We start from the raw sequence: 115,343 nt of genomic DNA, 5'->3' as shown, positions 1-115,343 counted from the left end.
TCACGCATACGTACAACCGCGGCCGCTACAGGGCGGAAGCGGCGGCCAGGGCTTCAGCCGAAGGCGTCAGCCTGGGCGCTTTCCCTAAACCGTGAATCTGGTCGGTGAAGGTCGAGACCACTTTTTGCCAACGCTGGCCTTCGGAAGCCGAAACCCACGTGTACTCGAAACGGGCAGGTTCGATTCCCACGATGGGGAGGAACCGTTTGAGCACTTCAAGACGACGACGGGCATAGAAGTTGCCCTCGGCGTAGTGACAGTCACGCGGGTGACATCCCGAAACAAGCACGCCGTCAGCGCCGGATAACAGCGTTTTGACGATGAATAGGGGATTGATGCGACCGGAGCACGGCAAGCGGATAATACGCAAGTCCGTAGGTTGGCTCATACGGCCGACACCGGCCGTATCGGCGCCACCATAGGAGCACCAGTTGCACAGGAAACCGACAATGCGCAGTTCTTTTCCTTCTAAGACCGACATAAGGCGTTCACCTCAGCAAGAATCTGGTTGTCTGTGAAATGCTCAAGCTGGATAGCTCCCTGTGGGCAAGTAACCGCACAGATACCGCAGCCTTGGCAGACGGTCTCAATGACTTCAGCCTTGGGCATACCGCGGAAGTCAACGAGCTTGACAGCACCAAACGGGCAGGTTTCTACGCACTTGCCGCAGCCGACACAGCGCTTGATTTCCACATGCGAAACCTGCGGGTCACTTTCCAACTTATCTTTGGAGAACAGCCCCAGCACTTTGGCTGCCGCAGCACTGCCTTGGGCAACAGACGACGGAATGTCTTTGGGCCCCTGACAAGCACCGGCGAGATAGACCCCGGCCGTGTTGGTTTCAACAGGCTTGAGTTTGGGGTGGCCTTCCATAAAGAAGCCATATTTATCGTAGGAGATGCGCAGCTTTTCGGCTAACTGAGGGGAACCTTTGGCCGCTTCGGCACCAACCGCAAGAACGACAAGGTCGGCTTCGATTTCAGCCGTCGTCCCCATGAGCGTATCCGCTCCGCGGACGATGTATTTTTCGCCTTTGGGGTAGACCATGGCAACACGACCACGAATGTAGCGGGCACCGTATTCTTCCATCGCCCGACGGGTAAACTCGTCGTACATTTTCCCCGGAGACCGAATGTCCATGTAGAAGACATAAGACTGAGAATCGGGGATGTGGTCTTTCGTCAGAATGGCCTGCTTGGCCGTGTACATGCAGCAAAAACCGGAGCAGTACGGCCGATCAACAGATTTGTCACGTGAGCCCACACATTGAATAAAGACGATATTTTTGGGTTCCTTGCCGTCGGAGGGACGCTTAATATGGCCACCCGTCGGACCGGAGGCCGACAAGAGGCGTTCGTACTGCAAGGACGTAATAACGTCAGGGTACTTTCCTGCGCCGTATTCCCCATAAACCGAATAATCGAACAGATCAAAGCCCGTGGCAACGACGACAGCGCCAACGTTCTCTGTAACGACTTCATCTTCCATCTCATATTTGATGGCTTTGGACGGGCAAACCTTGGCACACACACCGCACTTACCCTTAATCAATTTCGTACAGAACTCGGCATCAATAACGGCTTTCTTTGGGATAGCTTGGGGAAAGGGGATGTTGATAGCCGTCGTCACACCGACTTTTTCGTTGAAGTGGTCTGTGGATTTTTTGCTCGGACATTTTTCCATACACAGTCCGCAACCCGTACACAGCTCCCAATCGACATAGGTCGTTTTTTTCCGGATGTTTGCCTGAAAGTTTCCGACATATCCACTGATGGATTCAATTTCGGAGTAGGCATACAGCGTGATGTTCGGGTGCTGAGCCACATCGACCATGCGGGGGCCAAGAATACAGCTCGAACAGTCGACCGTTGGAAAGGTCTTGTCGAGTTTGGCCATTTTACCACCGATAGACGACGTCTTTTCCACAAGGATGACTTCAAGTCCGCCATCGGCACAGTCCAGCGCAGCCTGGATACCGGCGACACCGCCGCCGATGATCATGACGCGCTTATTGATATCAAACTGTTTGGGGATAAGAGGTCGGTCACGGCGTAATTTTTCAACAGCCATGCCAACGAGTTCGGCGGCCTTGTTCGTGTTGGCTTCCTTATCCTTGCCAATCCAGGAGACATGCTCGCGGATGTTGGCCATTTCGAACATATAGCGGTTGATACCGGCACGTTCGACAGCACGACGGAATGTTGCTTCGTGCATACGAGGAGTACAGGATGCGACAACCACACCGTCGAGTTCGTATTCTTTGACCGCGTCGATAATGCCTTGCTGTCCCGGTTCGGAACAAGCGTAGAGCGTATCGGTAGCGATGACGACATCCGGCAAGGCGCGAGCGGATTCGGCAACTTTGGCCGGATCAACCGCACCAGCGATATTGCTGCCGCAATGGCAGACGAAAACACCTATTTTCATGCAGTTTCCTCCCGGACCTTGGTGTTTTGCGCGCGCTCTTTTGCAGTTTCAAGGGCGTGATGCGGGTCGACGCACAGTTTGTCCAGACCAAGCGCTTCTTCCGGGAGGTCGAAAGCGAGTCCGAGAAGCTGGGTGTAGTAGAAGACCGGAATGCGATGCCGAGTGCCCAAAGCGGCATTGGCCTGATCTTGACGCAAATCTAAGTTCATCTGACACAGCGGGCAGGCTGTGACCAGGGCGTCCACCCCAAGGCCAGCGGCAGTATCAATGAGTTTCCCCGTCAATTTGGCGACGACGTCTTTTCTCGCCACACCAAGTGATGCTCCACAACATTCCACTTTCAAGGGGAATGGAATGACGGTAGCACCAGCCGCTTCCATCAATTTATCCATTGCGATGGGATGTTCCGGATCGTCGAACTCCATCACTTCTGGGGGCCTGTTCATAATACATCCATAATAACAGGCGACTTTGAGACCGGTCAGGGGCTTTTTGACATGCTCGGCAACAACGTCAGCACCAATATCTTCATACAGTGCCTGCAGAACCGACATGACTTCAGGTAATTCTGGCAACTGACCGTCAAGCAGAATTTCGACCTTTTTCTTGAACTCAGCATCTTTGACGTTTTTGCCAGCAGTCTTGAGGTTGGTCAGACAGCTTGGGCACGGCGTGGTAACGGTCGAGAGGCCAGCTTTAGCAGCAATCTTAAGGTTTCTCGCCGACAATGCCGTGGAAAAGCTATGGTCTACAGTATGGGCTGGAGTCGAGCCGCAGCAGCTCCAATCCGGGATATCCGTGAGCGTCATCCCCAGGGCCTTGCAAACGGCCCGAGTCGAGATGTCGTACTCCATGGAGGTACCCAGACCCGAGCAACCGGGGTAATAGGCATACGTGCGTGGGGAACTCATTTGGAGCTTTCCTCCATGAATCGGTCAAAAATCTTTTTGACTTCGTCTTTCCCTTTAATGTCATGAGGCTTGAACCCAATTTTTCCTTTGGGGAAGATCTTGGGTCCAAGGTCCATATCGGTCCAGAAGCGTCCTGTGCGCGTGACATACGTTGCCAGTGCGCCGAGTTCGAACACCCGACCGTGGGCCTTAACCGAGTCGAGGAAGGCGTCCCAGAAAACCTTGACGTTGCGTTCTCCAGCCAAACCGTGCCGTCTGGCTTGGTGACGCAAAACATCCATGATTTTTGCGACATCAATGTTATTGGGGCAGCGCGTCGTGCATGATTCGCACGTGGCGCAGAGCCAGATCGATTTGCACTTTAACAAGCGGTCTTTTTGACCAGCTTGGAGGAGTCGCATGATCTGACTGACCGGAATGTCGTAGGCAAACGTGTAGGGACAGCCGGCAGTGCAGTTACCGCACTGGTAACACAATGCTACGTTCTGCCCACTTTCACGTTCCACCTCGGCGACGAATGCATCGTCGCGAGTTTTGTCAAGAAAGACAACATCCATGGGGAATCACCGTTCATGTTACGGGTTCTACGGTCGCAAAACTTCTGCGCCGTCAAAAAAGGGGAGGATTTGTCGACTATGGGAGGAGAATACCGAATTGTTTCCCTAGAGTAAAGCGGGGTCGGCGCATGCACCGCTTCGGCGAGTGAAACTAATCTCAATGCCATTCAATCGCAACAAAAAAGACAAAAAAGACAATAATGAAAGTTATTGGGTAGGGAATACTCATTAGATTGTTGAAAAATTCACAATCAACAGGTTGCTCAGTACTTATTTTAGAAGAAATCTATATCTTTATAGGCATAAATAAAGGAGGAACAGATTGAATGTGCAAGTTGTACAACTCGAAAAAAGTTTACGACGCTGTTCATATTGAAACAATATCATAGACTAATATAAAAACGTACTTTATCCACGTTGACACTATTGAGTTCTTGCTATCTTTCGCGTTGTGAAATGCCAATCTGTAGTATCTTTCCGAAATAATTATAGTATCCTCTTGGATACAACGCATTGAGGTATGGATTTTGAGAGACGTCATTAGTATACAGAGCGTGATAAGATCAACTCCTTTTCTCGCAACGTTGAAAAAATGTGGCTATCGAGATTGCTGATCATGAGTCCGATTTTTATTGACAATATTGAATTGATTATAAGACTGGCTCTTTCTCTACGCTGAGGTCGTCAAACAGTTCTCCGGGGGTGGATAAATGAAGCGTTGTATTGCTTAGCTGCGGCGTGCTGTCGAATGGAGATCGTGATGCCCAATGTTTGTGGTTTTGTTTGTTTCCTGACATAATTATTAAGATTGTTGCTGCGGTCAGGAAGATGTACATGGAAATGGAGAATCTGATTCAAATTCATGCTAAAACTGTTCAATATGAACAGGCATTGGCCGGCTTTCATTGAGATTGGCATGGTAATGTATACGTCTTGTTCTTTGTCATGGATATCGTGATACCGTTTGGATTTATTAAATAAGGGAAAGCTTGGGGCGGAAGATAGTGGATTTTTTTTGCGTGTTGAGAGAGCGAGGTTACGCGCAATTTTTTACAAGCGACCGGTTCCATTTCGGGCTATGATCCGATCATGACATCTCGAAAGGCTTCGTCCGATACTTTTATTACCTATTATCGAGACCGTGATCTTCCTGGATTGGAAATCGCCATGTTCAATGCATTTACGCATTGTTATCCGCGGCATGTTCATGAACGGTACGCCATCGGGCTCATGCTCAGAGGAGGAAGTCATTGTCTTACCTCGTCTTTTGACGAATATTTGGTTGGTCCAGGAGACATTGCATTGCTGCATCCCGGTCGAGTGCACACCGGAACGCCGGTCGAGCAGTCGGTGCCGAGCTATATTATGTTTTATATGGAAACTGCACATATGCAGGCTGCTGCGCAAGAGTTTATGCAAAATTCCACTGCGGACGTCGTTTTTCCTCGTATGGTGGTCTCTCGACCGGATGTCAAACAGACGTTGATGCGTCTTTATAGGGCGGTGCGTTTTAAGGAAGATCGTCTCGTTAAGCAAAGCGTCGAAGCGCAGGCTATGGAAGCGCTTTTTGACTGTGCCGCGCTTTCACCAAAACATTCACAATTTGACAATGAACCCCGCGCTATCAAACTGGTGCGCGAATATCTCCATGATCATATCGGTGAACATGTCACCTTAGAGGATCTTTCGGAAATGGTTGGATTGAGTAGGCACCATTTGTTGCGGGTTTTTTCAAAAAATACTGGCGTTTCTCCTCATCAATACCATGTACAATTGCGTATCGAACATGCTCGAAGGTTGTTTCAACGCGGCCTTTCTATTGCCGACGTTGCGTATGAAACTGGCTTTGTCGACCAGAGCCATTTCACCAAGGCTTTTAAAAAAGTTATTGGCGTAACACCGGGACAGTATCTTTCCTACTGAAGAAAGAGCAATTTTTTACCACACTATTCTCCAATACCGACATCTTCTTTCTGAGTATCAAGCAGAAAAACAGAGAGGAGGATGTCATGTCAGAACCGTTAGCGCGCAGAGTTTTTATTCACCCATTATTGGAACATGTGGGGAAACACCGCAATGTGCTCCCTGGCGTGGCCGTACTCGTGGCCGTTGCGTTATGGGGTGCTTCCTTTGCCGCCATGAAGGTGGCAATCACGGCGTTGAATCCTATGACGGTCATGTGGGCTCGTATGGCCATCGCTTTGCTTTGTCTTCTCCCGTTCCTTCCAAAACTCGCTCCTTGGCGTATCCCCAGGAAGGATATAAAGTGGGTTGCATTGCTGGTTGTTCTTCAACCATGTCTCTATTTTCTCCTCGAATCCCATGCGCTGCAATATACAACCTCAGCCCAGGCTGGTGTCGTTTCCGCAATTTTGCCACTGCTCGCTGCCTTTGGTGCATGGCTCGCGTTTTCGGAGCGATTGACCAGAATAATGATCTTAGGTCTTTTTGTATCTCTGATGGGAGTTGCCTGGCTGACGTTCGCGACTCAGGAAGAAAGGACGGCAACATTTCCTTTATTAGGCAATACCCTTGAATTTGCTGCGATGGTATGCGCCGCTGGATATATGCTTGTCATAAAAAAATTGAGTTTCACCATGAGTTCCTGGGCATTGACATCTTTACAAATCATTGCCGGTTTCATCTTTTTTTCTCCTGGAGCATTTGATGTTCAGAGCTTGAATACACTACGCGACCCACTCTTCCTTGCCGTAGTTTTGTTTCTTGGGTCTTGTGTTACTCTTGGTGCATTTGGTTGTTATAATTGGGCCATAAGTCACATGCCGGCAGCACGCGCTGCATCTGCAATAAATCTTATTCCCGTCGTTGCGGCAGGAGTAGGATGTTTTTTTCTCCATGAAGATTTATCTCTTGCCGTGTGTATTGGCGGAGTGTGTGTCGTGATCGGCGTGTTCTTGAGCCAATATAGTCTGTTGAAATTCGAATCATGAAGAAAATGTATGTTGCCTACAGAGGTTCCATTGTGGCAGTATGTTTGTAAGTTGCGAGTAGAATATGATTTGAAGAGGTACAATTTTTTTTATTGTTTTATTTTATGTGATACGTGGTGATTGCGTCGTATGAAGTCATTTCTTTACAATGGAGAATCTATGTATTGGGCAACAGAGAAGGAGTGTTGTTGATACGCTATTCCTTTGAGCTTGTCCTTTGATAAGCCACATATCGTCTTGACCTAAGTACTGGAGGAATATACATAAAAAGCGTCTTCACATTATGCAGCCTGTATGCATGGAGGATAGTGACTGTTCACTTCGTACAGTCATCATTTTGACAAAGAGACGCAGACGTTCATGACTCATCCCCATGAATTTTATCGTTTTTTGCTGGACACCTCACTTCATTGGGAACTCTTTGAAGACACCTCTGGGACCATTGTATATTGTTCTTCGGCCTGTGTAGAATACACAGGATATACGCCGGAACGATTTTTGAAAGATTCCCAATTTCTTGAATGTTTGATCCATAAAGATCACCAGGAAGCCTACGGCCGATATAAAGAAGCCGTTCTTTCAGGGACGTCATCGGAAGAACTCATTGTTCAGATGAAACGTGTCGACGGTTCCGTTATTTCGCTAGAATTCACTGGGCGCCGTGTTCAGCAAGGAGACCAAGCGATCACAGGTGTTCGTACGACGGTTCGTCGTGTGCAATGTGAAGAATTGTCTTCCGGTTCGTCATGTATTGATATGGAGCATGATCCATTAACAGGACTTTTTAATCGGAAAGGCATTCTCGAGCGTCTGGGAACACTCCTTACGCATGCAGAGCAAAATAAAAATTTCAGTTATGCTGTCATATACCTGGATATTGATCGCCTAAAGAAAGTCAACGATGCGCTTGGTCCGTCCTATGGAGATGAGCTCATCCGGCAAGTCGGTCAGCGTTTGTCTTGCTCGTCTTGCGATGCAACGTGGCTTGGTCGACTCAATGGCGATGAGTTTCTTGTTTTATTACAAGATATCAATGCGGCAGGAGTTATGCGTCGCGTCAAAGAACTCAAAGCGCACTTGGCCCAGCCGTTTATTTTATCTGATCATGAAGTCTCCATTACGGCCAGCATTGGCATTGTACTGAGTCCGGCTTTGTATCAGCGTCCGGAAGATTTGTTACGAAATGCCAATATTGCCATGCGGCGAGCGAAACTGACTCGCCACCGTTTCAAGGTGTTCAATTCAAGGCTACTTGAAGAGTCCGTGAAAACAATGGAGATTGAGGTAGGTCTGAATCAAGGATTGGCTCGTGGTGAGTTCTTTTTGCAATATCAACCTATTATCTCACTTGAAAAAGAAATTCTGACTGGGCTTGAAGCCCTCATTCGTTGGCGCCATCCCAAATGGGGAGTGATATCGCCGACGGAATTTTTGCCTGTGGCCGAAGCAACGGATTTTATTGTTCCTCTCGGTAACTGGGTTCTCAAGCAAGCATGTAGCGATCTCGTTAAGCTCAAAGCAACCCGTTCGGATATGCAGGAGCTGTCAATCAGCGTTAATCTGTCTGCTCGGCAGCTTGCTCAATATGATCTTGTTGACCAGGTTGAAAAAGCACTGGCGGAATCCGGTCTTGAACCGCAGTATCTTAAACTTGAAATTACCGAAACCGTTGCGATGGAAAATCCTCATCTCACGGCTCAGCGGCTTCATATGTTGAAAGCCAAAGGAGTTCGAATTAGCATTGACGATTTCGGTACAGGATATTCTTCTTTAAGCTATCTCCAGCTCCTTCCGTTGGACAGTCTCAAAGTCGATCGATCATTTGTCAGTCGCATGCATGATAATCCAGACAAACGAAAGATTGTGCGATCGGTCATCAATCTTGCGCATAATCTCCATCTTGATGTTGTTGCAGAAGGAGTGGAGGTGGCCGAACAATGGTCCATGCTCAAAGTGTTAGATTGCGAGGATGGCCAGGGCTTTTATATGTCGAAACCTTTGGGACTCGATAAAGTTGCGGACCTTGATGTGGTCGGAATCATCAAACGTTGAACATGGTGAATAACGCGGGAGAAGAGAGTGCAACCCAATGTCAGCATGCCCCTTGCCATTGCGTTTCTCGGCGATAGCCTGACCCAAGGATGGGGACAGTTGCCGCATGAAGCCTTTCCCGCCCGATTGCAAGCCATGCTTAATCAGGCCGGAGAGACTGTTCGGGTTTCAAACTTCGGCATTTCCGGAGATACAACGGCGGACGCGTTGTCCAGATTGCCTCTTGTTCTTGCGAGCAAGCCGGATATTGTTGTCGTTGCGCTCGGAATAAACGACGCATATCAGGGGATAGCGGTTGAAGTTGCTACCGCTAATCTTGTCGAAATTTGTACACACGTTGTTGATACGCATGCGAATCTTATTCTTGTTGGAGCCTTTGCCCCGTTAAACCATGGAAATATGCAGCGCGAGGCGTATCGAACGATGTATTCGCAATTGGCGGAGCAATTCAATGCGGTACTTATGCCGGATATTCTTGAAAGTGTCGCCGGGAATCCTGACCTGACACATCCCGATGGCGTTCATCCCAATGCTTTGGGGTACGAACGCATTGCTCTTCGCTTTTTTCCCCTTGTCAGCGATGTCGCTTCGAAACGTCGCAAACCTACCTGAGGTTGTGAGTTCTATGGTTGCGTTGCCCTCGTCATGTTCGTGCGATTCTGCATTGCATGTGAGAGCCGTTGTCTGGTCCATTCTTCTTATGGCCGATCGTGTTAGGCATTATCGGTATAAGGCCCATGATGAGCCGGGGTGGTGGGTATTGGCCCTCGGTGATTCATTTGAGGGGAAGTCGTTTTCAGAACGTGATCATCTCCGAGAACAACTCAGAAAAAACCTTGAACGTAACGGTATTGCCAGGAATGAGCTTGTTTGGGTCTGGGATGAAACAGAGCGGGCTCAACTCGTTTTACTCACGTATGCTGATTATGGTGAAGCCTGTAAGGCTTTAGAATTACTTTCTTTCGATGGCGTTTCACTGTGTGTTGCTTTAGAACAAATCGAAGAATGATTGTTGAACCGTTTCGTGTCCTTTGTTGTTTTTCCTTTCCTGATTGACGTACTGCCTTTCCTGTATTTTGTCGTTTCTCATTTGACAATTCCATTTCGTGGGCTATTTTCCATATGTTGAATTAAAGTGATGCCGACACAAAAAAGGAAGGCCTTCATGCGTAGAGTCGCTTGGACGTTAGCAAGCATTTTGGCGTTAACAATAACCTTCGTCATATCGGCTGCGTGTAGTCAAAACGGATCGGAGAAATCCATGGAGCAAACGAAAGCAGGTCACCTTGAAACTGCCACCCTTGCAGGGGGATGTTTCTGGTGTGTGGAAGCCGCATTGGAAAAAGTGCCGGGAGTTGTCGACGTTGTTTCAGGGTATGCTGGTGGAACGGCAAAAAATCCTACTTATCAGCAGGTGTCTTCAGGGCAAACCGATTATGTTGAAGCGGTTCAAGTTCGGTTCGACCCATCAAAAACGTCTTACGAGAAAATCTTGGATGCGTTCTGGCATCAAATCGACCCCACGGATGGAGGCGGTCAGTTTGCCGACAGGGGATCGCAATATAAAACCGCAGTTTTTTATCATACTGACGACCAAAAGCGGGTTGCCGAGAAGAGTAAAGCCGAATTGGCCGCTTCGGGACGGTTTCATAAAACGTTGGTAACCCCAATTAAACCGTTCACAACATTCTATCCTGCTGAGACCTATCATCAAGATTACTATAAGAAAGATCCTGAACGATATTCCTCCTATCGGGAGTTGTCTGGCCGTGGTCCATATCTGCGGCAAGTGTGGGGGACAGAGACGAAAAAGGATACCCACTATACCAAGCCCAGCGATGCGGAGCTGAAAAAAACACTGACACCACTTCAGTATTCGGTGACGCAGAAAGAAGGAACGGAACCGGCTTTTCAAAACGAGTATTTCGACAATAAGAAGCCGGGGATTTATGTTGATATCGTTTCGGGCGAACCACTGTTCAGCTCAACGGACAAGTTTAAGTCGGGGACAGGGTGGCCGAGCTTCACCAAGCCGCTTGTTGAGGAAAATATTGTTGAAAAAAGTGACAACAGCCTGTTCATGACTCGCATTGAGGTGCGAAGCAAACACGCGGATTCCCATCTCGGTCACGTCTTTCCGGATGGCCCGCAACCGACAGGACTCCGTTATTGTATCAATTCAGCTTCTTTGCGGTTCATTCCTAAGGAAGACATGAGCAAAGAAGGGTATGGAGAATACCTGTCTGTGTTCGAATAATCTTATGTGTTATCTTTGGCGAGATATGAAAAGGACACGTATATGTATTTCCCATAAGTCAAAGAACAAGTAATCTCCCCCATACTTGATGCAGAAAGCCGCCTGTTTCGTACGAAGCAGGCGGCTTTCTGCATCTTATGATGTGTGGAATTTGGCGTTCCAATATTTGGCCTCAGGATGGATATGAAGCAGACCAAGCTCTTGGCCAATTTCATAGATGAGAACAATCGTAAAAATCGCAATAAGAAGCCAACCGAGTTTTTTTAGCATCCCTGTTTGATATTTCACGAGAAGAAATCCGGGGAGAATACCGAAAATGACATCAATGCCAACGCCACCGACGAGGCCAATGGCATCTAAAAAGACATTGGGAAATGCAATGGCAACAATGAGCGGTGGAATAAAGGTAATGGCCCGAGCCAGCCAAATATTTGATGAACGAAGATAGGTCGTGGACAGGTCTCGTACGAAGCTGGTTAATGCCGTACCGTTCGCCATATATGCAGCGCACATGGCCAATAGAGCGAACACCAATGAACACGTCATGAAGCCGGGCGTTTTGATGATGGCTTCAAGCGGAACTGTTGCAGGAAGGTTGTGTTCAAACGCGTTTAAGATTGTATTTTGGTCTGGACCGTCAAGGGGTAAGGCTGCAATGACGACGACAACCCAGATAAGATTCATGATAAGTCCAATAAAAGTACCTAGAAAAAACGATGTGCGAATTGCTTTCTGGTCATAATTCATCGTACGACAGATAGACGGAATGATATTATGAAAATGGAATGCCGTGACAACAATGGGTAACGAGGCGGGAAGGTAGTGCCAATCTGTATATGTAAGTCGAGTGGTGTCCATGTTTTTGGCAGCCATGATAACGAGGCCACCGAACGTGAGCCACATGAGAATCATAATGACGGCATTGCCTTTTTGCATGAGTGCCATGCCGAAGAGTGTGAGAAAGGTGGCAATGACAAAAAATGAAACCATAAGAGCATCTTGTGGGACTTCTTCGGCGAACAAACTTTGAAGGACATCGGCTGCGCCGCTGATATATGCGACAAGGAGTCCGTAGAGAATGATCATATTGGCGACGACGGTCACCCATTTGCCGGCAGAACCCAATTCATGTTGAAAGAATGTGGGAAGATCGGCGGTCTCACTTTGGGTCAGACTTTTTTGGCTGGCAAGAATACACGCCGTTGTCAGCATACAGGCCCACATCACCACAATTCCGACAAACGAGGGTACCGCGCCGGAGAGACCGGTTTTGATGGGGAGAGCCAGAATGCCCGCACCAAGCATATTGCCGGTTACGACGAAGGACATGGACAATATCACGCTGAGGGAAGTCTTGTTCATGTACAGCCCCTTTCTCAGCAGTTGACCAGACTGACGGCAAGACCACCCAGCGAGGTTTCTTTGTATTTTTTATTCATGTCGCGTCCACTTTCGGCCATGGCTTGAATGACGGCATCCAACGGCACTTTGTGATAGGCTGGTTTCTCAATTTTAGCGATGAGATAGGCGTTGTAGGCTTTAATGGCCCCCATGGCGTTGCGTTCTATGCAAGGAACTTGGACATATCCCATCACCGGATCGCAGGTCATGCCAAGGTGATGTTCCAATGCTGTGGCGGCGGCATGATCACACAGTCGGGGATGAAGATTCGAGGCACTGACGAGCATGGCTGCGGCCATGGCGCTGGCGACACCGATTTCTCCCTGACATCCGACTTCGGCGCCCGCAATGCTCGCATTGTGTTTGCACAAAAAACCGATGGCAGTGGCCGCCAAGAGACCACGTCGAATAGAGTCGTCGGATACGTTTAAATTGTTTTGTAAAGCATACAACACACCGGGGACGACTCCTGCAGCACCACAGGTCGGTGCCGTGACAATACAGTGCCCTCGTGCGTTTTCTTCTGAAGCGGCCAGAGCATACGCATTGAGCCCAACCATAAAGTCGTCTTGACCGCAAGAGTTCTGAGTTTTGGAGGCGTAAAGCGTCGCGGCCAAGCTATGTACCTGAAGAGGGCCAGGCAAGAGGCCGTCACTAGAGAGGCCTGTTTTTACCGCATTGATCATGACATCGCGAATCATATCGAGTTTGGCTTCAATGTCCTTGACACTTGAGCCGGAAATTGCCGCTTCGTTTTCAAGCATGGCTTGATGGAGAGAAATATCTTTAGCTGCGAGTAATGCTTGGAACTCGGCCATGGTGCTATATGCGTGAATTGGAGTACCACGCTGAGGAGGTTGCCAACCTTTCCACTGAATGAATCCCCCTCCGACAGAATAGTATTCGCGTTCGAAAACAACCTGCTGATCTTCATCCAGAAGGTCGATGACAAGTGTATTGCTGAAGGGAAAATTGGTTTCGATATCACTGAAGATGACATCGGAAACGGCAAAGGTCAGTGTTTTGCCTGGCAAGGTGATGTCGAATTTCTTGGTCGGATGAGCGGCGAGTTCATCGAGAAACAGCGCGCTACAACTTTCGGGTGGCGTTCCGAGAAGACCGGCTGTAACAGCTCGATCTGTTCCATGTCCTTTCCCTGTGGCACTCAAACTTCCGAACAGACGAACGCGGAGCGAGTACGCTTTGCTGGCAGCTTCCGGCGGAACAATATGAAGAAAATCCAGACCGGCACGCATAGGGCCAATGGTATGGGAGCTCGAAGGACCGGGACCGACTTTCAGCATATCGAAGATGGAAAGAGTAATGGCCGTCATACGCTATTCCTTGCTGGTGATTCGTTTTCAAAGAGAAAATTTGTCTGCCGAAACCTCCCGTCGGAAAGCGTTCTCCTTGTTAGAAATTATCGTAAAAATGAAAAAATACCTGGACCGAAAAGGATATACAACATGGCGCCAAGGCAGAGAAAAGGACCAAATGGAATTGGAGTCCGGGATTTGTTTTTTTTGCCAATAAGGAAAAACGGGCTGACGAGAAGGGCGCTGAGGCTGGCGTACAGCACGCTGAATGGCAATCCAACAAGTTGAACGAGAGCGCCGATGGATACCATCAATTTCACGTCACCGAGACCAAGTCCGTCAAAGCCGCGGGACAGGCGATACAGAAGATTGAGCAGGTAAAATAATCCAGCTCCGGCAACGGCTGCTGCTCCTGACAAGACGGGGCTGGCGTCGAGGATGAACACACTTCCGAGATAGGCAATGACGGCGGCGGGATAGGTGATGATATCGGGAAGAATAAAGCTATCGAGATCAATGAATGAAGCGACAAGATACATGCCCCCGATAACCATAAAGAGGAGATATGCCAAACTCGGACCGAACGTGATTGCTAAAGCATACGACCAGAGTCCGGAAAGGGCCTCAAGAATAGGGTAACGCCACCGTATGGATGCCTTGCAATAACGGCACCGTCCAGCAAGGAAGAGAAAAGAGATAATGGGAATATTCTCGTACCAGGCAAGGGGATGATCGCATTGTGGACAATGTGATCCAGGAAAGACAATGGATTGTTCGGTAAGGTAGCGATGAACACAGACATTGTAAAAACTGCCAAGGACAAGCCCTAGCACAATGGCGAGAAACGGGAATACCTGAGCATACGCATTGAAATCAAAAGACATGGAGACTCACTCGGACTGAATTCTGTTGGAGAACGACACACTTTCTTTTGAAAAGTGTATGCCGGAACATGAAGATTTCTCAAGAAAAAAGGTGCGATTGTGCAGGATATTATCCGACGTGGCTCAGTCTATCGGTGCAGAATGGGGTGTTGTGTACGATTTCGATGGGAGTAATGCGACCGTGTTCTTGGCGCCATGCTTCCGGAGCGCGTGGGGTAATTTCAGGCGTGAATTCTCGGCGTTGGATTGCTGTAATCATGTCCGCACGGCTGGAGATGGGGAGAGGAAAATGCGTGATAACACGTCCGAGTTCTTCGAGGGTGTGGGCATCACTCCCGCCCGTTGCGGCGATGCCGTTTTGGGTGAGCCATGATCGCGCCTGGAGGTTGGCATGCGGTGTATTGCGGCCATTGACGGATTCACCGGCATGCGGCAAACCTTCGCGTCCAATGGCGTCGGCACAACTACGACCGGGGCGAAATGGATGTGCCACGATGGCAGCTCCGCCGGTGGCATTGACATGGTCGAAGATGGTTCGAGCAGGTAACCCTGGAGTGAGATTCTCATACGGACCGAAAAGCAGTATATCGCCTTCGGGGGTTTCGTACTCCATGCCGATAATGATGCACAGCCCGTCAGCTTGTATCCCTTCAACAACATGGTGTCCTATCGCCATAGTGTCATGGTCGGTCAGACACACCCCGTCAAGCCCGAACGCTCTGGCATGAGACAGGATGTCATCAAGCTTGAGGGTGCTACACGAGGAAATGGTGGTGTGAACATGAAGATCGAATCGCATCATTGTTTTTTATAAGATTTTAGTAGAATATGGCAAATAGCGTTACTCTATGTGTTTGTTTTGTTTGAATTGAATTTCATGATGATTGGCCGCAACGTACGGCTTTTGGAGTGACATGGCACGGAAATGCATTCTCATTGTCCTTGATGGACTTGGTGACCGATCGTATCCCGAGTTTGCCGGAAAGACACCACTTGAGGCAGCTCACACGCCAACGCTAGACGAGTTCGCTCGACGTGGCGCGAATGGACTGTTTCATGCTGGTCACGTCGGAACACCATTTTCAAGTGAAAACGCGCATTTTCCATTGTTTGGCTATGATCAATGTGATTTTCCCGGCCGTGGAGCTTTGGAAGCGTTGGGCGCGGGAGTGGATTTGGCGGCCGATGATGTGGCGTTGTTGGCGCATTTTGTCTGTTTGCATGAGCGTCCGGAAGGTGTTCTCTTGGAGCAGGACGATCCCAAAGCAGAAGACATCTTTTATGCGCGGTTGGCATCCCAACTTGAACCTTTTCATCATGACGGCATGACGGCATCCTTTCATCGTACAAAGGGTCGATTCGGCATTATCCAGTTGAGCGGGAAACCCAGCGTGCACATAACGGATACCAACCCTATGGTGGATGGACGTTTTGTGAGCGATATTCAACCATGGGCCGGCTTGGACCCTGAGGAGGCGCGGATTGCCCACCAGACCGCTGAATGTGTCCGGGAGTATCTGACGTACATTCACCACGCATTGCGTGATGTGCCGGAGAATATCATGCGGACCGAGTCCGGCTTGCCACCTGTTAACGGTATGGTGACCCAACGAGCGGGCCGGTTGAAAACGGTCATGCCGTTTTCCCATCGATTTGGTTTGCGGGGAGGACTCATTGCCTCCGGGAGCATGTACCGTGGCATGGGGAAGTATCTCGGCATGCAGGTCTTGGATCAGATTCAGGACCATGATCCAGAAGTCGAGCTTGCTGGACGTCTGCAATTGGCTGCCTCGCTCTTAGACGACTTTGACTTTCTTCATGTCCATACCAAAGCACCGGATCAAGCCGCGCATCGCAAAGATCCTCTATGCAAAAAAAACGTCATTGAGGCTTTGGATAAAGCCATTGGGCGATCGGCTGGCGCACTTGTCGACAATCCGGACGTGCTTGTTATCGTCACAGCAGATCACTCGACGCCGAGTCGAGGCCCACTTATTCATAGTGGAGAACCAACACCGGTGGTGATGTTGGGAGAAGGGGTGCGTTGCGACAGAGTCAAACGATTCAGCGAGATTGATTCCGCTGCTGGGGTATTGGGACTTGTCCGCGGAACCGAATTGTTCCATCTTGTTCTCAATCATCTTGAATGTGCCACGTTGACCGGAATACGAGATACGCCGGAAGCGGTGTTGTTTTGGCCTGGACGGTATCAGCCGTTTCGATTCAGCACACGTGGCGATTCATGATAACGCGATATACAATGGGTATTTATCTTCACACATAACAGGAGTGGAATCATTCATGCGGTCTCAATCCGGGGCCAGCGGAGACACCGTATATCGACTCGGTGTCATTCATGGCCGATTCCAGGTGTTTCATAACGATCACTTACGCTATGTGTTAGCGGGAAAGCAGCTTTGCGATCATCTTGTGGTGGGCATTACGAATCCTGATCCCGGGTTGACGGGACATGATACAGCCGACCCCAAACGAAGCCGGGCCGAATCCAACCCGTTAACATATTATGAGCGGCAATGGCTTGTACGTGTTTCTCTGCTTGAAGCTGGAGTCAATGGCAATGCGTTCACGGTGACACCATTTCCCGTCAACTCCCCTGAACTCTATTTGTATTACGTTCCGTTGGATGCCGTCTTTTTTCTGACAATCTATGATGATTGGGGGCGGAGAAAGCGAGAACTCTTTACATCTCTTGGGCTTGATATTCATGTTTTGTGGGAATGTTCTCCTCAAGACAAAGGACTCAGTGGGACAGATGTCCGTCGGGCTATGGCCGAAGGAAACGATTGGGAGTCTCAAGTCCCGGCCGCAGCAGTGTCCTTATTACGTCAGTGGAAGATACCTGAACGTTTAGCAGGATTATCCATCGTATGACAGCGTCCGTATTATACTTTGCATACGGGTCAAATCTTGATGAAACCGACCTTCGAGCATGGTGTGGCCGAAATGGGGTGGAGTACCCTCTGGGGAAATCACATGGTCGGGCATGGCTGCCGGACATGGAGTGCATTTTTGATCTGTATTCAAAAGCGCGTCAGGGCGGTGTCCTCGATATACACCGGAGAGTTGGGCAATGTGTGCCGGGCGCACTTTTCGAAGTCGATGTGTCCGGGTTGGCTGTCTTGGACCGGAAGGAGAATGCACCTGTTTCGTATCAACGTCTTCCCGTCAATGTGCTGTTACCAGACGGGAGATGTGTTGCCGCGGTAACGTATCAAGGCGTCACCCCGCAAACCGAGTATATTGAGCCACATGGTGAATATGTGGAAATCGTTCGGCGTGGCCTTGTGGCATACGATCACAGTACGGTTCAATTGCTGGCGAGTGTCCGCGGAACTTGTCCTGATATCCATGTGGACAGACTTTTTGTGTATGGCACGCTGATGCATGCGGAAGTGCGTTTTCCTCTGCTGAAACACGTTGGTGCGCATATGTGCTCCAACGCGACAACAGGCGGACAGCTCTTTGATCTTGGAACGTATCCAGGGCTGAGACTCGGAAGCAATGCGGTGGTGCATGGTGAAGTGTACCACTTGCCCGACATGGAAGCGGCGATGCCACTTTTTGACAATGTCGAAGCGTTTTATGGATATGGTATGTCGGAAAACGAATATGAACGCCGTATTATTTCTGTTGAGTTGGAGGATGGAACGGGTATGCAGGCTTGGTGTTATGTCTATGTGATGGATGTATTACCGTCACAGCGCATGATTATTTCTGGAAACTGGAGACACCGGATGGAGAATGAAATACATCGTTAACGGGAATATTCAGTCAACCTCGCGTTTCAATACAGTACAGTAGCAACTCATTATATCCTCTCCTGAAGTTTCTTTCCTTTACCTCTTATCGTTTTCAAGCCGAATATTCATAAGTCCTACAGGAAGATTGGCGCAATTTGATGGGCCGCTGAATCGGATACTGTTGCGCCCACGACGCAGATTGACGCGGACCTGAATCTGATTGTTGGCCAGATGTATCACGGGTTGAGCCGGTATGGCATTGGCGGCGACCAGGATAGGGAGATTACTGCAAGATTCGGGGGCAACGATAAGGGTTGCGTCAATCATGATTGTTCCAGGAGAGTCGGCAAGAACATTGAGTTCTGGTGCAGCAGTATCCAGACGCCAAACGCGTTGGTTGCGTATACGCATATCGGCATACTCCCCGCGTATGTCGAGGAGTAATGTTTTTATGCCGTGAGGTTGAAATAGGACCCATCCGTCACTTTCCCACAAAATTGAATCGGCTTCTGGCTTGTGGCATTCTTCAGAAAGAATCACGCGAGCAGCATCAAAATGTTCAAGTATGGTGTCATCTGAAAGATCGGGAGGGATGCCATATCGATTGGCAAAACCGATGATAGGCGTCTCGCTTCCGAAGAGGTATCGCGGCCAATAAAATCCCGAAGCGGTTTTATGGTTGACGATGGTATGCTCCGGGAGTTTGGAATCAAGTTCCCGGAGTGCGGTATAGCGTGCATCGGTTGTTTGGGTTTCGTTTTTATCGAATCGGGCAATATGAACGCTGGCCATGATCAGAAATCCGAAAAGAGCACAAAGAGGCAAGAGTGCGAGCCGGTTAAGGTGATGCCGACGGGCAATCTCGCTAAAGGCGTCTGCTCCGGCAAAAAGCACAATCGAAGATATTGGCCAGGAGACACTGAGAAATTTGGACGCGCCATAGTCAAACTGTGTCACGACGAGAAATACAAGTGCGGCGAATTGGCACAGCATCCCAAGAATGAGCAACGCATATCGTTTTTGTCGAAAAAGACGGGCAATCCCAAGACCATACATGACGAGACCGCATAGCGTGAGAGACGTTGCCGCAATGTTCCAAACAATAATCAGTTTCGGAATGGCTGATGCCGTGGGAGTATTGAGAAACCACAGATCAAGGGGAGCAAAGAAGCCGAACCATGATGCAAGGACATAGGTCGGATGGAGGAGACCGGCATAAAAATCTTTTCCCGGTCGAATGGCGTCCGATGCCAGAACATTGTCGACTTGTCCCCCAAAGAAGTGGCCAAGGGCAGGAAGCCATGGCGCAAGACATAAGAAGGCAACAAGTCCGCAAGCAATACAGTGGGCTACGCGCGGTCGGGGAGATTGGGTGAAGAAACAGAGACCGATTGCGCTGAGCGCGAGTGGAGTCAGTTCTGGATAGACGATTGTCGTTGTGGCGAGAAAAAGGCCCAAAACAGCGGAAAGCCGATAGTCGTTGGCTTGTTCCGTTTCATGGCGGAATTGGCATGCCAGGGCGATGAGTGTTGGAAAAAGCGCTGTATAGAGTAAGTTGTCAACATTGTTTGCAATAATGAGGTTGATAGGCCAGAATCCTGCTGTGACGACGCTGATAAATGCAAGCAAGCGAATGCCACGGAGAGAAAGAACCCGTTGTGCCAACCCAGCTGAAGACGCACCAAGGATAAACAAGCAAAAGACAAAAAATATTCCGAATACTGATAGGGAGTCTCCAGCCATCCCGGTGATGGGGGTCAGTACCGCCAGAAGAGCACTCCCGGCAAAGCGGGTATGTTCCATGGATGAGGTGAAAGGCAGGAGGGCGGTTGGTGCCGAGCCTGTGAGACCGAAGTCGAATAACTCTCGCCCCTCAAGCACATAGAACCATTTGTCCCAAAACCAACTTCCCGTAAAATTCGTAATTCCGTGGAAAAAAAATGGCAGAAATGTACAACCGGCAAGGAGAGCACAGGCCAGCACCGGGACGTACCGGGTCATGATTTCGTTTTTGGAGAGTGCCCGGATTTCAACGAAAGCAGCGAGCAAACACAATAGAAGGCAAATCGGCGCTAATACTGAGACCGCCAGGCCGGCCAGTAAACCCCAAAATAGAATAAGCAGGACGCACGCCGTGACCAATGCCGGTCCGAAGAGGACGTTGTGATCCTCCGGTCGGCCAAGCAAGCGGAAAACGCCCGCACCAGCGACACTGGCGAGGCAGACAAGGAAAAGAAACGATATCATGGTCGGCGGCAAATGCGGTTGATGAATTGATGCATGAAAGTCCGATTATGCTGGATTGTGTTTGCAGTTGTCCTTATAGAAGAAAGAGGTGTTATCTAGCGGATTCTTGCTCTGTCTACAAGGAACAAGAAACCTGGAAGAATCATGTCCATGGAGTAAAGGAGGCGTCCGGTATGAAGAGTATTATACGATTGGTTTTGGGAGGAATCTTTGTGCTGGGACTGTGTGCCTTTCACACGAAAATGGCGTGGTCCGGTCAGCCCGTTGACAACACGATCTATGCTGGATTGCTCTCACGACATGTGGAAGATGGACTGGTTGATTATGCGGGGTTGAAGACCGAAGAATCTCTGCTTGATCAATATTTGGATATTCTTGCCGCGGTTCCGGTCGACCAATTAACGCCGAAAGAGCAGCTTGCCTTTTACATCAATGCCTATAACGCGTGGACGTGGAAACTCATTTTGCAACATTACCCCGGTATTACTTCGATTAAGGATGCCGGCTCATTATTTCGCAGTCCGTGGAAAAAAGAGTTTGTTCATATTGATGGGAAAACGGTCTCGCTCGATTATATAGAACACGATGTGCTTCGCCCGATGTTCAAGGATCCTCGCGTTCATGCCGCCGTAAACTGTGCATCGATGAGTTGTCCCCCTCTTCGAGCAGAACCGTACGAGGCGTCGCATATTGATGCGCAGCTTGATGACGATGCACACGACTGGATCAATGACCCGCAGTATAATCGTCTGGATGGGAAGACCCTTCGGGTCAGCAAGATTTTTGATTGGTTCGAGGAGGATTTCGGAGGCGAAGATGGGGTGGTAATGTTTGTACGCCGTTTTGCTGATTCGAGTTTGGGCCAATCTCTCGATGCGCTCAATGGTGATGTTCGGCTCCGATATCTTGATTACGACTGGTCTTTAAATGCTGTGCCGACGCACCCATAACATTGCATCCTATGAAGAATTCTTCTGGAATCATCATGCAGGATGTACAGCGGTATGCCACTACAGAGACAGAGGAATCCAGCGACCAGGAGCGTACATACCTCTTCAAACTCTCATGGGGTGGAGCGTGTATATGTAATTTGGGATTGGCCTTTCTAGGGCCGGTGGGACGGACACCATCATTGTTTGCCGTCTTGTGTGTTGTTGGCGTCGTGTCGGCCATCGGCATGGCTCGATATGCTCCGGAAACAACAACCACAACATGGCGTTGGTGTTGGCTCTGGGCGCCGGCCATTGTATTACGGATTTTTTTTGTAGGTGTTTTCCCAGCCTGTTCGGACCTTTCCCGATATATTGTTGAAGGCGCTGTGCAGTGGGCGGGCATAAATCCGTATATCGTGCCTCCCATGGACTCGGTTGCAGCCGCGAGCATGTCCGATACTCTTGGAGTGCTTCTCAAAACCGTGAACCATGCGAATATGACGGCGATTTATCCGCCTGGCGCGTTGCTGTTGTTTCGCGGGGTGGCTGGCATACAGCCGTCGCCGCTTGTTTTTAAAGCCGTTATGGCCATTTTTGAATTGGCGACGTGTCTTGTTGTTTCCCGCTTACTGATTCTTCGTCAAAAACGAATGAGTGCGATTGCCCTGTGTCTTTTCCATCCGCTCTTGCTTGTCTATGGAGCAGGGGAGGGACATTTAGATGCGGTTTTGATGTTCTTTTGGATGCTTTCGCTTTTGGCCTTTGAAACAAAGCGATCAGGATGGGGATATTTCACGCTTGGAATGGCCGCTATGATTAAATATCCGGCCATGGTTGCGTTGCCGTTTTATCTTACGGCAAAGAATATCCGCTATACTTGGTTGTGCGCACTTCCTGTGCTGTTGTTCGTTCCATTTGCGTCTGCTGGGGGGCAGATATTTTCCTCACTTGGTGCCTTTGCGCTTCATATGGCGTTCAATGATTCCCTTATGGTCATATTGCGTGCACTCTTCGGAAGCTCTGCGAGCTTGGCCGGAATTGTGACATTGTTTCTCATGCTTCTCTGGATATGGGTGTTCGTTCAGGATCGGATTGTTTCGGTCTTTGCCGCAATGGGAGCATTTCTCCTTGTTTCCCCGAGCCTGCACCCGTGGTATCTTATGTCCATGGTCGTGATGCTGCCGCTTGTGCCTTCTGTGGCGTGGGGATATTTGAGCGCAGCCGTCACCCTCACATTTCCGACTGTGGGGATTGAATACCGTACGGGCCTCTTTCATGAACATCAGTGGATCAAATTCTTTGAATATATTCCGTTCTATGCGCTCTTCGTCTTCTCGCGCATGACAGGCTCTGTTCGCCGCCTTTTTCCGGAATATCGATTCGCACCTGTCCGAAGCTTGAGTGTGCTCATCCCCACACGGAACGAGGCAAAAACCCTTCACGAATGCTTGCATGCTGTCCGGAAGAGCTTGATCCAATGCAACCTCTCTCATGTGGCCGAGATTGTTGTGATTGATGCCGGTTCAACGGATAAAACCACGCAGATTGCGACAGAGGAAGGCTGCCGAGTACTCTCGTCTCCGGCTGGTCGCGGAAAACAAATTGCGGCCGGTGTCGCCGCAACAACCGGTGATGTCATTCTTATTGTTCATAGTGACTGTCGGATAGCTCCTGAGATCACTGGGAGCATTTTCGAGGCCATGCAAAACGACTCAATTTCTCCCGGGGGAGCGTGCGCGATGCAATTTCTTCCCCGACGTCGTCGCATGCGTGTGGTGGAGTTTCTGAATGACATGCGGGTCAGACTGACAGGAATTGCGTTTGGAGATCAGGCACAATTCGTACGGCGTGAAGCCCTCTCCCGAGTTGGTGGTTTTCCCGCGTTACTCCTCATGGAAGATGTGGAGCTCGCTTTGCGTATACAAGACCTTGGACCATGCCGATATCCGGCCGGTACGGTAAGGGTATTAGCACGAACATGGGATCATGCTCGATTCTCTTTTCGTTTTGTATTTATCATTCGTCTCTTTCTTGAATATCTCGTGTGTCGCCGTTTGAAATGTGTTTCACCTGATGCAGGAGAGTTTTGCACACGGTATTACGGTCCGGACGCCGCGTGTTCCTCGTGATATCTATAGTATGAGTCTATTGATTGTCTCTTTATGTATTGAGATTCGATATTGGACGGCATGTTCGCTTTTTGTGTACGAGTGAAACGTTTTTGTGTCACTTGGAGAAGGAGCGTGTGCCGATGACGTTGTGGAATGTTCTTGGCTCGGTGTGGGCATATCGATTTATACGATGGACCGTCGCCGTTTTTTTCCTGGTCGCCGGAGTACTCAAACTGGCGGATATCAATGCTTTTACTGGCGTTATAAACGCATTTGCCATTGCTCCTTCATCTGTTGTCGATATTTTAGCTTGGGCGTTGCCAGTCCTGGAAATTATAGGGGCTCTTGGCCTGGTTTTTGGCATGCGTACGGGCAATGTGATACTTTTTCTCCTCTTGTGCTTGTTTCTCGGCGTTCTTGTTTACGCAATTTCCATCGGATTGGATGTGGACTGCGGCTGCTATGGGCCGGAGGATCCTGAAGGTGAAGTATTCCATAGCTTGTGGACATCGCTTTATCGAGACTTCGGTCTTTTAGCCGGAGTGCTTTATTGCATTGGCTGGCCGTATTTTGGAGAATCGTCGGCGCGGGGCCGTCAGCATTCCGACTGCATTGCATAATGGTGAGAAAAGGAGACAATCGTGATGGGAACTGGAAAGATTCGTGTTGCTGTATTTGCCCTCGTCGTGTGCTGTTTTTTGGCAGCAACGGCACAGGCCGACAAGTTTACAGATGAAGTTGCTAAAGAACAGGGCGCGGTCAAGCTCGTACGGGAAGTGCAACGCGGCGATTATGATGTGATCACGGCTGAAGAGCTCAAAGCGAAAGTTGATGCCAAAGATAACATGATTATCATCGATACCATGCCGTACGAAGCGAGCTATGTAAAAATGCACGTTCCCGGCGCCAAACAATTCTTGTTTCCTATTCCGGACATGGAAGAATGGGATATCAAGGAAACCGACGGTAAGACGCAAGATGATTACATTGCGCTCTTGGGACCGGATAAAGACAAAGCCATTATTGTCTATTGTGGTTTCGTCAAATGCACGCGCAGCCATAATGGCGCAGCATGGGCCAAGAAATTAGGGTATAAAAACGTGTACCGTTTTCCCGGTGGTATTTTTGCCTGGAAAGGCGCGGACTATCCGGTTGAGACCGGCGCAGCCAAATAAGTGTGCACGCATTGAAAGAAGTATGAATAAACCCCGCTACGGCGGGGTTTTTGGGTTGGGAAACATTGTACATACTCTGCGGTATTTCCTTTAAATTGAACAAAAAATATGGCACACATCCAGTATGCGACTCGTGTGCACTCTTGATGCGGTTTCTCCCTCCGCTGTTGCTGAATTCGGCGGCAAAGCGTGCTCCTTGGCCTCCATGGCACGGCAAGGGTATCGTGTTCCACCGACAATCTGTCTTTCCCGTGATGCCTATCGTTTTTTCATTGAAAGCGCGGGGTTGGACGAGCTTCTCACAAAGTTCTTCGAACAATATGACTGGACTTCATTTCGCTGGGAAGAGGTGTGGGATATCGCGTTGCGTATTCGTCATGCTTTTAGCGCGGCGGCTATGCCCGACGAATTGATAGCCGCATTAATTCCACGTATTCAAGAAACATTCGGGACAACAGCCACGGCAATACGTTCTTCAGCTCCCGAAGAAGACCATGCCGACGCATCCTTTGCTGGTTTGCACGATTCCTTCCTCGATATCCAGGGTATCGACAATATCCTTTCACATATCAACCTCGTGTTTGCCTCGCTTTGGACGGATAGAGCATTGCTGTATCGTCGTGAACTCGGACTTGATCCACGAACAAGTGCCATGGCAGTGATCGTTCAGGCCATGGTGTACGGTCCGGTCTGTGGGGTCGTCTTTACTCGCGACCCGCAACGTGAACACGATGGCCTTATAGAGGCTGCTTGTGCCCGTGGGCAGGATCTCGTTGATGGTCGGGTGGAACCGGCACGCTATGTCATGGATCGGAATTCGGGACATATTCGCTCTGCCTCTGGCCATGACGACGTACATGCGATTCTTGGCTCTACGGGCATTGAGCAGTTATTTGCCGATGCGATGAACCTGGAACACGTTTTTGGCCGACCACAGGATGTGGAATGGGTATTCCACGATGAGGGCATTGTGTTTCTTCAGGCACGTCCCGTCACAACTACCTATGAGCCTATACTGGACGAGGACGTACCGGTCTGGGAACATGCTGATAAACGTCCTTGGTATCGAAGTCTATCGAAAAGCTTGGACCAACTCAACGCGTTGCACCAAGAGGTGGAGACCGAGCTAATCCCCGCCATGCAATCTGAAGCGGAAACGATGAAAGGAGCGGATTTTTCACGATATGAAGACATGGAACTTGCCCGCGAAATCGAGCGACGCGTTCACCTGTATGAGCACTGGAGACATGTCTATTATGACCGGTTCATTCCCATGGCGCACGGGATGCGATTGTTTGCCATGGTATACAACCAAGCGTTGCGACCAGACGATCCGTATGCATTCATGGAACTGTTGCAAACGTCCCATCTGGAGAGTTTGAAACGGAATCGATTGCTGAGTGCACTGGCCGACATGGCCAGGTCGTCACCGGATGTGTTAGATGCCATACACGACGGTCAGCGTCCTGATGACGCCGTGTTCGGACAACTTTTCGATACGTTTATCGCCGGTTTTGGTGATTTGGTGTGCAACCTGGCATGGTGCGAACAGGGCGAAGTCGGCGTCCTTCGCCTTGTGGCTCGTATGGCGGCAAAACCGGCTCAAGCGTCTATTGCCAGAGAGCACGATACAACGGTCCATGAGGCTCGTTATCTCAACGCCTTTCCTGAAAAACGGCGCCAATTTGCCCAAGATGTTTTGAATATAGGTCGTGCGAGTTATCGTCTCCGTGATGACGATAATATATATTTAGGACGTATTGAAGCCGGTTTGCTTGTTGCCGTAGAGGAAGGCAAAAAGCGTCTTAAAGAGCACGGGAAGAAGTTGGAACGTGCAACATCGGAAACGGTTGCCGCACTGTTGTCAGGGCAATCATTACCAGAATCGATCGAATCAAATTTTGTTTCTCCAAAGTCGGAAGTCAGGCCGCATGATCGTACAGAGCGTATCCTCCATGGACATCCTGCCGGTCCTGGGATTGCCCGTGGTCGGGCCCGTGTCATTGCTTCGCCAGCGGATTTGTATACTGTCGAGCATGGGGATGTGCTTGTCGTTGATGCTTTGGACCCCAATATGACCTTTGTTGTTCCATTGGCTTCGGCGATCATTGAACGACGAGGCGGCATGCTCATTCATGGTGCCATTATTGCCCGGGAATATGGTATTGCCTGTGTGACAGGTATTGGTAATGCTACAACGCGTATTGTGACGGGAGACATGCTTGTTGTTGACGGATACACGGGACAGGTTCGTTTTGAAAGACAGCCTCTTGAACCCGCGCAAGACGGCCCGACTGGGCCTGTGAAATTAACATGAGGAGGCGAAAATGGAAATTGCGATTGGTGCCGAGGTCGTTTGCACGGATGGAATCGTTGGTACGGTGAAGGATATTCTTCTTTCACCAGTTGCAGGAAAATTGACCCATGTGGTGGTACGCGAAGATGAGAGTCCCAATCATGAACGCCTGGTACCGGCGCGTTATCTGAAGAAAGCCGATCATGAACGCCTGGACATTGCGTTGACCAGAGAGAAATTTCAGACATTGAAGGACTTCCTGCAATCCGAATTTATTTCGCCGGAGGTATTTGTTCGTCTGGCGAAACAGGAGCATGTCGACTTACCCATTGTCCCCGCGGGCTGGACGATCGATTACGAAGCCATTCCCCCTGGTGATGTGATTGTACGGAAAGGGGAAGATGTCTATGCGTCGGATGGTCATGTTGGTCGGGTGGATGAATTCGTCCTTGAAGGACGCAGTGGACGAGTGACTCATCTTGTTCTCAAAGAAGGACATTTCTTTGGATCTCGTATTGTCAGTGTTCCGGCACGACATATCGCTTCATATGAAGATGGCAAGATCATGCTGTCTATCGACAAGCAAACTGTCGAAGGGTTGGAAGAATTTATTGAAGCCGATTTGCAGTAGGGAAATACCACGCGTGTGACCCGCGATACAGCTGGTCACACGCGATGATGTTAATCGGTCTCGGTTTGGGACAGCGTTGCGAGTGTATCTATAGTCCAGACAACGGTTTCCTGTAAAATTATGGACAACGCCGCGTTGAATGCCGGAACCAGCACGTCGGCAGAATCCGTGGCAGAGCCAGGTGGCATTGTCTGTGTGGCGGTGAATGTTTTCAGGGCAAGAATACGCCCTTGTTTTCGATCAAGGATTCGACCGACAAGACGGATGGTCACGTGCGGAGTTCCGTCATAGACTTCGGCCTGAAAGTCCCACAATTCCGGCGAGAGTTCATAATCCTGGGTATATCCCACGGCCACGTCTTCGACAGACATGATAGCATTTGTATTCTGAAAAGATCGTAAGAGCAGAGCCTGCACCATTGCCGGTGCTCGATCCATCCAGCGAGCTTTGCCTAGATACCGATAGTTGAATGCTGTGGTTTTGACAGCGATACGGTTATTATTCAAGGCAAGGACGGCGGAAGGTTCATCAATGAGTAAACGGGTATTCAGCGTGGGGAGGTTACTCGGGAACTCCGATTGAGCCATCAGACCGTAAACATCAGGAGCTGGTCCAGGTTTGAGGAACGTGCAGCCGCCGCCAACGCACAAACAGCACAAGAGAAAAAGACGCAGAATCGGTATTACTGCGTTCGGTATCGGGAGTGTCGAAAGGAATTTCATTGCGCTTTATACTCCGGAAAGCGGTTACCGAAAAGAAAGCGATCAGGATCGTTGTCCAGACTTTGCGTAATGCGTTGCAAATTATCCAAAAGGCTTCTGGCATCGACAAGTAAACGGTTGAGATTGGGCAACCCTTCACCGGAAAATGCCGTAATATCCGGACTCACATCCTTGACCAGTCCGTCAACACGATCAATGAGTTTCGCGAGATGTTCGGCAATCATTTTGATATCGTTTTTGACGAGTGCGTTGGCATTGGTCATGGTTTGTTTGGTCTGATCAACTGCGACTTCCACATTGTTCATAATAGGATCAATACGTTTGGATGCTTTGGCCAATTCCTCGGTAACTGTATGGATATTATTGATAATATCGCTCAGTTGTGTGTCCTTTTGCGCCAGTGTCTGGGTAATGGATTCAATATTATTTAAAATAGAGGCAACGGACTTGCGATTGTCTGCGTCAACAAGCATATTGATGCGATCAAGTAGCTTGGACGCTTTGGTCATGATTTGCGGTAAGCTCTCAAAGACCTTCTGCAGGTCCGAGCGAGCCGACTGGATAGTTGGTATCTCGTCTTCATGCTTCGGAAATAAGAGGGGGCTTTCTTTGGTGCCTCCGGAAATTTGAATAGCTGAAACACCGGTAATGCCTTGAAGTTCTAATTTAGCCACGGAATCTTCACGAACCGGGGTATCGCCGGCAATGGAAATATAAACTTTGACTTTTGTTGGGTCGGTTGGGTCTATTTTTATATCCTTGACTTGGCCTACTTTGATTCCGTTGAAAAAGACATCGCCCGCTTTGGTGAGTCCGGATACCGGACCGGTAAAATCGATTTCATAGAGCTTGACGTTGGAGTCCATGCGAAGTTTTGCCGTCCACAGAATGAACACGACGGCTCCCAGCGCGACAAGGACCGTAAAGGCCCCGATGAGGACATAGTTGGCTTTGGTTTCCATGCCGATGCCTTTTACTTAAGCGAACTCATGGCAGCGCGAGATCGCGGTCCGTGAAAATACTCGTGAATCCAGGGGTGGTCCTGTTTGAGCATGAAGGCCATGTCTCCGATGGCGTAGATACGTTTTTCAGCCAGAACCGCGATGCGGTCACAGATTGCGTTGAGGGAGTCCAGATCGTGAGTGACCATAAATACAGTCAACCCAAGTGTTTTTTGCATGTCTTTAATGAGTTGGTCAAATGCGGCTGCACCAATAGGATCAAGGCCCGCTGTCGGTTCATCAAGAAAGACAATTTGGGGATCCAAGGCAATGGCCCGCGCTAACCCTGCGCGTTTGCGCATACCTCCCGACAGTTCGGAAGGAAATTTATCCCCGGCGTCTGCCGGCAACCCCACCATACTCACTTTCAGCGCGGCCAATTCATCCATGAGCGATTGTGGAAGGTGAAAATACTCGCGCATGGGGACCTGAATGTTTTGAGTCACGGTTAAGGAAGAATAGAGCGCGCCGTCCTGGAAAAGGACCCCCCATTGGCGTTCTATTGCAATACGTTCGATCGTGCTGATTTGCGAAAGTTCCTTGCCAAGAACGGTAATTGTTCCGGCCGCAGCATGGTTGAGCCCGATGACGGTGCGTAAAAGAACGGATTTACCGGTTCCTGATCCACCAATGACTCCGAGGATTTCACCGCGTTGTACATCGAGATCAAGACTCTCATGGACAACATGTGAACCAAAACGATTGGTCAGACCGCGTATGGAGATGATCGGGGAGGTGTCGGAGTTTGCTGGATTCATGGTGCTTCGCTATATGCCGATAGAGCTGAAAAAGACGGCAAAAAGCGCGTCCATGACAATGACAATGAAAATAGCCTGTACTACACTGGATGTGGTGAGCCGCCCAACGGATTCGGCGCTTCCCGTGACGCTGAAGCCACAATGACAACCGATAAGACCGATTGCGATGGCGAAAAATGGTGCTTTAATCAATCCGGTAACAACATCCCAAAATTTCACGGCATCATGAAGGCGTGTCAAATACGCACCGGGCCCGATATCGAGTACGGTCCAACACATGAGCCCACCACCGAAAAGTCCCATTAAATCAGCAAGAAAACCGAGAAGCGGCATCATAATCAATAACGCCGTTATACGTGGAATAACGAGAATTTCCATGGGATCAAGGCCCATAGCGCGCATGGCATCCACTTCTTCGTTGACGACCATGGAACCGATTTGAGCCGTGAAAGCGCTCCCCGAGCGACCAGCCACAATGATGGCTGTCAGTAAAATGCCGAGTTCGCGCAAGACCGCGACTTCGATAAGGTTGACGACAAAAACCTGTGCTCCGAAGTGAGCGAGTTGCTGTGCCCCCATGTAGGCAAGAACGACCCCGATGAGAAAGGAGATCAGGGCCGCAATGGGAACGGCGTTGAATCCGACCTGTTCCATTTGGTTGACCAATGCGGTCAAACGAAAACGCGTTGGTCGAATGAGCGCTTTGGCAAAGACCGTTAAAAAGAGTCCGAGGAATCCCAGTAAATCACGAGCTTGGGCGAATATGCCGGACATGTATTCGCCAATTGTCAAAAAAAAGTCCAAAGGAAATGGAAGGCGGGACTTGGGGGGAGGGCTTTCCTCGGCGTGCGCGCTCACCTGATCGAGCAGAAGTTGGTAATCGGGATGAACGTTTTCGAAATCAGCTTGATTCCCCTTTTGGCGAAGAGAATTGACCGTGCGATACAGCATCCAGGCTCCTGCTGTATCCATTCGTTCGACGTGTTCAAGAAGAAATCGCGCCGGTGTGGTTGTGCTTTGCGCAAAGGCACGTAATTCAGAATCTAAGGCTGCGATATGGTTGACAGTCCATTCGCCCGAACAGATAATCATTCGTTGGTTGCGTGTATCTTCAACCTCGAATCGGGCGTTTTCAGAGGACGGTGGTGTCACGGAGCCTGTCTATGGTTGGGGTGTATTGTCATGCAATGTTATTGGGGTTCAAGCATAAACCGTGCTATCCGTCAATGTGATGTAAAATCACACGCGGTTCTCCTGTATCGGATGAAAATTCAATTTTCTGAAGTAAGAACGTATTTTTAACGTGCTCTGGCGATGATAGCAAATTCGCTTGATTGAGCATCGAAGGGAGCGCCAGCCACGTCGGAAAGAAGGGTGTCGATGCCAAATCCGGACCGGTTACATTCTTGTTCCAGTTTTTCCGGAGTGAAATGTTCGAGCCAATTGTACACAGTACGTGTCTTTCCCGCTTCGACAATGGTATACTTATCAAGAACGACTTTTTCTTTCTCGTATTTGAACGTATTGAGAAAACCGTAATACGGATTGGGCGACCAAAATCCATCCAGAAGCCCCTTTTGTAGTGTTGATGTCTCGCTTTTTTGATCAAAGGCAACTGTGGAGTAAACATCGAGGATCAATGCTCCGTCAGGCCGGAGAAGACGACGAAACGTATCCAAAAGGTAATGCCGTTTTTGTGGGCTGAGTGCACAGAAATCACACATGATCATAAGAATAAGGTCAAAGCGCTCATCGGTTTCAAAGTCAAGATAATTACCGCGATGATACGAGATATCGAGGTTTTGTTGTCTGGCCGTCTCGCGAGCATAGGCAATGGATCGGCGGGAAAAATCGATTCCTGTGACGTGTGCACCGGCTCGGGCTAAAGGGGTTGCATACAACCCCGGTCCACAGCCAAAGTCGGCTATTTTTGTATGGGAATCGATTGCAAAATGGTCAACCATCCACTTCACAGAACGTTCTATGAAAGATCCACGACGTGATGACATATCGACGTCATTACTGAGATGATATTGCAACATCTGCTTTGAAGTATGATCGTTGTCCCACAGCTCGAGAACAGTATCGTAGGCAAAAGGATCGGGTTTGCTGGAGATGGACTCCAGGAGTTTAAAAAAAGAATTATCCATGGGGATGCCTCCTTCTCGTATGTTGTATAAGTTGTCTTTTGCGGAAGTTCGTCTGTCTGGTAAATAGTGGGGTGTGTATTAATATACCATTGGTGATTTCTTTGTTTTTCTCTGCACCTCTCGTCATTTTTTAGAGAGTATTTTCAGTCATTGCCCGGAAACGCTTTGCACGTTATAGGCCAGAGTGGGAGTGATACATGTCGTATAGCCAGTTGGATGCCCTTATTGTTTCAGAAAACATCCACAATGCGCAACTTGATAAGCGTTTCCTGACCAAGCTTGGCTTCAGGCATATCCAAACTGTCGAATCCGGTACCGATGCATTGCGACTGATGCGTGATAACTCGTATGGTATGGTACTGATTGATTCGAAGCTATCGGATATGGATGGACTGTCGTTTTTACCCAAGGCAGGTGCCATCAATCCGACAACCATTGTTCCTCTTGTCATGGCGACTGTGGAGAATCGACGGGAGAAAGTGCTTGATGCCATTTCTATGGGCTGTTCAGGGTATATTTTAAGACCGTATACGATCCGCACGTTTGAGGATCATATCCGGTTTGCCTACGACTCGACACGGATCGACAAAAATCAAGCTAAAGCCTTGCGTCGGGCCGGAAACCATTTGTTGACGGACGAAGCGGATAAAGCCGTTGAGGAATTGCAAAACCTTTTGACGACGAAGAAAGACGCACGCTATTATTTCAACAGAGGAATCGAAGCCCTCGGCAAAAAGAAGTTCGGTCAAGCTATTATCGCCTTCAATAAAGCTATCTTGCAGAATAATGTCTTTGCCGATGCTTATAAAGGACTTGCCGAAGCCTATCAAGCCAAAGGGAACGAAGAAAAAAGTTTGGAGATGATGCAAAAGGCAGCAAGTATTTTTGCGGAACAAGGGCGGTTTCAGGAAGCGAAAGCGATATTCGTCGATATTATCAAGCATGATCCCAATGCGGTGAATCCCTATAATGATCTTGGTGTTCGTTTGCGGCGAAAGGGGGATTTCGAAGGCGCATTGAATGCCTATAGGCAGGGACTCGCGATTAGCCCCAACGACGACCATATTCATTACAATGTGGCCAAAGCGTTTTTGTTCTCTGGCCGTCTGGAACTGGGGATGGGTTGGCTTGAACGTGCTTTGAAGTTGAATCCAGATTTTGAAGAAGCTCGAAAACTCTATTTTAAAGCCAAACGAGCGCATTGGCGTCCGAGGAAAGGAGAGCCATCTGTTCGATATAATATTGATCGGAAACAGCCTGAACTTACTATTGATTCTGATGACTAATCCATGAAGCGATTTCCTTGTATTCCGGGTTCGACACGAATTGGGCGCCACCTTTTAGAGGGTGTCTTCACGCTGATGCTTTGTTTCGTCTGGATAGACCTTTCTTATGCTTTTTCTTTACGCCTTCTTCATCTCAATGATTCGCATTCCCGACTTGATACCGAACCCTATCGTTTTCAGCGTGGTCAAAATACGCTTGTATTTTCCCTTGGAGGGGCAGCGCGTATTGCTGCTGCAGTGCACCGCTTGGCAGAAGGTCATGATCATGTGCTGTTTCTTCATGCCGGTGATAGTCTGCGTGGAACCGCGTATTACACTGTCTTCGGTGGGACGGCCGACATGGCTGTTCTCAATCTGTTGGGTATTGATGCCATGGTGCTCGGTAATCACGAATTCGATGATGGGGCAGACCACCTGGCAACATTGTTGAATGATATTTCCTTCCCCGTTCTTGCTGCGAATATCACAATTCGTCCCGGTTCAGCACTGGACGGCCGGGTTCGCCCGTGGACACTGTTTTCCATGGATGGCGTACATATTGGGGTGTTTGGCCTGATTCTTCCCGCGACGGCAACGATTTCTAGTCCAGGGCCTGATGTTGCGTTTACCGATCCCTTTGCCGCTGCCCGTAGAGCCGTATCGGAACTGCGACGGGAGGGAGCTGACATCGTCATTGCATTGACGCATCAAGGTTATGATCGGGATTGCGCCATGGCGCGTGCTCTTCGCGGAATAGATATTGTCGTCGGAGGACACTCCCATAGCTTGCTTGGTCCGCCGCGTTTGAAAAAGGCTGGTTTTCATCCTGAAGGACCGTATCCAACCGTGATAACCGGGCCACAAGGGAAGCGGGTTTTTGTCGTTCAAGCGTTTCATAATTTCAAAGTATTGGGTGCACTGGACATAGAGTATGATGAGCATACCGGCACGGTAACGGCTGCCGGACACAGTGATATTCTTGTTGATCCACAATACGACGTCACACTGCGAAATCAAACCCAGCGTCGAGAATTGTCTCCCCAAAATCGTTATGGGTTAACGCCGATGAAACCTGATATCGTTATGGCCGGTCTTGTACAGGGTTTTTCCGCTCAACTTGGCGAGGACACAGTTGTTGCTCATCTCGATTCGTCGTTGTCGCATCGGCGTGAACCCAATGCATATGGTCAAGGCAGCGAGGTGGCTCCGCTCGTGGCACAAGCTCTCTTTGAAGCAGCGGAACATCAAGGTGTGCGTGTCGATGCCGCGTTGATAAATGGAGGAGGCATTCGGGATAGTCTGCATCAAGGTGATGTAACGGAGCGTGATATTGATAGTGTGCTTCCGTTTGGCAATACCGTCGTCGTACTTCATTTGACCGGTAAACAACTGAAGGCCGCGATTGCTCACGGCGTTCATCATGGCGGGGGGGCGTTTCCCGCGGTCTATGGCTTGCGGATTGAAGGGTGTCCCACACCGAAAGGGAGCTGGATCATGACCGGGCTTTTTCTTGATGGAGGGGCGTCTTCTGGGCAAGCGATTGATGATAAAAAACAATATACCCTCGTCACCATCACGTATCTGGCACAAGGTGGGGACGGGTACCCTTTGAAAGGTGTACAGGCTTTGCCGCTTGTTCCGACTGTTTTGGAACGTCAGGCGATGAAATGGTTTCTTCAGAAAACACCCCGAGTTTATCCACAGCAGGCACCAGTCGTGACGGTCTCGTGCCCATAAAGCATGGTGTCAACTCGCCACCTGTTTCGATTGAGGCGTTGAACCGATCTTGTCTTGTTCCTCTGGGATATCATGGCTTTCACCTGTTCGAAAAAATCGGGTGGCCAGAGGGATTGTCGAACCCTGAAGCAGGGCAGACGTCAAAACAATGAAGAAAACGATATTGAAAATGCGTTGCGCTTGAGGGATTTCAGCCAGCAAAGGAAATGTCGCCAGAATGATCGGAACGGCTCCTCGCAATCCCACCCAAGACAGGAATCCCATTTCTCGAATATTGCGTGTGAAAGGCCAACAAGTGAGAAAAACACTGAGCGGCCTGGCGACAAAGATCAGAATTGCCGAGAGCGCTAAGCCTGGCCAGATTACTGTGACAAGCTCTTTGGGGAACACGAGCAGTCCAAGAATAAGAAACATAATGATTTGCATGAGCCAGGCTAAACTTTCATGAAACCGTAAGACGCTTTTTTTGTATTTGAATGGACGGCCGCCGAGTGTGATCCCTGCAATATAGACAGCAAGAAAACCGCTCCCATTAATCGATGCGGTGACGCCGAACGTAAACAGCGCCATAGAAAGCGCCAGGACAGGATACAGTCCCGGAGAATTGAGTTGTAACCGTTCGAACACGTAGGCCATACCACGACCAGCAGCCATGCCAAAGATAAGGCCATAGCTCATTTGTTCGGCAAAGAATATCAAGAATTCAGACGCAGTGGCATCGGGAGATTGAAGGCTTGCCAAGAGTCCCATAGTTAAAAAAACTGCCATGGGATCATTACTACCAGACTCGAATTCAAGCAGTGAACCAAGACGAGGTTTGAGTGTTGTTGTGCCGGAACCGAGGACGGAAAACACGGCGGCGGCGTCTGTTGATGACACAATGGCGCCAAGCAACATGCCAAGTTTGACGGAAGCACCAAGGATATAGCACGTCGCTGCACCGACAACCCCCGCAGTGATGGCCACACCCAGGGTGGCAAGGACGGCTCCCTGCCAGAGCACGGGCCGAACACGAGACCATGAGTTTTCGAGTCCACCGGAAAAAATGATGACGACGAGTGCACTGACGCCGAGAAATTGCGCGATCCACGGATCGTCGAAATAGATGCCTCCCAACCCTTCAGAACCGGCCAGCATACCGATTCCCAGAAATGCAAGGAGCAGTGGCGCACCGACGACACCGGCAAGGCGTCCCGCCAAAATACTGATAAGAAACAGGAGAGAAATGGCCAGAAGAATATATTCAGGTCGAAAACCACGTAGTGCAGCCTCGGCCAACTCGATTTCCATAAGCGACCTTATATTGGTTCGGATGTTTTCAGAAAGACCTTGCAAGACTAGCTCAGACAGACGAGTCGGGCAAGATGCGCTCGATTATTTTCAGCCATGAATGCGTAGGAAAGAAAATACGCGGTATGCTTTACGAAAGTGTCTGTTTTCGCGTACCACCCGAAAGAAGTCTGGACCGGTGTTTTGATACATCATTGACAGTGAGTGTAACTAGAGGAGCAGCTCATGTCGAAGAGCCTTTTTATCATGTCCACGGAGGAGCGTGCCGGACGGAGCGTCATTGAGCTCGGCATTTTGCAAATGCTCAAGACCCGTGTGAAGAAAATCGCGTTTTTCAAGCCTGTGGCCCATAGCCAAGACAACGAGGTCGATCACACCGTAGAATTGGCCATAAAATATTTTGACCTCGACATGGCGCTCGAAGATGCGTGGGTTTTTACGCAAGAAGAAGCGCGATCCATGTTGAGCCAAGGTTTGCAGAGCCAGTTTATCGAAGCCGTCTTGACGCGATACAAAGATTTAGAAGAACGCTATGATTTCATTGTATGCGAAGGTGCAGACGTTCAGCCTTCTGATGCAAGTTTCGTCTTTGAGCTTAATGTCATGATCGCTGCCGCATTGGGAGCCCCGGTGGTATTCGTCGCTAGCGGTCGAAATAAAACCGCGGCACAAACGGTCGACTCCGTTGGAGTAGCCCTCGATGCCATGTTTGAAGAAAAACTTCATATGCTTGCAATCATGGTGAACAGGGTGAACGAAGACGACGTGGTTGACGTGCGTCCTTATGTTGCTGCCAAGGCCAGAGCGTATAAGGGTTCCACATCTATTTTTGTTTTACCTGAAGATGATGGACTTGATCGACCGTCCATGAACGATGTGAAAGCTTGGGTCCATGCAGAGGTACTTGAAGGGGCTTCTCTTTTAGGCAATCGAGTACGCGCGTATATCGTCGCTGCGATGCGTGTGGCCAACTTTTTGAATTATCTTGAGAAAGATTGTCTTGTCGTGGTGCCGGCAGACCGTTCCGATATTATTCTTGGTTGTTATGCCGCTCGATTTTCCCCCAAATTTCCCAATATCGCCGGGGTGTTGTTAACAGGCGATATGCCCGTTGCAGAAAATATTGCTGAAATCATTAGTGCTTGGGAAGATGCGTCTTTTCCTATTCTCAAAGCATCTGGAGACACCTTTACCACTGCGCGACGCTTGCTCGATATGCGTGGAAAAATTCACTTTGATGATCAGCAAAAAATTGCCAGGGCATTGGGGGTATTCGATGGAGCCGTCAATGTTCCTGTTTTTCTGAGAAGCATTGATGCAGCTAAAAGTGAAAGCATTACACCGGAAATGTTCCAATACGGGTTGTTTTTGCGTGCGAGAAAACAACGTCGTCATATTGTGTTGCCTGAAGGCGACAGCGAACGCATTTTGAAAGCAGCCGACATGCTTGTTCGACGCGACATTGTCGACTTAACGCTTCTTGGCAATCCCGACGAGATTGCTAAGACGATGTCGCGCCTCAATATCAAGCTCGAAATCCCGATCATTGATCCCGGCTCTTCTGAACATTTTGAAGAGTTCGTCGATAAATTTGTGGAGATACGGAAGGGCAAAAATGTGACGCAACAAATTGCCCATGACCTTATCCTTGATCCAACGTACTTTGGAACCATGATGGTACAGAGTGGATTGTGCGATGGCATGGTTTCCGGTTCGACGACCACGACGCAGCACACCATTCGGCCAGCGTTTCAAATTATCAAGAACCGACCTGACGTGTTGCTTGTTTCGAGTGTGTTTTTTATGTGCCTGAAAGATAAGGTGCTTGTGTACGGTGACTGTGCGGTCAACCCTGATCCCAATCCGGAAGAGCTTGCCCAAATTGCACTGAGTTCCGCTGAAACTGCGTATAAATTTGGCATTGAACCTCGCGTTGCTTTGTTATCGTATTCAACGGGCTCTTCAGGGAAGGGGGCGCATGTCGATAAAGTTGTGGAGGCAGTAAAAATTGCTCAAGCTCGTGCGCCGGAACTGCTTCTTGAAGGACCGATACAGTACGATGCCGCAATTGATCCTGCTGTCGCGGCAACAAAATTACCCGGCAGCAAAGTGGCGGGACGGGCAACAGTATTTATTTTTCCGGATCTTGATACAGGAAATAACACGTATAAAGCCGTTCAACGCTCAGCCGGAGCCATTGCCATGGGACCGGTGTTGCAGGGGTTGAATAAACCGGTCAATGACCTCAGTCGTGGCTGTACGGTTGAGGATATTGTCTATACTGTCGCTATCACAGCCATTCAAGCTCAGGATTAAACTGAATGGAGAAAAAAGACGCCGTCCTTGCAGACGGCGTCTTTTTTTGTGGCTTGTAACATTAGCGACACGAGAGCATGGCACATGGAGCGGGGGTATCGGACTAAATGAACCGATATCGCCAAATGAAAGGAGATGGCAATGCAATCGGATAAGTTGTTTCAATTTGAATCTATTCAGGAGCTCGATGCTTTCATCGACTATCTCGACGCCATTCGTGATGGGTTTGCAAAAGGGAAACTGACCTTGCGGCATGGTGAAGATGAAATCGTCTTCGAGCCGCGTGGTCTGGTGACGTTTGCACTTGAGGGAAAAACCAAGGGTGTAGACCGTAAACTCAAAATCAAACTGCGTTGGAAGGAAAAGCCGGGAGTGGAAGACGCCGGAAAGGAACCACTTTTTATTGAGTCCTGAACGGAGTATCCATGAATATTATTGTCGACAATTTCAAGTTCATGTTGATGGAGGTCGGTCGGCAGCTCGAAAGTCTGCGCCGTGTCATGAAGAGTCCGGACGAGAAAGCAATTCTTCGTATGGACACGCGTGACGATTATATCGACAACCTCAAGAGTGTTCTCCAAAACAATTGCTATGCTAAGATTCACGGTGACGCGTCTCTTGGCTCAATGAAAGTGAGTTTCCTTCGAGGTATCAACACGATCACGACGAATCTTGAGCGTATTGGAGACCACTGCGTCAATATATCAAGACAGTTACTCCATTATGAAGACACGACATTCTTGCAGCATTACGATTACGAAATATGTCTTGATGTTGTTGCTTCCGCACTGGAGCGCGTTGATTCGGCCGTATTCAAACGTGATATGAACAAGGCCTTTGAAATATGCCGGACAGAAATGGAGCTCGATAGTATTTATAAAGTCAACTTTGACAGAATACGTCGAGAGCTACGTTCCGGTGACCATACCGGTGATTTTCTGACAACGCTTTTTATTTTTCGGTACTTCGAGCGTATCGGAGACACCTTGCTCAATATCGGAGAAGCCGTGATCTTTACGATCACAGGAGACCGATTCAAGATTCATCAAATTGATGGTCTCCGTGATGTATTGGCGCAGACCGGAAAAGACGTTCCCTTGACCGATGTAGAATTTAAGTCCATTTGGGGAAGCCGATCCGGGTGTCGTATCGGCAAAGTTGAAGATGCTTCCGACGGCAATGGTGCGGTGACGGATGTCATTTTCAAGGACGGGGAGCGTGAGAAACTTGTCGAGGAGCGCGACACAATCGCCCGTTGGCAAGAGATTGCTCCGGGGTTGGCTCCACGAGTGATTGCCCTCCGGGAACATGACGAATCAACGTCGATGTTGGTCGAATTTTTAAAAGGCGAGACCTTCCAAGACATTGTGCTTGGAGCAACCGCAGAGCATTTAGCCAAAGCCATGGCCACGCTGAAAGTGACGGTTGAACACTTGTGGGACATTACGCGCAAGGATAAACCCGTCGATGCTCATGTTCTTGGTCAATTACAAGCTCGATTGGGTGGAGTGTTTCGTACACATCCTCATTACAACTATCCCCAATATTGCATCGGAGGCTATGTTGAACCTTCGCTTGCGTCGATTGTAGAAGCTGCAAAAGAAAAGAGTCATGGCCTTGTAGCTCCATTCTCAGTGTTTATTCATGGGGATTTCAACAGTAACAACATCATTTATAACGACACGGAAGATCGTATTCATTATATCGACCTGCATCGATCTGCAGATAACGATTATGTACAAGATGTTTCCGTGTTTATGGTCTCCAACTTCCGCCTGCCGCTGTTCCGGCAGAATCAACGTTCTCGCTTGCGAGCTGCTGCTCTGGAAATGTATAATTTTGGCCATCAGTATGCCCAAAAACATGGAGATACAACCTACGAAGCCAGGATGTGCCTGGGGCTTGCTCGGTCGCTCATGACGTCGACGCGTTTTGAGCTTAATTCCAAATTTGCCAAGCATATGTTTATGCGCGGAGTGTTCTATCTCAAGACATTTTTGGCGCATCAGGGCGATTTCGACGCATTTAACTTGCCGCTTGAAGGAATTCTTGACTGATTGTGCGCTTGTACGATGGATTCACGGCGGTCTGAAAAGGAGTGTTTATGAAAAAAGTTGGTGTTGTCGGCATCCCTGGCGGATGGTCGACGGAACGATTGCTCGATGCTGTAGAAGCCAAGACCGGCTTTCGCTGTCTCATCGATATGGCCGATGTCCGTTTGGACTTGGATACGAATAAGGCGTTTTGCAAAGATGTCGAATTGACTGCTCTTGATGCCATTATCGTCAAAAAGATCGCCCCGACATATTCCCCCGATGCCTTGGACAGAATGGAGATCTTGCGGTTTTTATATGATCTTGGCCTTCCGGTTTTCTCCAATCCGCACAGCATGTTTCGGTTAATTGATCGCTTGAGCTGCACCGCTGCGTTGCGTTCCGCCGGAATTCCCATGCCTGCTACGGTCATCACGGAGAGTATTCAAGAAGCGGCGGCCACGGTAGAACGCTTTGGAAAAGCCATCTTTAAACCCTTGTATAGCTCCAAGGCGCGCGGAATGATGGTTATCGAGCCTGGGTCGGAGATGGTCGAGGCTATTGAGGACTTCAAAAATAATGGCAACCGGGTGATGTACATCCAGCAAATGGTCTCCCATGCGGGCAAGCTTATCGATTTAGGGGTCTCGTATATGGGGGGGGAATATCTCGGCACGTATGCGCGGCAGGGAAGTGGCGATAGCTGGGATACGACGACACGCACTGGTGGAAAATACGTCAGCTATAAGCCGTCCGATGAGATCCTTGCGCTGGCCGACAAAGCCCAGAGTCTCTTCGATATGGCATTTACTTGCGTTGACGTTGTTGAAACGTCTCAAGGCGCGCAAGTTTTTGAAGTCTCGGCTTTTGGTGGCTTTCGTGGACTCCTTGAATCCGATAATATTGACGTGGCGTCCATGTATGTCGACCACGTGCTGGAGAAAATTGCATGAATCGTCCTCATTCGTATCATGAAGTTGCCGCTCCGTATCTTGATCTTCACCAGACGCCGCATCATCTCCTATTGCAGTTTGATGATCTTCGTATTGATCTCAAGACCAATTCGCTCAAGCTCGTCGACGATTTAAGAGAGTACTACCATGAGTTTCTGGCCGAAGGAGAAGAAGCCTCCGTTGTGGTGACGGCGATTGAAATGCCGAATCTGGATTTGAATCTTCCGTTTGTGACAAAAGAGCGAGACCCTGGAAAAACATCACTCAAAGAACAATATGTTGATTTTCCCGATGGCCGTATCGTGCGGAAGATCAAAACCGGAATGATCTTTATGTTCGGCGATGGTGATCACTATGCCTTTGGTTCCTGCATTGAGAACCAGGCGCAGATTATCAATTTTCTCAATAACCGCTTTATCGAAATTGTGATTAAACGCGGCTCGTTGTTGTTCCATGCTGCAGGAGTTGCTGTCGATGGGCTTGGTTTGTCGTTGGCCGGGTTCTCCGGTGCGGGCAAATCGACTCTGGCGTTGCATATTATGCGTCGCGGTACGGATTTCATCAGTAACGACCGGTTGATGGTGCGTCGCAGGGAGAGTGGATTGGAGATGATCGGTGTCCCCAAAATGCCACGCGTTAACCCTGGCACGGTTGTCAATAACCCGAGTTTGAGTTCCGTGATGAGTAAAGAGGAATTCGACCGGTTTTCTCGGATGCCCACCAGTGAGTTGTGGGATCTTGAACACAAATATGATGCCATGGTCGATACCTGCTTTGGTCCGAATAAATTTAAATTGCGGGCTCAAATGGCAGGACTTATTCTTTTGCACTGGAAGCGAACAGATGATCCTGTTGTTGCCACTCGAGTCAATTTGAAAGAACGTCGAGACTTGATGCCGGCTTTCATGAAAGATGTTGGTTTATTCTTTGAGATGGATGATCCGGCAGAAACACTTGATTTTTCGGAGCAAGCGTACTTGGCGTTACTGGATGATTGTCCTGTGCTTGAACTAACTGGCGGTATCGATTTCGACGCTGCAACAGAAATTTGCCTTGCTTTCTTACAAGAGCAACTCGAAAAAGCAAGATAGTCCATTCTGAACAAGGGAGGCTTTGCCTTCCTTGTTCCGCTGATAGTGTTCCTCCTGTAATTCTCTTTCGCCCCATTTATTGTAGTATTATAGTGTATTGAAAAAATGGCGTGTTGCATTGTCGAACAACACTTCTCAAGTCGCTGGAATTCGTGGCCGTTCATTGTAACGGTATCATTGTTGTGAGTGTCATCGTAGTTATTTGTGTCTATATTTATATATAAATTTGATTTTATTTTTATATTTGTTTGTCATTGTCGTTTTTATCTAAAAAATATTTTTATTGTCGTGCAGCACTTTCCAGAACAATGGGTTACGACAAGAGATAGAGTTGTGATGTCATGGAAATGACACCGATTTGGAAGGAAAAGTACACAGTCTGTACAGTAGAAAATATAAAATTTTAAAACGAAATCTGGATTGTCCATATCTTTGCGAATCGTTTTCAAAAATGGATATCCGCCGCGTTGTTGTCTGACAATATCACCTCCTTTGCGATTCCATGCTTCCCCCCCAAGAGGATGAAGGGCCTTTATATTATGAAGATTTCATTGAAAGCGAAGATGATAGCGTTTTGTCTGATGATCGGCATTGTTCCCATTGTTATTATGGGACTTTACAGTGTGAGGCAGGCATCGATGAGCTTGTCTCACCAAGCATTTGGCCAACTTGAGTCATTACGTGATGCTAAAAAAGCTGCGATGGAGCAGCTTTTTGAAAAATGGTCGCAGGAAGTACGAATTTTTGCCAGCGTTAAAGAAGTGTTCAATGCGGTCGGCCTGTTACGCGACTATACTTACGGTACGGTCGAGGCCGGAGAACGCATGGACATCAATGACCCTGACTATGTGAGTCTTTTTCCTTATGTCGAGGGAGCCTTTGAGCCGTTTGTCTCGGTCCTGGGGTATGAAGACGCCTTGTTGGTCGATGACTACGGACGCGTTTTGTATTCCGTCAATAAGGGCCTGGATATGGGTGAAGATTTGGACAAAGGAAAGCTCAAGGATACAAACTTGGCGGAGGCTTGGCGGGAAGGATTGAAGGGCCAAGTCACCTTTGTCGATTACCAAGCATATCCCCCTTTAGATGGACGACCGGCTGCGTTTGTTGCTGCTCCGGTTTATAATCATACGAATGACGTTGAAGGCGTCGCGATTTTACGTATCCCACGAGGGGATATTTCCACGATTATGAAATTGCGTTCTGGGATGGGAGAAACTGGAGAGAGTTTTCTTGTTGGTCCGGACGGGAAGATGCGTTCAGATTCGTTCCGCGCTCCGGATACGCATTCCGTTCAGGCTTCATTTGCCCATCCTGAAACCGGGAAAATAGCGACGGATCCATTTCAGAAGGCGATTGCTGGTAAATCTGGCACTGAATTGGCGACGGATTTTCGCAATGTCGAGGTATTGACCGCATTCGCACCCCTTCCCGTTGGCAATGAGAATTGGGCTCTTTTGGTCGAGATGGATCGCGACGAAGCGTTTGCAGCGGTGAGTCGACTGACTCAGGTCGCGCTTATCCTTGGTCTTGTAACGGCTGTTCTTGTCGTACTTGCATCCATGTGGTTTCTCAAACGGGAATTGACACAGCCGTTTTCCTCTTTGCAAGTATTTCTGGAAGAAATCACCCGAGGAAATTTTGCTGCCGAATTGCATGGTCGATTCAAGGCGGAATTGGGGCAACTCCGGCGTGGGTTGTTGCAAATGGTCGGAGAGTTAAAAAACAAGCTTGGGTTTTCCGAAGGGATTTTACGTGCGATGACAACCCCGTGCCTTGTTGCTGATCCTGAAAATCGATTGTCTTTTGTCAATCAACCGTTGCTTGATCTCCTGGAACTTGATGGAGAGTATGACCACTATTTGGGAATGGATGTGGCAGAATTTTTTTACGGAGAAAAGGGTGGTCAAGGCATTACGCGTAACTGTTTCAAAGAGCGACGTACATTTCGTGATATCGAAATTCAAGGTCAAGGGCGACGAGGGACGGAATATTTCATTCGACTTGATGCGGCTCCATTGTATGATCTTGATTCCAACCCTATAGGTGCTTTTGCGCTCTTTACCGATCTGACAGCAATTAAACGGCAAGAAGCAGAGATACGTTGCCAGAATGACAAAATGAAAACGGTGGCGGAGGAAGCTGATCAGATTTCTCGCCATGTATTCAGCAGTGCCGAGGAACTTTCCCGTAAAGTGGACATGGTACAGTCAGGCGCAAGACTGCAGACTGAACGAATTATTGAGACTTCGATGTCCATGGATGAGATGAGCAATTCTTTGATCAGTATTGCGCAAAGTGCCAGTACAACTGCGGAGAATGCAGGAGCGGCCATGGAAAAGGCCCATGAGGGGTCGCGAGTGGTGGAACAGTCCATTCAAGCTTTGGAGAAAGTTTTTACGTTATCATCGGACCTGAAAACGAATATCCACATGCTCGGTGATAACGCGCGTGCTATTGGTGATATTATCAATGTTATTAATGAAATCGCCGATCAGACGAATTTGTTGGCACTGAATGCAGCCATCGAAGCGGCACGAGCGGGAGAAGCCGGCCGTGGCTTTGCTGTCGTTGCCGATGAGGTTCGGAAACTTGCCGAAAAAACTGTTGGTGCCACACAACAAGTTTCGGACAGTATCGGGAATATACAAAAAATGGCGTATCTGAATGTCGCAAATACGGAGACCGCCTTTCAGGCTATTCAAGACGCGAATGAGCTTGTGGTCAAATCCGGTGAGACATTGAAACTCATCGTATCGTTTTCGCAAGAAGCCGCAGAAGAGGTACAGCAGATTGCTGCTTCAACGGAAGAACAGACCGCAACCCATGAATTGATCAGCGCGGCAGTGGCTGAAGTTAAACAGGTTGCAGAAGATACAGTCGAAGGCATGGAGACGTCTTCTTTGGCCATTGGCGATCTCACCCAACAGGCCGAAGAACTGAAAAATCTTATTATGGGTATGCATCATGACGAATGCCAGGCTCCTGATTTTCTGAGAGAATACCGATCTCCGATGCAGGCATTATCAACCTGATGAACAATACAGTATGGTGAGATGTTCCGCCCGGCTCCTTGAAAAGGGGAGTCGGGCGTCCTTTTTTCTTCATGGGCTTGTCGACGCGTCATCTTTGGGATAGGCCGGGTTCAGTGTGATATGGAGGGAGACGTGTCTTTTGAAATTCAGGTTATCGATAGCCGTAATGAATCTCGTAGCATTATTGTTGAAGCCGGTGAAAATCTGGCCCGTGCGCTGTTCCGTCATGGTGCCTTCCTCGGAAGACCATTGTGCTCGGGTTTAGGAAAATGCGGACAATGTCGCGTTCGATATCGTCACAATATTCCTGAATCAACGGTCGAGGAAACAACACGCCTTTCTTTTCAGGCACGTGAAGATGGGTATCGATTTGCCTGCCTTCATACCGTGCGCCCTGGCGATTGTCTTATCATCGAGAGTCCATGGGGAGGCGTTCTTTCGGATCGTCTTCAGAAAGATATGGAGCCACTGACACCACCGGTTCGATTGGCCGTCGATTTAGGAACAACCGGCATTGCGTGGCGTTTTATTGATGCCTCGGGTCCAGGACCGATGCAAACAGCTCCCAATCCGCAACTGGGAGCTGGTGCCGATGTGATGTCGCGCATCGCCTATGCTTTGGACTCCTCAGGGGCAAAATCACTCCAGAACGTTCTCATGGAATTTTTTCGCGATGTCATCGCTTCTGCTGGGCAGCCGGTAGAATCCATGGCCATTGCCGGGAATACGGCCATGACCAGTATTTTTTTGGGAAAACGCGTCGATGAACTCGCTCGGGCTCCGTACCGTGTGGCATACCATGGTGGAACATGGATCAATGCGGCGGATGGCTTGCCCAACATGTATGTGGCACCGCTGTTAGCGCCGTTTATTGGTGGAGACCTTGCGGCAGGACTCGCGTCGTTGGTTTTGGGGGACGCCCCTCCTGCTGCACCATTCCTCTTGGCCGACCTGGGAACAAATGGAGAATTTGTTCTTGTTCGCGAGAACGGGAATGTCATTGGCACGAGTGTTCCCATGGGGCCGGCACTGGAAGGCATAGGACTATCCCAAGGAAGCATGGCGCTTCCTGGAGCCGTCAGTGTTTTTCATCTTGGTCCGAAAGGACTTATTCCCGAATATGTTGACACTTCTGTTCGTCCCAGGCATGGAGACGAACCCAAAATGACCGGGGCTGCGTATCTCTCTCTTGTTGCGATTCTCGTCCGTTTAGGTGTGCTCGGGCACGACGGCCGATTTCGAGAGGCTGACGACAGCCGCGTCATGCTCCCATTAGCACGCGCTCTTGCAACTCATATGACGCGAGATCATGGCGAACCGTGTTTTGTGTGGGATGCGTACCGGTTGATGGCGTCGGATGTCGAAGAAATTCTGAAAGTGAAGGCTGCCTTCAACCTCGCGTTATGTGGATTAACCCAGGCGGCTGGTATGGAACCGCATATGCTCTCAGCGTGTTGTATTGCTGGAGCAATGGGAAAGCACATTCGTATCGATGATCTTGTGACCTTAGGTTTTTTACCTCAGCAATTGCGTGATAAAACACGGGCCATAGGCAATGCGTCTCTTGACGGAACCGGATTAGCCCTTATGCGTGAATCTGTACGGGAGTGGCTCGGCAACCTGCACGTCGATGTCGTTTCCTTAACCGACAACCCTTCCTTCCAAAACCTTTTTGTGGAATCCATGGTGTTTGATTATGTCCGGGCAACGCTTTCCCAAGTCTCCTAGGCCTTCTCGTCCTTCTCGTCCTTCTCGTCCCGCGTCCGCTCCCAAACCAGGAGCAAGCGTGCTGCACAGCAGACTCTTTGCGGGGGTTCATACCGATCGAGCGACTGCTCTCGACCACTATATAACGGTTATCGATGCTGTTCTTGGGCTCAAGCGGAAACATGCAGCGGCGTTACCCGACAATATCAAGTCGTTGTCCGATGCTCTAACGAGTCGTCGCGGTGAGGGGCTTCGGTCGAACTACATGGCTGATCCTCGGATATTATCAGCATACGTTTCCTATTTTTTGCCATGGAATCTGTTCCGACTCGTTTCGATTTTACCAGGCCTGGACCTCCAGCTTCCAGAAAAATCGGTTATCGTCGATCTTGGTTCCGGTCCGTTGACATTTGTGCAAGCGTTGTATCTCGCCCGACCAGATTTACGGCGACAAAAGCTTGTGTTTCACTGCTACGATACAGCCGGTGCAGCTCTGAAAATGGGAAAGGATCTTTTTTTTGAGCTTGTGAAACGCACGGAGGGGCCAGAGGCCAAATCGGCTTGGCATATTGAGATCGAACAAGCTCCACTGCAAGCGGGGTTAACAAAACGGGCCGATCTCGTTGTTGCTGTCAATGTCGTTAACGAGTTTGTCGGATTTTCCCGGCAGGGCGGGAATGAAAGTGAACTCTATGCCGTTGCTGAAAAATTTCTGTTTGGTCCGGCCCAACCTGGTCGCATACTTTTTGTCGAACCGGGTACGCGTATGGCTTCGGGCAACCTCGCTCGCTTGCGTGACGCCTTCATTGAATTAGGGGCCCCAATAAAAGGACCATGCACTCATACCGGCTCTTGCCCTTATGGTAATCGCATGTCGAAAGGGTGGTGCCATTTTATCATGCCGGCTAAACAGGCTCCGTCATGGTTACGTGATTTGTCCAAACGAGCGGGACTGCACAAGGAACGGGCTGGACTATCATATCTCGATATTGGAAATCGGGAAACGGTTGAGCATGATACAGAAAATTCCGGGCTCCGTTTGGGACGCGTTCTCTCCGATGCGTTCCCATTGCGCCTTGGTGGGACGGGGGCCATGGGGCGTTATGTTTGCGCCGAGGGGGGGCTTGTCGTCGCCATGGGTGACATTGTCCAATCCTGGAAACAAGGCGATGTGATTCGCCTGGATGGGCTTGAGACCCTGGGGAAAGATGAAAAAAGCGGTCTTCCTTTGGTAGGAGCCCAGATTCAACAACCTCGATCCACGCGAGACAATGATTCAGCAAAACGTCCATACCCCAAACGTCATTGATTGAGGACTCATTGATTATGAGACAGCATTGGACCGCCAGCTTGTCACTCATGCTGCGGTGTGCTTCAATGAAAAAGAGACCATATTTGTGTTGGAGCACGAACCCGTTATCACGTTTGGCCGCAATGGCGGTCGTGAGAGTCTACGGATTTCCGATGAGGAAGCTCGACGACTGAACTTGAACGGCTGCGTTTGGGGCTTGAACAGGTCGTTGATATACAAAAGGTGAAACGTGATTGTGTCCGCATCTTCTTCGAATACTTCCTTGAAACGTAAACGCCTTCCCCCCTGGCTGCGGGTGCGCCTGCCCGGAAGTTCTGATTTTGCCGAGACAAAAGGGCTTGTCGCAAAAAAAGGGCTTCATACTGTGTGTGAAAACGCCAGATGCCCCAATATATTTGAATGCTATGAAAAAAAATCCGCAACATTTCTCATCATGGGCGAAATCTGTACCCGGTTCTGTACATTTTGTAATATTGCAGGAGCGCGTCCAGTCACTCCGCAACCGCTTGATCCCGGTGAGCCGAATCGGGTTGCTGAAGCCGCTGTTGAGCTTGGGGCGAAGCATGTCGTTATTACATCGGTGACTCGTGATGACCTTGTTGATGGAGGAGCTGCGCATTTTGCCGCAACCATCCGAGCTGTGCACAAGGCGTTGCCTGGAGCCAGTGTGGAAGTGCTTATTCCGGATTTCAAGGCGGATAGCGATGCTTTGGAGTGTGTCATTGCAGCAGAGCCTGATATCATTAATCATAATGTGGAAACTGTTGTTGAATTGCAGCCCCTTATCCGTCCTCAGGCGAATTTTGAACGGAGTTTAGGCGTTCTTTCTCTGGTTAAAAAGCTCTCGCCGGGGCTCTTGACGAAAAGCGGTCTTATGGTCGGCCTTGGTGAAGACGATGAGCAAGTCAGACAAACACTGGTTCAACTGGCCGGTATCGACTGTGACATCGTGACGATTGGCCAGTATCTTTCTCCAAGTCGTAAACATCGTGAACCGGATCGCTATGTTTTTCCTGAAACGTTTGATGCGTATGCGGAGTTTGGACACGCGGCTGGTATTCCGTATGTGTTCAGTGGACCCAGAGTGCGCAGTAGTTATAATGCTGCGACGATTATGAATCGGCTTAAGGCGAATTTGGAGAGCTGATTCGGGACGAAGCATGATACGGGATATTTTTCTCTGGGGAGGCACGACCATGCTGCTTGTGGCATGTGTTGGAGGAGGGTGGAAGCACCACTTGCCATGGAGAATATATGCGGCGGTGACGATAGGAGGATGCTGTTGTCTCGTCGCCGCCGCAGTGATGATGCGTCATCCCATTCTTGGCGTATCAGCCTGCCTGTTTGGGATGATTATGCTCTGGAAAAATGCGTAGTCAAACTGAACGGAGAAAAATCGTTTAGAAGCCGATATCTTCGTTGACAAGCAACACAATAATACGTTTCGGTGGGGACGACTTGACCGAGATCGTCCAGACATTGCAAATGCGCTCAGGGCTGGAGCAGTCTTCACAGTGTAGAGTTTTCGTGCATGGTGTTTTACGGTCCAGGCGCATGGCGTTGACTGGAGCGGCAATTTCCGTAACGCGGTCAAGTCCGGCGTGAGTGTCCGAAACGAGTTTGTTTCTTCCCGCCACAATGACGACCTGCTTGGGACCAAAGGCGATGGCCGCAACACGATTGCCTGTTCCATCGAGATTGATCAGTGCACCGTCTTCACTCACAGCGTTCGTACTCGTCACAAAGAGGTCCGAGAGCAGGGCTTGGCGCCGACGCTCAATGAATTCGTCGCGTGGGACTGAAGGGTCGTATGTGTCGAGGATTTCGGTACCTTCAACCTTTTTTATAGCATCGAACATGCCGGTTGAAACAAGTGTCGTCGAGCCGCCAAACGCAATGCTCTTCGGTTTGGATGTAGGGATAATGGTATTAAGGAGAAAGTCCTGTGCGTCTTGCACGGTGTCAAAAACATGAGCATCAAATTGATTCTTCTGCAAGGCCTTTGCGGTTTGTTCTAATCGGCCTCGATAATACGTGTTCAAGGGATCATTCATGGTGTCTTCCTTATTGACTCGGTTAAAAAACCATTTTAGACCGTTTCTTTCTGTTTTTTCAAGATACCGGGCCGTTGAAATTCTACGGGCGGGAACGGGCGAGATACAAATACTACACAATGGTGTGAAACGGGTCGCGTCGCTCGGTTTAGGAGAGGTCGCAAAGCGATCTGATCCTTGACGCCCTTTTGATTTATGGCTATGAAGTCAAGTTCATTTCAATTACTTGGAGATATGTATGAGCAAGAGAACATACCAACCGCACAAGACCAGAAGAAAACGCACTCACGGATTTCTCGTCCGTTGCAAAACCAAAAACGGTCGGGCCATTATTCGCCGTCGCCGTGCCAAGGGGCGCAAACGATTGGGCGCCTAGGGTTTCCCAAGTCCTGCCGACTGCGGAAGCGGGCCGAATTCACGGCCTGTTACGATCATGGTCGTCGTTATCACACTCGGCAATTTTTGGTGTTCGTTCGTCGCCGCGATGAAGCGGCGACGGGCGCACGTCTTGGTATTGCCGTTAGTAAAAAAATCGGTTCAGCCGTTGTGCGCAACCGAGTAAAACGGCTTGTCCGCGAAGTGTTTCGACAAAACCGGTCCCTTATTACTTCGGATCTTGATGTGGTTGTTGTCGCCAAGCGCAAAATTGACGTACCGTCGCTTGATGTCTTCGTCGCTCGCGATGAACTCATTCCGATTTTTCGACGCCTTGGCAGAGACTTTCGACCACAAAGCGAAAACGTGTAGGCCGACTTTGGAACCCTGCCTCCGTGCATCTGCAACCAGACGCCCTGGTCTTGTTCCACCGTCCCGTCCAGGAGTCGCTTTCCGACCGGGAATTCGCCATATCACTATGCGTCCCCTCATTCTTTTTTTTATCCGGGTGTATCAGTACACTATCTCGCCGTATTTTCCGCCGAGTTGTCGATTTCAACCAACCTGTTCACATTATGCGTACGAAGCGGTTGTACGCCACGGAGCCTTGGCCGGATCGGTTTTAGCCGCATATCGCCTGCTGCGATGTCATCCGTTTTGCAAAGGCGGCTATGATCCGGTCCCCCGGTCGTTACCACGCCCTTTTCACTTGAGGACCTTGTTGCCAAAAACCTTGGGAAAAAACTCCTAGGAATCTTCGGGAATGCATCACAATGGATAATAAACGTGTTATAATGGCAGTCGCCTTGTCATTTATTGTCTTGTTAAGCTGGAACTATTTCTTTCCTCCAGCCAAACCTCCGGTCGAAACGGCCAAACCTACAGCTACCGCATCTGCAGATGCGCAGACTCCGACAACGTCGTCGGCCCAGACTGCGGATTCAACTCCTGCAGCACCTTTGGAAGACGCATCGTTTACGGCTTCAAAAGGACGCAGTGTCACTGTTGATACCCCGCTCTATCGGGCTATCTTTGATTCCAATGGCGCTGTGTTGCAGCGGTTTGATCTGAAAAAATACAAAAAGACGATCGAACCAGATTCTCCGCCGGTCGATCTCGTGACGGAAGCGTCTTTAAACAAGGCACCCATGGGATTGCTTGTTGACGGTAAACCATCGTGGACAAATGGAAGTTGGACGTTTGCCGGCGATGATGTGACATTGGCTGCTGGTGAAAATGCTGAATTGACATTTAAAGCGACTATCGACGGTATTACCGTAACACGAACATTGTCGTTCGATGCCGATTCGTATCTTATTTCAGAAAGTGATTTGTTGTCGTCCGATACATCGGCAACGGTTCGCCTTGCTCATACTTTGGCGTCCTCCACGCTGACCCGTGAGGGCGATCGGTATAACACAACTCGTATTGCGTATTACAACGCAAGTGGGTTGAACGAGGAACAAGACAAAGATGATCTGGAAAAGGGCATTTTGTTGTCCGACGGGCTGGAATGGGGGGCTATCGAGAGCAATTATTTTGCCCTGACGCTTTTACCCATTGAACAAAACGCGGTGCTGAAGGGAAAAATTACGGACGATATTTTCCGTATTGCAACAGAAGTTTCATCTATCAGCCTGAACAGCGGAGTCGGCCGAGAAATTGCGACCGCATACTATCTTGGTCCCAAAGTCACATCGTATTTGGCTACAGCCCCCAACAACCTGGCAGCCATTGTCAATTATGGCTGGTTTGACTTCATCGCCAAGCCTCTTATCAAACTCCTTCATTTCTTTTATGGATATGTCCACAACTATGGTGTGGCCATTATTATTTTGACGATTCTCATTAAGGCCATATTCTGGCCTCTGTCGCAAAAGAGCTACAAGTCCATGGAGAAAATGAAAAAGCTCCAGCCTTTGATGGCCGATTTGCGCGAAAAGTACAAAGATGACCGCCAGAAGATGAACGAAGAGTTGATGCAGCTCTACAAAACGTACAAGGTCAATCCGGCAGGCGGATGTTTTCCGATGCTTATTCAAATTCCTGTCTTTATCGGGTTGTACCAAGGCTTGCTCAACGCTATTGAATTGCGTCATGCTCCATTTATTGCGCATTTGCCGTTTACGGACATGATCTGGCTGGCGGACCTCTCGGCCAAGGACCCGTATTATATTACGCCGCTTATTATGGGCGCGACCATGTTCTTGCAGCAAAAGATGACGCCGTCCCCCGGAGATCCGACACAGGCCAAGATCATGCTGCTGATGCCTATCGTGTTCACGTTCCTCTTTCTTAACTTTCCTTCGGGCCTCGTTGTGTACTGGATGGTTAACAATGTTCTGTCCATCGCGCAGCAATGGTTGATGATCCGGAAGGCATAGAATCGTGAGCTCTTCGATAGCGCAAGCCAGCGGCGATCACGCTTGGGATTGGCGCGACAAGGAGAACATATGACGGATTGGAAAAGTTTCAGTGGGAAAACTGTCGATGATGCCATTGAAGAGGCGTGCCGTTTTTTTCGAGAAGACAGAGACAAGTTGGAGATAGAGATTTTTTCAGGTGGCTCTACTGGAATCTTTGGTTTGGTCGGCAAAAAAAAGGCTGAAATCAGAGCAAAAGTACGAGGCGAAGCCCACCTTGATCTTGAACCTTCGTCACGAGATGCCGGAGCGAATACCGACAAATCGCCCCGCACAAATGAACAAGCCTCTAGCGGAAAGAAATCCGCGAAACAGTCTGGAGATCGTGACCGGAAAGGTCGCCAAGGAGAGAATAAGCGCCAGGAGCGGCCGCGTCGTCCTGAAAAACAGGCAAAAGCAGAATCGGCAGAGCGTGAAGAGCGGCAACATGCGAAACCTGCGAAGCCTGACTCTCTCGAAACAAAAAATCAACCACCCCAGGCTGCACAGCAACCACAAGAAGTTCCGCAGAAGCATGAGCAGGTTACTGAAGTGCCACCTGCTGTCGAAAAAGCGGATCAGGAGGACGTGAAGATCGCGCCTCAAGAACGTCAGCCGCTCGTCCTCACCAATGAATTGAAAGAACTCATTCAAGGTGTCATGACGACGATTTTAGAGGCCATGCTTGAGCAAACTCCACCAATGGAGTTTGAAGCGCATGGTGATCGGATCAATGTCACTATCGATGATGATGAAAATTCTGGTCTGATTATTGGTCGCGAAGGACAAACCTTGTCGTCTCTGCAGTATCTCGTCAATCGCATTGTAGCGAGAAAATGGGAAGAACCCGTACGCATTCAAGTCAATACGGGTGAATATCGAGAGAAACAAGATGATAACCTGCGTAAGATGGCGATATACCTAGCGGATAAAGCCAAAACACAGGGACGTCCGCAAAGTACAAAACCGTTGAGTTCCTATCATCGCCGTGTTGTTCACCTTGCATTACAAGAAGATGCATCCATTCAAACGCGGAGCAAGGGCGATGGTCCTTTGAAACGCGTGATTATCCTGCCTCGTCGAGGAAATCGACAAGAACAACAGACAGGAAAATAGAGTACTCATATTCAACACACGAAAAGAGCCGACGCAAAAAATATTGCGCCGGCTCTTTTCGTGTGTTGATCGTTTATTTGCAGAAGCAAAGGCTACAAGATTCATCTGCTATATCTCTTCGCAATACGGTGTGTACATTTTGGTGGATGCAAACGAAGCAGCGCCGCACGTCTGGAAGACGTGCGGCGCTGGAGTTTATGTAAAGTTGTTCAGGCGTCGCGTTGAAAGTGACGACGTTTATTCTCTCACTTTTTTGTTGCGATACTGCACATAGAAATCACGCAGTGCAACATATGGCTCTATGGCTCCTTGCTTCATCGTATTGTAATCGGCCAGCAATTCCGGAAGCATGTTAAACCGATCAGCACCCTTAATAATATAGGAAAGATACCATGGCTCAAGAATGTAGGTGGTAGGACTTGTGCCGAGGTCGACAATCATGCCGAAGCCATCACGGGCTGACGATGGACCAAGAAATGGAATGACCATATAGAACCCGTATCCCATACCCCAACGTCCAAGTGTTTGTCCAAAATCTTCATCTTGGGGGTAGAGATTGGGGTCCGTCTTGGCAACATCGACGAGTCCACCAAAACCGAAAGTGGAGTTGATGAGAAAACGACCGAATTCTCGTTGTGCCTTGGTGAAATCGAGTTGGAGTAAACAGTTAAGAAATCGCATGGGAAACAAAATGTTATTATACACATTTTTGATTCCCGTACGCAGAAACGAGGGCACAACGTAGGCATACCCATCGGCAATTGGTTGGATGGCTGTATAGACTGTATCATTGAACGAAAACCAGAAACGGTTCCATCGTTCAAAGGGATCTTTAATACTTCCATCGATATCCAGTACTTCTGCGTTAGAGGTATCGTCAAAGGTGGTGTCACTCTGTCCAATGAGTTTGGGAACACCGGACGTTGTAGATTTCTCGCTGGTTGTTGTTGTCATCATGTCGGCACTGGCCGGATCGACAGACTGGTGGTTTTTTTTTGCACAACCGGCAAGGCTGAGTGCCAAAAGCAGCAGGCTCAGCACTATGAAACGGGTGTCGCAGGCGAACGTTCTCGTCTTCATATAAGGTCTCGGATTTTTGGGGTTACGCCATGGAATTGATTTTTTCGATGAGTTTATCGGGTGTTGTATTTTGCAGCAACGAGTTGAACTGCTTTCGGTAATTGCGAACCAAACTGACACCTTCGATAACAACATCATAGATTCGCCATACACCATCATTGAGTATCATGCGGTAAACAATGGGAATATCTGCGCCTGAATTCCGGACAATTTTTGTCGCGACTTCCGCTTTATCCGGACCAAGGGAGACCTCGTGTTCAAAAATAACGGTTTCACCAGAAAAGCCATCAAGCTTATCGACATAGGTTTTGTCGAGCAAGGTTACAAATGCAGTGACAAAACGTGCTTGTTGGTCTGGGGTAAAATTTTTCCACGCTATACCAAGTGCACGCCGAGATAATTCCGTTTTATCGAAAATGTCGGCCATGACGTGCTTAATCTGGTCTCGTTGCGATTGGCCCGTTTCCTTTTGCTTTTTCAACAAACTAATGACGGTGTCGACAGATGTTTTCAACGTCGTTGTCGCTGAATTAGCAGCTTGGGCAGGAGTATATACCAACATGAGCAACACAGCCAAAGACAAAAAAAATGAAAGATGCTTTTTCATACTGTAATCCCTGTCAGTCTTATTTTACGCCACCAAAAATGTATTTACCAATAAGGTCTGTTAAATCCACGCTGGATTCCGTATCCGTGAGCAGTGCCCCCGGTGCGAGGGGGACATCAGAACCACCCGGAGATATTTTGATATACTTGTCTCCGATGAGTCCGCTTGTTTTGATGGATGCGATAGCATCCTCGTCAAGCGGGACATCCTTTTGAATCTGCATGGAAACAAGAGCAGTTTTATCTTCAGGACGGAGGTGAATGCTGTCGACATGGCCTATGGTCACGCCGGCCATTTGAACTTCGGCACCTGCGACAAGTCCCGTTACATCGTTGAATCGAGCATTGATCGTATAGGTGTTTCCTCCGAACAATTCGACTTTTCCTAAGTGAATTGTCAGGTATGCCACACACGCCAAGCCCGCGAGGACGAAGATGCCGACGGCTGTTTCTATTCGATATTTAGTCATATTTTCGTCAGGTATAGAGTGTTGAGAAGTTATAGCAAGCATTATGCCTGTTATAGTAAAAATGACGTTAGGACATAGTCGGAAACAAGAATGAAGATACAGGATAATACCACGGCCGATGTTGTCGCCAAGCTGACACCCTTGGCCCCGAAACCACCAGCTCGTGTGTGCGTGAAATATCCTTCGAAACAACAGATAGTCACGACAAGCAGTCCAAAAACAATCGCTTTCGTGAAGCCCCCCATAATATCGGTCAATTCAACGCTTGAATTGATCCGATAAAAATAGATCCCTTTGTTGATTCCAAGCAGTGCTACTCCGCTGACGTACCCTCCGAGGATGCCAATGACATCAAATATGGCGGTAAGAAGCGGGAAGCAGATGAGCGCCGCAACGATGCGCGGGCCTATGAGAAAGCGAATAGGATCGATATCCATTGTATCGAGAGCATCGATTTGTTCGGATATACGCATAATACCGATTTCTGCAGCCATCGCTGAACCGGCGCGACCTGTCACCATGATGGCTGTCAACACCGGGCCGAGTTCGCGTATAATAGAGAGCGCGACAGCAGCTCCTAAAAGTCCTTCCGAGCCGAATTTAACGAGAGTGTAATAGCCTTGCAGGCCGAGGACCATACCGGTGAATAATCCAATCAGTGCAATGACAAAGATGGATTTAACACCAATGAAGTACATTTGTTGGATGATTTTTGAAAATTGGAATGGCAAAGTAAAGATTGAACGGATGCCAAACCCGAGAAAACAGGCGAATGCGCCAAATTCGCCAATGAGCGCAAGCGTTCGCCGTCCGACCACAGCCGGGTGAAGAAAGAATTGTGAAGGTTGTGATTCCATACTTGGGATTTCAGTGATGTAACCGTAATGCGAGCATGCTGTTTTGAAGAAGGTTGTAGGTGACCACATGCCTTTGTCTGACCAAGAGAAATACATAAAAAACACGCGGAATCAAGTCCGATCACTCTGTTTGACCACTTCGACACCAATTTTCATTCGGTTGACGGTATGGATCTGAGGTTGGTGTTGCTTGATTGTGTCTGGAAGGATAAAGTTGAGCAGACTTTTGATTCCTCGACAATTTTGAAGGAGATGCTATGCGAGCATTTGCCGTATTCTTGATGTGCGCAGTGGCGGCTGGTCTCGGGTATTTTGGATATGCTGCAAATATACGGTATATGGAGATGCAAGCGCACGTCGAGACATCTCGGGCTCAAATCAATCAATTGTCTCATAAAATCGAAATGCTCGAAAAGGATCTTCATCAGGCTGAACTTGATCATGAACGCGTTGTTTCAGAACTTGAAACAAAACTTGGCGATGTCGTGAAGGAGCGAGAAGCCCTGAAGACGGAGCGAGATTTTCTTTTGAATCGATTAGGTGAACAGATGGCGGCTGTTCTCCAAAAACTTGATGCAAAAGATGCGATACAAACTGTTGCGCCGGATTCCACGCGTTCCAAACATTCGGCGCCACCGATCAAAGGGCTTGAGCGAGCGATAACTCCCGAAGAAGAAGCGCGTATGCTTAATGAATTAGATGCTACAACTCCATAGAATAAAAATGTTATCTCTTCAGAAACAATGGTTCACTGAATTGAAATCGCAACTCTAAAATAGATATTGGAGTGTTTTTGCTGTGATTCATAGCGTCAAGAGAAAGCGGATCTACCGTGTGATGGCGCGGTTTTGTTGCATTTTTGTCTGCCTTGTAATCGCAGTTGTTCTTATTACAGGGTGTAGTCCCACCGAATCCGACGCACTACCTGGGTATATTGAAGGAGAGTTTGTCCGTGTCGCATCGAAATTATCCGGACAATTGAATGTCTTATCCGTTACAAAAGGCGCGCGGATTGACTCCGGGGTACCATTGTTTACGCTGGAACGGGAATTTGAGCGACAAGCTGTCAACCAGGCAAAAGCATCAGTACAAGAAGCAGTCCATACACTTCACGATATGGAAAAAGGAAGTCGTCCAGAAGAGTTGGATCAAATTCGGGCAGAAATTAAAGAAATTGAAGCGCGATTGAAGTTGTTGAAGTTGGAATATTCTCGCCGAACGCGGCTCTATCGTGACAAAAGTATTGCCCAAGAAACGCTTGATATCACCACCTCGGAGTATCAACAGACACAAGCCAACCTGCAACGACTTCGGGCGACTTTGGATACGGCGAAGTTAGCGTCTCGGATTGATCGCATTAAAGCTGCACAAAGTGATGTGGATGTTAAAAAAGCGGCATTGGCTCAAGCTCAGTGGAATTTTGATGAAAAACACCAGGCTGCCCCACAAGCAGGACTTGTTTTCGATACTCTTTATAGAGAAGGAGAGTGGGTTGGTGCTGGGCAACCCGTGATTTCGCTTCTGCCACCGGAAAATGTCAAAGCACGGTTTTTTATTCCGGAAAATCAGGTCGCGACACTCGAATCAGGGCAGACTGTTTTTGTGCACTGTGATGGCTGCGGTGAAGAATATAAGGGTACGATTTCATATATTTCGGCAGAGGCGGAATATTCGCCGCCTGTTATTTTCAGTCAGGTGTTTCGTACAAAGCTTGTCTTTATGGTAGAGGCTGTATTTCCTCCAGAGGTCGCCGCGAAACTGCATCCTGGACAACCTATCGATGTGTATCTCCATGAGCACAATCCAAATGCCTCTTGATACGGATCGACCTGTCATTGATGTGACCGGCGTGACCAAGGTTTTTGGAGAAAAAACAGTGGTCAATGGGATCGATATGCAGGTACATCAAGGGGAAATCTACGGATTTCTTGGGCCGAATGGATCAGGAAAAACAACATTTTTACGTATGTTGTGCGGGTTGCTGATCCCTGATGCTGGTCAAGGAACCTGTCTTGGGTTCGATATTCTCACTGAATCGCGCCGGATTAAGCCCCGTGTTGGGTATATGGCACAAAAATTCAGCCTATACACCGACTTATCTGTTCATGAAAATCTGCTTTTTATGGCTCGGATATATGGAGTGAAGAGGCGAAGAGCAACCGTGCGCGATATGATTACGCGTATGGAGCTCGACCCCTTTACGCATCAGCTCGCCGGGGCGTTGTCCGGTGGCTGGAAGCAACGTCTGGCATTGGCAGCTTGTATGCTGCACAATCCCGATCTTCTTTTATTGGACGAACCGACTGCGGGAGTTGATCCCAAAGCACGCCGTGACTTTTGGAATCAAGTGCATAAACTGACAAGTCAGGGCATGACGGCGCTCATTACAACACATTATATGGATGAGGCAGAACGCTGCCATCGTTTGGCGTATATCGCATACGGCAATCTGCTCGCATCCGGTACGGTACAGGATGTCATTGACCAAGAAGGGTTGACCTCGTTTGAAATCGTTGGACCTGAGTTGTATAAGCTTGGAGAACGGTTGAAATCATGTCCGGGCATTGAGCAAGTCGTTCCGTTTGGAAACACACTTCACTTGAGTGGGAAAGACAGAGACGCCATGCAATCGGCCCTACAAACCGAAGTCGATTCGCAATATCAATGGCGTCAAATTGAACCAAGTCTGGAAGAGGTCTTTATCAGTCTTATGAATCGGGCTCGTTCCGGAACGTCGTGAGGTGGAATGTGAGCGACATATTTTCCTTTCGACGGCTTATTGCCATGGTGTCCAAAGAGTTCGTTCAAATGCGGCGTGATCGTCTGACTTTTGCCATGATGATCGCCATTCCTTTTATGCAGCTGATTTTGTTTGGATTTGCCATTAATTCCGATCCGAAATATTTGCCCACTGCCGTTCTTGATGCCGACCCGAGTGTTTTTTCCCGCACGCTCATCGCGGCGATGCAAAATAGTCTCTACTTCAAGATTACACGCATCATCAGCTCTGAAGAACAGGCACATGAAGCGTTGGCTTTGGGGGACGTTCAGTTCGTTCTGACGATTCCTGTTGATTTCTCCCGGCAACTTGTTCGTGGTGAGCGTCCCGTATTATTGCTTGAGGCTGATGCCACCGACCCAGCTGCCACGAGTAATGCAGTCACAGCACTTCGTACATTGGTGCAATCAACGTTTGACCGCGACCTGAAAGGGCCGTTGGCGAGTCTGCAATCCCGGCCTGGCCCCGTAGACCTCCGAATTCACGCTAAGTACAATCCCGAAGCCAATACACAATACAATATTGTTCCTGGGCTTATGGGTGTCGTGTTGACCATGACTTTGGTCATTATTACAGCTTTGGCCATTACCAGAGAACGTGAACGCGGAACGATGGAAAATCTTTTGACCACCCCTGTGCGACCTCTTGAGGTGATGGTTGGTAAAATCATTCCATATATCGTTGTTGGGTACATTCAGATGGGGCTGATTATTTGTGCTGCAGTTCTCATTTTCAACGTTCCGATATACGGAAGTTTGCTTTTGCTGCTTGTTGTCTCATCACTTTTTATTGCTGCGAATTTGGCCGTAGGAATTACATTTTCTACGGTGGCCCAGAATCAATTACAGGCCATGCAAATGTCGTTTTTTTTCTTCCTCCCATCCATCCTTCTTTCCGGATTCATGTTTCCGTTTCGCGGTATGCCGCAATGGGCGCAATATCTTGGGTCGGTATTACCCTTGACACACTACTTACGCATCGTTCGGGGGATTGTTCTCAAGGGCAATACATTGACGGAGATCGTTCCGCATCTATGGCCTATCGCGACGTTTGTCGTGGTCATTATGTTCATTGCTTTAAAGCGATACCGTCAGACATTGGATTGATTTTCATTTGGAAGAGGACTATTCGGCACGAGGGTTATGAGAGACATGCAGACAGCAGGAAAATGGCTTTGTGTTTTGGGGCTCTGTCTGATCGTTGCCGGTCTATTTATGATGTATCGGGATCGGTTGGGACCATTGGCCAAAATACTTGAAAAAATTCCCCTTGGCCGACTTCCCGGCGATGTATCGATCAAACGTGATGGGTTCTCTATCTATTTCCCCTGGGTCAGTTGTCTTGTCGTCAGCGCGGTGCTGAGTTTCCTTTTCTATCTTTTCCGCCGCTAATGTCTTTCCGGGCAAATTGCTCCTTTTCCCTTTTCAGCTCTGGACGCAAGCGATGAGCAGGCGTAGGGAGAATGCGTTATCCGGCGGGCATCGGATAATCTATCTCCCGTATGGACGTCGGCAAACCCCTGGATGGCAATTGGACACCGAGAGGCGAGTTGGAACGACGTCAAACGACGCCATATCCAGACCCGCACCCTGGTGATGAAACAGAAAACAATCAGAATGAAAGGGTATTCAAGGTACGTTCCAATGGATGATCCTGTTTTGCGAATGCACATGTGGCTTGAAGTGGAGGGAGTGACATTTTTCGGGCTGGGAAGAACACTGATTCTGGAACGGCTCGCACAATGTGGCTCCCTGCAAAAAGCGGCCCGCAGTCTCGGCATCACTCATGAAGCCGCACTGGAAAAAATTCATCAAACCGAACAAATGTTTGGTTTCAAGTTAATTGAACGCGTTGGTGGTGACAAACCAGGAACAAGCCGACGGTTGCGATTGACGATTTTTGGTGAATTGTTGTCCTCGGCGTATCGTCAATGGTCGGAGAGCGTGGAACGCTTTGCGCTGCAACAAGCCATGGAAATTTTCCCCTTTCCATGCCGCTCGTATGACGCTTCAAAAGAGGACATTGTGACTGGGCATTTTTCTCCGACGCAAAATTCTTCAACACCTTCGCGCCCTCGCTTAAGCCAGGCACATCGTTGAAACGGTGTTGATAAGACAGCATTGTCACATGCGTGGACGCCGATCACGCAGACTCGACTGTCACTCCCCCTTATTTATGAAAATGAGTCCCAATGTTTTTCCCAAACAACTTTACCACCAACTTTTTTCTGTTTGCGTAAGAGCACATACAACGCTCCAGCTCCCCCATGCTTGGGCAATGCCGTGCAAAACGCGAGCACAATTCTTCTGAGAGGATCCCGTGTTAACCACGATTTGACTTCTTCTTTAAGAATAGAAATTCCACCTGGTGAATTGACGCCTCGACCTGGAATGAGCAAGAGGCAGCGTCGACCCAACATGTAATGCTCTCTCAGAAAGTGCAATATGGCCGCTTTTGCTTGGTCGGCGTTGAGTCCATGCAAGTCTAGGTGTGCTTCCGGAGAAAAACGTCCGGCTCGAAGTTGACGCACAATTTTCGAATCAATTCCCTTGATGTATCCTTGAACAAACTCGTCGGTGAAAGCGAGTTCGAACTCCACCTTTCCATTGATAAGGTCGGCCAAGCTTTCTCGTACCTGGGCGTCTTCATCGGCTTTCGCTAATGATGGCGGTACAGGTGGCGCGGCATCAAGACCCGCGACCTGACGTCCTTTTTTGTTTGTATCCATGGGATCAACGCCGGTCATTGCTCGGAAAAAAAGATGGTCTTCATCGTGTGGGACGGCCGCCTTTTCTGGTTCAGGAGGAGCTTGGACAACCGGCTTTTTGGCCTTTTTTTTGACTTTGATCCCTTTGAGTTCGTGGAAGGGGTTATTGGTGAATGCATTCTTGTTCTTTTTCGACATGACAACCTCCGCAAAGACCATAGCCTGAACCCCATCAGAGAGTAAATACGCCGGTATCAGTGTCTATCGCAAAGGGTCGTCATGAAAGAAAGTTTGTTGAGCATTTCGTGACGTTGTGGAGGGAATTTTTAATTTTCATGTGTCTTTACTTTTTGTCCCGGAGCATTTGCGATCTCCGACTTTGCCTAACAGATACCGGCATAGTCGGAGAATTTTTCTCGAGAACTTTTTCCAGTAAACATCTGGAACTTGAAGAATGGCTGGTATACAAAGAAAATGATGACCGGGTTCGTTGTAATAACGATCCGGGATGCTTGACGGAATCGAACGGTGGCTTATTATGTAAACTTGCCGCGTTTCCAGTCGCGCAAAATTCGAAATCGCAATGAGGAAGAAGCGTGGAATACAAAGATTATTACAAGTTGCTTGGTGTTACCAAATCGTCCACGACTGAGGAGATTTCCAAGGCGTTCAAGAAGTTGGCACGGAAATACCATCCGGACTTGAACCCGAATGACCCTCAGGCGGAATCGAAATTTAAGGACATCAATGAAGCCTACGAAGTGCTCAAAGATCCTGAGAAGAGAAAGCTGTACGATTCTCTTGGCCCCAATTGGAAAGATGGCCAGAATTTTCAGCCGCCTCCGGGGTTTGACAAATCGCACTTCCATTTTGGTGGAGCTGGCGGACAAGGATTTGATGCCGGCGCGTTCAGTGATTTTTTCGAAACGATTTTCGGTGGTGGGTTTGGCGGAGCTGGTGGACCTCGTGGAGCCAAGTTCCGTTCATCGAATGAATTCGGTGGTTATGGCGATGCCGGATTTGGTGGATTTGGCGGAGCCGGTGGATTTTCGCAACGTCCTCGTCGTGGAACCGATGCCAATGCCGGTCTGGAGTTGACATTGGAAGAAGCGTATCGCGGAGGCTCCAAAGCGATTACGCTGCAGGAGCAGGTTACCGGGCCGGATGGGCGTCCCCAAATGTCAACAAAGACGTTGAATGTCAACATTCCTCCTGGCATCAAAGACGGTGCCAAGATTCGATTGTCCGGTCAGGGGAATCCTGGCATGAGCGGTGGAACTTCTGGGGATTTGTATCTCAAAATACGTATACTGCCCCATCATTTGTTTAAATTGGAAGAGGGCAATGTCATTTTGGATTTGCCTCTTGCTCCATGGGAAGCTGCACTTGGCGCAAAAGTTGAGATCCCGACACTGGATGGACGGATTGAGATGAATATTCCGGCGGGGCTGGGATCGGGAAAAAAACTCCGAATCCGCGGTAAAGGTCTTGGACCGAAATCCAATCCTGCAGATCAATACGTGCGCATCATGATTCAGACTCCTAAGGATTTGACGGATGAGGAACGCGAGTTGTGGACAAAGCTGTCTGAGTTGTCGCATTTCGAACCGCGAAATTTCTAAGACCCAAGCCCGCAAGGATACGTCATGGATGTCAAGCTCATCGTGAATTCGGGGTTACCAACAAAATCGGAACTTATTGCATGGTCTCAGTTTTTGGACCAGACCGGTATTCATCCGTCCGTTTTGGGGCATTTGATCGAGTTGGGATGGATTTCACCGGTACGTGCGGGGGAAGAACAATATCTCTTCCGTGCAAAAGATGTGTATCGCTTACGTAAGCTGGATCGCATTTCGCGCGACCTCGATATTTCCGTCGAGGGGGCCAGCATCATTGTCGATTTGATCGAGCGCATTGAGCATCTGGAAAACAAGGTGCGTGATCTGCAACGCCTTTTGTAGTCAATTCGGATAGTCTCAATTCATATGCTCTGAATATAGGAGAACCTATGGATCTCAATAAATTTACACAAAAATCACAGGAAGCTATTACCGAAGCGCAGTCTGTCGCTGTCAAGCACGGGCACCAGCAAGTCGATATCGAGCACCTGTTGTCTGCGCTTATCGCACAGAAAGATGGGCTTGTGCCGCGCTTGATCGAGCGCGCTGGCATTGATTTGGCAGCCTATACGAAAGCCTTGGAAGCGGAGCTCTCGCGATTACCGAGTGTTTCTGGTCCAGGGGCCTCTCCCGGCCAGATTTTTGTCACACAGCGCTTGAATGAAGTGCTCGTCAAGGCACAAGACCTCGCGAAGAATATGAAAGACGAGTACGTCAGCGTGGAACATTTATTTTTGTCCATGTTTGATGATCTCGGCAAGTCGAGCGTGTCCAATATCAACAAACAGTTTGGTTTGACGAAAGAAAAGATTCTGTCCGTTTTAACGGAAGTTCGTGGGAAGCAACGTGTGACGTCGGCCAATCCTGAAGAAACCTACGAAGCCTTGAAAAAGTACGGGCGCGACTTGGTGGAAGAAGCGGAGAAGGGGAAACTCGATCCTGTTATCGGCCGTGATGAAGAAATTCGCCGTTGCATTCGGATTTTATCGCGTCGAACGAAGAACAATCCTGTGCTTATCGGGGAAGCCGGTGTTGGGAAGACTGCCATTGTTGAAGGGCTGGCCCAACGTATTGTCAAAAAAGATGTTCCCGAAGGCCTGAAGGATAAATCGGTATTTGCGCTCGATATGGGAGCGCTTATTGCCGGGGCAAAATATCGTGGTGAATTTGAAGAGCGACTGAAAGCTGTCCTCAAAGAAATTCAGCAATCTGAAGGCCGTATCATTCTGTTTATCGACGAACTGCATACCATTGTCGGAGCAGGAAAGACTGACGGTGCGATGGATGCAAGCAATTTGCTCAAGCCAATGTTGGCTCGCGGTGAATTGCACTGCATCGGCGCAACCACGATTGATGAGTATCGAAAGTATATTGAGAAAGATCCTGCTCTTGAGCGACGCTTTCAACCCGTTCTCGTGGAAGAGCCGAGCGTGGAAGATGCAATTTCTATTTTGCGCGGCCTTAGCGAACGGTTTGAGGTGCACCATGGGGTGCGTATTGCTGACAGCGCGTTGGTTGAGGCAGCGGTCTTATCGCATCGCTATATTTCCGACAGACAATTGCCGGATAAAGCGATCGACCTCATTGACGAAGCCGCGGCCATGATCCGAACAGAAATTGACTCTCAACCCACGGAACTCGACCAGGCAAATCGTAAGATCATGCAACTTGAAATAGAGCGTGAAGCCCTGCGAAGAGAGACTGATGCCGCATCAAAAGAACGTCTTGCTCGACTTGAAGAAGAGCTGGCGAATTTGCGAGACCGACAAGCCGTGCTGTTTGCCCAGTGGGAGAAAGAAAAGGGTGCCATTGAGGGCGTACGCAGCCTGAAGGCGCGAATTGAACAAACACGCCTTGAGATCGAACAGGCTGAGCGCGATTATGATCTGAACCGGGCGGCTGAGTTACGGTATTCAAAGTTGGCCGAACTGGAAAAGGAACTGGCGCGGAGTGAAGAAATTATCACCGAAGAAGCCGGTGGTTCTCGTCTGCTACGTGAGGAAGTCGGACCGGATGATATCGCGCAAATTATTGCACGCTGGACCGGTATTCCTGTTGCGCGCTTACTTGAAGGCGAACGGGAAAAATTATTGCGTTTGCCCGAGGAATTACATGAACGTGTTGTCGGTCAGGATGAAGGCGTTGACGCGGTCGCGGATGCCGTATTGCGCGCCCGAGCAGGGCTTAAAGATCCTCGTCGGCCCATTGGATCGTTTATTTTCCTTGGTCCGACCGGTGTCGGAAAAACGGAATTGTGCAAGACGCTGGCACAGTCATTGTTTGATACCGAAGACAATATCGTTCGACTTGATATGTCCGAATATATGGAAAAGCATACGGTTGCCCGTTTGATTGGGGCGCCTCCAGGATATATTGGATATGATGAAGGAGGACAGTTAACAGAGGCGGTTCGGCGTAAACCGTATAGTGTGGTGTTATTCGATGAAATCGAAAAAGCACATCACGATGTCTTCAACGTCCTTCTGCAGATTCTTGATGATGGTCGTCTGACCGATAGCCACGGGAAGACTGTGGATTTCAAAAACACCATCGTCATTATGACGTCCAACCTCGGGTCGCAATATATGCTTGATGGCATTGAACAAACCGGGAGTTTCCGGGAAGGTGTCACTGACAAAGTCATGGACACCTTGCGCATGCACTTTCGACCTGAGTTTTTGAACCGTGTCGATGAAATCGTCCTGTTCAAACCATTGCTCAAAGAGCAGATTGGGCAGATTATCGAACTGATGTTGACAGGGCTGCGTGAACGTCTGGCCGAAAGAAAGATTCTTTTGGAATTGACCGATAACGCCAAGACGTTCATTACCAATGCCGCGTACGATCCGGTGTATGGTGCACGGCCTTTACGGCGCTACCTGCAAAGCCATGTGGAAACGACCTTGGCCAAGCAACTTATTGCCGGTGACGTTCGTGACGGCGATGAAATTACAGTCGATGCGAGTGAAGATGGATTGACCGTCACCGCTGTGACGCCGTAGATTGTACAATCACGTCGAGATCTGAATGCCGCGGACTCTCCACAAGGGGAGTCCGTTTTTTTTGGGGGGGGATGAGGTGCGTTACGTTTGAGGAATTTGCCAAAAAAAAGGGAGCCAACGGGCTCCCTTGGTATACTATTGGAAGTCGGGGTCTAAATGAAGCCGCCATTACGAAGATACGTATCCAGTGTAGCTTCGGATTCCGCTGTGAGCGGGACAAGCGGGAGACGCACTTCGGCCGAAGGAATCGTTTCCATTTTGGCGAGAGCGGTTTTGGCCGGTACGGGGTTGGTCTCCAGGAACATCGCCCGGCAAAGCGGGGCCAGTTCGTAATGGATGTTTTGCGCCGTTGTCATGTCGCCCTTCACGTATGCACTGATCATTGTGGCCACTTTATCAGGAGCAACATTCGAGATGACAGAAATGACACCTTTTCCACCAATGGCAAGGGTGGGAAGAATGGTGAAGTCGTCACCGGACAACACGGTGAAGTCGCGTCCACAATATTCAAGCACGTCCGAAATTTGTGCCAAATTTGCCGTAGCTTCTTTTACACCAATAATATTGGGGCAGCGTTTGCTGATTTCAGCCAGTGTTTTGGGCAATAGATTCACCGACGTCCGCCCCGGAACATTGTACACCACAATCGGCATCGATACTTCACCAGCAATCGCAGCGAAATGTTCAATGAGACCGCGTTGAGTCGGTTTGTTGTAGTACGGTGTAATGAGCAGCGCGCCATCGGCGTTCAACTCTTTGGCTTCCTTGGCCAGTTCAATAGCTTCCCGCGTATTGTTAGAGCCTGCTCCGGCCAGGACAGGGACGCGTTTGGCAACCTGGTCAACACAGATTTTTATGACCCGTTTATGTTCAGCATGTGAGAGCGTCGCGGATTCTCCGGTCGTGCCACAGGGTACAAGACCATTGATTCCTTTTTCGATCTGCCATTCGATAAATTGTCGAAAGGCCTCTTCATCGACTTCTCCGTTGCGAAACGGAGTCACCAAGGCGGTAAAAGCGCCAACGAACTCCATGAGTTCCTCCTTTGGGTCAGCATAAACGGGTTAATACACATGCGTCCAAGAGGGAAGAATGCCTAAAAGTGAATAAAAAGAAAAGGCTCTATTTAAAACAATTTTGATATTTTGGGGTCTCCGGGGATAGAATCTTCCAAACGGATGGCCTGGGCATTAAAATTTTTTCTCGGCTTCCAGGTTTCTTTGTTTGACGGAACCTGTAAAATTTCGATGCTGTCCATAACTTTGCCTTTGGAAAATCCTCTGGCCCAGAGAACGTGACTGCCGGACATCGGGCGAGCATTGAAGCCAAAACCCTGACCGCTGCCAAGCAACACATCGACATCTCGATTTCCGGCATCGAGATATTCCCGTTCGATTTGCGCGCCCCATGGAGAGAGGCCGACGATAAGGTCGACATTTTGGGCGCGCAATTCTCTAGCGGCTTTTGCAACGGACTGGATTGCATCGGAGGATGCCTTCGTTGTCCGCGGCGACAGCATGGGAAAAAACACAATACCGGTTGTAAAATCTTTGGTTGTTACAATCTTAGTTTGCGCGTTCTCTGAGGCAACAACAAATCCCTGCGGGAGCGTAGCATTTGCGTTCTGCAAGGCTTGGGCTTCATTGGGCGCAACAAACCCCGCCGAATACGACATCAGTGAAAAAGCCTTGGCTAGCCCGGCAAGGGACTTGGCAGATGTCGTCGGGGATGCATTTTCCTTGATAAATTCATATGCACCGGCAAGTGAAAGAATCTTACCGTGCAACGCTGGGTCCTGAGTCAAAAGAGAAAGCGCTGTGGCCCTCCGGGCCACCCCTCCAAGGGTTTTGCCCCCTCAAGACGGGCAGGGGGCAATCTCTCCGTAATTGTTTCCAGAAAAGATAATGGAAACAAGTGGCTCAGCGCAGTGTGCAACAGCCGGCAACAGCACAAGCGTCAAGAGCGCCAGTGCGTAGCTCAAGCGTTTCATGAACAAAAAATCCTTTATTTATTGATGAACTCTTTGAGCTCTTTGCCTGGCCGAAAGAACGGCAGGCGTTTTGGGGAAACGTCAACAACCGTTCCCGACTTAGGATTGCGGCCTTGATAGCCTTTGTATTCTTTGATTTTGAAGCTTCCAAATCCACGAATTTCCACGCGATCCCCATCAACGAGGGCATCTTTTATGGAATCGAAAAACGCGTTGACGATTTCGGCAGCTTCATCCACATGAATCTCTTCTTTCTCGGCTAACGTCTTAATCAGTTCACTCTTATTCATAGCGTCCTCCCCGGCTAATGGGTCGTGATGAAGTCGATGGCTTTACGGCGACTCAGAAGTCTAACCCGTTTCATTCTTCTCCTTCTTGCCGAAAGAAAACGGTTTTCGTCAAGTGGCGTTTACACGTTAAGGTTCGGAATTTTTTTAATAATAGGCTTTCCTTGAATGCTTGCCAAGGATTCCTTCCGCAAACGTTGGATCTTGATGGCCAGCTTAAGAATATCCTGCGCCGCTTGGCATGTGGGCGCATATTTGAATAATGGAATCTGACGGCGGATAGCCTCTGGAACATTCTGGTCCATTTGGACTCCGCCCAAGAATTTGATGTCCACATCAAGATATCGCAAGCAGGCTGCATGTAAGCGATCAAACGTCAGCTTTGCTTCGGCTGAGGATTCCGCCATATTGACCACAACATGGAAATCCGTGATGTCGTACTGATTTTTGAGTACTTTGATAACGGCGTAACTGTCGGTCAATGATGTCGGTTCGGGGGTCACTATGATGACACGCATTTGCGTCATTGCCGTCAATGAAAGGACAGTTCGGCCGATGCCTGCTCCCAAATCGAAAAAGAGATAATCATAGTCACGAAGGACATGATTGAGTTTCTCGAAAACGGCTTCACGCATATCGTCGTCCATATCGAGCAGTTCCGGGACGCCGCTTGCAGCCGGCAGAAAATCGAATCCGTTCTCCTCAATAGAAATGACAACATCTTCAGGTAAGACATCGGGGAGAAGCAGATCCTGTATGTTTTGCTCCGGAGAGATGCCAAGCAGCACATCAATGTTGGCCAATCCGACATCAAAGTCCATAATAAGCAGTCGGCTTTTCGCTTTGTAGAGCGCATACCCGAGATTGAGGGTCATGTTCGTTTTGCCGACGCCTCCCTTTCCGCTTAAAATGGAGAGGCTGAGGGTGGAATTGGGATTGAGCATGGAGCTTTATCCTTTTGAGGTTCCAGTAAACAGGAACTGTTTTTCATTTGAACGTACAACAGATCTTTTCGCCGTCCGATTTAAATCTGGAATCGGCGCTTTGCGTATTTGATTCTTGCCCGATGTTTTGGCTTGGTACAACGCCTTATCTGCTAATTCCAGAAGCATGGCGGCAGAAATAGGTTGATTGCCTTTGGTGGTTGCCAATCCTATCGATACAGTCATTTGAATAGGATCTACTTGCGCTGAGCAGTTAAAAGAGGTGGTGCGTAATGTTTCGAGCATGCGTTCCATGATTGTTTCGGCTTGGAGCATACCGACACCTGGAAGAATGAGAACAAACTCTTCTCCTCCGATGCGAGCAAAAATATCGTAACTCCGTTTGGATTGGCTAAAAACATCGGCGACCCCCATGAGAACTTTGTCCCCGACAGCGTGGCCGTACGTGTCATTGATGCGCTTGAAGTCGTCAAGGTCAATCAATGCCAAGGTGAGCGAGTTTTCCAGTCGCTGGGCACGTTCGAGTTCCATGGCGAAGAATGTATCAAAGGCGCGACGATTATGCACGCCAGTCAACGGGTCATGTTCCGTTTGGTAGGCAAGTTCTTCAAGGGTTTTTTGAATAGATGTCAGCGATGGCAGTGGGTTCTCAGACAAGGGAAGGGCAAGCCATTGATGGAGATGCATACTCGTCGTTATGCGCTTCCATTCTTCCATGGTCAATCCTGCACATGGGCGCACGAGAAGAATCCCCGTATCTTCATTATCATCAGAGGATTCATGCGTACACACATCGCGTAGAATTGTCCGCAATTGGGACAATTCATCGGCAAGCCGCAAAATGTCCTTGTCCTGATCCATGTCAACCCTGTGCTGTGGCATGAACATGCAGCAGGTAGCCGCGAATGAATTCATCGATTTCACCGTCTAAGACAGCTTCGACATCACCAACTTCCGTCAATGTGCGATGATCTTTGACGAGACGATAAGGCTGCATGGTATAAGTACGAATCTGGCTGCCAAAACCGATCGCTTCTTTGGTCGCGTATTCGGCTTTTCGTTCGTCTTCGATTTTCTGCAATTCAAGATTATATAACCTGGCTTTAAGAACTTTGAGGGCCGTTTCCTTGTTACGACGCTGCGACTTGTCATTTTGACATTGAACAACGATATTAGTCGGCAAGTGAGTGATACGAATTGCCGAACTCGTTTTATTGACATGCTGTCCGCCTGGGCCGCTGGCTCTGAACACGTCAATACGCAGGTCGTCTTCTTTAATATCAATATCAATATTACGGCCGGCATCGGGATAGACGTCCACGGAAGCAAACGAGGTGTGTCGTCTGCCCGACGAATCAAACGGTGAAATACGGATAAGGCGATGGATACCTTTTTCCGATTTCAGTAATCCGTAGGCATGTTGTCCCGATATTTGGAGCGTCACGCTTTTCACACCTGCTTCGTCTCCAGGCAAAAGATCAAGGACTTTCAGCGAGAATTCATGCCGTTCAGTCCATCGTTTATAGAGACGCAGGAGCATTTCAGCCCAGTCTTGGGCTTCGGTTCCACCAGCTCCAGGATGAATTTCCAAAATAGCATCGGACTCGTCTTCCGGCGCGGCTAAAAGCGTTGCGAGTTCGGCTTGATGGAGTTTGACGGAAACTTGCTCCAATTGATCAAAGGCTGCGGCGAGTACTTCTTGGCTGCCGTCTTCTTGTGCCATGATCAACCATTCATCGAGATCTTCACGTGATTGAAGCAGAGACTCCCACTGCTCGATTGTTTGCGCGAGAGCGCTTTTCTCTCGGAGAAGTGGGGTCATTTTTTCCTGGTCAGACCATACACTGGGATCAAGCAATTGTTTTTCAATTGCCTCCAGTCGGCCTTTTTGCTCATTCAGGTCAAAGACGCCTCCAGAGACTGTCGAATTGTTCCAAAACGTCTTTGCTTTGAGCCTTGAGGTCTGGGTATTGTAACATAAATGGTTCCAAAAAAAATGTTGTACCGAGATGACCTAGGAAAATACTTTTCGCTGTGGGCGCATAAGTCCTGTCAACAGGAGGAGCAATGCAAGAACCGGAGTACCGAAATAGAAGACAGTATAAAAGCGATGGTACACGGTTTGTTCCGTCAACGGTGGGACTTGCTCGTAATACATACTTGTACGTTCGAAAAGTGGTGTTGAAGAACGAAGTCGTCCGTTGGCATCGATGACGGTTGAGATTCCTGTATTGGTCGCTCGTAAAATATACCGGCCTTGCTCCACGGCGCGCAGTATGGCTAAATCAAGGTGTTGGCGCGGTGCTGAAGTGTATCCGAACCACGCGTCATTCGAGATGTTGACAAGGACATTGGCACCGTTTTCAACGCGCTGCTGTGCAAGCTCCGGGAAGATTGCTTCGTAGCAAATGAGCATGCCCATGGCAAGGTGGCCGGCACGTAATGGTGTTGAGCTGGTCCCTGGTGCAAAGTCCCCGATACCATGTGCAAGTTTGGAAATAAACGTGAGGTACTCTTTGAGAGGAACGTATTCTCCAAATGGGACAAGGTGCTGTTTATCGTATGAAGCTGTTGAAGCGCTATTGGGGACAATAAGATAGGCACGATTGAAGAGGTTCGCATCTCCGTTCGGTGCCCGTTCATAGGCCGGGGCTCCCGTTAACAGCGGGGTATTCGACTGCTTAACAAACTGCATGACTTGATGCGTAAGTGGAGATCTATCTTGAAAAAATAGCGGTAAGGCTGTTTCCGGCCAGATGAGCACATCGGTATGGTGAGCCTCGACCAGCTTCTCGCTCAGTGAGATGTAGGTCTTGACTGTTTTTTCCTGATAATCGGGATCCCACTTCAGGCTTTGATCGATATTTCCTTGAATAATCCCAACCGATGAAAGTGGCTTGGCATTGGGCGGATTTTTCAGAGACATGAATCCGAATGTGATGAGCGCAGCAAACCCAGCGATTGAGAGCATGCCATAGCGTATGCGAAATGGTCTGCCTAAGAGCAAGGCTATTAATGTCGAAAGTATGCCGGCTAAACCAAATGCACCGACAATGGAAACTGCTTGGATGGCAACAGGCCAGGCCGCCAGACCGGAAGCCATGGACATCCACGGAAATCCGGTTAACAAAATGCCGCGCGCCCATTCGATAGTAGCCCATAAGCAACCAGCATACACGGCCTGGGCAAACGGTCCATGGCGATCGGCAGTTAAGCGTAAAAACCATGCGAAGAACGCACTGTACAACCCCATGACAAATCCGAGCACAACCGGGCAGGGTAAAGCGAGAATCCAGGGAACGTTACCGTAATAATGGACAGGGACAACAGTCCAATACAACACCCCGATAGCACCGAGCCAACCTGCGTATAATCCCGCATAAAAGGCTTTTTTGGGAGTGGCTGCGCGCGTTCCTATCCAGATAAGCCCGGCAGGAAAGAGCAATACCATTCCAGGGATATGCAATACCGGGTTCGCAAACCCCAAAAAGGCGCCAAGAGCGCTTATGATGATGGCAAATGTCACAAGCTGAATGTGGGGATAAGGGGGTGGATATACATGATTTTCAGAAGTGCCTCACTCTTGCCGATTCGGGTTGGGTATTGCAACAGACAGAGATGAAAAGCCTCGTCAATTCACAACGAATTGTCAACCAGAACCCGGTTTGGGGAGCTCAATGGCCGAAAGGGGTTGTTCTTCCTGTTCGATAAGAATCCAACGAACTTGTCGCTTGTCAGCTTCTTTGATGCGAAACGTATAGTGTTCAACCGTGAACATTTCTCCCTGTTGTGGAACGCGTCCCGCAAGTTCGCTTAAATATCCACCAACTGTTTCCACTTGGTCGGAAACAAGCGCAATGCCGGTATTTTCCTCCAACTCGTCCAACATCAGTCGTCCAGAAATAAGATATTTCCCGTTACCGAGCGATTTGAATTCCGTCGGCTTATCCGGGTCATGTTCGTCCTCAATTTCACCGACAATTTCTTCAAGAACATCTTCCAGCGTCACGAGGCCGGCAGTTCCCCCGTATTCATCCAAAATAATGACAATATGCTTCTTTTTACTCCGGAATTCAAAAAGAAGATCTTTTAGGTTCAGGGACGCCGGGACAAAAAGTGGAGCTCGCATAATGGGCTCGATGTCTTTTGTCGTGCAGTCTGGATCAAGAAGGCAGGGGAGGATATCTTTTGCATAGACAATGCCGACAATGTGATCTTTGTTCTCTCGGTAAATGGGAATGCGAGAGTGTCCACTTTCAACAATCTGTTGACCAACGGCGGCAATGCCTTCTTCAAGTTCTACACACACGATGTCAGTGCGTGGAGCCATGATGTCATGCGCGGTCTTTTCTTCGAGTTCAAGGACATTGAGAAGCATGGATGCTTCATCGGTAATGATTTCACCTTCTTCCTTTGCCGCGACAATAAGGTCCTCGATGGCGAGATCATTTTTGTTGTGAAAGAAACTTCTGATTGCCGACCAGAATTTTCCCTCTGAGCCTTCTTCCAAAGTTATTCCTCCAGATAAAGAGTTATGGGGAGACGCCGGGAAACCCGCTGTTTGTTTTTCTCGTTGGTGTTGTAAGCTAAGAGAACATCTCAGGGGTGGTGTCGCTACAGGCGTCCCAGTTTCTTGAGATGAATCTCAAGGCAGGAGAGTGCCGCCGGTGTGACTCCGGAAATGCGTCCGGCCTGTCCTAGCGTGAACGGTGCCACACGAGTCAATTTTTCCACGACTTCCCGTGACAGCCCGCTTATCTCGGAATAGTCGATGTCAGATGGAAGTTCTGTATCTTCCAACCGCTCGAAACGGTCGACGAGTTCTTGTTGACGCCGGAGATATCCTTCGTACTTAATCCGGGTTTCGGCTTCCGTCAGAACTTCCCGACTCATTGATGCAATATCCGGGCAAAATGGAACGAGTTTTTCAATCTGCATTTCCGGCTGTCGCAAAATGGTACTCAATGTCACTGGTTTGGCCGGGATGGCGGCTTGTATGGACTCGAGTTGGTCCCGAGTCGCTCCGTCCGGTTTGATGACGGTATTGTCGAAATGTTCCAACAATTTGGTGAGTGCATGTTCTTTAGCGCAATATCGAACATATTGGTCATCACTGACCAGACCGAGTTCCCGGCCTATTGCTGTCAGTCGGGTGTCGGCATTGTTTTCACGCAACAATAAACGGTATTCGGCTCGCGAGGTGAACATACGATAGGGCTCATTGGTTCCTTTGGTCACAAGGTCGTCAATGAGGACACCCATATAGGCTTGATTTCGACGTAAGATAAATGGAGGTCTGCCGGTTTGGGCACAAAAAACATTGAACGCGGCCCAGAGACCTTGTGCTGCAGCTTCTTCATAGCCTGACGTGCCGTTTATCTGACCTGCCAGATAGAGGCCGGGAACCTTTTTGCTCTCCAGCGTTGCCCGCAATTGCGTAGGCATGGCAAAGTCGTATTCGATAGCATAGCCCGGTCGAACGATTTGTGCGTTTTCCAGGCCTTCTACTGTGGCGATCATGCGTTTCTGAATATCCAGCGGCAGGCTGGTCGGAATGCCATTAGGATAGACTTCGGGACTGTTGAGTCCTTCCGGCTCGACAAAGATTTGATGACGTTCTTTTTCCGGAAATCGAGCGACTTTATCTTCAATAGAGGGACAATATCGCGCACCAGTGCCTTGAATGACTCCCGTAAAAAGCGGTGAGCGTTCAAATCCTTCACGGATGGCGGCATGCGTCTTCTCATTCGTATAGGTCATGTAACACGGCAACTGAGGCAAGTGCGGACCTGGACCGTGAAAACTGAACCCCGGAGGCGGATTGTCTCCTGGTTGTACGATCATCCGATCATAATCAATGCTTGCCGACAATAGGCGGGGAGTTGTGCCTGTCTTTAATCGACCGAGTTCAATACCGAGCTCGGTGAGACTGGCCGAAAGACCATTTGATGGAGGGTCTCCCAGTCGGCCCCCACGGATATTGTCGAGCCCGATGTGAATGAGTCCCATCAAAAACGTTCCGGTCGTCAAGAGAACGGCACGGGCCGGAAACGTCTGTCCAAATAGGGTACGAACACCGCATGCTTGACCGTTCTCAACCAGAATCTCTTCGGCCGTGTCCTGTACGACCCACAACATAGGTTGGCTGAAGATGGATTTCTTGACAACGCTAAGGTAGGCATCACGATCGATTTGAGCGCGTGTCGCGCGTACCGCAGGGCCTTTGCGGGTATTGAGCGTACGAAATTGGATACCGGCGGCATCGGCCCATAATCCCATAACGCCGCCTAGAGCGTCGATTTCACGGACCATGTGTCCCTTGGCCAGTCCGCCAATGGCAGGGTTGCAGGACAAGTGGCCGATACGATCGACATTGATGGTCAACAACAATGTCGCAAGTCCAAGGCGCGAGGCCGCCATGGCGGCCTCGCATCCGGCATGGCCGGCACCTACGACAATAAGATCAAATGTATTGGGAAACTGGGGTTTATGCCCAGGAGGAGGCAAGTCGTCGGACACGTTTAGTCTTCCTTGAAAAGCACTCCGGCCATGACTTTGGCGTCGCCTATCGTATAGCGGATGCTTGAGCGTTCGTTGGGTTGGTGAGCATTTTGGATCAGGGTAGACCAGACCACGGCGTCATAGCCTTTACGTCGTAAAACAGCAGCAACGGTGCCGCCACCGATGCCGACTGGCTCCGGATCGCAGGCGTACACGTTCTTTATGGAATCAATCATCCGGGTGACGATCTCGCTTGTGACAGGCGTGGGAGGGGCCGCAACCTCGCGTTGGGTGACTTCGCTTGTGATCGTCACACCGAACGCCTTTTCAATTTCGTGTCCCATTTCTTTGATTTTACTGAGAACATTGTCCAGATCATACTCCGGTAGAATGCGGCAATCAATGTAAAATACATCTCGACCGGGAATCGTGTTGACGTTTTCCACGTTGGCTTCTTTTTTCGTTGCTTCGAACGTGGAATTTGCCGGTTTGAAAAGAACATTTTTTTTGTCAAAAATTTCATGCAACTTCAGCAGCTTCATGATGTATGCAGCCGATGCAACCAAGCTGTTGACACCATCTTGGGGTCTGGAAGCATGGCACTGCTTGCCCTTCACCACAAACTTGACCCACAACATGCTCTTTTCTGCAACTTCCACATGTTCACTCGTGGAATCACCAAAGTCGGGGATAAGAAAAAGGTCGTTTTTGGAGAAAAGGTGTTCGTTTTCACGAAGCATATATCCCAACCCGTAATGGCTGCCCGTTTCTTCGTCTGCGACGAAAAGCAATCCATAGTTTATAGGCGGGGTGATATTTTTATCGTTGAGCGCTTTGGCAACGAGAATGGATGAGACCAATCCCTGGTGATTATCTTCGACACCGCGTCCGATAATGGTATCGCCGTCATCCGCAACCTGTAGTTCATAGGGATCGGTGTCCCATAACGTTAAATCGCCGGGAGGAACGACATCGAGATGGGTGATGACCCAAAAGGTTCTCGACGTATCCTTTCCCGGAATAACTCCGGCCACATTGGGGCGAAACCCGCATTCCACACTGGTATCCGGGCATTTATATGTAACAGGTTCAATGCCCATATCACGCAGGTAATTCCGCATGAATTCGGCTTTGTTTTCTTCTCCCTGGCCTCCGGCGTCAGCATGGAGCGCTGGGATCGACACTAAGGAACGTTGGAGATCGATGACAGTATCACGTGATGCATCGATATGATCGAAAAGCGCGTCGAGCATAATGGTATGAGTGGTGTTTGAACCACGGGGTTTGAGGTAAAGAGGGAATACAACGGACCTTGGAGAAGACTAGCCTTTCAATCTCTTCATGGCAACCGTGATTTCCCTGTCTCACCTTTGTTCTTTTCTGTGCGAAACCTTTTATGTGAAATAAAAAAAGGGATTCGGAAGAGCCCCCGAATCCCTGAAAAGAACGGTGTCGTAATGACCTAGCGACCGCGGGCAGCGCGCTTGGACGCCTTGAGGGGGTTGACTTTAACCTTACCGGTTTTGTCGATTTCCGCTTTGACGTGCGTCGCGAAGTTGCAGACTTTCTGTGCCCATTTGCGTTCAGGGATGGGGTAACTGGTGCAGAATTTGATTCCTTCGTGTTCACGAGTGCGTTCGCAGCCTTCACATTTATCGATAATGGGAAAGCATTCGACGCCATTGACGGTGTGGGTTTGCACGGACATATTATTTCCTCCGGATTACGCTGTGCTGGATGGATTGTTTCTTTTTTTGATGAATCCCGAAACCGATACTTCTGTAGTATTGCTCCAGGTGATGTCAAGAGAAAAAGTGTTGTTTTGAAATTGTCGTCACATTGATGCCTGGAGTTCTTCCACCTCGCGAAGGAGCAACGGATAATCCATTGTCGTAAAGCTTCCGTCGAAATATAAAACCTTTCCATTGATCATCGTAAAGCGGACATTGCCTGCGTCTGCAGCATATACGGCGTGTGATGTCGGGTTGGTCATGGGGACGAGGTTCGGCTGGCTCAAATCAAGCGCGATGATGTCGGCAGCGTTCCCTTTTTCGAGACATCCACTCGTAGACTGACCAAGACAGGCGGCCCCTGCGCGTGTCGCCATATCGAGAACCTGTGTGGCGCGTGTCACGGTCGGGTCTGCACCAACACCTTTGTGGAGCAAGGCACAGACGTTCATTTCCGAAAAGAGATCAAGTTTATTGTTGCTCGCAGCGCCGTCTGTGCCGAGGCCAACGGGTATTCCCGATTCGAGCATGGCCGGAATCGGTGCAACTCCAGAAGCGAGCTTGAGGTTGCTTTTGGGGTTATGTGACACACAGACTCCGCGTTCTGCCAGCAATTCGATTTCTTCGCTGGTGACATCGACGCAGTGGACAAGAACGGTATGAGGCGTCAGCAAGCCCAAATCGTTGAGGTACGCAATGGGGCGCTTTCCATGTGTTTCGAGGCACATCGCCGTTTCCTGGGCGGTTTCGGCTGCATGGATATAAATATTGGTATGATATTGTGCTGCCATGTCGCGGCATGATTCCAGAAGCTCGGGACTTGTCGTGTAGATAGCGTGCGGCATGACCGCACCGGTGACGCGATCATTATTTGCGTATTGTGAAAGGAGCGCTTCAGCTTTCGCAAGTCCCTCTTCTATGGCGGTGTAGGACGGGTTGGGAGCAAGAAACAATCCCTCCCCGAGAACGGCCCGTATTCCTACTGTATCGGCAGCTCGTGCCACTCTCTCTTCAAAAAGATACATGTCACAGAATTGCGTTATTCCGCCTGCGATCATTTCGGCAAACGCCAACATTGCTCCAACTTCAGCGGCATGGGCGGTGAGCTTGGCTTCTTTGGGCCAAATATGCTCGGAAAGCCATTGCATAAGCGGTAAGTCATCAGCCAAACCGCGAAATAAAGTCATGGCCGCATGGGTATGGGTGTTGACGAGACCAGGAAGCAGAAGTGCTTGTCCAAGGTCAATGTGGTTCTCTGTATGATATTCCTGCATAATACGTGAGGATGGACCGATATCGAGGATCGTTCCGTCGGCAATGGCTATACTGGCCTCATACATCGGGGATGCGCCAGCCGAAGGCAACAGACACGAAGCCGTAACGAGCGTAGTGCAGAGTGTTGACAAAAGAATCTCCAGAAATAGAGGAGCCCGGGCGTGTAAAGAAACGGGCTGTTAGTATTGTTGTGCAAAAATGCACGGTGTAAAGCGCTCACTATGCATTGTTGCTCTGCATGAAGATGGTAAAGAGCTTTATTTTCAATGTATTATACTGCTTTTTGTCGTCTTTGTCTGTCTTGACGAAAGTGCTGAAAAAATTTATCAATTTTTTTCTTTTTGACAAGCGCATCGTGAAGGAGTCACATTATGGATCTGCGCGCGTACATTCGCGACATTCCCGATTATCCCAAAGAAGGGATCGTATTTTTTGACATCACCCCGTTGCTTGGTGATGGTCCGGCGTTTCGCCATGCTATTGATAAAATGGCTGAACAATTCGAGGCCCAAAGTCCGACAAAGATTGTGTGTGCGGAAGCACGTGGTTTCATCTTCGGGTCGGCATTGGCGTACACCATGGGGATTGGTATTGTTCCGGTACGCAAGCCGGGAAAATTACCGTATAAAACGCGTTCCGTTACCTATGATCTCGAGTATGGCACGGACACATTGTGTATTCATGAAGATGCTCTAAAAAAAGATGATCGAGTACTTGTTATTGATGATCTTTTGGCGACAGGCGGAACCTTGCAAGGGGTTTTGCAACTGATTGACCCGTTTCAATCGGATATTGTCGGTGTTGGTGTTCTTGTTGAGCTTGGATTTCTTAAGGGACAAGGACGTCTTAACGGCTATGCGTGTTCCAGCGTGTTGACCATCGATTAAAGTTTCATTGGCAATTCCTGTATTCCTGCACCAGGAGATCGACTCCTGACGCGATATCTTTCCATCCATTGCCCAGGCATCAATGTGGTATCGATCGTTGTATCGTTCCATGATGTCTGAGGCCCGACCCCCCCGGAGACAGACCATGGCGCAAATCGGCATTATTGGCGGTAGCGGCCTTGATAATCCTGATATTCTCGAAAATGCGCATGACGTGGAAGTGGATACCCCGTTCGGGGTTCCCAATTCCACCTTACGTAAGGGCACCATTTCCGGAAAAAATGTTGTTCTTTTAGCTCGGCACGGCCGATGCCACACCTGTCCGCCGACACAGGTGAATTATAGGGCAAACATTGCCGCGTTGAAAGAGGTAGGGTGCACGGCGATTCTTGCGACAACGGCCGTGGGATCATTGCGAGAAGAGATTGACCGGGGCCACCTTGTTATTTTAGATCAATTTATCGACTTCACCAAACATCGCATCAGCACATTCCACGATCGTTTTCCGCCGCATAATCCTGTGCATACCCCAATGGCTGAGCCGTTTGACGAGGGATTGCGTCAACGCCTTATTGGCTCGTGCAAAAAACTCGATATCACTCATCACGAGCGAGGAACCGTTGTCACCATCGAGGGGCCTCGATTTTCGACGCGAGCCGAGTCAAATATGTTTCGGTTGTTTGGAGCGGATGTGATCAATATGAGCATTGCCACTGAAGCGGCACTGGCCAATGAGGCCGGCTTGCCATATGCGGCTGTGGCCATGTCGACGGATTACGACTGTTGGAAGCTCGACGAAGCTCCCGTAACATGGGACGATATTCTTCGTATTTTCAAGGAAAATGCAGAAAAGGTAACGTCTGTTCTTATCGATACCATTGCATCAATCTAGTTTATTCTCATTTGGCAACGCGGACGAAAAGGCGATATCGTCTTTTTGTCCGCGCTGTTCTTTTCTTGTATCTTATCTCTTTTCGTTGAGAAAATCTCCATACTCTTCGCTGTAAATAGACAGCATAACCATCGCTAGGCTGAGAATAAGCGGGCCATAGAGCAAACCCAATGCGCCAAAAAGTTGAAGTCCGCCGATGATGGCTAAAAAGACGTAAAAGACTGACATCTGGGACTGACCTTTCATAAAATAGGGGCGAAAGAATGAATCGATGCTTGATATGACAAGCATACCCCAGATGATGAGAAATATACCGGATTTCCAGTCTCCGGTAAGTAAGAGATACAGCGCACATGGACCCCATACAATAGCGGTGCCGACGACGGGAATAAAAGAAGCAAACCCCATAATGCTTCCCCAAAAGAGTGCCGGAACGCCGACGAGAGCCAAGCCGATGCCCCCTGCAATTCCCTGCAACAACGCAATGATGAAACTTCCCAAAACGACAGAACGGGCGACGTTGTTCAGTTTGGCGATAATCCGGTCTTCTTGACTCGCATGCAATGGAGTGAGGTGGCGAAGCCGTGCAAGCATCTTTTCGCCATCTTTAAATAAAAAGAATAAGGTAAACACGAGAATGGCCGACTTCATGACGATATTAGCCATATTTCCAAGAACAACGGTGCCGGAATCAAGAAGTGTTTGACCATATTTACGTGTTAATTCAAGAAGTTCTGACTGAATATTGAATTGGCTAAAATCAATGAATGGAAGACGTTCTTTAAGAAAGTCCAGAGGAACTTTGATAAACTCTTCATGTTGAAGCTGATTAAGATCAAAGGTCGAGAGCCATGCCTGGAAGGATACGATGGATTTCGCCGCCTGGCTAACAAGCGCACTGAAAAAGAAAAATAACGGTATGATAAAACAAAGCACGATAATGGAAACGGTGGCGAGGGCGGCCAGTGATTCATGCCCGTTAAATCGTTGACGTAATGTGGTGAAGAGTGGGTAACACAATGATGCCAGCACAACTCCAATGATAATGATATTGAGAAAAGGCTTGAGAACAAGCAAAGCCATATACAACGAAGCCAAAAGCATGGCGACGAGAAAAAAAGAATAAAGCCGTTCGTTGCGTGTATTCATGGGGTTGTACTTTTTCGATGCCGGGGCTACCGGCTGAGGTTGAAAACGAAGAACGCACCGTGTCGTTCGACATCATGGATTATATATCTTCTTACCTTTTGACATACGAAACGTAAATGCCTGTGAGAAAAATCATCGCCTTTGCTTCCAACGATAATGAAAAAAATATTGACGGCAACGCGTCCGAGCGAAAACGCTTTCGTTTTTCGCTGTTTCGGCCTCGTCGCGTCGATATTGTTCCTCTTGTTTTTGCCAATCCGGAAACCCAAGGCCTTGACGCTCAAACGGTGAAAGAGTGGTCCTTGGTTCTCACAGCCAGACATCTCGAACACGAAATCGAGGATGCTGCTGACGGCTATGGCATCTTTGTCCCTTCATGGCTAGTGAAGGCTGCTGTGCGCGAAATTCGTCTGTATCGACATGAAAATGCCGCGAAAGCACGAGAAGATACACTTCTCGCCATGCCGAAGACGGTCTCCAATACTCAGAGTGTGCTCGGGCTTTGGGCCGCGGTGACAGCTTTTTTTATTATTACCGGGGCACCAAGCCATGTCTTGGGGTATGACATTGATTGGAAATCCATAGGATCCGGCGATACGGCCGCGTTCCTTCTCGGTGCATGGTATCGTGCTGTAACCCCTTTATTTCTGCATGCCGACGTTGCTCACCTCTTTTCCAATGTGGCTACTGGTGCGGTTTTTTTGACAATACTTTGTCGTCATGTCGGAATTGGGACGGGATTTTTTCTCAGTTTGGCCACAGGGGTGGCCGGCAATGTCATGAAAGCGATTCTTCAAGGCCCTGGACAGCATTTCATTGGCGCATCAACAGCCGTTTTCGGTATGGTAGGATTACTCGGCGGACTTTTTGCCATGGCGACACCGGTTCGGTTCTCACGCAAAAGCCTGATTCCACTTGGTGCTGCATTGACATTGCTGGCGTTTCTCGGCTCTGGAGGAGAAGAGTCGGCTGGAATTGATCTGGCAGGGCATGCGTTGGGATTTGCCGCAGGCATCATACTGGGATTGGCAGAAGGAATGCGTCAGCGTCGATTCGGTCGAACGAGCTTTTCAATGGATATGATTCTCGGGATATTGGCTTTGGGAATCACGACGGCGGCATGGACCGCCGCCGTGTTGGGCTGAATTATTCCTGCTTGTTGTCATCTTTTCGGGGCTTGTGGGACTGCAAACTGCACTCCCGTTTAATAGGACTTCAACCGTTTGCTCCAATTTTGGGAAAGAGCAAATTGAAGGCGAGGAATACAACCCCGAGAACGATGAGAAATGATAAAACCTCCGTCATACACACTCCTTTGCCGGCATTTATGTTGCCGCTAACAAGAAACATATGTCCGTCTGTGGTGTAAGGCAATGGGGGGGCAGACGACATCGATAAGCTGTTTCCATGGATTTCGCGATATACGATGAGAATGCTTTGAAATTTGATTTCATATACGATAAAGACCTGAGTCGACGCAATGAGCGTATGGGCATGGAGTAGAGTGGGATTTTATATTTGCATGCAAGAGGTGAAAAACTATGGCAAGCCTGAAACGGCTGTTGTTCGGCAGCGAAACGGTTGAATATAAAACTGGAAAGCATTGGGCTGTTTTTTTCAAGGCGATTATCTTCGTTATTATTGCGTATTATGCCATCGATAGCCAATCGTTTCTCTTGGCCCATCTCAGCTTTACACCTCCTGAAGAATTCAAAGATATTTTGCCGAAAGTCATTCTGTGGGCGGTTCGTGTCTTATGCTATGGTGTAGGGGTGGTCTGCATCATATGGGCATTTTCTTTGCTCCTGACTTTTTTTACCATCAGAATTGCTCTGACAGGGAAGCGTCTTATCCACAACGACATATTGTGGGGATCCATGTCCGTCGACCTAACGAAAATAGAAAGTGTGCGTTCCGAACCAGGCCTTTTGGGTGGCATTCTCGGGTATGGGAAAGTAATTCTCAATTCGTCAGGCGGCCAGCGTATTACCATGAAAAATATCATTCGACCTCATCTTTTAGAGAAAGCAATCTTCGCTGTGAAATAAAGACAATAGTAACTGACCTGCGTGGTCAGTGTCACAAAATTGATCATTTCATCGGCCCCAAAATTATGATATATGGTATTATAAGGGTAGAAACTCCATAAACTGCACAGAGCGATAGCCTCTGCGCAGACATGAGTATGCAGTGTTGTGTGCATTGCGTCGGACTCGATTTGGAGATGGTGTGCAGAGAGCATTATGGAGTTCAATGGAAAGGCGGGTTTCTGGACACTGTATGCATCCCAACAGTCTGGCTTGATGAGGCGATGACATGGCAAAACCGGTTCGGAAGAGGATTTTTGAGGCTGAATCGACTGATGTAGCTCGACAGGTTGTCTTGCCATTTCAAAAATCCCTTGAAATTAGCATCAAAAGCCTCAAGGTCCGTTTCTTTCGATCATTGATCACTGTCGCCAGTTTAGTGCTGGCCGTTGCTTTTCTCGCCTTCATTCTTGTCGGAGCCAATATTGTCACCGGTATTGCTGCGTCCGGTAATCCTGATTTTATACGGATGCTGCATGATGCTGGCTATGACATTTCTTCTCAGGCTGCTCGTCTGGCTGGGGATATACCTCTCGCCGCAACCACGTCCAAAGAACGCTGGATTGTTTTTCTTTCTCTTCTTGTGTGTACCGTCGGTATTATCAACGCCCAGCTCATGGCAGTGACAGAACGATTTCGCGAGATCGGCACAATGAAATGCCTCGGGGCTCTCGATAGTTTTGTTCTCCGCTTGTTTTTGCTCGAAGCAGGTATGCAGGGCGTGGTTGGTTCAGTTGCGGGCGCGTTCATTGGGCTTGTTTTCGCTTTACTTGTCGCGCTGATACGTTTTGGTTTTACTGCCACATCACATGTATCAACTATGGCGATTCTTATGTCACTCGGTCTCTCTATTGTCATTGGAGCTGTTTTGAGTTTAATCGGGGTATTTTATCCGGCCGTTGTTGCCGCCAGAATGCGACCTGTCGAAGCCATGCGTACAGAGGGGTAATTCGTCACATGCAGTCGCCAATCTGGTTTTACTGTCCAAGGATGCCTTCATGAATCAAAGCCAGCATAACATTGTGCGCGTTTCCAAGGTGACGAAATCCTTTACGATGGGAAAACTTGAGGTCCAAGCGCTTAAAGGTGTCGATCTCACCATTCGATCCGGTGAGTATCTTTCCATCATGGGGCCGTCCGGTTCGGGAAAAAGTACATTGTTCAATATGATCGGAGGATTGGACAAACCGACGACCGGAAAAGTCTTTATTGACGAAGTCGATATTGCGCAACTCGATGCATATGAACTTGCATGGTTGCGTAACCGGAAGATCGGCTACATTTTTCAAACGTTCAATCTCATCCAGGTCATGACGGCATTGGAAAATGTCACGTTACCCATGACATTTGCCGGCATGCCGGTCGATGCGGCCACGGATAAAGGGTTAGCGCTCCTCGAACTTGTCGGTCTTCGCGAGCGTCATTCCCATAAGCCGCAGGAATTGTCCGGAGGACAACAACAACGCGTAGCCATTGCCCGGTCATTAGCCAATGATCCGTCCATTGTTTTGGCTGATGAACCCACCGGAAACCTTGACCTGAGTACGGGTGAGGAAATTATCACGCTGCTCAAACGGTTATCCACGGAACGAGATGTTACCGTTATTTCGGCCACCCATGATTACAAGATGCTCAACGTCTCGGATCGTGTCGTTTGGATTCGCGATGGTCTTGTTGACAAGATAGAAGGTCGTGAACAACTCGACATTTCCGTCGGCACCATAAGCGCCAAGGACAAATCTGATGCAGCCAGTCCCCAATGACCTGATGAGCGCCCCATTCCATCAGGAGGGGACATCCCGCTGGCGGGACTCACTCGGTATACGTCGTTGTATGTGTGCAGTGTTTGTGCTGATGTTGTGCGTGGTGTTGAGTGCGCCTTCGTGGGCTGCTTCGTCTCTTGCATCCCTGGCTTCCGGAAGCGGAAATTCCGTTGAAAAGCTCGTACAATTTGAGCATGGTGTTATTGAGCGGCTGGCGGCTCTCGGGCCTCGGGTAACGGGAACGCCTGGCTGTGAAAAAACTGCCGATATCATCTCCGAATTTTTTCAAGAACTCGATATGGGAGACGTTGGACGTCAACTCTATCGTGTTCCGGTCACGAGTCATGCCTCTGCCACCATCTCCGTCAACGGAGGGCCGGCATTACCCATCGCTCCCACAAATCTCAATGCTGTCACCCCGAACGCAACCGATGCCAGCGGCATTCGTGGGCATGTCATATATGCGGGGAGTGGTGCCTATGCAGAGTTCAATGGCAAAGCTGTCAAAGACGCCATCGTACTTTTGGATATCGATTCAGGAAAAAACTGGATCAATGCTGCACAACTCGGTGCTCTTGCCGTCGTGTATGTTGATGCCGGCGTTGATGGTAAACCAACATCCAAGGGATATTTCGACGATAAATTCGAACTGACTCCCATTCGTTTTCCTCGTTTTTGGATGACACAGGAACGTGCTCGCGAACTGTTCGGAGATTATCATCAGCTTGCTGATACCGTAGACGCGACACTTACGGCTGCGGCCAACTGGCGTGATGTTGCCGCCGAGAACGTTTTTCTCTTTATCGAAGGAACCGATAAGACTCTGGGTGAGCAGGCCGTTATTGTCGATGCCTTTTATGACACCTCGGCGTATGTTCCGGGGCAGGCTCCCGGGGCTGACCAGTCGGCATCATTGACCGCACTTCTTGATCTCGCCGTTCAACTGAAAGTATCCCCACCAAAACGCTCTGTTCTCCTTGTTGCTGCGTCAGGACAGTGGCAATCCATGGCCGGATTACGGGAATTTATTTCGGCTATTCGTATCAAAGGAAAAGAACTCCGTGAGGAAGAACGTTCCTTGCGTCGTACGGTGAATCAATACAAGGCGACGCTGGAGGCTCTTGAAGCGTTGTCGAAGTCGGATAATCCCGCTTCTTTATTGGGCGACCCGGCGATCAAGGATGCATTCGATGTTTCGATAAAAGATCAGGTCGATTCCATTACCTCCGAACTTATGCGTTTACGTCTCGTGCAGCACGAGACTCACGCCGAACAGATTGAAGCACTTGGTTTGAAGCGTCGGTTGTTACGGAGTTTGAGTTGGAGCGAAGATTTATCCCGTGTCGATGCGAAGGGACTTGCCGTTTTGAAGGCGCTCTTACCGGAAACACGTTTGCGTTATAAACAGGCATTGAAGGATGCGAAAGTTCAACTCAAGTGTGTCAGGTCGGCAAAAGGTATTCGTCGTGGTATCGCTCTCAAAGATATTGTGGCCAGTACGTCGTTGTATTTATCCAGCCACGGAAATGGTGTAGGCGCTTTCAACGATGGTTGGGCTTTTGATTTGTTGCCACGCGCCAGTCGTCCACAGATCTATGGCGGGATGTCACGTCATCTGAATATGGTTGTGAATGCGATGCATGATCAAGGCGGCAAACAGGCAGAACTCGCCGGACTGTATCGTGATGGGTTGCGTCAGAGCCGAATTCGTCCATGGCAGACATATTTTGTCGACAATCCCATGATGGGCGGAGAAATTAGTGCGTTGTCGGGGATAATGGGGTTTACCCTGGCGACGGTAAACGATGCCAGGCCATTGTGGGGAACGCCGTCCGATACGCCCGACCGCGTCAATTACGCTGTATTGGCAAATCAAATTTTGTTGGTTCGCCAACTCGTTTCAAGTCTTGCCAATGACCCACTGGACCTCGGTGACCGACGACCGCGCAATGTGTATTCGACACTGACCGGTCGAGCCATGTTCATCCGTCAGGGGGAACTTTTTCCCGATAAACCCGCCCCGGGAACGTTGCTCCTTATTTTTCAAGACAAAACTCGATTTTATACCATGGTTGAGAGCGATGGAACGTTCCGGTTAACTGGTGTTTCAAGTAAAAAGCTCACCGTGCATAAGCTGATTATTGAGGGATATCGTTTCAGCGACGATACAGGGAAAACCATCTGGGCTATCGATAAAAAGCAGACAGGCAAGGCAAATTATCGCATTAAAATGTCGCGAACAAACATGGAAACCGATCTTATTATGTTTGGTTGCCGACAAAGCACGCTGTTTTCAACATTCGATCCGCGCACCTTTCGTTATTTTACAAAGATAAACCTCCTTGATGCACGGCGGGAAGCGCCGCCGCTTCGTTCCTGGTTTAGCCGGCTTGATACCCGCGATTCCACCATTTTGAGTGTGTTTCTGGAACCGTCGACGGCATACAAACTCATTTTATCCGATACGGTGCTGACGAAAAAAATGTTGTTGCTCGGTACAACTCCACAAAACCCGCAAGGCAGAGGATACAATGTGGACGATTGGCCCATATTGACCAAGACCGAGTACATGGCGGCGAAAGATATGTGGAATCTTTTAGCGCCGCGTATCAAAAATCTTGAAGACAAGGGCATTTTCAATCAACGCGTCAGTGATATGAAGGCTGAAGGGGAACGTCTGCTTTCCCTGGCACACGATGCCTGGATGGCGAAACGATATGATGACTTCGTTGCTTCGGCACGTCAGGCATGGGCCGTTGGGACTCGCGTTTATACCGATGTGGAAAAGACGCAGCATGACGTCCTTATGGGGGTGTTGTTCTATATTGCGTTGTTTGTTCCCTTTGCCTACTGCCTGGAGCGAGTGCTGTTCAGTTATGCCGACATTCACAAGCGCATTCTGGCATTTTCTGGCATCCTCGCCGCTGTTATTGCCGTTATCTATCAAGTGCATCCGGCGTTCGAACTGACATACAGTCCGCTTGTTGTCATTCTGGCCTTTTTCATTATTGGCCTGTCGGTCATGGTGTCACTGATTATTTTCATGCGTTTTGAGCAAGAAATGATCAATTTGCAGAATCGGGCCAAACACGTCACCACGTCGGAAATCAGCAAACTCAAAGCCTTTATGGCCGCATTCGCTATTGGGGTGAGTAACCTCCGTCGGCGGAAGGTGCGAACCGCGTTGACGTGCACAACGCTTGTTATTTTGACCTTCACCATCATGAGCTTTACGGCCGTAAAAAGCGTGCGCGAAGAAGGCGCTGTGCAATTTAAAAGTGAAGCGCCATATCGAGGCATTCTCATCAAAGACGTTTCCTGGAAAACATTGCCTCCCGAGGCCAAGTCGGCGGTTTTTGACATGTTTTCCGATAATTCCCGTGTATCGCCAAGAGGATGGATGGAGCTGAAGAGCCGTACCGATCCGGCTTTGGTTCGTGTCCTTGGGCACACTGGAGATGAGACCGCTCAAAGTGTCATTGGTCTTGGTGCTGCGGAACCCAATGTCAGTGGCATCGGCAAAGCTTTGACAGCCGGCCGATGGTTCACGGAAGCTGAACGCAACGTCGCGCTGTTGCCGGATACTATGGCAGAGCGTCTTGGTATTCGTCCTGGTGTTCCTGGTGCAGATACCATCTCCTTGTGGGGAATGTCGTTTCAGGTCGTTGGCACATTCTCCGGGACACAGTTCAATGATTTGCTTGATCTTGATGGAGAGCCGCTCACGTCGGTTGTATTCCCAAGCGAAAGCGCTTTAGAGGTAACCGAAGTCGAGCAGGACGCTATCGAGTCAGGTGAGGACGTCCGTTCGTTCCAAAGCCGGTATCAACATCTCGACGCTGCGCAAACCGTCGTCATTCCCTTTGAGACGTTGTCGACATTGGGTGGACAGCTTAAATCCATTGCGATTTCATCGCATGGGCTAAATCGCGCAGAGGAAACGGCCTTGGCGACGCGTTTAGCCGATCGCTTCGGCTTGACCGTGTTTAGTGGCGAAAGCGATGGAGCCTATGTCTATTATACGGCTGACGCACTGAATTATTCCGGCGTACCGAACATCATCATTCCGCTTATTATTTCCATGTTGATCGTGTTGAACACGATGATCGGAAGTGTGTATGAACGCAAACGCGAAATCGGGGTCTATACGGCCGTTGGATTGGCACCGAGCCATGTCGCTTTTCTTTTTATTGCCGAGTCACTTGCATTTGCCGTCATGAGTGTGGTTCTCGGGTATTTAATTGCTCAGATTTCGGCGGGATTACTTGCTGGTACCTCTATGTGGAGCGGCATGACAGCCAACTATTCTTCGTTGGCCGGTGTCGCGGCCATGGTATTGGTCATCCTTGTCGTGCTGGTGTCGGTCATCTACCCCTCCAAAGTGGCTGCTGACATCGCCATTCCCGACGTGAATCGGTCGTGGACACTGCCCGAACCGGTCAATGATACCATACAAACAAAGTTGCCGTTTCTTATGCGTATTCGAGAGCAGGCCTGTGCAGCCGGCTTTCTTTATGAATATTACAAGGCACATCACGATATTTCACATGGTCTTTTTTCGACGGATAACATTGCATACGACATGGTATGCCCGTGGGAAGGAGCGGGAGCAGAGGCACATCCTAAGGAACGGCATTCCGAATTTCAGGAGCTGGAGCATTGTCTTCGCGTGACTGGTACCGTGTGGTTAGCGCCGTTTGATTTTGGTATCAAACATCAAGTAACAATTATCTTTACCCCGGCAGAGTGGAACCCTGGTTTTATGGAAATTGATGTGGAATTGACCCGGTTGGCTGGGGAGTCCACCATGTGGTTGCGACTGTCCAAAGGCTTTTTGCATAATTTGCGGAAGCAGCTTCTCGTTTGGCGTTCCATTACAGAAGAGGCTCGTGAACATTATGAACAGATTTTGGAGAAAAATCCTCCCGTCCGAAGCTCAACCTGACGGGCAAGCATCCCTGACGGGATCTGGAATGTGAGACCATGCATACCGTGATCCGGCTGCGCGCATTGCTTCTTGGCGTTGTATTAGGCGTTTTGATTTGTTTAGCAACGCCTTACAACAACTCGTACCTTACGGCCACGCTTTTGGCCGGGGGCCATTTCCCCTTGGCTCCTTTTTTTATTTTGGTTTGGTTGACCATCATCATGGCGCTGTTGACCAAGTTTTTTCGCGGTTGGTCTCTTTTTACCGGATTGGAATTACTTGTTTCCTGGGTACTTATGGTGGTGGTGTCGGGGATTCCTTATACTGGGTTGGCGAGAACTTTTTTTGTCAATCTGACTGCGCCAACGCATTTCGCCACGCTTGGGAACCGTTGGACTGAAGCGTTAGGACCTCTTTTACCCAAAGCATGGTATCCCAATAGTCAGGAGGCGGTGGAGTCTCTCTACAATGGCCTCAAAGGCGGGTATTCCATGCCGTGGACGGAGGTCATTTCCAAAATTCCATGGGATGCATGGCTTCCGGTCCTTGGTACCTGGGCTATTTTTATTCTCTTATGCTATTTTGTCATGGTGTGTTTGGTCAATCTGTTCTCGCGACAGTGGATTTCCAATGAACGCATGAATTTTCCTTTGTTGACGTTGCCTCGGGTGATGGAAGAAGCGCTTGATGAAAAGCAATTTTTCCATTTTTTATCGGATAAATACCTCCTGACCGGCATTCTTGTTCCTGTTGTGCTGCACACAATCAATGGTTGGGGATTTTATGATCCTTCAGTTCCAACCGTGCCAACGTTGATTCTCGCTGGTCCGTATTTTCCTGGGACCGGTCTTTTTTCAGGATTTTCCAAACTCAAAATTTATATTTATCCAGCGTTTATTGGTTTCGCCTATATGACAGCTCGTCAGATTTCATTCAGTTTTTGGCTGTTTTATCTGGCCGGAGGCCTGTTGTTCGGATTGTTGTCTGTCGTTGGCTACCAGGTTCCGGCGTCTGCGTTAGGCGTGACGTTTGGCCCGACGTTACAACGTCCGGAAGAAACACAGATGATTGGTGGATATATTGTATTTTTTCTGTTCCTTGTCTGGTTGGCACGCTTCCATTTGCTTGATGTGGCGCGCCGATCCATTGGCATGGGACGAGCACAAGCTCTTGAGACAGAATGGTTCTCGTCGAGATTGTCGTTTTGGGGCGTTATTCTTGGTGGGGCCGGTCTGGTGGCGTGGTCGGTCTGGTTCGGGATGTCGCTTGTGGCGGCTGTGTGCCTGATGCTCATGTTTTTTATCTTCACCCTCGTTGCGACGCGTGTCATTTGCCAAGGGGGGATCGCCTATTTCACACTGACTGCTGCGCCGATCGACGGGATTTTGGCCGGTACCGGCTCCGGTTTCTTTTCAGGCGTAGGGTTGGCCATGGCCGCTGTTATGCAGAAAGTGCTTTTTGTCGATCTCCGTGAATCCCTTATGCCATCGCTACTTCATGCATCTAAAGTGAGTGAACCGGTCAAAAACAAGCGCATGATGTTTGTCGGTATTGCGGTTGCGCTTGTTCTTGGAGTGACAGCCTCGTTCGGCGCCTTCTTGTTTATCGGGTATAAATACGGATTTCGCGATCTGCAGCTTGATTGGGAGATTGGCACCGTACAGCATGTCTACGACAATGTGCAGCGCCTCATTGAAACGCCGGCCGGACCCAATGAATGGGTTGTTGGATTTGCCATTGTCGGGGCCATCGTTATGCTGCTTCTACTCATTTGTTATCAGCGGTTTTATTGGTGGCCCATTCATCCCATCGGCTATTTGACAATGTACAGTTCCGCCATGCGTATTCTGTGGTTTAGCTTCGTCGTAGGGTGGATGTGTAATCACCTGACGCTACGGTATGGAGGCGTGACGTTGTTTCGCCGACTCCGGCTTTTCTTTATAGGACTTGTGCTCGGGGATTTTCTCATGGGCGGCACGTTCGCCGTGATCGGCCTTTTCATGGACCAAAGTTATCAGGTTCTGCCCAACTAACGGGGAGCCAGTTCTATAATGCGGCATCTCCCCCAAGGCAACGGATAGGCAATGTACGACGATAAGGAACTCAAAGAGTATCGGGATCTTCTACCGGCGCCAGACCATTTCGAAGAGGGCTTCGACTGGAAGACTATCGTCGGAGCCGTTTTCATCGGCTTTCTCATGATGCCGGGGAGCATGTATCTCCAGCTCGTTATCGGTTCCGGTATCGGACCGGCAGCGCGTTGGGTGACGATCATTCTCTTCGCCGAAGTCGCCAAACGAGCCTATACCGAACTCAAACAACAAGAAATATTTCTGTTGTATTATATGGCTGGAGCAGCGCTTGCTTCACCGTTTCAAGGATTATTATGGAATCAGTACCTCGTTCAGTCTGATGCTGCCAAAATGCTCGGCCTTGTCGAGTATATCCCCCTCTGGATCGCGCCACAGCCCGGTTCGGAATCGCTGGTTGATCGGACGTTTTTTCATAGCGATTGGATGATCCCTATTCTGTTATTGGTTGGTTCTCAGATCATTCAACGGGTGGATCATTTCGGCTTGGGCTATGCACTGTACCGCATTACATCCGATGTCGAGCGCTTACCATTTCCTATGGCTCCGGTTGGGGCTCTCGGGACAATGGCACTGGCGGAATCGACCGAAGACAAGAAAACCGGCTGGAAGTGGCGCGTTTTTTCTGTCGGAGGGATGATTGGCCTTGTCTTTGGGGCGATTTACGTCCTGTTCCCCGTTATTTCAGGACTTATCTTCACCTCGCCGGTACAACTCATTCCGCTTCCTTGGGCTGATTTTACGTTGAATACCGAGGATTGGCTTCCCGCGGTGGCTACCGGTATTCAGCTTGATCTCGGTCTTGTTTTTATTGGGATGGTGCTGCCGTTTTGGGCGGTCATCGGTGGTTTGGCCGGGTTCCTTATAACGGTCGTGGCTAACCCCATTTTATACAAGCACGGTATATTGCATCGTTGGCATCCGGGAATGGGCACCGTTGAAACCCTCTTTGCCAATAATTTCGATTTCTACATGAGCTTTGGGATTGGCCTTGGTCTCGCGATCGGGGTGATCGGCGTGTGGCATGTGGCCCGATCCTTTGGAAAGGGGAGTGGAGTTAATGCATACAAAGCGCTTTTTACGGACAACAAAAAGCGTGGTGATATTAATTTTTGGGTTTCAATAGGCATCTATGTCTTATCCACTATCGGCTATATTTTGCTTTGCCTCTGGCTTGTACCGAATTTTCCTTGGATATTCTTTGTCGTGTACGGTTTTCTATACACGCCAATTATTTCCTATATCACAGCCCGTATGGAAGGGATCGCCGGGCAATTCGTCAGCCTTCCTCTGGTGCGAGAGGCAAGCTTTATCGCGGGAGCCAAGTTCTTTGGGTATTCAGGGATAGAGATTTGGTATGCGCCGATTCCCATTCACAACTATGGAAAAACCGCGGTTGATTTTCGGGAAATAGAACTCACCGGAACGAGTCTCCGTGGTGTCATCAAATCGGAGATTGTTGTCTTTCCTGTTGTTATGGTCGCCAGTTTATTGTTTTCACAGTTCATTTGGCAACTTGCACCCATTCCTTCTGCTAACTATCCCTATGCTCAAGAATTGTGGCATTTGCAGGCGTTGAATACACTGCTTATGCAAACGTCCACTCTGGAAGGAAATTCTCCATTCTTTCAAGCGCTCAATGGATATTATATTAGTGCTGGGCTCGGGTTTGGGCTTATCACGTATCTTATTCTTATGATTTTTGGCCTTCCCGTTTTGCTTGTTTATGGCGTAGTCCGTGGTTTGGGCCAAAGCATTCCGCATGGTCTTATTCTGGAAGTCGTGGGCGCCTTGCTTGGACGATATTATTTCCTCAAAAAGTATGGAAAAATGTGGCGGCAATACGCTCCCGTATTATTAGCCGGCTTTTCATGCGGTATCGGTCTCACGGGGATGTTTGCCATGGGAGCGACGCTGATTCTCAAGTCGTTGGGGCGACTGGCATATTGAATTGTGCGCACGTATGCTTGAGCGAATCGATTTGAGGGAGATCTTGCATTTGACAAAACATTTGACCTGTGTGTATATAAAAGGTTTGTCTAGCCTGTTTGGCAGTTTTTGCATTCCGCACGGCTCGTCAGGGACAACGTGATTGGCTCAAAAATTCCCCTTGGGGACTTGACTGATCGACTTTACGCATTATCCAAAACACGTTGTGAGAAGTGAAGAGCCCTGGCGGCGTTTCTTTTTTTTACATTGAGATTTTACGTATATCAGGAGGCCGCATGGCTCGTATTACGGTGGAAGATTGCCTGCAACAAATCAACAATCGTTTCCTCATCGTCCAAATGGCCATTAAACGCGTGAAGCAATACCGTGACGGGTATTCCCCGCTGGTTGACTGCAAGAACAAGGAAATCGTTACGTCCTTGCGCGAAATTGCTTCCGGGAAGGTTCTTCCGACGGAGTATTTCGAGGAAACCGGAACGACATCCAGTAAATAGCGTATGTCTAAGAGCGATTATTACGAAATTCTTGGTGTTGCCCGGGAAGCATCGGACGATGAAATCAAAAAAGCCTATCGGCAAATGGCTTTTAAATATCATCCCGATAGAAATCCCGACGATCCTGATGCTGAGGCCAAGTTTAAGGATGCGGCGGAAGCCTATGAAATCTTGCGCGACCCGCAAAAGCGGGCCCGATATGACCGTTTTGGCCATGAGGGGATGAACGGTTCTGGGTTTGATGGCTTCCATTCTGCAGATGATATTTTTGGCGCATTCGGCGATATTTTCGGTGAATTTTTTGGCTTCGGCCAGCAGGGTGGACGTCGTGGAGGACCACGACCTCAGGCCGGTTCTGATTTGCGCTATGACCTCACCGTGACGCTGAAAGAAGCGGCGACTGGAAAAGAAGTCGAGCTCAACATTCCCAAAAACGTTTCCTGCACAGAATGTGATGGCACTGGTGCGAAACCTGGATCGTCTCCTGAAACCTGCCGGCACTGCGGCGGCGCAGGGCAGGTTCAACAGAGCCAGGGGTTCTTCCGTATTGCCATCACCTGCCCCATATGCAATGGCCGGGGTACTGTCATTACGGACCCGTGTCCCAACTGCAAGGGAAATGGGGTCACGCGAGAAACGCGTAATTTAAGTGTCCGCATTCCGGCCGGGGTCGATAATGGCAATCGCTTGCGATTGCGCGGAGAAGGGGAGCCCGGTCAATTCGGTGGACCTGCCGGCGACTTGTACGTTGTTATTCACGTCGAGGAAGACAAGACATTCCGTCGCCAGGGTCAGAACTTGATTTTGACGACAGAGATTTCGTTTGTCCAAGCGATACTGGGCGACAAGATTGAAGTCCCCACGTTGGATGGTACGGAAACCATGGATATTCCGAAAGGAACCCAGAGTGGTGAAGTCTTTTCGCTTCGTGGATATGGTATGCCTCACCCGGGACTGTCACACAGTGGAGATTTGCTTGTTGAAGTTATCGTGAAGACTCCACGTGGTGTCAGCAAAAAGCAAGAAGAACTGTTGCGAGAATTTGAAGCCCTTGAAGAAGAAAAAACTTCAAAGAAAGTCAAAAAGTTCTTCAAGAAAGCAAAAGAAAAAGTCATGGGCAATTAACCCTGCCCCTCGTACGATATTGGCCTCGCAAGGGAAAAACCTTGCGAGGCTTTTTTATGCAGTTTACTATCCGTCCTCTTGAGGTGTGGGAATATTTTGTATTCATTATAAGAGGGAATGCCGGGAGCCATGGTGTAGAATTTGAGGCTCCTTGCAAAGGTGAGAGACTTCACGGCGTGGTCGTTACAACGTGTCCTGCTGTGTTGTTGGATGAGTATTATCACATGAGTTCATGAAGGAGGCGAGTATGCCGCACTTTTCTCATATCGACGAAGATGGCCGAGCGCAAATGGTTGATGTCGGCGAGAAAACGATTACACGCCGGGTAGCTATCGCCGGCGCACAAGTTGTTGTATCGAAAGAGACATTTACGCTTCTGAAAGAGCAAGCTCTTCCGAAGGGAGACGCACTGACAACGGCGAAAATCGCCGGGATTCTGGCTGCGAAACGGACAGCAGATCTTATTCCGATGTGTCATCCGTTAGCACTGAATTTTGTCGATGTGCGGTTTTCCCTTGATGAGACAGCCTGTCGCATTGATATCGAAGCCGAGGCGCGCACAGAAGGCAAAACAGGTGTTGAAATGGAAGCCATGCACGCGGCCACGGCTGCTGCGTTGACCTTATATGACATGTGTAAGGCTGTGCAGAAGGATATTGTTATTCAAAATATTCGACTGCTGTACAAAAGCGGTGGAAAGAGCGGAGTGTTTACCGCGAAATAGATAATTCTCGTCTGAGCAAGACGAAAGTGTGTCTGTAAAACGGAGCCGGTATGATGCCGGCTCCGTGCTTTTTACCAGATGCGTCGAACTTTAACGCCTTTATCAGCCATATAATCTTTGATCTGAGGAATGGTGTATTCCCCGTAGTGGACAATGGAGGCAATAAGAGCTGCCGAGGCTTTGCCTTCGGTGACGGCATCCACCATATGCTGCGGCGAACCGGCACCACCCGAAGCGATAACGGGAATACCCACATTCTCGGAGATGAGCCGCGTCAGATTGAGTTCATACCCATCTTTTGTGCCGTCGGCGTCAATGGAATTCAGGCAAATTTCGCCGGCTCCAAGGGCTTCAACGGTTTTGGCCCATTCCAGCGCATCCATTCCCATGGCTTTGCGGCCGCCGTGAATGACGATTTCGTAGCCGGAGGGAATGGTTTCAGTCACAGGAACGGCTTTGACGTCCATGCCGACCACGATGCATTGGGAACCGAATGCGGCCGCCCCCTGACTGATGCAGTCGGGGTTTTTGACAGCAGCCGAGTTGACAGAAATCTTTTCCGCACCGGCGAGAAGAACGGCACGCATTTCTTCCACCGTCGAGATACCACCGCCAACAGAGAACGGAATAAAAATAGTTTTGGCGACGCGCTCTACGACATCGATCATGATGCCACGCCCTTCGGCCGACGCTGTGATGTCATAGAATACGATTTCATCAGCGCCCTGTTCGTAGTACATCCGAGCCGTTTCTACAGGGTCGCCGATGTCGACGTTACCTTTAAATTTAATCCCCTTCGTTAATCTGCCGTTGCGAACGTCCAGACAGGGAATGACGCGCTTACTGAGCATCGGTCGTCTCCAGGCAGTATTTGTAGAAATTGGAAAGGAGTTTGAGTCCAGGGCGGCCACTTTTTTCCGGGTGGAACTGAACAGCCCACAAACCACGCCGACCATGAACCGAGCAGAATCGAGCACCATAAAACGTCGTGGCGAGAACATATTCCGGTTTGGGAACGGGGTAGTAACTATGGACGAAATAAAATTCCGATTCCGGGTCTACGTCGTCAAAAAGTTCGCATTTCTTTTGGAGCTCGACGCGGTTCCATCCCATGTGGGGTACGCGGATGGGGTCGCCTTCTTCGTCCTTGAGAGCACGGTTGAACATGGCACATTCACCGGGAATAATGCCGAGAGTTTCGGTATCGTTCTCAGGGCTGTAATCAAGAAGTATCTGACAGCCAACACAGATACCGAGCAGGGGTTTGCCGGCTTCAATTTGTTTTTTCAAAATGGAGTCAAGCCCGGTACGCTCTAATTCGTCCATGGCTTGGCCCGCCGCCCCGACACCGGGAAAAACGATCCCGTGGGCGTTTTCCACATCGTTTAAAGAGGCCGTGATGGCGCAGGGAATTTCCAGGTAATCCAAGGCACGTTTGACACTCGTCTGGTTGCCGGCCTTGTAATCGAGAATCGCGAGCATTATATCCTCCTTACAGCTGGCGCAAGTAGTAAATATTTTCAAGCAAGGCAAGTTTCTTCACGAGATATACTTATTCGCGATCACATAAAAACGGAAAATAGGGGAGCGTCAATGATTATTGTAACCGGCGGAGCCGGCTTTATCGGCAGTGCCGTCGTTTGGAAGCTGGCCCAGGAAGGAATTGAGGACATTCTTGTTGTCGATAATCTGGGCGAAGCTGGCCCGCAAGGGAAGTGGAAAAACCTCGTGAATCTGCGATATGCAGATTATATACATAAAGCTGAGTTCCTTCGACGTCTTGAGACAAACAATGATGCCTTTGCCGCAACGGCTGTGATTCATATGGGAGCATGTTCGTCAACAACGGAGACCAATGCTGAATATTTGATGAACAACAATTTCAAGTACACGAAAGCTGTTGCTCAGTATTGCTTGAAAAATGATATTCGATTGATCAATGCTTCTTCGGCTGCGACATATGGCGATGGGGCTATGGGGTTCGATGATGATCCGGATGCGCTCGATCAACTTCGACCGCTCAACATGTATGGATACTCCAAACAACTCTTTGATCTTTGGGCGCAACGCAGTGGTGTTCTCGGCCGATTGGCCAGCCTGAAGTTTTTCAATGTGTTCGGCCCCAACGAATACCACAAGGGAGACATGAAAAGCGTTGTGTGCAAGGCCTATCACCAAATTAAAGAAACCGGTGCTTTGCGGTTGTTCAAGTCCTATCGTGAGGATTATTCCGACGGTGGGCAAATGCGTGATTTCGTCTATGTGAAGGACTGTGTCGATGTCATGTGGAAGCTCATGGAACATCCTGATATCAATGGTATATTTAATGTTGGTTCGGGGCGCGCCTCAACGTGGAATGAACTCGCTGCAGCTGTATTTTCCGCCATGGATTTGGATCCTCATATCGTCTACATTGAAATGCCCGAATCACTGCAGGCCAGTTACCAGTATTATACCAAGGCCAACATGGAGCGATTGGCATCGGCATTGGGTAAATATACACCGACGCCACTCCATGAGGCCGTGGCGGATTATGTTCAGATGTATTTGAACTCTGGAGATCCCTATCTTGGTTGACTCTTAGGGCTTACGCTTGAACATCTTTTCGAGATCAAGAGCAGACATCCCGACCATGACCGGACGACCATGTGGGCAGTAGCGCGCATTGGCGCACTGCCCCAACGCCTCCAAGAGTGCTTGAGCTTCGTCTTTGGCCAACGATGAACCAGCTTTGAGGGCCGCTCGGCAGGACAACATTTTCCATACTTCTTCCAGCCCTTCGATTTTCTCTGCAGCCATGTCTTTCAACACAGCTCTGGCTTCGGCTGGTTCAAGTGTCGTCGGGATTGATGAGAGGACAACTGTACCTGGACGTGATAAATCCAGTCCAAATCCGATTTCCGTCAGCGTCGGCCACAATCGTTCAAGAGCCTGTGTTTCGGTTTGATGGAGTGGTATCTCCAAAGGAATGGCCAGTGGTCGTGAATCGCCTTTTTGACGGCGTTGTTTCATGGATTCAAAAAGAATGCGTTCGTGCGCAGCATGTTGATCAATGAGAGCCAAGCTGTTGTCCGGTGCTCGCAAAACAAGGTACGTATCACTGATTTGTCCAAGATACGTATACCCGGTCAGTGCGTGTTGTGATGATGGTGCTGGGCCATCTTCCTGAACAGGTTGTGGTGAAGCTGCGTCGTGGGCTTGCTGGACAGGAGCGTCGTCTTCCACGATGTTTTGCCAGGTTTGTTGCGGAGTGTATGTCTCGTGAACTGCATCGCTGCTCTGTGGCGGTACGGGCGATGAGGCGTACGTCTGAGGCGGTGTCGAAGGGGACAAAAAGTCCTGCGTTTCTTTCTCGTCTCGATATGGCGGTGTTGTCTCTCTTCCAGAATTCGTCCGGGTCAGCTGCTCATATTCGGCAAACGTTGCGAATTTTGCAAAGGGATTCCGGGGTGTCGGACGTTGAGGAGTCGTGTTCCCAGACAGGGACTGGTGATGAGACACTGGTGGTGATTGGGGCGGTTGAGAAAACGCCAAGGCACCCGATGTTCCCTGTTCCAAGGCTCGCGAGATGGCATGATGCATAAAACGGAACAAACGCGACTCATCACGAAAACGCACCTCCGTTTTGGCTGGATGAACGTTGACGTCGACCTCCTTCGGGTCGATGGTAAGAAAGAGCGTGGCTTGCGGATATTCTCGGCTCAATAAACGTCCCTTGAATGCATCCCGAAGTGCACGCAGGAGCACTTTGTCGGCCACACTTCGTCCATTGACGTAAAAAAGTATTCTATCCCCGCGTGCCTGCGCATTTTCCGGACGTCCAACAACACCGTGTAATCCCAGATCATCATCTGTGAAATCGACTGGAACAAGGCCTTCGACAACACTGGGAGGCCATATTTCCGTCAGTCGGGCCTTGAGAGAATCGGTTTTCGGAAAAAACAATGCTTGTCGTCCACCGATGTTCAAGGAAAACGCGACATCCAAGCGCGTGAGTGCGAGACGTGTAAAGGCGTCCTGGCAACGTCTGTTTTCTGTAGCGGGGCTTTTCAGAAATTTGAGGCGGGCTGGCATGGCGCCAAAGAGGTCACGGACTTCAATGGTTGTTCCGCGTGGGTGTGCTGCTGGTCCGGTTTCGGTATCTGTCCCATGTTCTGATGCGTAAAATGTCGCGTCCTCTTGGCCGTCCGCCAAGGAAACCATACGGAATCGGGATACCGAGGCGATACTCGGTAAGGCTTCGCCGCGAAATCCGAAGCTCGTTATCGTGAACAAATCGTCAATATGTGCAATTTTACTTGTCGCATGACGTGTTACAGCCAACGGCATGTCATCGGCGGTGATGCCTGACCCATTGTCTTGAATGCGAATAAGCGATCGTCCTCCATCATCAATGGTCACGTCGATACGATCAGCTCCGGCATCCAGACTATTTTCCATAAGTTCTTTAATAACACTTGCAGGTCGTTCAACGACTTCGCCAGCCGCGATCTGGTTCTGTAAGTGTTTCGGGAGAACATGAATTTTTGCCGGGGGTTGCGGCATATTTCCTCCAATTGTATCTTGCGTAATCTTGGTCAGTTGGAATACACAAGATTGGCTAGGGCAATATCGTGTACGTTAATTTATTCGGCCATGGCCTGAGTGTTTGCAAAGAAGAAACCTGGGAGCTTCCCCCAAAAAAAGGCGACACAGTGTGACTATTCCTTACAACTATGTGACGGTAAGCGTCCATCTTGACAGAATTATTCGCAATTACAACCGGTTCGCACAAAATGGCCCCGTGATTCCTGTCATTAAAGCTGATGCGTATGGGCATGGCCTCTTTCAGGTTGCGGCTGTGCTTGATGCAGCCGGAGCCGAGATTTTTGCTGTCGGCTCCGTGGAAGAGGCCGTCAGCTTACGCGATGTTTATCCACAAAAGCGCATTCTTTCGTTGTTGGGACCAATTCTTGCGAGTGATTATGATCTTGTCTGCCAACATGACATTCTTTGTTTTATTCACCATTTCGAGCAAATAGCCAAATTGGGGGAAGCCGCACGTGCCAAGGAGCGGAAACGTCCCGTGGATGTTGCGCTCAAGTGGAATACCGGCATGAACCGCCTCGGTTTTCGACCTTCTGAGGCTCCTGCGGTTATCAATGCGGTACGCGAGGCCGGATTGCAACCGGTCATGGTTTCCTCGCACTTGGCATGCGCTGATGATCCAAATGCTGCTGAGACGGTTAAAGAGCAAGCTGCAGCATTTACCGTCGCATTGCATGCATTACGCCATGCAGGATTTCCAGTGGTGGGAAATTTGGCCAATTCTGCTGCCGCATTGGCGTATCCTGAATTTGCTTTTGATCACCGCCGGGTCGGCATTGCCTTATACGGAGGGAATCCGTTTTGGCGTACCTCGCACGAGACGCTCGGCCAGGATTTAGAATGCGCCATGGAAGTCGCAACGCGCATTGCATCGGTACATCCCTTGCGTGCTGGTGAATCGATCAACTATGGCTACACTTTTACCGCCAAAACGGACATGACCGTTGCGATTGTGGCCGCTGGATATGCCGACGCTTATCCCCGGAGTGTATCCGGTAAAGCCTGGATGGTCTGGAACGGCAAGCGGGTACCTGTGCTTGGTCGTGTGTGTATGCAATTATCGGCCGTTGATGTGACAGGACTTGATGGTGTCTCTCCTGGTCAAAAAATTATGCTTCTTGGCGGCGGCGGAAAGGCCGCTATCAGCGCCGATGAACTCGCAAGTTGGTGGGGGACGATTTCCTATGAAGTCATGTGTCTTTTGGGGTTGAACCCACGGGTTTACGCAGAGTAGAAGGGCATTGCTCACGAGTCGTCATTCTCGATTTTCGGGGCAAGCCAGCGCTTACCCTGAAAAAAAAGAAACAGACCGATCGTAATGGAGCCCATAAGGGCAACTACGAGAAGGTAACCATATTTCCATTTGATCAAAGGCAGATTGTCGAAGTTCATCCCGTAAAAACCAGTGATGAATGTCAGCGGAATAAAGATGGTTGCGACCACCGTCAATACTTGTCCTATCTGTCCCATATGGAGATCTGTTCGCGTCATGTAGACGCCGAGCATTTCCCCAAGCATTTCCCGAAGCGTATCCACGGCTTCGATGATCTGGAGAACGTCTTGTTGAATATTGCCCATAAAAAAATAGGATTCCTCGTTACGATTTTCCAAGTTTTCTTTGAGTAATCGTCCGACAACCTCGCGTAAAGGCCACAAGGACTTGTGGAGAAAGAGAACTTCACGTTTCAGTTTGTAAATGGCGAAGAGCGTTTGTTCATCCTGTTTTCCGAGGAGGTGCTCTTCGATCTTCTCGATGTCTTCCGTCAGTCGTCCAATAGTGACAAAATATTCGTCAATAATGGTGTCAAGCAGGGCGTAAATCAGTTGATTCATGCCGAAGGTCTTGAGGCGCCCTGTGCCCGCAAGGTGACGCTCCACCATCGTATCCCAAATATTGTGGCTGCTTTCTTGAAATGTCAGGATGAAGTCGTGATTGAGGATAATGCTGACTTGTTCTGCTCGAATGAGTTCTGCTTTTTCATCATAGCTGAGAACGCGAAGAATGATGAAGACATGATCTCCAAACGATTCTGTCTTTGGGCGTTCCCCAAGTGTGACAATATCTTCCTGGATGAGTGGATGGAGATGAAAATGGTTGGCAATCTTCGTTATAAGCGCCTGATCGTGAACACCATTGACTTTGATCCAGTTGATTGTCCCAGCTTGTGGCAATGAGGGAAGGTTTTGGTCTCCATCGCACTCGATGCGGCTGACTTCGTGCGTTTTGTAGGCGTAAGCGCAGACAGAGGGAATAAAGTCGGTCTCGACGGTGGAATGGGTCGGTTGGCCGAACGTGGTGTTTGTACCAGTTTTTTTTCCTGTCTGATGCCTGAAGCGGCGCAGTAGCATTGCAGCCTCCGGAAGGTATCGATAGAGCGCTAGAGCAGTGCAGAGCAGATGAAAAGGGCCGGCCATCACATCGGCCGGCCCCTAAATTAGGCTTTTTTGGCGGCAACGTGTTTACGTAACCAGGCATACCACTGTTCAAGTCCTTCCCCAGTGCGACAGGAAAGCGGAAAGACTTCTATGTCTTTGTTGAGCGCTCGAGCAAATCCGGCAGCGCGATCCAAATCGAAATCAACATAGGGAAGCAGGTCGGTCTTATTGAGGATAAGGACCGAGGAAATATTGAACATGAGCGGATATTTTTCCGGCTTGTCATCGCCTTCCGTCACACTCAACAGTGTGATCTTGTGATCTTCACCAACATCGAACTCGGCCGGGCAGACCAGATTGCCGACATTTTCGATAAAGAGAATATCAAGCTTCTCCAAATCAAGGGATTTGAGTGCTTCAGCCACCATGGCACTGCTTAAGTGGCATCCCCCTTCGGTGTTGATTTGCACCGCTTGGGCACCAGTCGCAGCAACACGTTGGGCGTCGTTGTCGGTTTGTAAGTCGCCTTCAATGACGGCCATTTTGAACTCGTCTTTGAGAGCGGTCAGCGTTTTTTCCAAGGTGGATGTTTTACCTGCTCCGGGTGAACTCATGAGATTGAGAGCCAAAATCTTTTTCTTGGCGAAAAGCTCCTTGAGTTCTTCGGAAATGCGATCATTTGCTTCAAGGATATTCCGCACGATAGGGATTTGCATAGGCGACTCCGTGGGGGTTATTCAGCTTCGATGTATTCAATATAGAGTTCACGGCCAGTTTTGACGGTGTGGCCGAAATCTTGTCCGCATTGCGGACAAGGATGCAAAAGAATCTCATCTTCGTCCGGTGTAAACTCATGGCCGCAGTCACTGCATTCGAGCGTAACCGGAATTTCTTCAAGTTCAAGTACCGCACCTTCAAGGTCGGTTTTGATTGTCACGGCCATAAACGCGGTCTCCAGGGCCTCTGGAACGACTGAGGCCATACGACCATATTTGATTTTCACCGTGTGCAACGTCGTCATACCGTTTTTGGCCATCTCCTGGCTGATGATTTCCAGAAGATTTTGGGCAATGGACATTTCATGCATGGCGTAGGTGATAAAGAATTCAATCCCGCACGTAAAGAGGGAAACACCGCATGGGACGAAAACGCATAGTGCTACAGAAAAATAAGACTGAGCACGACCACGACCACGAGAGATGGAAGTAAATTCGAGACTTTTACTTCCATGAAGTCGAGCAGATTGATGCCGATGCCGATGATGAGAATGCCGCCAACAGACGTGAGTTGCGTAATAAGGGCAGGAGTGAACATGCTTTGGAGAAAGACGGCCAAAATGGTCAAAGACACCTGATAAATAAAAACCGGTACAAACGAGAACAACACGCCAGCGCCATGCGTCGATGCCAATACAATGGATGCAAAGCCGTCAAGCATGGATTTGGTATAAAGCAGGGTGGCGTCACCACGTAAACCTTCATCAAAAGAGCCGAGAATGGCCATAGAGCCCACACAATAAATCAATGATGCTGTAACCAGTCCTTCGGCAAAGCGCGAGTCAGTGGACCGGGTCAATCGTTTCATAGTTTGGGCCAGTGATTCCAGGCGAAGATCAAGACGAATGGCTTCGCCAAGAATGCCGCCAAGAACAATGCTGAATATGGCCACGAGTGGGGCGGTCATCGTAAATGCCATTTGTGCGCCGATAACGAAAACACATAGTCCAAGCCCCTGAAAGACGATTAGTTTGTATCGATCCGGGAATTTGCCATGGAAAAGCAGTCCAATGAGGCTACCGATAATGATAGCCGCTGCATTGACCAAAGAACCAAGTGGAAGGTGCACGGGGATATCCTTTGCTAAGAAGAAAGCAGAAGCGCAAATTCGCTTCAGGCGTGCTATCAAGACTTTTCTTGGCAAACAAGAAAAAAAGAAAAAAAGACTTGACCAAGTTAAACAATGTCCGTAGTTCTCACTGCTCACGCGCCGGGATGGCGGAATTGGTAGACGCACTGGACTCAAAATCCAGCGGTGGCAACATCGTGCGAGTTCGACTCTCGCTCCCGGTACCAAATTTCAAGGGATTACGATGCAATCATCGTAGTCCCTTTTTTATTTTCAAGGGTTTGCATCACATTCTTCTCTATTCGCGAAGCGTTGTGGGGGGCCAGAGCAGCTCTTCACGATTTAGGGTATGAGGTGTCACTGTCTGCTGAGGAAACATCAGGTTCGTTCAGACTCCCCATACGGTAACCTCCCATATCCATGGTGACATATCGGTAGCCTAAGGCTTTGAGCTGTTCATGTATTTCCATTCGCAGAGCTGTTTCAACAAGGTCATTGATTCTTTCAACGGGCACTTCGATGCGAGCAAGATTTCCATGGCTTCGCAATCGGACTGCAGCGAATCCCATCGATTTCAGGATGCATTCTGCGCGATCAATGCGCCGTAGCTCATCCTCCTCAATGTATGTGTCGTGTGGAATTCGGGACAACAGGCACGCCGAGGCCGGTTTGTCCCACACCGTCAGGTTGAACTCGTGCGCAAGTTCACGGATGTGCTGTTTCGTGAACCCTACAGTGAGGAGAGGGGTTTCTATCTGTAATTCAGATAAAGCCCGCATCCCTGGGCGATAATCGTCAAGGTCATCATGGTTGGTTCCATCCAGAACGTGTTCAATATGTTCCTCTGCTGCCAGCGTTTTCACATGCTGAAATAATTCTCGCTTGCAACGATAACAGCGATCTGGAGGGTTGTGTCGTATTTCTTCGGGAAACGGAATGTCGATGAGTTGATGCTGGATCGCCAATGTGTGCGCTGTTGTTTGTGCATCGCGGACTTCTGTTGTCGACATATATGGTGTGACGAGCGTTACTGCCAGCACATTGTCTCCTAGTGCCTGTTTAGCCGCGTAGAGAAGGAATGTGCTATCGAGTCCTCCGGAAAATGCAATGAGAACACGTCCCATGGCGCGGAGTTCCTGGAGTAACCGTTCATACGTATTTTTCGGTGAATTGGGTGGGGGAGTCATTATTTTGAATTGTTGCGGATAGAGTTGATCATGGCGTAGACTTCAGCCAAAGGAATATTGTGGTCCACAGCAATTTTTCGACAATCTTCCAGTTCTGGTTTGGAACGAATGGCCTTTCCGTGTTGGACGGCGTGCTTTATCGAGACTGTGCCTAATGGTGTTTCCTGACGTTCGAATGCAACATCGAGAATCGTTTTTTTAAGCTCGAAACTCTTCACACCCAAGGTCGTTGTGTGCTGAAACAATAATGCGATGAAACGTTCTTCATCCGTTGCGTGACAGAGCAATGAGACACAGGTTGCAGGTCGGTTTTTTTTCATCAAAATCGGCGTAAAGTGGACATCCATTGCACCCTTTTCCATCAAAATATCCATAGCGACACCGAGCATTTCAGCCGTCATGTCATCAATATTACATTGTAAGAGGCGTGTATCTTGAACTGCGTTGTCGCTGCGCGTCGTGGATGTTCGAGCGAGGTGGACACGGAGCAGGTTGGGGATCTCCGATTTTCGATGCCCAATACCATAGGCGGTTTTGTCGACTACCATGGTTGGTTTCTCAACAAAATGATCGACCAACGTGGCCAGTATCGCTGCCCCCGTGGGGGTGGTGGTTTCCTGCTTCACTGCTCCGCGTGTCGTTGGGAGTCCGTGGAGTATTTCAACAGTCGCGGGAGCTGGTATCGGAACGAGTCTGTGGCCGCTACGTCTGAATCCTCCGCCAAGCTCAACGGGACTTGACCATACTTCGTCAATATGAAGATGATGATGGCAGATGGCCGCACCAACCATATCGACAAGCGAATCGGTTGCCCCGACTTCATGAAAATAGACCTCGTGAATCGATGTTTCATAAATATGGGCTTCAGCTTTCGCAACCTTATGAAACATGGTCAAACTTCTTGTTTTGACCTCTTGAGGCAATGCACTGCGCTCTACGATAGATTCGATGTCGATAAGGTTACGAAGCGGTCGATTACTGTGATGATGTTTATCCTTGTGCGTAGATGCTTCACCTTGATTTTTCAATATGACGTCGACGCGTGTCCCATAAATACCATGTCGGGAATCTCGCGACACATTGAGTTCAAATTCATGATCTAAGCCAAGTTTCGAGAGTTCCGATCGTAAAAAGTCGGGGTCTACTCCAAGATCGATCATGGCGGCCAAGTTCATATCGCCGCTTATGCCAGCAAAACAATCGTAGTACAGGATGTTCATAGCGTCGTGCCTAAGGGCAAGTATTTTTTTACGTAACGAGTTGCCGTGCATCAAAGAAAAAATGGGGCATAAAGAGCGGCGTCGAGGTCGGAACGCCACTCTTGACGTTGTATGACTATGCAACACCCATTCTTTTTTTGACCGCTTCGAGCTGCTCGGCAAACTCCGGACCTTCTAGTTCTGCCGCAGCCTTTTCAAGGATATCTGGGATAGCGATATGTTGGGGACATTTCTCCAGGCATTCGCCACAAGCAATACATTGCGATGCCATGCCAGGCTCTTCACCGCGTGCGACACCACTGGTAAAAACAATATAAAAGAGTCGGGCTTCCTCCGTCTTTCCAAACATATGCAGTCTGTTATAACAATCAAAGCAGGTTGGAATTTTCACCCCCATGGGGCAAGGGAGGCAATACCCACATCCCGTACATCCTACCTTCATGACCTTATTATACATGTCTCTGACACGATCAACCAAGTCGAGTTCTTCTTGGCTGAGAGAATTCGCATGAGCTTCTTTTGCTATGTTGAGGTTTTGCTCGATATGGTCTTCTTCATTCATACCTGACAAAACCACGCTGACTTCCGGATGGTTCCAGACCCACCGAAGCGCCCATTCTGCCGGACTGCGTTGTGTTGCCGCCTCTTTCCATAATGCAGCCACAGCCGGAGGAGGGCTGGGGAGGGCGAGAGTCCCCCCACGGAGCGGCTCCATAATGATGATACCGATATCTTTTGCCGCGGCGTATTTGAGTCCTTCGGTCCCAGCTTGGAACTGCTGATCCATAAAATTGTATTGGATTTGGCAAAATGTCCAAGGGTAGGCATCAATAATGCGTTTGAAGTCATCAAGAACGCCGTGGAAAGAAAATCCAGGATTTATAATGCGACCATCGCGTTGGGCCTGATCGAGAAAATCTTGAATACCGTGCGATGTGACATTGTCCCATAGTCTTCCATCAAGGGCATGGACAAGATAGTAGTCGATGTGGTCGGTTTGCAGTCGTTCCAATTGCGCATTGAGGAACGTATCCATATCTTCACGACTCTTGATGAGCCAGGAGGGTAATTTGGTGGCAAGTTTGACACGCTCTCGGTAGCCATCTTGCAATGCCTTGCCAAGCAACGGCTCACTTGCTCCATTGTGGTAGGGCCACGCCGTATCGACATAGTTTACCCCATGGTCAATCGCGTAGCGAATTTGGGTGATAGCACGTTCCTCGTCAATGTCTCCATTTGCCATAGGCAAGCGCATACATCCGAATCCTAAAATGGAGAGTTTATCCCCGTTTTTCGGCATAGTTCTGTAGAGCATTCATTTCTCCTTCGTTTAGAAATCCAGCTCATTCATCTGATCTGTTCTCCTGCGTCATGGGAGGGATTTATCAATATACGAGAAGAGCTCTGTGAGAAATATACATTTCTCCTTCATTCTTGTCTTATCCTGTCTTGCGCACTCGAAACGAACAAAATCAAATCAAAAGAAGCGTGGATGAAGACCCCTTCGATACTTCAGGGAAGCATATTGGCGGACAACCCGTGAGAGCACGGAATAACGTTGATAGACGGGATGGATGTGACATCGGGCAGTCTCACGTCTTGACTTTGTTTAGATATCGACTTTCAGCCTGGTCTTCAAGGAATTGAGCAAAGTGCTTCGTTATTTTGGGCAATTTATACAGCGTCGTGAAAAGCGATTTATGGGTGAGCTTGGCAAGGGTTGAGGGGTCAAAATAGGCCTTGGCATTGTTAATAGACAGAACAAATGGTGGATATCCCTCCAATGCCAGGACATTGCTCATCATCAAGGCGCCAGTTCTATGGTTCCCTTCAAAAAAGAGCTGGGGGCGACTTATCATATACACATAGGTACTGGCTGCACGCCTCCAAGGAGATTTGGACTTATTCTTCTTGTTCCATTTCACAATATGATCAATATTGCAGTCTTCTTGATTGTAAAAGCGGATAGCCGTTTGTCGCATATGCTCTGAAAATTCATAGCGAACACGATCATCACAGCCGCAAAGAACGATTTGATTCAATTCAAGAAGTTGGCCTTTATTGCTTTCCGATACGATGTTGATTTTATTTTTTAACAAATCATTCACATATGAATAGCCAAGCAACATATTGTCAATAATAATGTCAGCTATTGGCTCTCGTCGCATTGCAAGAGAATCATTGATGTGTGAGAATCCTTTTTGTGTTTGCCGCAGTGATTCTTCAATTGCTGCAAGATTGAGTTGGTATGTTTTACTCATTTGTAGTCGTTTATATAAAATATCATATTATCATGATAAATATGTGTTGTGACAGCTTAATTGTATTATCGAAGTTTCATTGTTGATTAATCTAATGTGCTATGTTTGTTGATGGATAATATTAAGGGGCGTCATCCGTTATGAATAATAATGATCGCCCCGTTTGCTAAAAGATTATATTGGAAGAATAATGTTTCCGCAAAAGGAGAACGGTAATCTCGTTGCATATATTTTAAGAAATTTGCGCCTTAACTGAATTCTCCTTTGAGATAATCTCGAGTCAATTGCTCCTTCGGATTTTCAAACAATTGTTTTGTTACACCAAGTTCGATCAAATGCCCGGTTCGCCCACCCTGGCTGATATCAACCGAGAAGAATGCTGTTTGATCCGCAACGCGAAGGGCTTGCTGCATATTGTGCGTAACAATAACAAGGGTATATTTTTCTTTCAGACGAACCATGAGTTCTTCGACCTGACGAGTCGCTATGGGGTCCAACGCGGAGCATGGTTCATCCATGAGCAATACGCTGGGATCGGTTGCAATGGCTCTGGCAATACAGAGGCGTTGCTGTTGACCACCGGAAAGAGAAAGCCCACTATGTTTTAAGTTGTCTTTGACTTCATCCCACAAGGCTGCCCCGCGAAGGGCACTTTCGACTTTCTCCATCATATTCCCTTTGTATCTGTTGAGTCTGAGACCAAAGGCAACATTTTCGAAGATGCTCAATGCAAACGGGTTCGGTTGCTGAAAGACCATTCCGATGTGTCGACGAACAATCACGGGATCAACCTTGGCGCCGTACATATTAACACCGTGATAATGAACACTGCCCTCAAAACGGAATCCACGGATGAGGTCGTTCATTCGGTTGATGCTTCGTAGCACGGTACTTTTCCCGCATCCGGAAGGACCGATAAAGCCTGTGATTTGTTTTCGACAAATTGGAACATGGCTGTCTCGAACAGCTAAAAATTCTCCATAATAAATTTTATCCGCCTTGCAGTCCAAGATGATATCGTTCGCTTGGCTCACGGCGTAGACCGCTGATCCAGCCGCATTGCTGATGTTATCCATGACCTTTACAACTCCGTTGAACGATTTTTTTTCGTTCCTTATTTTTTACGTTGTCCAAGAGCCCGGCTGGCAATGTTGAGGATAAAAACCAGGACAACAAGTACAAGGGATGCGCACCACGCCAATTCAATTTGGTTTTCAAATGGGCTGCCAGAGTAATTGTAAATCAAAACAGCGAGCGAGGCCGTGGGATCATTGACCTGGAGCCAATATTCGCTGAATAACGCTGTGAACAAGAGTGGGGCGGTCTCACCGGCGGCCCGAGCGACGGCCAGAAATACTCCGGTGAGAATGCCGGGCATGGCCACGGGCAAGAGGACTTTCATCATAGCTTGCGCAGGAGTGCATCCCATGCCATACGCAGCTTCTTTCATGCTTTTCGGAACCATTTTGAGGGCTTCCTCAGCTGTCAGCATGACAATGGGAATCATAAGGAGGGAAAGGGCGATACCACCTGCCCAGGCCGAATAATGCCCCATGACCAAAACAACGGCAGCATAGGAAAAAACACCGGCTAGAATAGATGGCAATCCGGTCAGTGTTTTGGCGCAAAACCGGCAAATTTGGGATATTTTTTTGTAGGGGCCAAGTTCAGCAAGAAATATTGCGGCTAAAATTCCGAATGGAACGCTAATCGCTGCTGCAAGGCCTACCATAAACAGCGTTCCAATAATCGCATTTCCAAAGCCGCCCCCGGTCTCAAACGCTGTTGGAGGTAACGCGTAGAGAACTTCCATGGAAAAGCGTTTTCCGCCGCGATAGAGCAGCATAATGATAACAGAGAACAAAGGAAGACATGCAGATACAGCCATGACGATAGTAATCGTACTCAAAATGTACGATTGAAGAGCACGACCTTCAAAACGTTGAGTCTCAAAATTTGGCTTCTTCACAATGGTGTCAGTCGGGAGGGTGTGCGAGGTCATCGTTTGGCTCCTCCGGGTTGGCTGTAATTAATGATCAATTGTCCAACCACGTTCACCACCAACGTAATGACCAACAAGACAATGGCGGCGAACATGAGCACTTCGACCTCTGTTGTTCCTGCCTCGGGAAAGTTCAATGCAAGCAAAGCGGCAAGAGTGTTGGCAGGGGAAAATAATGAAAGCGATATCTGGTTGGAATTCCCGACAAGCATGGCCAAAGCCATGGTTTCTCCGAGTGCCCGACCAAACCCAAGTACCAAAGCTCCAAAAATTCCACCGGATGCTGTTGGCAGCATGACGCGCAAAATGGCTTCCCAGCGAGTCGCTCCCATTCCATATACCGCTTCTTTGGTCTTGTACGGTATGGCACGAAATGCATCTTGGGAAACGGCAGCGACCGTAGGCAAAATCATGATGGAAAGCACCAGCGCTCCGGGAAAAAGGCCTGGGCCACTGAGTTCGGTTCCAAAGAAGGGAACCCACCCAAAGTACGCATGAAGAAAATTAGCAAATGGCCGGATGATAGGAATAAGCACGAAAATTCCCCACAGCCCATAAACAACACTTGGAATAGCTGCCAGCATCTCAATAATGTTTTTAAGAACAATTTCGATCTTATGTGGCAAAAAGTCCTGTGTCAGAAAAATCGCAATAGCTACACCGAAAACACCGCCGACAACCAAAGCGAACAGAGCGCTGTAGAG

General features: G+C 49.0%; 103 protein-coding genes and 1 tRNA gene (1 of these 104 cut by a window edge). 56 read left to right on the top strand and 48 right to left on the bottom strand.

Annotation, left to right across the window (positions count from 1 at the left end):
- Positions 1-25 precede the first annotated feature (25 nt).
- From G451_RS0106125 to G451_RS0106110, 4 genes are read right to left on the bottom strand one after another with little or no spacing between them, the layout of a single operon-like run.
- On the bottom strand, positions 26-481 hold the full coding sequence (locus tag G451_RS0106125) for a hydrogenase iron-sulfur subunit (RefSeq protein WP_027183553.1): 456 nt from the start codon (positions 479-481) through the stop codon (positions 26-28).
- Positions 469-2,427 (bottom strand): CoB--CoM heterodisulfide reductase iron-sulfur subunit A family protein, encoded by a 1,959-nt coding sequence (locus G451_RS0106120; RefSeq protein ID WP_027183552.1) that lies wholly within the window; start codon positions 2,425-2,427, stop codon positions 469-471. Before G451_RS0106120 ends, G451_RS0106125 begins: the two co-directional genes overlap by 13 nt.
- Positions 2,424-3,338, bottom strand: a complete 915-nt coding sequence (locus G451_RS27975) for a CoB--CoM heterodisulfide reductase iron-sulfur subunit B family protein (protein ID WP_034640920.1) — start codon at positions 3,336-3,338, stop codon at positions 2,424-2,426. The genes G451_RS0106120 and G451_RS27975 overlap by 4 nt, the downstream gene beginning before the upstream one ends.
- Positions 3,335-3,895, bottom strand: a complete 561-nt coding sequence (locus tag G451_RS0106110; protein WP_027183551.1) for a 4Fe-4S dicluster domain-containing protein — start codon at positions 3,893-3,895, stop codon at positions 3,335-3,337. Before G451_RS0106110 ends, G451_RS27975 begins: the two co-directional genes overlap by 4 nt.
- 1,089 nt (positions 3,896-4,984) lie before the next feature.
- On the opposite strand from G451_RS0106110, the gene G451_RS0106100 reads away from it, so the two are divergent.
- The 6 genes from G451_RS0106100 (at position 4,985) to msrB (ending at position 11,155) form a co-directional block, all read left to right on the top strand.
- Positions 4,985-5,818 carry an AraC family transcriptional regulator gene (locus tag G451_RS0106100; protein WP_034640917.1) on the top strand — a complete coding sequence of 278 codons (834 nt, stop codon included), beginning with the start codon at positions 4,985-4,987 and terminating at the stop codon, positions 5,816-5,818.
- Between the two features lie 86 nt (positions 5,819-5,904).
- Positions 5,905-6,846 carry a DMT family transporter gene (locus tag G451_RS27970; protein WP_051261214.1) on the top strand — a complete coding sequence of 314 codons (942 nt, stop codon included), beginning with the start codon at positions 5,905-5,907 and terminating at the stop codon, positions 6,844-6,846.
- Between the two features lie 360 nt (positions 6,847-7,206).
- On the top strand, positions 7,207-8,898 hold the full coding sequence (locus G451_RS27965; protein WP_051261213.1) for a sensor domain-containing protein: 1,692 nt from the start codon (positions 7,207-7,209) through the stop codon (positions 8,896-8,898).
- A gap of 27 nt (positions 8,899-8,925) precedes the next feature.
- On the top strand, positions 8,926-9,510 hold the full coding sequence (locus G451_RS0106085; RefSeq protein WP_051261212.1) for a GDSL-type esterase/lipase family protein: 585 nt from the start codon (positions 8,926-8,928) through the stop codon (positions 9,508-9,510).
- 13 nt (positions 9,511-9,523) lie between these two features.
- Positions 9,524-9,907 carry a hypothetical protein gene (locus G451_RS27960; protein ID WP_034640914.1) on the top strand — a complete coding sequence of 128 codons (384 nt, stop codon included), beginning with the start codon at positions 9,524-9,526 and terminating at the stop codon, positions 9,905-9,907.
- Between the two features lie 156 nt (positions 9,908-10,063).
- The gene (gene msrB / locus G451_RS0106075) at positions 10,064-11,155 is read left to right on the top strand and encodes a peptide-methionine (R)-S-oxide reductase MsrB (RefSeq protein WP_027183548.1); all 1,092 of its coding nucleotides are present in this window, start codon (positions 10,064-10,066) and stop codon (positions 11,153-11,155) included.
- 135 nt (positions 11,156-11,290) lie between these two features.
- Here the strand turns inward: msrB and G451_RS0106070 are convergent, their stop codons facing one another.
- From G451_RS0106070 to G451_RS27955, 4 genes are all read right to left on the bottom strand, one after another.
- Positions 11,291-12,517, bottom strand: a complete 1,227-nt coding sequence (locus G451_RS0106070) for an aromatic amino acid transport family protein (protein ID WP_027183547.1) — start codon at positions 12,515-12,517, stop codon at positions 11,291-11,293.
- A gap of 14 nt (positions 12,518-12,531) precedes the next feature.
- Positions 12,532-13,890, bottom strand: a complete 1,359-nt coding sequence (locus tag G451_RS0106065; RefSeq protein WP_027183546.1) for an L-serine ammonia-lyase — start codon at positions 13,888-13,890, stop codon at positions 12,532-12,534.
- An 86-nt stretch (positions 13,891-13,976) separates the two neighbouring features.
- Positions 13,977-14,756, bottom strand: a complete 780-nt coding sequence (locus tag G451_RS0106060) for a prepilin peptidase (RefSeq protein WP_027183545.1) — start codon at positions 14,754-14,756, stop codon at positions 13,977-13,979.
- 109 nt (positions 14,757-14,865) lie between these two features.
- Positions 14,866-15,558: a PHP domain-containing protein gene (locus G451_RS27955; protein ID WP_211236337.1), complete on the bottom strand. Its 693-nt coding sequence runs from the start codon at positions 15,556-15,558 to the stop codon at positions 14,866-14,868.
- 112 nt (positions 15,559-15,670) lie between these two features.
- Here G451_RS27955 and G451_RS0106050 point away from each other — a divergent pair, with 112 nt between their 5' ends.
- The 3 genes from G451_RS0106050 to G451_RS32370 are packed head-to-tail and all read left to right on the top strand — an operon-like array spanning position 15,671 to position 18,535.
- Entirely contained in the window at positions 15,671-17,002 is a 1,332-nt protein-coding gene (locus G451_RS0106050) for a BPG-independent phosphoglycerate mutase family protein (RefSeq protein WP_027183544.1), read from the top strand.
- A gap of 55 nt (positions 17,003-17,057) precedes the next feature.
- A complete protein-coding gene (locus G451_RS0106045) occupies positions 17,058-17,648 on the top strand; it encodes a nucleotidyl transferase family protein (protein WP_034640909.1) in 591 nt (196 codons plus the stop codon).
- A complete protein-coding gene (locus G451_RS32370; protein ID WP_051261211.1) occupies positions 17,645-18,535 on the top strand; it encodes a gamma-glutamylcyclotransferase in 891 nt (296 codons plus the stop codon). The genes G451_RS0106045 and G451_RS32370 overlap by 4 nt, the downstream gene beginning before the upstream one ends.
- A gap of 78 nt (positions 18,536-18,613) precedes the next feature.
- Here the strand turns inward: G451_RS32370 and G451_RS0106035 are convergent, their stop codons facing one another.
- A complete protein-coding gene (locus G451_RS0106035) occupies positions 18,614-20,764 on the bottom strand; it encodes a hypothetical protein (RefSeq protein WP_027183542.1) in 2,151 nt (716 codons plus the stop codon).
- 173 nt (positions 20,765-20,937) lie between these two features.
- Here G451_RS0106035 and G451_RS0106030 point away from each other — a divergent pair, with 173 nt between their 5' ends.
- The 6 genes from G451_RS0106030 to G451_RS0106005 all read left to right on the top strand — a co-directional run bounded on the left by G451_RS0106030 (position 20,938) and on the right by G451_RS0106005 (position 27,909).
- On the top strand, positions 20,938-21,714 hold the full coding sequence (locus G451_RS0106030; RefSeq protein WP_084448408.1) for a DUF547 domain-containing protein: 777 nt from the start codon (positions 20,938-20,940) through the stop codon (positions 21,712-21,714).
- A 35-nt stretch (positions 21,715-21,749) separates the two neighbouring features.
- Positions 21,750-23,825 (top strand): glycosyltransferase, encoded by a 2,076-nt coding sequence (locus tag G451_RS32365; RefSeq protein WP_051261210.1) that lies wholly within the window; start codon positions 21,750-21,752, stop codon positions 23,823-23,825.
- A 122-nt stretch (positions 23,826-23,947) separates the two neighbouring features.
- The gene (locus tag G451_RS34975; protein ID WP_051261209.1) at positions 23,948-24,427 is read left to right on the top strand and encodes a MauE/DoxX family redox-associated membrane protein; all 480 of its coding nucleotides are present in this window, start codon (positions 23,948-23,950) and stop codon (positions 24,425-24,427) included.
- 24 nt (positions 24,428-24,451) lie between these two features.
- Positions 24,452-24,982, top strand: a complete 531-nt coding sequence (locus tag G451_RS34970; protein WP_027183540.1) for a rhodanese-like domain-containing protein — start codon at positions 24,452-24,454, stop codon at positions 24,980-24,982.
- 124 nt (positions 24,983-25,106) lie between these two features.
- Positions 25,107-27,299, top strand: coding sequence for a PEP/pyruvate-binding domain-containing protein (locus G451_RS27935; protein ID WP_051261208.1), 2,193 nt, complete (start codon positions 25,107-25,109; stop codon positions 27,297-27,299).
- Between the two features lie 10 nt (positions 27,300-27,309).
- Positions 27,310-27,909 carry a PRC-barrel domain containing protein gene (locus G451_RS0106005; RefSeq protein ID WP_027183539.1) on the top strand — a complete coding sequence of 200 codons (600 nt, stop codon included), beginning with the start codon at positions 27,310-27,312 and terminating at the stop codon, positions 27,907-27,909.
- A gap of 50 nt (positions 27,910-27,959) precedes the next feature.
- Here the strand turns inward: G451_RS0106005 and G451_RS0106000 are convergent, their stop codons facing one another.
- From G451_RS0106000 to G451_RS0105980, 5 genes are all read right to left on the bottom strand, one after another.
- On the bottom strand, positions 27,960-28,631 hold the full coding sequence (locus G451_RS0106000; protein WP_027183538.1) for an ABC-type transport auxiliary lipoprotein family protein: 672 nt from the start codon (positions 28,629-28,631) through the stop codon (positions 27,960-27,962).
- Entirely contained in the window at positions 28,628-29,593 is a 966-nt protein-coding gene (locus G451_RS0105995; RefSeq protein ID WP_027183537.1) for an MlaD family protein, read from the bottom strand. Before G451_RS0105995 ends, G451_RS0106000 begins: the two co-directional genes overlap by 4 nt.
- An 11-nt stretch (positions 29,594-29,604) precedes the next feature.
- Positions 29,605-30,390 (bottom strand): ABC transporter ATP-binding protein, encoded by a 786-nt coding sequence (locus tag G451_RS0105990; RefSeq protein WP_027183536.1) that lies wholly within the window; start codon positions 30,388-30,390, stop codon positions 29,605-29,607.
- Between the two features lie 9 nt (positions 30,391-30,399).
- Positions 30,400-31,542, bottom strand: coding sequence for an ABC transporter permease (locus G451_RS0105985; protein ID WP_027183535.1), 1,143 nt, complete (start codon positions 31,540-31,542; stop codon positions 30,400-30,402).
- A 146-nt stretch (positions 31,543-31,688) separates the two neighbouring features.
- Positions 31,689-32,540, bottom strand: coding sequence for a class I SAM-dependent methyltransferase (locus tag G451_RS0105980; protein WP_027183534.1), 852 nt, complete (start codon positions 32,538-32,540; stop codon positions 31,689-31,691).
- A gap of 197 nt (positions 32,541-32,737) precedes the next feature.
- On the opposite strand from G451_RS0105980, the gene G451_RS27930 reads away from it, so the two are divergent.
- Both G451_RS27930 and G451_RS0105970 read left to right on the top strand, forming a co-directional pair.
- Positions 32,738-33,826, top strand: coding sequence for a tetratricopeptide repeat protein (locus tag G451_RS27930; RefSeq protein WP_051261207.1), 1,089 nt, complete (start codon positions 32,738-32,740; stop codon positions 33,824-33,826).
- A 3-nt stretch (positions 33,827-33,829) separates the two neighbouring features.
- The gene (locus tag G451_RS0105970) at positions 33,830-35,542 is read left to right on the top strand and encodes a bifunctional metallophosphatase/5'-nucleotidase (protein WP_027183533.1); all 1,713 of its coding nucleotides are present in this window, start codon (positions 33,830-33,832) and stop codon (positions 35,540-35,542) included.
- Between the two features lie 9 nt (positions 35,543-35,551).
- Here the strand turns inward: G451_RS0105970 and G451_RS27925 are convergent, their stop codons facing one another.
- Positions 35,552-36,832 carry a potassium/proton antiporter gene (locus G451_RS27925; protein ID WP_084448406.1) on the bottom strand — a complete coding sequence of 427 codons (1,281 nt, stop codon included), beginning with the start codon at positions 36,830-36,832 and terminating at the stop codon, positions 35,552-35,554.
- A gap of 225 nt (positions 36,833-37,057) precedes the next feature.
- Between G451_RS27925 and pta the strand changes: the two genes are divergently transcribed.
- From pta to G451_RS0105915, 10 genes are all read left to right on the top strand, one after another.
- Entirely contained in the window at positions 37,058-39,148 is a 2,091-nt protein-coding gene (gene pta / locus G451_RS0105960; RefSeq protein ID WP_027183532.1) for a phosphate acetyltransferase, read from the top strand.
- A 141-nt stretch (positions 39,149-39,289) separates the two neighbouring features.
- Positions 39,290-39,562 carry an amphi-Trp domain-containing protein gene (locus G451_RS27920; protein WP_034640901.1) on the top strand — a complete coding sequence of 91 codons (273 nt, stop codon included), beginning with the start codon at positions 39,290-39,292 and terminating at the stop codon, positions 39,560-39,562.
- 11 nt (positions 39,563-39,573) lie between these two features.
- Positions 39,574-41,205, top strand: a complete 1,632-nt coding sequence (locus G451_RS0105950; RefSeq protein ID WP_027183531.1) for a PhoU domain-containing protein — start codon at positions 39,574-39,576, stop codon at positions 41,203-41,205.
- 47 nt (positions 41,206-41,252) lie between these two features.
- Positions 41,253-42,134 (top strand): GAK system ATP-grasp enzyme, encoded by an 882-nt coding sequence (locus G451_RS0105945; RefSeq protein WP_027183530.1) that lies wholly within the window; start codon positions 41,253-41,255, stop codon positions 42,132-42,134.
- Positions 42,131-43,225 carry an HprK-related kinase B gene (locus G451_RS27915; RefSeq protein WP_034640898.1) on the top strand — a complete coding sequence of 365 codons (1,095 nt, stop codon included), beginning with the start codon at positions 42,131-42,133 and terminating at the stop codon, positions 43,223-43,225. Before G451_RS0105945 ends, G451_RS27915 begins: the two co-directional genes overlap by 4 nt.
- A gap of 539 nt (positions 43,226-43,764) precedes the next feature.
- Positions 43,765-46,260 carry a methyl-accepting chemotaxis protein gene (locus tag G451_RS27910; RefSeq protein ID WP_169727827.1) on the top strand — a complete coding sequence of 832 codons (2,496 nt, stop codon included), beginning with the start codon at positions 43,765-43,767 and terminating at the stop codon, positions 46,258-46,260.
- Positions 46,261-46,392: 132 nt separating this feature from the next.
- Positions 46,393-47,988: an ASKHA domain-containing protein gene (locus G451_RS0105930; RefSeq protein ID WP_027183529.1), complete on the top strand. Its 1,596-nt coding sequence runs from the start codon at positions 46,393-46,395 to the stop codon at positions 47,986-47,988.
- A gap of 58 nt (positions 47,989-48,046) precedes the next feature.
- Positions 48,047-49,276, top strand: a complete 1,230-nt coding sequence (locus tag G451_RS27905) for a small ribosomal subunit Rsm22 family protein (RefSeq protein WP_051261205.1) — start codon at positions 48,047-48,049, stop codon at positions 49,274-49,276.
- Between the two features lie 238 nt (positions 49,277-49,514).
- Positions 49,515-50,426 (top strand): lipoyl synthase, encoded by a 912-nt coding sequence (gene lipA / locus G451_RS0105920; RefSeq protein ID WP_034641091.1) that lies wholly within the window; start codon positions 49,515-49,517, stop codon positions 50,424-50,426.
- 13 nt (positions 50,427-50,439) lie between these two features.
- The gene (locus tag G451_RS0105915) at positions 50,440-50,655 is read left to right on the top strand and encodes a hypothetical protein (protein ID WP_027183527.1); all 216 of its coding nucleotides are present in this window, start codon (positions 50,440-50,442) and stop codon (positions 50,653-50,655) included.
- 24 nt (positions 50,656-50,679) lie between these two features.
- On the opposite strand, the gene G451_RS0105910 is transcribed toward G451_RS0105915, so the two are convergent.
- Positions 50,680-51,333: a lactate utilization protein gene (locus G451_RS0105910; RefSeq protein ID WP_027183526.1), complete on the bottom strand. Its 654-nt coding sequence runs from the start codon at positions 51,331-51,333 to the stop codon at positions 50,680-50,682.
- Positions 51,334-51,571: 238 nt separating this feature from the next.
- Between G451_RS0105910 and rpmH the strand changes: the two genes are divergently transcribed.
- From rpmH to G451_RS0105890, 5 genes are all read left to right on the top strand, one after another.
- Positions 51,572-51,709, top strand: a complete 138-nt coding sequence (rpmH, locus tag G451_RS35295; protein ID WP_084448403.1) for a 50S ribosomal protein L34 — start codon at positions 51,572-51,574, stop codon at positions 51,707-51,709.
- Positions 51,697-52,080 (top strand): ribonuclease P protein component, encoded by a 384-nt coding sequence (gene rnpA, locus G451_RS34960; protein ID WP_027183525.1) that lies wholly within the window; start codon positions 51,697-51,699, stop codon positions 52,078-52,080. Before rpmH ends, rnpA begins: the two co-directional genes overlap by 13 nt.
- Positions 51,998-52,459, top strand: coding sequence for a membrane protein insertion efficiency factor YidD (yidD, locus tag G451_RS35290; protein WP_425387479.1), 462 nt, complete (start codon positions 51,998-52,000; stop codon positions 52,457-52,459). Before rnpA ends, yidD begins: the two co-directional genes overlap by 83 nt.
- A gap of 22 nt (positions 52,460-52,481) precedes the next feature.
- Positions 52,482-54,092 (top strand): membrane protein insertase YidC, encoded by a 1,611-nt coding sequence (gene yidC / locus G451_RS0105895; protein ID WP_027183524.1) that lies wholly within the window; start codon positions 52,482-52,484, stop codon positions 54,090-54,092.
- A 69-nt stretch (positions 54,093-54,161) separates the two neighbouring features.
- Complete coding sequence (locus tag G451_RS0105890) at positions 54,162-55,226, top strand: Jag family protein (RefSeq protein WP_027183523.1); 1,065 nt, start codon at positions 54,162-54,164, stop codon at positions 55,224-55,226.
- A gap of 237 nt (positions 55,227-55,463) precedes the next feature.
- Here G451_RS0105890 and G451_RS27895 read toward each other — a convergent pair whose 3' ends face one another.
- The 4 genes from G451_RS27895 to G451_RS0105870 are packed head-to-tail and all read right to left on the bottom strand — an operon-like array spanning position 55,464 to position 58,239.
- Entirely contained in the window at positions 55,464-56,306 is an 843-nt protein-coding gene (locus G451_RS27895; protein ID WP_051261203.1) for an MlaA family lipoprotein, read from the bottom strand.
- Between the two features lie 22 nt (positions 56,307-56,328).
- Positions 56,329-56,913 carry a Tgt2/MlaC family protein gene (locus G451_RS0105880; RefSeq protein ID WP_027183522.1) on the bottom strand — a complete coding sequence of 195 codons (585 nt, stop codon included), beginning with the start codon at positions 56,911-56,913 and terminating at the stop codon, positions 56,329-56,331.
- Between the two features lie 19 nt (positions 56,914-56,932).
- Positions 56,933-57,382, bottom strand: coding sequence for an outer membrane lipid asymmetry maintenance protein MlaD (mlaD, locus tag G451_RS0105875; RefSeq protein ID WP_027183521.1), 450 nt, complete (start codon positions 57,380-57,382; stop codon positions 56,933-56,935).
- A 50-nt stretch (positions 57,383-57,432) separates the two neighbouring features.
- Positions 57,433-58,239, bottom strand: a complete 807-nt coding sequence (locus G451_RS0105870) for an MlaE family ABC transporter permease (RefSeq protein WP_027183520.1) — start codon at positions 58,237-58,239, stop codon at positions 57,433-57,435.
- A gap of 257 nt (positions 58,240-58,496) precedes the next feature.
- Between G451_RS0105870 and G451_RS0105865 the strand changes: the two genes are divergently transcribed.
- From G451_RS0105865 to G451_RS27890, 6 genes are all read left to right on the top strand, one after another.
- The gene (locus G451_RS0105865) at positions 58,497-58,955 is read left to right on the top strand and encodes a hypothetical protein (RefSeq protein ID WP_027183519.1); all 459 of its coding nucleotides are present in this window, start codon (positions 58,497-58,499) and stop codon (positions 58,953-58,955) included.
- 121 nt (positions 58,956-59,076) lie between these two features.
- On the top strand, positions 59,077-60,057 hold the full coding sequence (locus G451_RS0105860) for an HlyD family secretion protein (RefSeq protein WP_027183518.1): 981 nt from the start codon (positions 59,077-59,079) through the stop codon (positions 60,055-60,057).
- A complete protein-coding gene (locus G451_RS0105855) occupies positions 60,032-60,979 on the top strand; it encodes an ABC transporter ATP-binding protein (protein WP_245587776.1) in 948 nt (315 codons plus the stop codon). Before G451_RS0105860 ends, G451_RS0105855 begins: the two co-directional genes overlap by 26 nt.
- A gap of 44 nt (positions 60,980-61,023) precedes the next feature.
- Positions 61,024-62,124 carry an ABC transporter permease gene (locus tag G451_RS0105850; protein ID WP_425387481.1) on the top strand — a complete coding sequence of 367 codons (1,101 nt, stop codon included), beginning with the start codon at positions 61,024-61,026 and terminating at the stop codon, positions 62,122-62,124.
- Between the two features lie 36 nt (positions 62,125-62,160).
- Positions 62,161-62,409 (top strand): DUF2905 domain-containing protein, encoded by a 249-nt coding sequence (locus G451_RS0105845; protein ID WP_211236336.1) that lies wholly within the window; start codon positions 62,161-62,163, stop codon positions 62,407-62,409.
- 252 nt (positions 62,410-62,661) lie between these two features.
- Positions 62,662-63,117 carry a winged helix-turn-helix domain-containing protein gene (locus G451_RS27890; protein ID WP_051261202.1) on the top strand — a complete coding sequence of 152 codons (456 nt, stop codon included), beginning with the start codon at positions 62,662-62,664 and terminating at the stop codon, positions 63,115-63,117.
- Positions 63,118-63,191: 74 nt separating this feature from the next.
- On the opposite strand, the gene G451_RS0105835 is transcribed toward G451_RS27890, so the two are convergent.
- Positions 63,192-63,923 (bottom strand): Smr/MutS family protein, encoded by a 732-nt coding sequence (locus G451_RS0105835; RefSeq protein WP_027183514.1) that lies wholly within the window; start codon positions 63,921-63,923, stop codon positions 63,192-63,194.
- A 398-nt stretch (positions 63,924-64,321) separates the two neighbouring features.
- Here G451_RS0105835 and G451_RS0105830 point away from each other — a divergent pair, with 398 nt between their 5' ends.
- From G451_RS0105830 to clpB, 3 genes are read left to right on the top strand one after another with little or no spacing between them, the layout of a single operon-like run.
- The gene (locus G451_RS0105830) at positions 64,322-65,347 is read left to right on the top strand and encodes a DnaJ C-terminal domain-containing protein (RefSeq protein WP_027183513.1); all 1,026 of its coding nucleotides are present in this window, start codon (positions 64,322-64,324) and stop codon (positions 65,345-65,347) included.
- A 24-nt stretch (positions 65,348-65,371) separates the two neighbouring features.
- The gene (locus G451_RS0105825) at positions 65,372-65,686 is read left to right on the top strand and encodes a chaperone modulator CbpM (protein ID WP_027183512.1); all 315 of its coding nucleotides are present in this window, start codon (positions 65,372-65,374) and stop codon (positions 65,684-65,686) included.
- A 47-nt stretch (positions 65,687-65,733) separates the two neighbouring features.
- Positions 65,734-68,346, top strand: coding sequence for an ATP-dependent chaperone ClpB (gene clpB / locus G451_RS0105820; protein ID WP_027183511.1), 2,613 nt, complete (start codon positions 65,734-65,736; stop codon positions 68,344-68,346).
- 152 nt (positions 68,347-68,498) lie between these two features.
- Here clpB and dapA read toward each other — a convergent pair whose 3' ends face one another.
- The 12 genes from dapA to G451_RS0105755 all read right to left on the bottom strand — a co-directional run bounded on the left by dapA (position 68,499) and on the right by G451_RS0105755 (position 81,204).
- Positions 68,499-69,380 (bottom strand): 4-hydroxy-tetrahydrodipicolinate synthase, encoded by an 882-nt coding sequence (gene dapA, locus G451_RS0105815; RefSeq protein WP_027183510.1) that lies wholly within the window; start codon positions 69,378-69,380, stop codon positions 68,499-68,501.
- 92 nt (positions 69,381-69,472) lie between these two features.
- Complete coding sequence (locus G451_RS0105810) at positions 69,473-70,336, bottom strand: UshA-like (seleno)protein family 2 (protein ID WP_420705175.1); 864 nt, start codon at positions 70,334-70,336, stop codon at positions 69,473-69,475.
- Positions 70,337-70,350: 14 nt separating this feature from the next.
- The gene (locus G451_RS0105800) at positions 70,351-70,626 is read right to left on the bottom strand and encodes an HU family DNA-binding protein (protein ID WP_027183508.1); all 276 of its coding nucleotides are present in this window, start codon (positions 70,624-70,626) and stop codon (positions 70,351-70,353) included.
- A gap of 119 nt (positions 70,627-70,745) precedes the next feature.
- Positions 70,746-71,567, bottom strand: coding sequence for a MinD/ParA family protein (locus G451_RS0105795; RefSeq protein WP_027183507.1), 822 nt, complete (start codon positions 71,565-71,567; stop codon positions 70,746-70,748).
- A gap of 6 nt (positions 71,568-71,573) precedes the next feature.
- The gene (locus G451_RS0105790; RefSeq protein ID WP_027183506.1) at positions 71,574-72,428 is read right to left on the bottom strand and encodes a GGDEF domain-containing protein; all 855 of its coding nucleotides are present in this window, start codon (positions 72,426-72,428) and stop codon (positions 71,574-71,576) included.
- Between the two features lies 1 nt (position 72,429).
- Positions 72,430-73,546 (bottom strand): peptide chain release factor 2 gene (gene prfB / locus G451_RS0105785; protein WP_156921528.1). Its coding sequence is split into 2 segments (ribosomal slippage): positions 72,430-73,470 and positions 73,472-73,546, totalling 1,116 coding nucleotides; the frame shifts between segments, so codons are not numbered across the junction.
- A 35-nt stretch (positions 73,547-73,581) separates the two neighbouring features.
- A complete protein-coding gene (gene lnt / locus G451_RS27885; protein WP_051261201.1) occupies positions 73,582-75,093 on the bottom strand; it encodes an apolipoprotein N-acyltransferase in 1,512 nt (503 codons plus the stop codon).
- A gap of 123 nt (positions 75,094-75,216) precedes the next feature.
- Positions 75,217-76,077 (bottom strand): hemolysin family protein, encoded by an 861-nt coding sequence (locus G451_RS27880; RefSeq protein WP_051261200.1) that lies wholly within the window; start codon positions 76,075-76,077, stop codon positions 75,217-75,219.
- 104 nt (positions 76,078-76,181) lie between these two features.
- Entirely contained in the window at positions 76,182-77,987 is a 1,806-nt protein-coding gene (gene mnmG, locus G451_RS0105770; RefSeq protein ID WP_245587781.1) for a tRNA uridine-5-carboxymethylaminomethyl(34) synthesis enzyme MnmG, read from the bottom strand.
- A 101-nt stretch (positions 77,988-78,088) separates the two neighbouring features.
- Positions 78,089-79,321, bottom strand: a complete 1,233-nt coding sequence (locus tag G451_RS0105765; protein WP_027183503.1) for a M20 family metallo-hydrolase — start codon at positions 79,319-79,321, stop codon at positions 78,089-78,091.
- Positions 79,322-79,530: 209 nt separating this feature from the next.
- The gene (locus G451_RS0105760) at positions 79,531-79,776 is read right to left on the bottom strand and encodes a PxxKW family cysteine-rich protein (RefSeq protein WP_027183502.1); all 246 of its coding nucleotides are present in this window, start codon (positions 79,774-79,776) and stop codon (positions 79,531-79,533) included.
- Positions 79,777-79,902: 126 nt separating this feature from the next.
- Positions 79,903-81,204, bottom strand: a complete 1,302-nt coding sequence (locus G451_RS0105755) for an amidohydrolase (protein WP_027183501.1) — start codon at positions 81,202-81,204, stop codon at positions 79,903-79,905.
- A 240-nt stretch (positions 81,205-81,444) separates the two neighbouring features.
- Here G451_RS0105755 and G451_RS0105745 point away from each other — a divergent pair, with 240 nt between their 5' ends.
- Both G451_RS0105745 and mtnP read left to right on the top strand, forming a co-directional pair.
- Positions 81,445-81,960, top strand: coding sequence for an adenine phosphoribosyltransferase (locus G451_RS0105745; RefSeq protein ID WP_027183500.1), 516 nt, complete (start codon positions 81,445-81,447; stop codon positions 81,958-81,960).
- A gap of 145 nt (positions 81,961-82,105) precedes the next feature.
- Positions 82,106-82,852, top strand: a complete 747-nt coding sequence (mtnP, locus tag G451_RS0105740; RefSeq protein WP_027183499.1) for an S-methyl-5'-thioadenosine phosphorylase — start codon at positions 82,106-82,108, stop codon at positions 82,850-82,852.
- A 72-nt stretch (positions 82,853-82,924) separates the two neighbouring features.
- On the opposite strand, the gene G451_RS27875 is transcribed toward mtnP, so the two are convergent.
- Positions 82,925-84,001 (bottom strand): AI-2E family transporter, encoded by a 1,077-nt coding sequence (locus tag G451_RS27875; protein WP_034640889.1) that lies wholly within the window; start codon positions 83,999-84,001, stop codon positions 82,925-82,927.
- Positions 84,002-84,117: 116 nt separating this feature from the next.
- Here G451_RS27875 and G451_RS27870 point away from each other — a divergent pair, with 116 nt between their 5' ends.
- The 10 genes from G451_RS27870 to moaC all read left to right on the top strand — a co-directional run bounded on the left by G451_RS27870 (position 84,118) and on the right by moaC (position 99,161).
- Complete coding sequence (locus G451_RS27870; protein WP_051261199.1) at positions 84,118-85,146, top strand: rhomboid family intramembrane serine protease; 1,029 nt, start codon at positions 84,118-84,120, stop codon at positions 85,144-85,146.
- Between the two features lie 396 nt (positions 85,147-85,542).
- Entirely contained in the window at positions 85,543-86,049 is a 507-nt protein-coding gene (locus G451_RS0105720) for a PH domain-containing protein (protein WP_027183498.1), read from the top strand.
- 268 nt (positions 86,050-86,317) lie between these two features.
- Complete coding sequence (locus tag G451_RS0105715) at positions 86,318-87,037, top strand: ABC transporter permease (protein WP_034640886.1); 720 nt, start codon at positions 86,318-86,320, stop codon at positions 87,035-87,037.
- Positions 87,038-87,086: 49 nt separating this feature from the next.
- Positions 87,087-87,851 (top strand): ABC transporter ATP-binding protein, encoded by a 765-nt coding sequence (locus G451_RS0105710; RefSeq protein ID WP_027183496.1) that lies wholly within the window; start codon positions 87,087-87,089, stop codon positions 87,849-87,851.
- Entirely contained in the window at positions 87,832-92,796 is a 4,965-nt protein-coding gene (locus tag G451_RS27865) for an FtsX-like permease family protein (RefSeq protein ID WP_051261198.1), read from the top strand. The genes G451_RS0105710 and G451_RS27865 overlap by 20 nt, the downstream gene beginning before the upstream one ends.
- Before the next feature lie 38 nt (positions 92,797-92,834).
- The gene (locus G451_RS0105700) at positions 92,835-94,811 is read left to right on the top strand and encodes a DUF6785 family protein (protein WP_027183495.1); all 1,977 of its coding nucleotides are present in this window, start codon (positions 92,835-92,837) and stop codon (positions 94,809-94,811) included.
- A 51-nt stretch (positions 94,812-94,862) separates the two neighbouring features.
- Positions 94,863-96,818, top strand: coding sequence for an OPT family oligopeptide transporter (locus G451_RS0105695; RefSeq protein WP_027183494.1), 1,956 nt, complete (start codon positions 94,863-94,865; stop codon positions 96,816-96,818).
- A gap of 275 nt (positions 96,819-97,093) precedes the next feature.
- Positions 97,094-97,312: a DNA-directed RNA polymerase subunit omega gene (rpoZ, locus tag G451_RS0105690; RefSeq protein ID WP_027183493.1), complete on the top strand. Its 219-nt coding sequence runs from the start codon at positions 97,094-97,096 to the stop codon at positions 97,310-97,312.
- Positions 97,313-97,315: 3 nt separating this feature from the next.
- Complete coding sequence (dnaJ, locus tag G451_RS0105685) at positions 97,316-98,437, top strand: molecular chaperone DnaJ (RefSeq protein ID WP_027183492.1); 1,122 nt, start codon at positions 97,316-97,318, stop codon at positions 98,435-98,437.
- Between the two features lie 247 nt (positions 98,438-98,684).
- On the top strand, positions 98,685-99,161 hold the full coding sequence (gene moaC, locus G451_RS0105675) for a cyclic pyranopterin monophosphate synthase MoaC (RefSeq protein WP_156921527.1): 477 nt from the start codon (positions 98,685-98,687) through the stop codon (positions 99,159-99,161).
- A gap of 71 nt (positions 99,162-99,232) precedes the next feature.
- Here the strand turns inward: moaC and hisF are convergent, their stop codons facing one another.
- A complete protein-coding gene (gene hisF / locus G451_RS0105670; RefSeq protein WP_027183490.1) occupies positions 99,233-100,012 on the bottom strand; it encodes an imidazole glycerol phosphate synthase subunit HisF in 780 nt (259 codons plus the stop codon).
- The gene (gene hisH / locus G451_RS0105665; RefSeq protein WP_027183489.1) at positions 100,002-100,643 is read right to left on the bottom strand and encodes an imidazole glycerol phosphate synthase subunit HisH; all 642 of its coding nucleotides are present in this window, start codon (positions 100,641-100,643) and stop codon (positions 100,002-100,004) included. Before hisH ends, hisF begins: the two co-directional genes overlap by 11 nt.
- A gap of 111 nt (positions 100,644-100,754) precedes the next feature.
- On the opposite strand from hisH, the gene rfaD reads away from it, so the two are divergent.
- Positions 100,755-101,738 (top strand): ADP-glyceromanno-heptose 6-epimerase, encoded by a 984-nt coding sequence (gene rfaD, locus G451_RS0105660; protein WP_027183488.1) that lies wholly within the window; start codon positions 100,755-100,757, stop codon positions 101,736-101,738.
- A gap of 3 nt (positions 101,739-101,741) precedes the next feature.
- Here rfaD and mutL read toward each other — a convergent pair whose 3' ends face one another.
- Positions 101,742-103,706 carry a DNA mismatch repair endonuclease MutL gene (gene mutL / locus G451_RS0105655; RefSeq protein WP_027183487.1) on the bottom strand — a complete coding sequence of 655 codons (1,965 nt, stop codon included), beginning with the start codon at positions 103,704-103,706 and terminating at the stop codon, positions 101,742-101,744.
- A 151-nt stretch (positions 103,707-103,857) separates the two neighbouring features.
- On the opposite strand from mutL, the gene alr reads away from it, so the two are divergent.
- Positions 103,858-104,982 carry an alanine racemase gene (alr, locus tag G451_RS0105650; protein ID WP_027183486.1) on the top strand — a complete coding sequence of 375 codons (1,125 nt, stop codon included), beginning with the start codon at positions 103,858-103,860 and terminating at the stop codon, positions 104,980-104,982.
- 11 nt (positions 104,983-104,993) lie between these two features.
- Here alr and corA read toward each other — a convergent pair whose 3' ends face one another.
- The 4 genes from corA to G451_RS0105630 all read right to left on the bottom strand — a co-directional run bounded on the left by corA (position 104,994) and on the right by G451_RS0105630 (position 107,969).
- Positions 104,994-106,097 carry a magnesium/cobalt transporter CorA gene (corA, locus tag G451_RS27860; protein ID WP_051261197.1) on the bottom strand — a complete coding sequence of 368 codons (1,104 nt, stop codon included), beginning with the start codon at positions 106,095-106,097 and terminating at the stop codon, positions 104,994-104,996.
- Positions 106,098-106,183: 86 nt separating this feature from the next.
- Positions 106,184-106,840, bottom strand: coding sequence for a hydrogenase nickel incorporation protein HypB (gene hypB, locus G451_RS0105640; protein ID WP_027183485.1), 657 nt, complete (start codon positions 106,838-106,840; stop codon positions 106,184-106,186).
- A 17-nt stretch (positions 106,841-106,857) separates the two neighbouring features.
- Positions 106,858-107,211, bottom strand: coding sequence for a hydrogenase maturation nickel metallochaperone HypA/HybF (locus G451_RS0105635; protein WP_027183484.1), 354 nt, complete (start codon positions 107,209-107,211; stop codon positions 106,858-106,860).
- Between the two features lie 71 nt (positions 107,212-107,282).
- Positions 107,283-107,969, bottom strand: coding sequence for a DUF554 domain-containing protein (locus tag G451_RS0105630; RefSeq protein WP_027183483.1), 687 nt, complete (start codon positions 107,967-107,969; stop codon positions 107,283-107,285).
- A gap of 140 nt (positions 107,970-108,109) precedes the next feature.
- Here G451_RS0105630 and G451_RS0105625 point away from each other — a divergent pair.
- Positions 108,110-108,196, top strand: a tRNA-Leu gene (locus G451_RS0105625).
- 108 nt (positions 108,197-108,304) lie between these two features.
- On the opposite strand, the gene larE is transcribed toward G451_RS0105625, so the two are convergent.
- The 7 genes from larE to pstC all read right to left on the bottom strand — a co-directional run.
- On the bottom strand, positions 108,305-109,156 hold the full coding sequence (larE, locus tag G451_RS0105620) for an ATP-dependent sacrificial sulfur transferase LarE (RefSeq protein WP_027183482.1): 852 nt from the start codon (positions 109,154-109,156) through the stop codon (positions 108,305-108,307).
- Entirely contained in the window at positions 109,156-110,376 is a 1,221-nt protein-coding gene (gene larC, locus G451_RS0105615; RefSeq protein ID WP_027183481.1) for a nickel pincer cofactor biosynthesis protein LarC, read from the bottom strand. The genes larE and larC overlap by 1 nt, the downstream gene beginning before the upstream one ends.
- A 115-nt stretch (positions 110,377-110,491) precedes the next feature.
- Positions 110,492-111,691 (bottom strand): aldo/keto reductase, encoded by a 1,200-nt coding sequence (locus tag G451_RS0105610; protein WP_027183480.1) that lies wholly within the window; start codon positions 111,689-111,691, stop codon positions 110,492-110,494.
- Positions 111,692-111,968: 277 nt separating this feature from the next.
- Entirely contained in the window at positions 111,969-112,637 is a 669-nt protein-coding gene (locus G451_RS0105605; protein ID WP_027183479.1) for a hypothetical protein, read from the bottom strand.
- A gap of 248 nt (positions 112,638-112,885) precedes the next feature.
- The gene (gene pstB / locus G451_RS0105600; RefSeq protein WP_034640877.1) at positions 112,886-113,713 is read right to left on the bottom strand and encodes a phosphate ABC transporter ATP-binding protein PstB; all 828 of its coding nucleotides are present in this window, start codon (positions 113,711-113,713) and stop codon (positions 112,886-112,888) included.
- A gap of 38 nt (positions 113,714-113,751) precedes the next feature.
- On the bottom strand, positions 113,752-114,639 hold the full coding sequence (gene pstA / locus G451_RS0105595) for a phosphate ABC transporter permease PstA (protein WP_027183477.1): 888 nt from the start codon (positions 114,637-114,639) through the stop codon (positions 113,752-113,754).
- Positions 114,636-115,343, bottom strand: partial view of a phosphate ABC transporter permease subunit PstC gene (pstC, locus tag G451_RS0105590; protein WP_027183476.1) — the 3' portion only. It continues 267 nt past the right edge of the window; 708 of the gene's 975 nt are visible here — the last part of the coding sequence; its start codon lies beyond the right edge, outside the window — the gene reads right to left on this strand; its stop codon occupies positions 114,636-114,638. Before pstC ends, pstA begins: the two co-directional genes overlap by 4 nt.

It is taken from the genome of Desulfovibrio inopinatus DSM 10711, from assembly GCF_000429305.1.
GTDB lineage: Bacteria > Desulfobacterota > Desulfovibrionia > Desulfovibrionales > Desulfovibrionaceae > Alteridesulfovibrio > Alteridesulfovibrio inopinatus.
This window is presented reverse-complemented; position numbering and strand designations above follow the sequence as displayed.

Coding starts and splice junctions, on each gene's coding strand:
- G451_RS0106005 (WP_027183539.1), top strand. CDS start 27,310: ATGGAAATTGCGATTGGTGCCGAGGTCGTTTGCACGGATGGAATCGTT.
- yidC (WP_027183524.1), top strand. CDS start 52,482: ATGGATAATAAACGTGTTATAATGGCAGTCGCCTTGTCATTTATTGTC.
- G451_RS27970 (WP_051261214.1), top strand. CDS start 5,905: ATGTCAGAACCGTTAGCGCGCAGAGTTTTTATTCACCCATTATTGGAA.
- G451_RS0105825 (WP_027183512.1), top strand. CDS start 65,372: ATGGATGTCAAGCTCATCGTGAATTCGGGGTTACCAACAAAATCGGAA.
- G451_RS0105970 (WP_027183533.1), top strand. CDS start 33,830: ATGAAGCGATTTCCTTGTATTCCGGGTTCGACACGAATTGGGCGCCAC.
- G451_RS0105890 (WP_027183523.1), top strand. CDS start 54,162: ATGACGGATTGGAAAAGTTTCAGTGGGAAAACTGTCGATGATGCCATT.
- G451_RS0106050 (WP_027183544.1), top strand. CDS start 15,671: ATGGCACGGAAATGCATTCTCATTGTCCTTGATGGACTTGGTGACCGA.
- G451_RS0106100 (WP_034640917.1), top strand. CDS start 4,985: ATGACATCTCGAAAGGCTTCGTCCGATACTTTTATTACCTATTATCGA.
- G451_RS0105610 (WP_027183480.1), bottom strand. CDS start 111,691: ATGCTCTACAGAACTATGCCGAAAAACGGGGATAAACTCTCCATTTTA.
- G451_RS0106065 (WP_027183546.1), bottom strand. CDS start 13,890: ATGACGGCCATTACTCTTTCCATCTTCGATATGCTGAAAGTCGGTCCC.
- G451_RS0106070 (WP_027183547.1), bottom strand. CDS start 12,517: ATGAACAAGACTTCCCTCAGCGTGATATTGTCCATGTCCTTCGTCGTA.
- G451_RS0105845 (WP_211236336.1), top strand. CDS start 62,161: ATGAGAGACATGCAGACAGCAGGAAAATGGCTTTGTGTTTTGGGGCTC.
- rpmH (WP_084448403.1), top strand. CDS start 51,572: ATGAGCAAGAGAACATACCAACCGCACAAGACCAGAAGAAAACGCACT.
- G451_RS0105855 (WP_245587776.1), top strand. CDS start 60,032: ATGAGCACAATCCAAATGCCTCTTGATACGGATCGACCTGTCATTGAT.
- rpoZ (WP_027183493.1), top strand. CDS start 97,094: ATGGCTCGTATTACGGTGGAAGATTGCCTGCAACAAATCAACAATCGT.
- G451_RS0105795 (WP_027183507.1), bottom strand. CDS start 71,567: ATGCTCAATCCCAATTCCACCCTCAGCCTCTCCATTTTAAGCGGAAAG.
- pta (WP_027183532.1), top strand. CDS start 37,058: ATGTCGAAGAGCCTTTTTATCATGTCCACGGAGGAGCGTGCCGGACGG.
- G451_RS27865 (WP_051261198.1), top strand. CDS start 87,832: ATGCAGCCAGTCCCCAATGACCTGATGAGCGCCCCATTCCATCAGGAG.
- G451_RS0105605 (WP_027183479.1), bottom strand. CDS start 112,637: ATGAGTAAAACATACCAACTCAATCTTGCAGCAATTGAAGAATCACTG.
- G451_RS0105860 (WP_027183518.1), top strand. CDS start 59,077: ATGGCGCGGTTTTGTTGCATTTTTGTCTGCCTTGTAATCGCAGTTGTT.
- mutL (WP_027183487.1), bottom strand. CDS start 103,706: ATGCCGCAACCCCCGGCAAAAATTCATGTTCTCCCGAAACACTTACAG.
- G451_RS0105800 (WP_027183508.1), bottom strand. CDS start 70,626: ATGAATAAGAGTGAACTGATTAAGACGTTAGCCGAGAAAGAAGAGATT.
- dapA (WP_027183510.1), bottom strand. CDS start 69,380: ATGGAGTTCGTTGGCGCTTTTACCGCCTTGGTGACTCCGTTTCGCAAC.
- G451_RS27975 (WP_034640920.1), bottom strand. CDS start 3,338: ATGAGTTCCCCACGCACGTATGCCTATTACCCCGGTTGCTCGGGTCTG.
- hisH (WP_027183489.1), bottom strand. CDS start 100,643: ATGCTCGCGATTCTCGATTACAAGGCCGGCAACCAGACGAGTGTCAAA.
- G451_RS27930 (WP_051261207.1), top strand. CDS start 32,738: ATGTCGTATAGCCAGTTGGATGCCCTTATTGTTTCAGAAAACATCCAC.
- msrB (WP_027183548.1), top strand. CDS start 10,064: ATGCGTAGAGTCGCTTGGACGTTAGCAAGCATTTTGGCGTTAACAATA.
- hypB (WP_027183485.1), bottom strand. CDS start 106,840: ATGCAAATCCCTATCGTGCGGAATATCCTTGAAGCAAATGATCGCATT.
- G451_RS0105835 (WP_027183514.1), bottom strand. CDS start 63,923: ATGTCGAAAAAGAACAAGAATGCATTCACCAATAACCCCTTCCACGAA.
- G451_RS27960 (WP_034640914.1), top strand. CDS start 9,524: ATGGTTGCGTTGCCCTCGTCATGTTCGTGCGATTCTGCATTGCATGTG.
- G451_RS0106110 (WP_027183551.1), bottom strand. CDS start 3,895: ATGGATGTTGTCTTTCTTGACAAAACTCGCGACGATGCATTCGTCGCC.
- G451_RS0105945 (WP_027183530.1), top strand. CDS start 41,253: ATGAAAAAAGTTGGTGTTGTCGGCATCCCTGGCGGATGGTCGACGGAA.
- G451_RS0106125 (WP_027183553.1), bottom strand. CDS start 481: ATGTCGGTCTTAGAAGGAAAAGAACTGCGCATTGTCGGTTTCCTGTGC.
- G451_RS0106035 (WP_027183542.1), bottom strand. CDS start 20,764: ATGATATCGTTTCTTTTCCTTGTCTGCCTCGCCAGTGTCGCTGGTGCG.
- G451_RS0106045 (WP_034640909.1), top strand. CDS start 17,058: ATGCGGTCTCAATCCGGGGCCAGCGGAGACACCGTATATCGACTCGGT.
- G451_RS0105745 (WP_027183500.1), top strand. CDS start 81,445: ATGGATCTGCGCGCGTACATTCGCGACATTCCCGATTATCCCAAAGAA.
- G451_RS27965 (WP_051261213.1), top strand. CDS start 7,207: ATGACTCATCCCCATGAATTTTATCGTTTTTTGCTGGACACCTCACTT.
- G451_RS32365 (WP_051261210.1), top strand. CDS start 21,750: ATGCAGGATGTACAGCGGTATGCCACTACAGAGACAGAGGAATCCAGC.
- G451_RS0105990 (WP_027183536.1), bottom strand. CDS start 30,390: ATGAATCCAGCAAACTCCGACACCTCCCCGATCATCTCCATACGCGGT.
- G451_RS0105950 (WP_027183531.1), top strand. CDS start 39,574: ATGAATATTATTGTCGACAATTTCAAGTTCATGTTGATGGAGGTCGGT.
- G451_RS0105880 (WP_027183522.1), bottom strand. CDS start 56,913: ATGAAAAAGCATCTTTCATTTTTTTTGTCTTTGGCTGTGTTGCTCATG.
- G451_RS27895 (WP_051261203.1), bottom strand. CDS start 56,306: ATGAAGACGAGAACGTTCGCCTGCGACACCCGTTTCATAGTGCTGAGC.
- G451_RS0105695 (WP_027183494.1), top strand. CDS start 94,863: ATGTACGACGATAAGGAACTCAAAGAGTATCGGGATCTTCTACCGGCG.
- G451_RS0105870 (WP_027183520.1), bottom strand. CDS start 58,239: ATGGAATCACAACCTTCACAATTCTTTCTTCACCCGGCTGTGGTCGGA.
- G451_RS0105760 (WP_027183502.1), bottom strand. CDS start 79,776: ATGTCCGTGCAAACCCACACCGTCAATGGCGTCGAATGCTTTCCCATT.
- G451_RS0105720 (WP_027183498.1), top strand. CDS start 85,543: ATGGCAAGCCTGAAACGGCTGTTGTTCGGCAGCGAAACGGTTGAATAT.
- G451_RS27870 (WP_051261199.1), top strand. CDS start 84,118: ATGCCTGTGAGAAAAATCATCGCCTTTGCTTCCAACGATAATGAAAAA.
- mlaD (WP_027183521.1), bottom strand. CDS start 57,382: ATGACTAAATATCGAATAGAAACAGCCGTCGGCATCTTCGTCCTCGCG.
- G451_RS0105850 (WP_425387481.1), top strand. CDS start 61,024: ATGGTGTCCAAAGAGTTCGTTCAAATGCGGCGTGATCGTCTGACTTTT.
- larE (WP_027183482.1), bottom strand. CDS start 109,156: ATGACTCCCCCACCCAATTCACCGAAAAATACGTATGAACGGTTACTC.
- G451_RS0105910 (WP_027183526.1), bottom strand. CDS start 51,333: ATGAATGATCCCTTGAACACGTATTATCGAGGCCGATTAGAACAAACC.
- G451_RS0106000 (WP_027183538.1), bottom strand. CDS start 28,631: ATGAAATTCCTTTCGACACTCCCGATACCGAACGCAGTAATACCGATT.
- moaC (WP_156921527.1), top strand. CDS start 98,685: ATGCCGCACTTTTCTCATATCGACGAAGATGGCCGAGCGCAAATGGTT.
- corA (WP_051261197.1), bottom strand. CDS start 106,097: ATGCTACTGCGCCGCTTCAGGCATCAGACAGGAAAAAAAACTGGTACA.
- pstB (WP_034640877.1), bottom strand. CDS start 113,713: ATGGATAACATCAGCAATGCGGCTGGATCAGCGGTCTACGCCGTGAGC.
- G451_RS27915 (WP_034640898.1), top strand. CDS start 42,131: ATGAATCGTCCTCATTCGTATCATGAAGTTGCCGCTCCGTATCTTGAT.
- G451_RS0105790 (WP_027183506.1), bottom strand. CDS start 72,428: ATGGATCAGGACAAGGACATTTTGCGGCTTGCCGATGAATTGTCCCAA.
- pstA (WP_027183477.1), bottom strand. CDS start 114,639: ATGACCTCGCACACCCTCCCGACTGACACCATTGTGAAGAAGCCAAAT.
- G451_RS0105710 (WP_027183496.1), top strand. CDS start 87,087: ATGAATCAAAGCCAGCATAACATTGTGCGCGTTTCCAAGGTGACGAAA.
- larC (WP_027183481.1), bottom strand. CDS start 110,376: ATGAACATCCTGTACTACGATTGTTTTGCTGGCATAAGCGGCGATATG.
- G451_RS0106060 (WP_027183545.1), bottom strand. CDS start 14,756: ATGTCTTTTGATTTCAATGCGTATGCTCAGGTATTCCCGTTTCTCGCC.
- G451_RS0105715 (WP_034640886.1), top strand. CDS start 86,318: ATGGCAAAACCGGTTCGGAAGAGGATTTTTGAGGCTGAATCGACTGAT.
- G451_RS0105865 (WP_027183519.1), top strand. CDS start 58,497: ATGCGAGCATTTGCCGTATTCTTGATGTGCGCAGTGGCGGCTGGTCTC.
- G451_RS0105915 (WP_027183527.1), top strand. CDS start 50,440: ATGATACGGGATATTTTTCTCTGGGGAGGCACGACCATGCTGCTTGTG.
- G451_RS27910 (WP_169727827.1), top strand. CDS start 43,765: ATGAAGATTTCATTGAAAGCGAAGATGATAGCGTTTTGTCTGATGATC.
- G451_RS0106030 (WP_084448408.1), top strand. CDS start 20,938: ATGAAGAGTATTATACGATTGGTTTTGGGAGGAATCTTTGTGCTGGGA.
- G451_RS0106120 (WP_027183552.1), bottom strand. CDS start 2,427: ATGAAAATAGGTGTTTTCGTCTGCCATTGCGGCAGCAATATCGCTGGT.
- G451_RS0105980 (WP_027183534.1), bottom strand. CDS start 32,540: ATGGATAATTCTTTTTTTAAACTCCTGGAGTCCATCTCCAGCAAACCC.
- yidD (WP_425387479.1), top strand. CDS start 51,998: ATGTCTTCGTCGCTCGCGATGAACTCATTCCGATTTTTCGACGCCTTG.
- G451_RS27875 (WP_034640889.1), bottom strand. CDS start 84,001: ATGAATACACGCAACGAACGGCTTTATTCTTTTTTTCTCGTCGCCATG.
- dnaJ (WP_027183492.1), top strand. CDS start 97,316: ATGTCTAAGAGCGATTATTACGAAATTCTTGGTGTTGCCCGGGAAGCA.
- G451_RS0105635 (WP_027183484.1), bottom strand. CDS start 107,211: ATGCATGAAATGTCCATTGCCCAAAATCTTCTGGAAATCATCAGCCAG.
- G451_RS27925 (WP_084448406.1), bottom strand. CDS start 36,832: ATGGAAATCGAGTTGGCCGAGGCTGCACTACGTGGTTTTCGACCTGAA.
- G451_RS27955 (WP_211236337.1), bottom strand. CDS start 15,558: ATGATGCGATTCGATCTTCATGTTCACACCACCATTTCCTCGTGTAGC.
- G451_RS27890 (WP_051261202.1), top strand. CDS start 62,662: ATGGATGATCCTGTTTTGCGAATGCACATGTGGCTTGAAGTGGAGGGA.
- G451_RS27935 (WP_051261208.1), top strand. CDS start 25,107: ATGCGACTCGTGTGCACTCTTGATGCGGTTTCTCCCTCCGCTGTTGCT.
- G451_RS0105995 (WP_027183537.1), bottom strand. CDS start 29,593: ATGGAAACCAAAGCCAACTATGTCCTCATCGGGGCCTTTACGGTCCTT.
- rfaD (WP_027183488.1), top strand. CDS start 100,755: ATGATTATTGTAACCGGCGGAGCCGGCTTTATCGGCAGTGCCGTCGTT.
- G451_RS32370 (WP_051261211.1), top strand. CDS start 17,645: ATGACAGCGTCCGTATTATACTTTGCATACGGGTCAAATCTTGATGAA.
- G451_RS0105700 (WP_027183495.1), top strand. CDS start 92,835: ATGCATACCGTGATCCGGCTGCGCGCATTGCTTCTTGGCGTTGTATTA.
- G451_RS34970 (WP_027183540.1), top strand. CDS start 24,452: ATGGGAACTGGAAAGATTCGTGTTGCTGTATTTGCCCTCGTCGTGTGC.
- mnmG (WP_245587781.1), bottom strand. CDS start 77,987: ATGGCGGCCTCGCGCCTTGGACTTGCGACATTGTTGTTGACCATCAAT.
- hisF (WP_027183490.1), bottom strand. CDS start 100,012: ATGCTCAGTAAGCGCGTCATTCCCTGTCTGGACGTTCGCAACGGCAGA.
- G451_RS27920 (WP_034640901.1), top strand. CDS start 39,290: ATGCAATCGGATAAGTTGTTTCAATTTGAATCTATTCAGGAGCTCGAT.
- G451_RS34975 (WP_051261209.1), top strand. CDS start 23,948: ATGACGTTGTGGAATGTTCTTGGCTCGGTGTGGGCATATCGATTTATA.
- G451_RS0105765 (WP_027183503.1), bottom strand. CDS start 79,321: ATGCTCGACGCGCTTTTCGATCATATCGATGCATCACGTGATACTGTC.
- mtnP (WP_027183499.1), top strand. CDS start 82,106: ATGGCGCAAATCGGCATTATTGGCGGTAGCGGCCTTGATAATCCTGAT.
- clpB (WP_027183511.1), top strand. CDS start 65,734: ATGGATCTCAATAAATTTACACAAAAATCACAGGAAGCTATTACCGAA.